The following is a 115,343-nucleotide window of genomic DNA, read 5'->3' on the forward strand; positions in this document are numbered from 1 at the left end:
AATAGATAATACCCCTATTCTCGGTTTTTCTAAACCACTTAACGTAAAAAACCGACTCCAGGTATTGGAGTCGGTTTTGTTATAATATAATCGCAATTAAACCGCCGGATCCTTCGTTAATAATGCGTTCGAGCGTTTCTTTTAATTTATAACGAGCATTTTCAGGCATTAAACCAAGTTTTGCCTGAATCCCCTCTCTCACGATAGAATTCAGGGAACGACCGAAAATATCTGAATTCCATATTGAAAGCGGATCTTCTTCAAAATCTTGCATTAAATAACGAACAAGCTCTTCGCTCTGCTTTTCCGTTCCAATGATAGGTGCGAACTCCGATTCTACATCTACTTTAATCATATGAATAGATGGGGCAACTGCTTTCAACCTGACACCAAACCTTGACCCTTGACGAATGATTTCAGGCTCATCGAGGCTCATATCTTCAATCGCTGGCGCTGCAATACCATAGCCAGTTTGTTTAACCATCCGAAGAGCGTCTGAGACGTGATCATACTCAGCTTTTGCAAATGCAAACTCCTGCATAAGTTGGAGGAGATGATCCTTTCCTCGAATTTCAACACCAACAACCTCTTTTAGAATTTGATCGTATAAATCTTCTGGAGCATAAAGATCAATTTCCGCTATTCCTTGCCCCATTTCAATTCCTGCTAAACGAGCATCCTGAATAAATTCAAATTCCTCAAACTGACCTACGACACGATCAACATCCCTTAGACGCTTAATATCTTTCACAGTCTCTCTAACGGATTCTTCATAACTCTGTCGCAACCAATGATCTTGGTGGAGAACCATTACCCAACTTGGTAAGTTCACATTAACTTCTAGAACTGGAAATTCGTAAAGCACTTCTCTCATGACATTGTTAATATCATGCTCCGTCATAGTCTCTACGCTAAGAGAAATAACAGGAATATCATATTTATTACAAAGGTCTCCTCTTAATGCCTCCGTTTGTGGATGGTGTGGGTGGGCAGAATTGACAATCATAATAAATGGCTTACCTACTTCTTTTAATTCCTCCACGACTCTTTCCTCAGATTCAAGGTAGTCGTGTCTTGGGATCTCCCCAATGGATCCATCAGTCGTTATCACGACGCCAAGCGTGGAATGTTCTTGAATTACTTTTCTTGTACCAATTTCAGCTGCTTCTTGAAACGGTATCGGCTCTTCATACCATGGTGTATTGATCATTCTTGGCCCATCTTCATCTTCGTATCCCTTAGCACCAGGCACTGCATATCCGACGCAATCGACAAGTCTAACATTAACATCAAGACCATCTTCCACATGAATTTGAACGGCGTGATTTGGTACAAATTTAGGCTCAGTCGTCATAATGGTACGGCCAGCAGAACTTTGGGGTAGTTCATCCAGTGCCCTCGTTCGATCAGAATCACTTTCCATATTGGGCAGGACGATTAGTTCCATGAACTTTTTAATAAATGTTGATTTCCCTGTTCGAACAGAACCTACGACTCCAAGGTATATATCTCCCCCTGTACGCTCTGCGATATCTTTGAAGATATCTACTCTCTCCACGTGATCGCCTCCTGAATTCCGCCTCATTGGACGAAATGATTCACTCCAGACCGCAGACTTTCTTGAACACTACCATTCTATGATGTTGTCCAATAAATATGACAGTTCACAGTAAAAGGATTTGATGCTTTAAGTAAACTTTTCGTCCTCTATTGAATAAGCCCATAAAAAAGTCCCTCCTCTTTTTAATAGTTGTATTGCTAAAGAGGAGGGAAAATACCTATTTCACTAAAAAAACAGCTTTATCATTTTCAATTGTATACGCAACAGAAGCAACAGGAACATAAAACGAATTGTCTGCTAACAAATCTCGGATATCATCGCCCTTTTCATAGCTGTGATCTGGATTACTTTCGATTGCCTTCGTAAGGTCGCTAGAGTAATTAATATGTACATCACCTTTTTCATCTAAGAAAAATGGAAGTTGCTCATTTGTAAATGGACTTTTAACAGTCGGCTCTTCATCCATCCCCATCGCATCATAATCGATGGAATACCGGTCTTTTGCAAGAACATCTTTGAATGGTGGATAGTTCTTTTTCCTTCTATAATCATTAATACGTAGCTGAAGATCTTTTACTTTTTCAATAGTGACTAAATCAATTAATCTTACTGTAGGCTCTTCTTCTACATGGATAAGTACATATTGAAATACCCCACCACTTTCAAATGAATTCCCAGGTGCTTGCTGTAAGAAAGCGGGCACTAATTTCTTGAAGTCAACTGGATACTTCTGATAGATTGGTGTTTCCTGATCTCTTGTTTTGATAGGAAGAATGGACTTATTTTCTTGGAATTGCTCTACTGCTGTTTGAACAGATTGAATTTGGTCTGTATAAGGAATTTGATTCTCGTTTTTTTGACTCTCTGGATACAGGCATCCTGACAGTAGAGTAACAAGGCATGTCCATAATACAGCTTTAGTAGCTAAACGTTTCATTACACTCATTCCTTAGTTAGAAATTTACTCATTTAGTTAGTAGGTCCAGTAAACACGACGAGAAGCATGAGCACCCCCGCAACGAACATACACATATATGCAAAGGTTGACACAAGCACTCGGAAAATACCTTTAAGCTTCGTGCGACTTAACATGATCGCCATAACCGCTATAAACATTAGTCCTAGTGCCGAAAGTGCTACCCACATCTTAATTAACGCTGGTGACATTTCAATCCCCCTAATATGACAAATCTAGTTTGCACTGCCCACCATTATATCAAATCTTTACTCCATTTACCTCTAAAGGTTTCAACAATTTAATGGTTCTACTTAATTAAAGCTCTTCAAAACATTCCAGCGTACTTCATTTAAAAGGTAACGCTTCCAAAATGACAAATAAAAAGCTGAAGAAAGGGGCTTTTCTTCAGCTTTGACTATTCTAATTTCTTAAAGAAGTATGCTTCTGCACATTGATGGTTCATTATTAGTATATGGTCTTACATCGAAGGCGGTATCGTTGATTAGCCTAAGTTTCTACTAATTTCTTTATTTTTGACTGAAAATTTTTGCAATAGCAGACAAATCGAACGGCATATTCTTATTTACGATTGCCTTTACGATTCGATCTTCTTTTTCTTTTGTGACATTTACGTTAGCAACGCGTGCAACATTCGCAATTAATTTACGCACTGTTTTCTCATCAGTAAAATCTGCTCCCTGAACGGAATTAGCTAACTTAAAAATGTCTTCCTTTTTCACATTGGTTTTCTTTTCTATGTTATCGAACAGATCGCTCACGCAGTTTCCTCCTTACCATTAACGTTCAACATAGTGTATGCAAGGAGGAATACTTCGTGCTTCGCCTATTTAGAGTTCTTTTGGATTCAATTCAAAACGGTCCGCAAGCAATGACGTTAGATCTTCTGTTTCATGAGTTCGAAGCCTACCCATCAGTTGATCTACACCATCTTTCGCATCTTTGTTATTAAATAGCACTTCAAATAACACAGATGTTATAGGCATTTCTACGTTCTGTTTTTGTGCAAGATAATAAGCAGCCTTCGTAGTCCGAACACCTTCTACTACCATCCCCATATTTTCGAGAACCTCATCTAGATTATTTCCTTTTCCGAGAAGATTTCCGGCTCTCCAGTTACGACTATGTACACTTGTACACGTAACTACAAGGTCACCTATACCTGTCAATCCCATAAAGGTAAGTGGATTTGCACCCATAGCTGCACCAAGGCGAGCAATTTCAGCTAAGCCTCTTGTGATGAGGGCAGCTTTCGCATTATCACCATAGCCGAGGCCATCAGATAAACCTGCCCCTAGAGCAATGATATTCTTTAATGCACCACCAAGCTCAACACCAATGATGTCATGATTGGTATATACTCTAAAATTCGAGTTAATGAAAAGATCCTGAACATACTCAGCTTGAGTCATTGATTTAGAAGAGGCCGTTACTGTCGTCGGGTGACGAAGACTCACTTCTTCTGCATGACTCGGCCCAGATAAAACGACAACCGATTTTCTTAAATCCTCTGGGATTTCTTCTTCAATCACCTCTGAAATACGCTTGGATGTTTCTGGTTCAATTCCCTTACTAGCATGAATGAGCGTAACCGGTGTTGATAGGTATGTCTTAAGTTCAGGAAGAACCTCTCTAAGCGCTTTAGTTGGTGTAACCAGTAAGATAGCTTCAGCCTCTTTCACGCTCTCTTCAAGGGAACTGGTAGCCCTAATCCCCTCAGGTAATTCTATACCAGGAAGGTACTTCTCATTCGTATGCTTCTCATTCACTTCATTTGCAAGATCTGTTCTTCTTGCCCATAATGTCACATCATGTTGATTATCTGCTAGTACAATTGCAAGGGCTGTCCCCCAGCTCCCTGCACCTACAACTGATATTTTCGCCATTGAACTTCCTCCTTACTGCTCGACCTTTTGACCGAGCTTGCTTTCAGTACCAGAGAACAGTCGCTTTACATTTGTTCGATGTCTCCAGACAGAAAGAATCGCTAGAATCGTCCCTAACAAAATATATGAAGCTGGATTCCCTCCAAGTAAGAAAATAAACGCTGGAGTTAATACTACAAAAATCAATGAACCAAGAGAAACAAATCTCGTTACTACAATAGCAATAATAGCGATGATACCAGCATAAAGTGCTGGAAAAAACGCAATTGTTGCGAATACTCCTATCGTAGTAGCAACGCCTTTCCCTCCGCGGAATCCAAAAAAGATTGGCCAGTTATGACCTAAGATAGCACAAATTCCCGCAAGGAAAGGAACGATTGGTTCACTAGTGAACCAATACCCTAACCAGACGGCAAGTATGCCTTTTATTACATCAAGTGCAAGAACAGCAATCGCTGGGCCAGTCCCTAGCACTCGAAGTGTATTTGTCGCTCCTGCATTGCCACTTCCGTGATCTCTAATATCTATTTTCTTCACGACTTTTGCAATTAAATAACTAAAACTAATTGATCCTAGCAAGTAAGCAGCAATGCAAATCAGGATCGCGATCATCTCATTTCCCCCTTTGTATTAGCAAGGTTCCCCCGAATGAAACAAGCTTAATTATTCGCTTTTTCTACGTGCAAGAATTCGTAAAGGAGTCCCCTGGAAACCAAATGTTTCACGAATACGATTCTCTAAAAAGCGTTTGTAAGAGAAATGAAGCAGTTCCGGATCATTAACAAATAATACGATGGTAGGCGGCTTAACAGCCACTTGCGTCGCATAGTTAATTTTCAAGCGCTTCCCATTGTCTGTTGGTGTTGGATTCATTGCAACGGAATCCATAATTAATTCATTCAAAACATTCGTTTTCACACGAAGGGCATGGTTATCAGCTACAGTGTTAACAACTGGTAACAATGTATGAAGACGTTGCTTTGTTTTGGCAGATAAGAACACAATCGGTGCATAGCTAAGGAATAAGAAATGATCACGAATTTTTTGTTCAAATTCTCTCATCGTCTTATCGTTTTTCTCAACTGCGTCCCATTTGTTTACGACAATAACAATGGCTTTACCAGCTTCATGAGCATACCCCGCCACTTTTTTGTCTTGCTCGATAATGCCTTCTTCTCCATCAATCACAACTAAAACGACGTCAGATCGTTCAATCCCACGCATTGCACGAAGAACGCTGTACTTCTCAGTCGTTTCATAAATTTTTCCACGCTTTCTCATGCCAGCAGTATCAATAATGACATAATCCTGTTCATCACGAGTAAACATGGAGTCAATAGCATCGCGAGTTGTACCAGCAATATCACTTACAATCACTCGCTCTTCTCCTAAAATCGTATTAACAAGCGATGATTTTCCAACATTCGGACGACCAATTAATGAGAATTTAATCGTTCCTTCGTCATATTCTTCTTCTGCTACTTCAGGGAATGATTTAAAGACTTCATCTAAAAGATCACCTAATCCAAGACCATGTGAACCTGAAATACCAAATGGAGTTCCAAATCCTAAAGCATAGAAATCATAAATCAACGTTTGCTGTTCAGGATTATCTACTTTATTTACAGCTAATACAACAGGTTTATTGGAACGATAAAGAATTTTTGCAACCTCTTCATCCGCATTCGAGATGCCATCTCTTCCGTTAACCATGAAAATAATAACGTCCGCCTCGTCTATTGCAATTTCTGCCTGATAACGAATTTGAGAAAGAAATGGTTCGTCACCTATTTCAATACCACCTGTATCTATGATATTAAATTCACGATTCAGCCATTCACCTTTGCTATAAATACGATCTCTTGTTACTCCTGGAGTATCTTCTACAATCGATACTCTTTCTCCTACTATACGATTAAAAATGGTCGATTTCCCAACATTCGGTCGACCTACTATTGCGACAACTGGTTTTGTCATTTTATGCACGCCCTTTCTAAAAGACTATCTAAGCTTGAAACCAGAAAGTCGTGGACAAACTTTCCAGGAGTTCATTGTAAAAAACCCTCCTCTATAAGAAGGGCATAGTCTTCGATAGCTTTTATATCTTATCAAAAAAGCAACCAATGAACAACAGACGATCAAATGAAACTTGGTAACTTCTCTTCGAAAACTTGCTAATGCTTCACAATAATATAAACACCATTGCTCAATTTATGAGCAATTCCATCTAGTATAGCTTCAAGATCAGCGGCTACGCCGTCCATTTCATCTTGAGATTCACATACAAACACATTCGCTCCTACGGGGGCCTGTGCTAATGATAGTGTAACAGTTGCAAGTATCGCTTTCTCAATAGTCATGATGAGTCACTTCCTTTTTTCTTCGTTTCCGTAGGCATCCTTATCGCATTTTCAAGAGTTGGTACTTGAGAAATGACTTTCATGGCAAGATCCACGCTTTTATTTTGAGGTAGAATAAAAACTCCAATTCGACCATCGTCCAAATCTCGTTTAATTAATGGTACTAATGCAGGCGTTCCTGAATCCCGGTATACTCCAAGAGATATAGCAAGGTCATGAAGGATGGCTTGTCTTTGTCCGAGGTTACCAATCGTCATTCGCGCATCAAAATTCTTTGGAGAAATCGTAAATCCAAGTCCATGTTCTAAAATTTCTTTTTGTCTCGCTGGTATGCCAATATTCATAATATAGATGTTATCAACGTATAGCCCTGCACCTTCAAATTTAACTTCTTTTTGTTCAATATTCGCAATTTTTCCGAGTTTACTTCCAGTCATGTATTTTTTGGCTACTAAAAAAGCAAGAAATGCAGCAACTAATCCAGCCCAAACATTTATTGCAAGATAAGCAAATGACGTGACAAATGAAATGAAAATGACTAAATAATTTCTCCCTTCAAAGGTTACAGCTATTCCTTCTATATAGGACGCTCCACGAGGGACAAGCTCTAGTGAATCCATTTCAGTTAATGTTTTTCTTTCCATATTGCGTACTTCCCGAAATTGCGATGCAGCTAGGGTTAGGAATGTCACCGCTGTAAATTCTTGCTCCATAATTGATGGAACGACGAGAGCCCCGAGTGAAGCTGCAATAAAACCAAGCGCGAGATGTATAATCATACCATGTGGATAAGTAGGGTATTGCCTATAATCTGTTCGAAACATATAAATTCTCGCAAGCGTACCAGCTATCACGCCAAATACAATTGGTATTGTATACTCATTCATGAATATCCCCGTCTTTCTTGATGTTTTTTGACAGTTTTCTCTAGAAGAACTGTTAATTTCACAAAGGAGGACCAGATCCATGTTGCCATAATCGAAATGGCCATTACATCGAAGGAAGCTAACTCGCCAGCAGTTCGCTCAAAACCCATTCCTCGAAAAATCATTGTTAAGATAACCTCACCATGAACGATACTAAGAATTAATAACGAACATCTCTCTGCAAAACCATTCAGTGTTAGATGAATAATAATAAAAAGAATTGCGGCAACCGACCACTTCGTATACAAGTAAGTAAAAACAGGATCATATATGGCAAATAACTGAATCGAAGTATAAGCTGCTGTTAACATAATGAGTAATATCATGGCGTATACCGTTCTTACACCGTTCTTTATCCAGAGGAGATATCCACAAACATAGGCAAGCAATAGTAAAACAGCTACAGAAAAACCCATCAGGATGACGGTTTTATTCACGACACATATTGCCACTAACATTAAGAACGCTGACCCAGTCCTTTCTAAAGATGGCTTTTGAAAAAAGACTGTGATGACAACTCCCATCCATACAAACCAAATAAAAATCGCCCCATCCACTCCGTTACCTCCTCTCATTATGATCAGTATGGGACGTTTTCATGAGAGATAGACTTAAAAAAAGTAAATGAATAACTTTCGAAGCTTTTTTTCATGATAAGAAAAGGTTCAGTTGAAGGGAGGCTAAATGATGGGAAAAGATCGACAGGAAAGAAAACTTAAGAAATCGAAACGAGTAGAGTCTGATCGTGATCAGTCGCTTTCGCATAATGGAGCAGCAATGCTTGAAGGACCAGACCAAGCTCGAAAACGAAATGGACAGGATTAATACGTTTCCTTCTATCTAAAAAATCAAAAAAATCCTCTCTGCATGAATGCAGAGAGGATTTCATTTACTTATTTGTACTTTTTAAGCTGATCACCGATCATATCTCCAAGAGAGAATGGCGAGTTGCCGTCACTTTCTTTTTGATATTCTTCAACTTCATTTGATACTTGTTCAGTTTCGAGGACTTTGATGCTTAATGAGATTCTCTTTTCATCAAGATTAACATCCAAAATCTTCACTCGAACTGTTTCTCCCTCTGAAAGAACTTCTTGAGGAGTTCCTATATGCTTGTTCGAGATTTCTGAAATATGAACAAGCCCTTCTACACCCGGAGCAACTTCTACGAATGCACCGAAGCTAACTAAACGCTTCACTGTGCCTTCGATTTCATCTCCAGTACTAAGTTTTCCTTTTACTTCTTCCCACGGTCCCGGGAGTGTTTCTTTAATGGATAGTGAAATACGTTCGTTGTCACGATCAACAGAAAGAATTTTAACATTCACTTGTTGACCTTCTGTTACAACTTCAGATGGGGTTTCAACACGATGATGAGCCATCTGTGAAATATGAACGAGGCCATCCACTCCACCGATATCTACAAAAGCACCGAAATCGGTTAAACGTTGAACTGTCCCTTCGACAACTTGTCCTGCTTGAAGAGATGCTAGCGTTTCTTGTTTCTTATGATCCGCCTCTTGCTCAAGAACAGCACGATGTGACAGGATCACTTTTGCTTTCTCTGGATCAAATTCCACAATCTTAACGCTCAGGTTTTTGCCTTTGTAATCTGAGAAATCTTCAACATAATGTCTTTCTACAAGAGAAGCCGGGATAAATCCGCGAACACCAAGGTCAACCACAAGGCCGCCCTTAACTACGTCTGCAATTTCAACATCAAATGCAACGGAGTTTTCATACTTCTCCTGTAGAGCATCCCAGGCTTGATCAGCTTCGACTGCTTTCTTAGAAAGCACTAGCTCATCTTCAGAAACTTTGATTACTTTAACTTCTATTTCATCACCTTCTGAGAGCACGTCGCTAACCTTTTCGACGTGAAGGCTTGACAGTTCGCTGATTGGCAGCACTCCATCAACTTTAAAACCTACATCTACTGATGCATGTTTTTCTTCAACCTTGGAGATCTTACCTGTCACCACTTCTCCGATTTCGAATGATTTGAACTCAGTCATTTCCTGATTCATCTCTTCACCCATTGACAAACTCCTCCTTCAATCCAAAAGAAATAAAACTTTTCGATATGATTTATAAAAGTCTTCCACTTATAGCGAAAGAAATTTATTGAAAAGTTAAGCACCCTTTCCTCTAACTTTCACTAAAAATGACGGATTTGTCAAGTATCCTGACACATTTATTTAAATTTTTTAACAATATCGAATTATTTATGATGAATTTCAATAAGATCTTGAATTTCTTTCATGATAGCTTGAGTGGCTTTTTTAGCTGCTCCCTGTTCTTCACGAAGCGGCGATAAGTCAACTGGTTTTCCGTACACGATTTTCAAGCGGCCAAACGGTTTATAAGATCCTTTAATTGCGCACGGTACGACCATCACTTCTGGACGTAATGCAAAAAAACCTGCTCCAGAAAGCCCCTCGCCTAATTCGCCATCTTTGCTTCTCGTACCTTCCGGAAACAAGCCGACAACACCGCCATCTTTCAAAAATTTCATTCCACTTCTTAGAGCTTGTTTATCACTCATTCCTCGTTTTACCGGAAAAGCCCCAACCTTATGAATCAATTTACCTAGTACCGGAATGGTAAACAATTCTGATTTAGCCATAAAATGAACATCTCTAGGAAACATGGCACCTACTAGCGGCGGATCAAGGTTATTAATATGATTTGAGCAAAGAAGAATCCCTTTGTCTTTGGGTATATTCTCACGACCAACAACTGTTACACGATTGAATACCTTGAAATAAAAATGAAATAAGCCTTTTCCTACTCCGTATAAGCTCACTTGATCATGCCCTTTCTTTTGCTAATTGTAAAATTTGGTCCACTACTTCAGAAATTGTCATCTTCGTAGTATCAATTTCTATGGCATCGTCCGCTTTTACAAGAGGGGCTACTTCTCGCTCAGTGTCACGCTTATCTCTTAAAGCAATCTCATCCTTGATACGGTCATAATCCGCTTCAGTCCCGTTTCCAATAAGTTCATTATATCGTCGCGTGGCTCTTTCTTCTACAGAAGCACTTAAGAATACTTTAAGCTCTGACTCAGGAAGAACGTGTGTACCGATATCACGTCCATCCATTACAACGCCTCCACGATCAGCTAACATCTTTTGTCTCTTTACCATTTCTAATCTTACTTCACTTTGTCTTGCTACAAAGGAAACATTGTTCGTGACAGCATAAGAACGTATATCTGTTGTTACGTCCATGTTATCAACCAAGACAAGCTGTTCACTTTCACCAACTTGTAGGTCGATCACTGTATCATCTAGAAGGGCTTTAAGAAGAGGACCATTCTCTAAATCAATGTCCTTCTCAATAGCTTTATACGTTAATGCACGATACATTGCGCCTGTATCAATATAAAGGAAAGATAGGTTATCTGCTACTTTTCTTGCAACTGTACTCTTACCGGCCCCTGCTGGACCGTCAATTGCTATATTTATTCGCTTGTTCATATTATTATTGCCTCCAAATTCCATTCATCCATCCGAATTAGATCATATAAATGACAATTTAACGTACAAAAAAAGCAGGAGAACCTGCTTTCCTCAGTACGACCAAAATGTCATATTTATCATAACACAAGACATTTTATCGGTCTATTCACTATTGGCGTCTAATCAGGGGAGGCATATCCTTTAGCACACCTTCATAATAAATCGCTTTGCTTAGATAGATACGAAACTCTTCTTGAGTTAGAAGAACTTGAGAAATAATAAGAAAAACAAATTGAATGACGATGAGTTTTATTAATAATTGTTCCATTCTCGCCATACATTCGCTCCTCTCATAGGGTATCGTAATTCATTTCGGTACCGTCCATTTTTTCAACTCTTTCTTCTCTTTCGTTAGATGCGTTAATAAAAATGCGATACGTTTCATTATCAATCGTACCCATAAACTCATAGCATAATACTTCTTCTCCAAGATCGTTTTGAATGACACCTAATCCTTCTTCCATTATTTGAACATTTGGATTCACTTGTTCTAACGCTTGATCCCTGGAAATAGTTGGGGAGTCCAAAGTTCTTTCATGGTGATTTGTTAAATACTCTAAGGATTCATAGCCGGAAATATCACCATTATCAAGCGCAACTTTAATATGAACAGCATCTGGATAAATTAAAACGTCTTCCTGATTGTATACAAAAGTAAATACACCTACTCGATCATATTGACTACTTTCTGAAATGCTCATATTTGTTATATCATGCTCTTTTAGAAATGCTCTTGCTCGATCAGCGGCTTCATTTAGACTAAGCTTCTGATCTCCTATTTTTCTATCCATCAAAATCCAGATTGGTTTTGCCCCTTTTTTTGTAACATCTAGATTGATACTAGATTTCGAATCTGGCTCTTCAATTGATAAACTATAGGCTTTGTATTTTGACTTCTCCCCAGTAGTCGTTATATCAATGCTTGCTTTAGGATCAAGATCCAGAAAGTCAATTACATGTTCCTTTGCTTCTTTTTCAGTCAGTTTTTTCCCGACTATATTTTTGTCCAGGTTTTCTTTCTTTTCATTTAATTGAGTAATCTCAGGTCCCCAGTTTACTTCACTATACCCTTCCACTTGTTTATCAACTGTTTTAAATCCATCAATAATCGTGTTATCTTCAGCCTGTGTTTCTGAAGCTAGAGCAAGCTCCACATCCATCCAACGTAAGTTATGATCAATGACCATCGCCTGCACTTTTCTCAGTTCATTTTTAATATCTGTAGAATGACTATGCAATTCCTTCAATGTTTTATATTCTTCATCTGACAGAGGGTTTTCATCAAGATCACGTACAGCTACACGATAACTAAATGAACCTATGTTTGTTAAAAATTCTTCCGTTTTATTAAAAGGCATTAGCGTTAGCGGGAGTTGTCCAACATCATTTTGAGCTTCAGACGTTAAACGCCATACCTCTGCAAGGGCAGGTGATAGACTGCCACGGGAGTTCATCGCCAATGTCGACCCTATCTTCTCCTCTAGTGCATCCATATGAAAGTTTAAGTCATGGAAAGCACGCTGATACGTGTTTTCCGCATTAATTAACACGGCATTTTTTTCTTGATGTTCCTTGTACCCCCAGTAGCTAGTTCCAGCAACGCCTACTGCGAGCGCACCAATTAAAATCGAACGAATCATTTTAACCACCTCCACTATTCACAGAATATATGCTTACCAATTTGTTTGATTTGCGGCCTTGTCCAAATCCATCCAGAAGTTGCCGTGTTTGGATTGAAATAATACAATGCTTCCCCAGTTGGGTCCCATCCGTTTATTGCATCAATCACAGCTTCTTTCGCTCTTTCATTTGGAGTAAGCCATATTTGTCCATCTGAGACGGCCGTAAAAGCTCTCGGTTCAAAAATCACTCCTGAAACTGTGTTTGGAAATGAAGCACTTTGAACACGGTTTAGTATGACCGCGGCTACCGCAACCTGACCTTCGTAAGGTTCCCCCCTTGACTCACCATAGACTGCGTTTGCAAGCAGCTTAATGTCGTTCTGGGAATAACCGGACGGCACGTTTTTCGCCTGAGTAGTTGAGTCTTTTGGCTTATTCGTTTGATTATTTTGATTTGATTGTGAAACATTAGGACTTTTGCCACTATTCACCTGCTGTTGAATGGAAGGATCATACTTCGTAGACTTGTTTAACTTTGCTTTCATTTCAGGACCAACTAGTCCATCAACATCCATTCCAAATTCATACTGAAAGTTTCTAACCGCCCAATAAGTCCCCCATCCAAATACGCCGTCAATTGAGCCTGTATAGAACCCTATATGCTTTAAGCGTGCTTGAAGTTCAATGACATCATTGCCTGTTGCACCCTTCTGGATGATTTGGTTAGAAAATGCATCTGCTCGATTCTCCATATCAAATACCATGACAAGCGGTGCACAGACCAGACCAATTATTAGAGGGATTTTTAGAATAAGAACTGTCTTTCTCATGATGTGGACCTCCCTGATCATTCTGTTTTCATAGGTGTAGTTTTTGTATCAGAAGGTATTTTATACAAAACAAAAAAGATGCCTTTTCGGCATCTTTCAAACTGTTATCATATTGGCATGTTTTCTTTCGTTTCCATTAATTCTGCTTGATTAAGGTTTGCAGCCTTGATTTTCCTTACACCTATAAACCATAGAACAAGCACAAATGGAATCATTAAATAGATGGTATTGCTGTTCACCTGAAGAACTAAATAATTATATGTTCCGTGAAACAAAAATGGAACGAAAAGAGATAGAGAAATCCACTTTCCAATCTTATTTTGCAATGAGAATTTTCCCCTTCCAAGATAAGAACCCATAATTAAGCCAAATAAAGCGTGGCTTGAAACAGGAAGAAGCGCTCTCCACCATGCTTCTTGAATGCCATATGCAAAAAGATAAAAGACATTTTCAACAGATGCAAATCCTAGTGAGATAGCAACACCATAAACAATCCCATCATAAAACTCATGAAACTCTATATGGATGTATACAGTAAAATAGAAAATAAACCATTTTAGAAATTCTTCAAGCAGTCCAGACATCAAGTACGCTTGACTGAATGGTGATTGCAAGAAGTTTTCGACCTCAAAACCATGCTGAATCACCATTACTGGAAATACTAGCATAGCACCAAACACAAAACTTCGTACAACCGGGCCTATTGGCTCAGATTCATACTGATGTTGTTTCAAATAAAAAAAACAAAGAAGCGCAATGCCTGGTGCTATTCCAGCAGTTATTGCTGCTAACATAGGCTTTCCCCATTTCTATCCTGAACCTCATTTTTAAGCAGGATCAGTCATACCTATACTTTTATAATCGTATCATGTTACTTTATGTAAGGAAACAATTATTAGGAAAACAATGAGGTGACGCAATGAGCAAGCTATTGATCATTCATACCGGAGGAACTATCGCTATGGAGGAAAATAAGAACTCTGGTGCTGTTAGCCCAGGTAAAGAAAATCCTCTAAATGCAACACTGAGCGAATTACTAATTGGAAATGACGTTATTATTGATGATTACATTAACATTCCCTCCCCCCATATGACACCTGAGGTCATGTTTACAATTGCGGAAAGGATTGAAACTAGAATCAAACAAGAACACATCAGCGGAGTGGTCATAACGCATGGAACCGACACACTAGAAGAGACGGCTTACCTTCTAGATCTTGTTCTGCAAACAGATCTGCCTGTCGTCGTAACAGGTGCGATGCGCTCAAGCAATGAGCTTGGCTCTGATGGACCTTATAATCTTCTCTCATCCATAAAAGTAGCTTCTTGCCATGAAGCAAAAGGAAAAGGCGTGCTTGTTGTGTTGAACGATGAAATACATACGGCAAAAAATGTGACAAAAACGCATACGAGTAATGTTTCAACTTTTCAAAGTCCTCAATATGGCCCTATCGGGATCGTAACAAAACAACGTGTCTTCTTTCACCATACTTTAACGATGAGAGACCGCTATCATATTTCTGGACTAACGAAAAATGTCATGCTTCTAAAGGCTTATGCAGGGATGGATTCACAGCTACTATTTGCTGCTGGAGAAATTGGCATTAATGGCATCGTAATAGAAGCGCTTGGACAGGGGAATTTACCACCGGATATGATGGAGGGAATCAAACATCTAAGAGAAAAAGGAATCGCCATCGTCATGGTTTCTAGGTGTTTTAATGGCATTGTACAAGATGTTTATGGTTATAAAGGCGGTGGCAAGCATTTAAAAGAACATGGAGTAATTTTCTCTAACGGATTAAATGGACAAAAAGCGCGTTTGAAATTACTCGTTGCACTCGAAGCAACAGAAGACCCCAAGGAATTACACAATTTCTTTTTACGATGATGAAACAGAGACCTTCCTTGATTGTTAAAAGCACAAAAACCTACCTTAATTGGTAGGTTTTTGTGCTTTTCCTATAATTGACTGAGCTATTAATGCACCGTGTAGCCTGCCATTCTCAATAAAGATCTCATTGGCGTTATTTCCAGCGGCAATCACGCCAGCAATATAACAATTCTCTACATTTGTCTCCATCGTATCTTGATCAAAAGCAGGTCGCCCGCTTTGTTGATCGATTTCTATACCGATTTTTGTCAAAAATGAATGATCAGGATGATAACCGGTCATTGCGAATACAAAATCATTCGGTATGCTCTTCTGTTCACCCTTCACTTCATATACGACTTCTTTTTCTTTCACTTCCACTAATGAAGCATTAAACTCCATTGTCACTTTCTTATTTCTAACGAGAGCTTCAAATTCCGGTAAAATCCATGGTTTTACACTTTTTGAATATTCCGCTCCTCTATAAAGAATCGTAACCCTTGCCCCAGCTTTTTCAAGCTCTAATGCTGCGTCAACTGCTGAGTTTTTACCGCCTATCACTACAATATCCTGGTCAAAATAAGGGTGCGGCTCTTTAAAGTAGTGCAAAACCTTATCGAGGTCTTCTCCTTTAACACCCATAAAGTTAGGACTATCATAATATCCTGTTGCAATGATTAAATGCTGTGCGCGGTATGTTATTTTTTTGGATTCGTGCACTTTCTCCGTTTCAATAATAAATGCACCATTCTCCTTTGTTATCAAATTTGCTTTTTCAAAGGAATGAATACGAAGATCTTTTCTTTTAGCAACGTCCCGATAATAAGCAAGGGCCTGATTTCGTTTTGGCTTCCGCTCTTCAATTATGAAAGGTACTTCACCAATTTCAAGCTTTTCACTTGAACTAAAAAATGTTTGATGCGTTGGATAATGATAAATAGCATTCACGATATTTCCTTTTTCGATAATTAGAGGATCGTATCCCTCATTCATTAATTCAATTGCCGCAGACATTCCACAAGGACCTGCGCCAATGACAACCACTTGTTCTTCTCTCATCTCACTCACTCCCGAACCTATCCATAAGAAATGGAACATTTCTTTTTATTATTCTACTCTTTGCAATAGAAAAATTCCCTACCTGAATGATAGGGAATTTTCATCGGATTGGCAACTATTTATATCCATCCTCTAAATCTAGAGGCTTCAGCCATTTTACGCACGCCGACCATATATGCTGATAGTCTCATATCAACGCGACGCGTTTCAGAAGTTCGGTAAATTGAATTAAAAGCGTTTACCATTACTTTTTCAAGCTTCGCTTCTACCTCTTCTTCTGTCCAGTAGTAACCCTGGTTGTTTTGTACCCACTCAAAATAAGATACCGTTACACCACCAGAACTTGCAAGAACATCTGGTACGAGTAAAATACCACGATCCGTTAAAATTTTTGTAGCTTCAATCGTTGTAGGACCGTTCGCTGCTTCCACAACAATACTTGCTTTAATTTGATGTGCGTTGTCTTCCGTAATTTGATTCTCAATAGCAGCTGGAACAAGAATATCACAGTCAAGTTCAAGAAGCTCCTTGTTGCTAATTGTTTCTTTAAAGAGCTTTGTAACTGTTCCAAAACTATCACGTCGGTCTAATAAGTAGTCAATGTCAAGACCTTCAGGATCATGAAGAGCTCCATATGCATCTGATATTCCTACAATCTTAGCACCCGCATCGTGCATGAATTTCGCTAGAAAACTACCCGCATTTCCAAAACCTTGAATAACGACACGTGCACCTTCTATTTTGATATCCTTTTTCTTAGCAGCTTCGCGAATACAAATGGTAACGCCTTTCGCGGTGGCGGATTCACGACCATGAGAACCACCTAATACGAGAGGTTTACCAGTAATAAATCCAGGAGAATCAAATTCTCTAATTCGACTATACTCATCCATCATCCAGGCCATAATTTGAGAGTTCGTAAATACATCTGGTGCAGGTATATCTTTTGTTGGACCTACAATTTGACTAATTGCTCTTACATACCCTCGACTCAATCGTTCTAGTTCTCTAAAAGACATCTCACGCGGATCACAAATAATTCCACCTTTACCTCCTCCATAAGGAAGATCTACAATCCCTGCTTTAAGGCTCATCCAAACAGATAGCGCTTTAACTTCTGTTTCTGTCACATCTGGATGGAAGCGAACCCCACCTTTAGTGGGTCCAACAGAATCATTGTGCTGCGCACGATACCCAGTGAATATTTTTATAGAACCATCATCCATTCGAATTGGAATCCGAACTGTCATTAATCTCATTGGTTCCTTTAATAGTTCATAAACTTCGCTCGGATAGCCTAATTTGTCCAGCGCTTCGTGAATGACTGATTGCGTCGACTCTAATACGTTCCGTTTCTTCTTATTTCCTTGTCCATTATCTGTTTCGTTTTTGTCGACCATTGCTTTACCTCCCATTACTGTGCACTTACTCTGCTGTTTTTGTACTTTTTAGGCTAAATGAAGCATAGCCTATTCGATTTTAATTGTTAAAGTTCATATGTTGTTTATAGAATGTTCCATTGCTCTGCTTTCAAAACATAGTATACACGTTTAGGTAAGCTATGAGAAGGCATTCATGCTACATTTATGCAAATTGTTCCATAGTAATGAAAACGCTTACCAAGTAAGGGCGTAGTCATGTCAATTAAAAAGAAGACCTCACAATTTGTGAGGTCTCTCCTTTTACTATTTTTTTAATCCTAATTGAATAAGGTTTTCAATCATCTGTTCATAGGAATATCCAATCTCTTTAGCCGCGTCAGGAAACAAGCTTGTCGGTGTCATACCTGGCAATGTATTTACTTCGAGAAAAACAGGATTCGATCCATCATTCGGCACAATATAGTCTACTCGAGAATACGTCTCACAACCAAGCAGTTCATGTGCCACTATCGACTGCTCTTGGATAAGTGTCGTATAATCAGACGATATACGTGCAGGGACAATATGCTCGCTTCCCCCTTCAGAATACTTCGATTCATAATCATAGTATTCATTTTTCGGAACAATCTCTACGACTGGAAGTGGCTTAACATCACCTTTAGCTCCCATTACGGCAACAGTCACTTCTGTGCCAGAAATAAATTCCTCAAGGATTACAGTATCATCAAATCGAAATGCCTCTTCAATCCCCTGCTGAAGCTCTGCTTCGTTCTTAGCAATTGTTAAGCCTATCGTTGAGCCCTCACTGTTTGGTTTTACAACAACTGGATATCCAAAAGGTAATTCCAAAGAACGGTGGTCATGCGATTTATGAAGAACGAAATCTTGAGCAAGGCGAATGCCTGAATCTCTTAGTACTTTCTTACTTTTTGCTTTGTCCATCGCAACGGCAGATCCAAGTACTCCGGATCCTACATAAGGAATTTGTAGCATATCGAGTAAACCTTGAATTCTACCATCTTCCCCATACTTACCATGAAGACCAATAAAAACAATGTCTACATCAAGTTCCATTACTTCAGCTAAGCGATCTGGATGGAAGTCAATTCCAACTACTTCATGACCGTTATTTTTTAGAGCTCTCATAATTCCTTTTCCGCTAGATAAAGAAACTTCTCTTTCTGCAGAGGTTCCTCCATAAAGTACTCCAACTTTCATTCTTTATACCTCCTGGGCTACATTTATGTATGTCATTATATTCGATAGTTAATCGAGTGGAACTAATCAAAACTTCTCTCATCATACCATGTTTTTCGAACACTATGTTATCCCTAATGACCATCGATAAATAATATTATTGGAAAAAAGTCTTTTACTTTTTGTATACTGGCAGTAATCTTATTTATGAAAGGAAATGCCCTTATGTCTCAAACATTTATGTTTGTCTTCGCTCACCCTGATGATGAGAGCTTTACTTGCGGAGGAACATTATTAGAGTTAGCGAACAAAAAAGATATTAAAACCGTTTTATATAGTGCAACACCTGGTGACGCTGGTAAATGCGGCGAACCAGCTATTTGTCGCCCCGAAGAACTCGCATCCGTTCGACGGAAAGAACTTGAAAAAGCTTCTAAGCTACTTGGCATCGATGAATTATATATCGGTGAATATCAGGACGGGAAGTTAAATTCTTTGCCTCCAAATGTGCTTAAAAATGATGTAATCAACCGATTGAAAGAAGTTAAACCTGACGTTGTCATCACCTTTCCACCCCATGGATTATCAGGGCATCCTGACCACAAAGCGATTCAAGCTGCAACGCTCCAGGCAGTACAAGAAACAAACATTGTGAAGGAATTATACTACACTACCTTCCCACAGTCATTAGCTGATGAAACAGGCCATCCTGCTTTTTCTGACCCTGATGATTCGATTACATTGATGAAATCATTCTCAAGTGACCATATAAATCCCGTAAGAGAAGCTCTTCTTGCGCATCGAACGCAACACCTCTCCGTTGAAAGAGCTTTTCCAACCATATATAATCAAGAGGGTTTCATGAAATACAACAATAAAGAATATTTCATTAAAGCGTGGGAAAACGCCGAATCTTCATCTAAATCCCTGCTCACCTAAAAAAACCTCCTTTGGGAGGTTTTTTCGTGTTCAAGAAAGCAATAACTGAATCATTTCGAATGTTAAGAATCAAATTGGAATGATACAGATAGCCTCCAGAACCTTATTTGAAATAATGATTTAACTGCTCGATTGCAGTTGTCTTCATAATCTGTTTGCCGTATTCCATCACCCGGTAGCTTGTAATTGTGGAAGGATTCCCAAATTCAGCCAGTAAAGCGACTAGAGAATCTAATTCATACTCTGCAAATTCCTCTTCATCAAACTTAAGATAAAAATGGTTTTGATAGGAATAAAGTGTTCCTCCTTGTATACCCACATTGATCAATCTTTTCGAAAGACCAATCACATCTTCAAAAGAACGAAACTCATAGAAAACTTCATCGCTTTCATCAAGGGTCACTTGCATTTCAATATACTCATCGTTGTAGTCCTCTTCAAATTCACTCTCACCGGAACCTTTTGTGACAATGACTACCATTCCCTGAGCAGGAAGTGAAAATACTTCTACAGCGATAGGACCATCGACTTTAAATCCAAGTTCATCATCAGCTTCCATGATCATCTCACGAAAAAGCCTATGAACTTTCGGTACGTCCTGCCAGAGCTCTTCTTTCGTAATTCCACGCTCATTTAAATCGTCATAAGTTAGAAATATTTTTATTTTATCATATGCTAAACGTTCAAGACGCATCTAATTCCCCCCTACCGTCTGTCACCCGCAAATCCTTTATTCATACTATATGTGATAATACAAAGATGGTTCTTGGTTGACGATATTCTTCTAGTTTACACTGTCAAAGGAAGCTTAGACAAGTCATGTCCACTTTCAACTAAGTAGTAAGCTTTTGAATTTTATCTTTGATCCAGGCATCCCATTCTTCTTTATTATTTCCAACTAAAAACGGTTCGTAAGCCTGTCTCTTTTCATCACGTAAATGTCCAATAGCTGAACCACCAACTCCAATGGTTAATTCAGAGAAACGTTGGTTCAATCGATCAATCATACCTAGACACCTTGGTAAATTCGTCATCAACGTGCATGATAGAAACAGAATTTTGGGGTCAGTATCTTCTACGACGATCTCAATATCCTCTTCTGGTATGCTCGATCCGAGGTAAATGACTTCGAACCCTTTCCGTCTAAGATACAGAGTGAAAATTAATAATCCAAGCTCATGGTATTCACCAGTTGAGCAAACAGCCATTACTTTTGGGAGGTACCCATCGACAGGAAGCGTATGGAAAATCATACCGATTCTAGAACGAAGGAAAGCGGTAGTAAAATGCTCATGCGCTATTGTTATTTTGTCATTTTCCCATAGGTCTCCAACCCTCACAAGTAGTTTAGCCAATATATCATGAACAACTTTATCTATACTGAAGACAGAGAAAGCCTGGTTCAACAAATCTTGCGCTTTATTCTCATCAAAAGCTAAAAGGGCTTCAAGGATTTCATCAGCTAAGATTTGAGCCCTATCCTGAACCATATCAGTGCCCATACTATCTGTATCTGATGAATCATTTCCATTCTCAAGCAATTCAACGGCCTGACTAATTGTAAAGCCTTGCGTTGTTTTTTGGACCAGCCATTTTAATATTGACATATGCTCTTCCGAATAAAGACGATGACCAGCTTCATTTCTTATTGGAGAAATAATATTATAACGCCTTTCCCATGCCCTCAAGGTCCCGGGTTGAATACCTAATTTTTTCGAGACCGCTTTAATATTATACTTACCTGCAGACATAGTCATCTTCCCCTCTAATACAGCCATTATCACACCTAGTATAAAGGGTGAATGATGTTTGTGTAAACTTTGTATAAGCGTCGCTTTGTTTTTTTGTATTTATTTCCTTTTTAATATAAAAATATGTGACTCAGCTGGCGCCATCAATCTTAACGGTAAAGTTGTAGTGCCATATCCATTGCTGATTACTACGGTTGTCCCATTAATATTCTTAATTCCACCTTTTTCTCTTATCCCCCATCCAAACAGTCGAATCTGACCTCCATGAGTATGTCCGGATAAAATCAATTGAATCCCACTCTCTTCTGGCCAACCTTGTTTAATGTCCGGGTTATGACTAACCAGGATCTTAAGGTCTTCTGACGCTCCATTAAGCGCTTCCTGAAGTGAAGCGTTTTCTGTTGAAAGGTCATCAATTCCTAATAAACTTATTCCATCATTATTTTTCATTACCGTTTCTGCCTGGTTTTTTAAGATGTGGATTCCGTGATCAACTAGAATTTTTTGTAGCTTTGCAGGATTTTCTTCATAATCGTTATTCCCCCAAACGAAATAACAAGGGGCGAGAGCGCTAAGATTCCTCATGTTTTTAGCAACCTTATCAAAAGATACCCCTTTTTCCATTACGTCTCCACCTATTATTACAATATCAACCTGATCTCTCACCTTTTCTAAAATTTTCTCAGAAACCAATCGATTGTGTAAATCTGAAATGAAAAAAATCCGAAATGATTCAAAGCTTTTTGGTAGTTGTTTAATGTAAAGTTCCTTCGTGTGGACTCGATTTAGATGAGCTTCAACCCACATATAAATTAATAACAGTACACCTGCCAAAAAGATCCCAATGATATAGTTCATGTTTCATTGCTCCTCTGAAAGCGTTTCACTTCTCTTGCAGCCCTTATATTAGCAGACAAACCACCATATATAAATGCCATCACGAGGGAAGCTAGAGATAACCACTTATTATTTTGAAACAATACCCAGTATACGCCAATTAACAAACTAGCTTCAATGCAGAACGTTATAAGGTGAGCTTTGTTTTTGATTCCGAATGCAAGAAAGCTCTCTACATGCTCCCTGATTACTCTTGCCACGACTAAAAATCCAAATAAAAAACAAATCGCCCCAAAACCATAGCGCGCACTGTTTAACATTAAATCAGTGAAGGTCATACTTTTTAAATTCAAGTTACTTTCAGCTAAATACAGTAAACAAAATATTGTCATAACCCTTATCAAGAGAAGCGGCATAGTAAAACCCCCCACTCTAACGTATGTAAGAGTAGGAGGCTTTATGGGTACTAATCTCTCATACTTCTTTAATATCGAGTACTTTAAATCCATTCTGTTCAAGTTTTGCAATAAATTGATCGATATTTTCTTTTTTCTCGATCTTCATTACAATCCTTCGTACATTTTGGTTTGACTCGTCAAAAGTAGAGAGGGAAATAATATTTTCATGAAAACTCTTTGCTATTTTAGCTAGTCTTGCAATTCTTCCCTCTGTTTCAGAAGATGCAAAGGCAATTCGAATTCCAGGCTTTCTCATACCAAAAGCACTTTGGAATTGATCAAGTATATCTGATCTAGTAATGATTCCAATGAAATCTTCCTTTTGATCAACCACGGCTACAAGTGGTGCATTTTTTGCTAAAAGGAGCGTATTCTCAAACACTTCCTCTTGATCAACCGTAACATTTTTTTGGAAAGCAATATCCCCTGCATTGGTTTCCTTAAGAAACATTTCTTTATCTGTTGCATCACTTTTGAAAAACGCTTTGTAAATGCGATTAAAAGTAACGATACCAACATATTTCGTTCCCTGGATAACGGGGACACCATCAATTTCACGTTCCTTCAATAATTTCAGGGTTTCATCCAACTTTGTGTCATGATTCACATAAACAGTTTCTCTAATTGGTTTCATTGCACTACGTACATACACTGCTATCACCTCTTTGTAAGATCATTACTCTTAATTAATACCACATTTCAAAGATAATATCCTTCTAATTGAGAAATTCATGTGATATTGAGGCGATTTCTTCCGTAAATTGGGCTTTTTAATCGCTTGAAGATTCAGTCTTTTTGAGGTAAGATTAAAGCATAACCAGACCAATTGGGACGGAAACAATAAAACGGAGATGATGGATCTATGATAAACAAACTTAAAACCAAATCATTGTTACGTAATGAAGATTTGGATTTCAACCGTCGTTTAGGTATGCCCGTAGAAGTTTTCTGCCCAAAACTTAAAGATACTGTTGCCTTCGGTAAAATTGAAATGTTTGCAGAAGATGCGCTTTCTATTAACGGAAATCATTTCCAAATTGAACAATATTTATTTTTCGGTTGTCCTGAACAAAGATAAAGTTCACTTGTAATAAAGGTTAATTCCATGTTGATCTTTCAAATACTTAAAAACAGCATGACGATTTTGCCACTGTAATTGTCCTTCAAACAGTTCATCACTTCGGTCTAATATCTCCAATCTTAAAGATTCAAATTCTTCCTCGGCCTTTTTGCATTTTTTTGCAATCTTTCTTAATTGAAAATATGCTACTATACTCAAACTAACCATCAACATAAAAAATGGCATCAATGACGGGGAGAACCCATTTACAAATAAAGATGAGTTCTTTTCTAGCTCGTACCAGAATAGGCCGCCTATACCTAAAAGTAAACATGAAAGAACATACCCATAAAATTGAGATTTTCCATTAAACTGTATTTCAGCATTTTTTCTTTCCACTAACTCTTCTAACAAGACGTTTGTCATTTTAGATTGTGGCTGTGGAAGATTCCATTGTTTGAACGCATCCACTCTAGTCCCCCCTTTTATAGAAACTAGTTTATGCAACATATACGCCAGATAATACAGGGGGGGCATTGAATAAGGAAAACATATTAAGAAAAATAAGAATATAAAAGAAATATGGCAACCATGCTTATAAATAGCAGCGCGAGCACTCGGATTAGCGCAAGAGATGGAAGTTCATTCTCTTCACTACCTTTGCTTCGTGACTGCTTTTTTTGTTTTTCCTTTTTCCGATGGAATTCCTTCCTAGAGGGTAGCGGACGATCGTTTTTCATAAGACTCACCTTTCATGATGTAGTTACTCACAGACGTGTTTTCCTTTTTATCAAACAACCCATAATAAAATCAATAAAAAAATGAGCTGACATCGTGACAAGAACATTACCTGTCACCTCATATAAAATACCTAGCAAAAAACTGATTCCTACAACAGATGTGAATAATACTGGCTTAGCAAGATACCTAACATGTATCATTGCAAATAATACACTTGAAAGTATTAGTCCGAAGTGTGTTTGAATGACTCCTCGAAACATCAGTTCCTCACTAAAAGATATAAGAAATGACAAAAAGAAAATATGATGCACAGAAAGCTTGGAAAATATCCGTTCGTTAATCCCTCCATCATCTAATTTCTCATCCGGAAGAGATTTCATCAAAAGAAGATCAGCTAGAACAACGAGTAAGCCTGCACCACCTCCTAGGTAGACTATGTCACTCCAATTAAATTCTACAATTTTAGGAAGAAACCATACCTCCCCAAATAGAAAAGCTCCCAGTACAAAGGCTAGAATAAGCATGATCGCCTGTGTTAAGTAAACATTTAATACCAGCTCACGATCAGTTAATTGTTTTACTATTTCAGCCTGTCGGTTTCTCACTGGTATCCTCCCCGCACACTGTCAGCATCCGTTTCAGTTCAGCATCCCAGTCAAATTCTTCTTGTGGTGAGGAATCACTGTGATCATGACTAGCCGCATAATCTTCAAGGTTTAAACCACAATAATCACAACATGGGTTAATAATATGATTCGTTTCACCGAACCTAGCTAATAAACCTTTTCTTCGACAATGCTCTTCTTCTAACCAGCTTTTGAATCCAAACCACTTAACAAGTTTTTCTTTACGCCGGATTTCTGTTTCATCTATTATTTTCATTAAAGTAGAATCGACCTCAAAAGAGCGAATAACTTTATCCTCTATCACTCCTTCAACTTCTAGACGGTGGAACAAATAACGCCACGCCGTTTCATTCAACCCAAACTTCGCGCCTTCATTTTCTATTTGGCTACTTGAATATGTTTCACCTGACCGGCTAGATAAGTCTCTCATAACTTCTTTAATTTGCACCTCTTTAGGCAGTTCTCCATCAATAAATGAAAGGGGTAGAAATTCATCTTCTTCTGTATACAAGTGAATAGCTATCGCTTGATTTTGATCCCTTCCCGCTCGACCAATTTCTTGCAAATAGCTTTCGATTGTAGCTGGGGGATGAAAATGAATCACAAATCGAATGTTGCTCTTGTTAATGCCCATTCCAAAAGCATTTGTCGAGCAAACAATGGATAGCTCATCATTTAGAAACTGCTGCTGTATTAATAACCGATCTTCCTGCTCCATTCCTGCGTGATAAGATGCTACGGTTTTCACGTCATCATTTAATTCTTTTGCAATTCTATCTGCCCAGTTCCTGCTTGAGAAATAGATGATTCCAGGCCCTTCTAACTCATTAGCATACCGCTTTAACGCTTGGATTTTCGTTTCAAGTGAAGGCAATTTATCTAGCTTAATAGCAATGTTAGGTCGATCGACGCTGTGTATATGAATAGCGGGTATCTTCATGTGCAATTGATCCATAACATCATTCCGCACTTCATCTGTAGCTGTAGCTGTTAACGCAAGAACCGGAGGTTTACCAAGCTTGTCTCTAATCACACCAAGTTTTAAATAGTCTGTTCGAAAATCATGGCCCCATTGAGAAATACAATGTGCTTCATCCACGACCATTAACCCTAAATCCAATTGAGTTAAAGCATCTTGCACAAACTTATTTTGAAGAATTTCTGGTGATACGTAAATAAAGGTGTAACGCGATAAGTTTTTTAGAATCGAGATTCGTTTCTCAAAGGGAAGAAAACCATTTAACGCAACGACTCGCTTTTCTCCTTGTGCTTTTAATTGCTGTACTTGATCTTCCATTAACGATATGAGAGGCGAAACAATAAGAATATGTGCCAGGCCTGCATATGCTGGAAGTTGATAACATAGCGATTTACCTGCACCTGTAGGAAGCATTGCAAAAACGTCTTTTCCTTCTAGCACATCCAAAATGATTTCCTGCTGTCCTTGACGAAATTCGCGGTATCCAAAATGCTTGTATAACAAGTCTGTTAAAGCCATTAAATCCCTTCCTTACAAAGTGTTAATCGGATTTCAAAGTATGAATAATTATCATCTAAATACTGTTTGATTGTTTTTAAACGCTGACTGTTTAATTTCTCGCTCGCTAATCGTATTTCCCTCTGTGCATCTTGAGATACAAAAGGATCAATTGAGAAGCCAGGTACATTTATTGCAATTTCTACGAGGTGATCCTCGATCGTGCTTCTCTTTAATCGACGCCTTTGAGCTATTTGTTCTAGTGACACTCCCGATTGAAGAATGGTATACGTCTGCCTCGTTGAAGACGTCAACGGCCACTCGCCCTCATACCCTTTCGCCACTGTTCCCAATATAGGGAATTTAAGAGGATTATTTTGAATATACGTAAGAAAAGCATGAATTACATTCTGAAATTGTACTGTAGCTTCTTCCACACTAATCTTGTTCGATGTACTCATTTGAGCAAAAGTAAGTCCTGTCCTTCCTTTACCACTTAGCCGATTGACAAATAATGCCGCATTATGTGATGGGAGGTGGAGTAAAATAGCTGAGATTTCTTTGTACAAATCATTTGCTAAAATGGCTCGCTGTTCTTTCACGCTTGGAAAGTGAAGCCTGACCCAGTTTTGAATATTCTCTTCTTTGCTTATAGGATAAAAATTCATGTTTCCATGGATTGAATAAGATAGCGTTTGAACGTATAAACTAAGCCGCTGCCAGAATAAATCACTAATAGAATGATACTTCCATCCTTCTAAGTATGTGGGAATAGGATTATCCACCAGGAAAGCGCCCAATTTTTCTTTGCCTTTTAATGTGACCTTAAACCCATCATGTTGGTTAGGCTCAATCAATTTAACTTTTTGAAGCTTAGCGGAATGATCTACGAGTTGAGATCGTTTGATTTGATTCAAAACACCAAAAAAATTTGAAACGTTAAATAGTTTTGCATCCTGAATCGTTTGTGAAGATTTTTTCCCAGTAAGGAGATGGAAAACGGCTGATAGTGAACGCTCTCCTCTAAAACGGTCAAAAATATATAATAGCACACCATCTAAATATTGCATGTATCAATCACCCAATTCCTTCTTCTTTATATTGTATCAAATTTTTTCATCTGTTTACTTATTTTAAAACCGGGTAACATTCAATTAGGCGGTAATAAAAGGATTAAACTATTGAAAAGTCAAGGCGCGACCTTTACAATAAGGTTATTAAATACTTTCATTTACGCATAAAATGACGATGAAAGGCATATAGAAGTATTGAATAGGAGGTTAAATCATGGCTAAGTATACTATTGTAGATAAAGACACATGTATTGCTTGTGGTGCCTGCGGCGCCGCTGCACCTGATATTTATGATTACGACGACGAAGGTATCGCATTTGTAACCCTCGATGACAACGAAGGTATCGTTGAAATTCCAGATGTACTTCATGAAGATATGATGGATGCGTTTGAAGGCTGTCCTACTGATTCTATTAAGATTGCTGATGAGTCATTTGACGGAGACGCTACAAAATTCGAATAATAAAGAATGGAATCCCCGGTTTAAATACCGGGGATTTTTTATTTTCGCATCTTTTTCACTAAAAAATGTTCCTAATGAAATTGACACTTTAGTGCTTTCATGATAAAAAGTAAGTTATTAAGTTTTCTAAAAAATGAGAAGAGAGAGACAAAGGGAGTGGAGAAGTTGGCTTACGTTTTAGTAACTGATGGTATTAAGGAAGATGGCTTACAGCCGCTTTTAAATGAAAGCACGATAACATGTGACATTGGATCATTAAATGACTTCACTGATCGTCTGGATCGGTATGAAGCCCTGCTTGTAAGAAGCGCGACAAAAGTAACAGCAGAAGTGCTCGATCTAATGCCTTCGCTTAAGATTGTTGCAAGAGCAGGTGTCGGTGTTGATAACATCGATATTGATGCCGCAACGAAACGAGGCGTCATTGTAGTTAATGCACCTGATGGCAATACTATCTCAACAACAGAACATACTTTTGCTATGATGGCTTCACTCGTTCGAAATATACCTCAGGGAACATCGTCATTGAAAAATGGACAATGGATGAGAAAACAGTATGTCGGAACAGAGTTAAGTGGAAAAACCCTTGGTATTGTAGGAATGGGACGTATCGGTACAGAGCTTTCTAGACGCTCTAGAGCGTTTGGTATGGATGTCGTCGTATTTGATCCATTCCTAACAAATGATCGAGCGGAAAAACTCGATGTAGAGTCCGTTGATTTGGATCAGCTGCTTCAAACGGCAGATATTATCACTGTTCATACTCCTTTAACTGATAAAACACGTGGACTCTTAAATAAAGAAACGCTAGCAAAAACTAAAAAAGGTGTTTTCTTAATTAACTGTGCTCGTGGAGGAATTATTGATGAAGAATCACTCATTCCTTACCTCGAATCAGGTCACATTGGCGGCGTAGCACTTGATGTGTTTGTGGCAGAACCACCAGAGGCTGACCACCCTCTCTTAAGCTTTGATCAAGTTATTGCAACTCCACACCTTGGGGCTTCTACAAAAGAAGCTCAACTTAATGTTGCTGCACAGGTAGCAGACGAAGTACTACACTTCCTGAAAGAGAAACCAATTCGAAATGCGATCAACCTCCCAGGTTTTTCAAAAGAAGAATACGAAAAAATCAAACCATATTACGAACTAACTCGTAAGATGGGAAGTATACTCTCACAATGTATGAAATCAGCAGTAAATCTCGTAGAAGTCACTTATGCCGGAAAGCTAACTGAATTAGATACAGCAATCTTGACAAGGAATTTAATGGCTTCCTTCCTTAAATCAAGACTGGACACTACCGTTAATGAAGTAAACGCCCCTTCTATCGCAAGAGAAAGAGGGATCACTTACGGTGAGAAACATAGTTCTGAAACACAGGGATACTCAAATCTTATTTCTGTAACAGTAAAAGGGGATAAAGAGGCCTTCTCACTTCAAGGAACATATATTAAAGAATATGGAGATCGCATTACTCAGTTAAATGGATTTGATATTGACTTCCATCCTCAAGGTCACCTGCTCTATATTCAGCACAATGACCGTCCTGGTGTCATTGGAAACGTAGGAAAGGTTCTAGGGGAACATAAGATTAACATCGCCACCATGCAAGTTGGAAGAAAGACAGCAGGTGGGGAAGCGATTATGATGTTATCTTTTGATAATGCATTACCAAAAAATATTGAAGAAACTCTCGAAGAAGTGCAAGATATCGTAAAAGTAGAACAAATCGGCGGCGTTTAATTCATCTAAAAAGGAACGGGAGCAATTAGCTCCCGTTCCTTTTTTTGTTGCATTTTTATCCCTCTGATTTGTGCGCCCATTTGAGCAACAACTTATCTTCACTCACCTATATTTATAACGATATCGACTTCCGCTCTCCTTTTTCGAACGTCATTAATTTAGAATATCCAACTGATTTAGCAAGCTCAACTGCCTTATCATAGTCTGCACCAACGTCTCCCGGAACGTGCGCATCTGATGAGAGGACAATTGGAATATCTTTTTCGTAACACATTTTAAGAAGTTCAGGATCAGGATACAATTCTCCTACTGGCTTACGCAACCCCGCTGTACTAATTTCCACGCATGTTTTGGAATGAGATAAAGCATTTGTCGCTCGGTCATATTGTTCAAGTAGAAAATCACGGCTTTCAGGTTTGTATTTAAATATCTTTACAAGGTCGAGATGACCTACGATATCAAACAAATTTGATTCTGCCAGTGTGACAACTTGATCAAAATATTTGCGGTAAACCGTATTAATATCACGTTCATCCCAAAGATGACGATATTCTGCTAGATCAATCCCAAAGTCTTCAACCCAATGAATGGATCCAATGACATAATCAAATCGATAGCTAGAAATAAAATCTTTCATTTCTTGATGTTTACCTGGGGTATAATCCATTTCAATGGACATCTTAACGTCCATCCCCTGTTTTTCCGCTTCCTGAAAAAGACGAACGTAATCATCCATGTTGTACCATCTTCTTTCGTTAACCCACGGATTGCTTAAAATATTTTCTGTTTCATAAAAATGATAAGCATGTTCGGAAATCCCAAAATGGCTTACATTTTTGCGCTTTGCTTCTTCAACAAACTGAGATAAATAATCAAGAGTTAATGTACCTTTTTCTAAGTGATTGTGATAGTCAGTATACATAGCTTCAGCTCCTTTTATCGAACTAGTTTGACTCTTCCACTTGTTATTGTAACGCATTAACGGGAAACAAGGATACCTATTCGTTACTCTTTTTCTTCGGTATAAAATGTCACAAATCAAAACAAAGAGCTTCCGGTTAATTCGGAAACTCTTTGAGTATATCGACGGAGTGCCTGTCACTCTTTCCCTTTATCAGGTATATAGAAAGAAAACGTTGTTCCTTCTCCGCTCTTGCTGTGAACGGAAATGTGGCCATGGTGAGATTCCACAATGTTACGAGCAATGGCAAGCCCTAGACCCGTACCTGACCTTCCTCTTGTACGAGCTTTGTCGGCTTTGTAGAAACGCTCAAACACGAATGGAAGATCATCTTCAGGAATGCCAGAACCAGTATCTTTCACATCGAACTGAACGCCTTTCTCAAGGGAAGTAATTAATAATCTTACTTCCCCTCCTCCTGGTGTATGTCTCACAGCGTTGTCTATTAAATTCGTTAATACCTGTTCAATTCTATCAGGATCAATCTTTAACATTCTTTCATCATTTGAAACATGGAAATTTAATTCCACTTGTCGATCTCGAGCAAGTCCGGAAAATTTCCTTACTATTCTTTGTCCAAAATCTTGCATATGAATACTGCTATAATGCAATTCGTTGTGACCGGCTTCCATTCTAGCTAAATCGAGCAGTTCATTCACTAGCCTTCCCATCCGCAAGGATTCATCGTAAATGATTTGAGCGACCTCTTTCTTTTCCTCGTCACTACTTGCGATATCATCTACGATCGCTTCACTATATCCTTGGAGCATCGCAATTGGGGTTCTAAGCTCATGAGACACATTCGCGATAAAATCCTTCCTAAGCTTATCCAAACGACGTTCTTCTGTCATATCCCTAAAGACAGCAACCGCTCCCCGAATAGCAGATTGGTTATAAAGTGGCGTCATTACAACAACCCAGCTCCGCCCCTGTAGTTCAACTTCTGTTAACTGTTCCCGCTCAAGTGTTACAACAAGACTAAACAATTCATTGATATCCTCAGGTACTTCATTACCAGGCTTTTCTTCCATTCCCTGCTCGTAATACCAGGCTTTCAAAAAACGTTCAGCAGGGGGATTCGTGCTTAATATGGCACCAGTTTTATCAAAGGTAATAACGCCATCCGCCATACTGCTTAAAATACTAGAAAGCTGTTCCTTCTCTTGATTCAACGCTGTAACATAGTTATTGAGTTGGCGCCCCATACGGTTAAACGCAACAGAAAGTTCGCCAATTTCATCGTGGGTCACCATCGGAACTTTTGTATCGAACTTCCCTTTTGCAACCTCTGTAGCTGCTTCTCTCATTTTCAGAAGTGGAGCGGTAATACGAGTAGATAAGAAGAAGGCAAAGATTGTCGTTAAAACAATGGCAATCCCGGCAGCTATGTAAATTAAATTTCTAGCCTGACTCGTTGTCTTTGCTATAACGTCAAGGGATTGGTAAAGAAATACCTCTCCGTTATCTTCTCCATCAAGTTCCATGGGCACACCGACGATTAGAAGTTCATTATGCGATGCGGCCGCTTCATCTGTAACGAAATCTCCCTTTTTAACAACCGTTTCCCGATCAGTAAATACCCCTTTTAAGATAGGGTCTTTTTTAAACACATCCAATGACAGCTCTGGTAACCCATGGGCATTGGGCGAATACCTACTATCCCCCTGGCTGTCATTTTCAACGATCATAACCCTAGTAGGATAAAAATCTGTGATTTCCCAGGCTGTGTCAAGCGCCTGCTCTCGATCATCATATCGTTCAATAACAGAAGCCACTTTATTAGCGAGTCGCTCCATTTGCTCTGCTTCTTTTTCAACATGAAAGTCTTCAAAAAATTGAAGCAATAGAATTGTTAAGATGGATAGCACAAATGCTACAAGTAAGATGATTGTAAGCCACAGCTTACCAACAACGCTTCTCCAAATCATTATTCTTTAACTGCCTCGAATTTATAACCCACTCCCCATACTGTTGAAATCATTGCAGCAGCATTTGGTGATACTTTATTTAGCTTCTCTCTTAGTCTCTTCACGTGCGTATCAACTGTTCGGAGATCTCCAAAAAATTCATAATTCCAGACATCTTTTAACAGCTCTTCTCTCGAAAACACTTTATCTGGAGCTTTTGCAAGATAATACAATAGCTCATATTCTTTCGGTGTTAAATTAATAATTTGTTCCTCCGCTAACACCCTATGAGCGTCATGATCGATTGTTAAATACGGAAATACAATTACGTTTTTAGTTGTGGTTTCGGTTTGTAAAAATTTCGTCGTCGATGATCTTCTTAAAAGTGCTTTAACGCGAAGAACGACTTCTCTTGGACTAAATGGTTTTGTAATATAGTCATCAGCCCCTACTTCAAACCCCTGTACGCGATTAGCCTCTTCCCCTTTTGCTGTAAGCATGATCACAGGAGTGGCTTTTTGTTCACGCATTTGCTGACAAACTTCTGTACCATCCATTCCCGGAAGCATTAAATCAAGTAAAATAAGATCGAAATCATCCTCAATTGCCATTTCCAGGGCTTGTTCTCCATTTTCAGCTTCTTCTATTTCATAATTCTCTCTCTCAAGATACATGCGCAATAGCTTTCTAATACGCTCTTCATCATCTACTACTAATATTCGTGCATCTTTTTCCAAGAAGATTCCCTCCTACATGAGCTCATGTGTTCTATTCTACCATGCCTATAGCAATCCAGACCAGTGATGAGAAACCGCATTCACCTCTCACCTTATAAGAAAACCTTCACAAATCGTGAAGGTTTTCGAAGTTATGCATAAGAATGAAGTCCAGAAATAACAAGGTTGACGACAACAAGGTTGAGCATAATGATGACAAAACCTACTACAGCAAGCCAGGCTGATTTCTCACCTTGCCATCCTCTTGAAAGACGAAGGTGAAGATATGCAGCATAAAAAAGGAATGTAACAAGAGCCCAAACCTCTTTTGGATCCCAACCCCAGAAGCGTGTCCAAGCAGCCTGCGCCCAGATCATGGCGAAAATAAGTGCTCCTAATGTAAACACTGGGAAACCAATCGCTACTGCACGGTACTGTATTTCATCTACCAATTCTTCATTCACATTTTTAAGTGCTGGTTGAATGGCAGCTCCAATTCGTTTCCTTAAAATTAATCGGACCAGACCATACAAGATCAGACCACCAAATATCGACCAGATTAACGTATTTAACTTATGTGCAGCTTTTTCCCCTTTCATCCATCCGGGTGCTTCAAAAAGAGGTCCAAATTCGTTTCCACTAACATATTGACCGTCTGTCGGCCCTGCTATGGCTGGCAATGTATAATCCACTGTTATCTGCTGCTCATTTTGATCAACAAATTGATAAGTAGAAGAATACCCAGCAGCTTCAAATCCAAGTGATAGGACAACAAATGCAATCGTGCTAATGAGAGAGTACATGACAAACTCAAGCCAGAAAGTTGATTTGCTCGCTTTAGATTGATTGACTGTTTTAACTAGATAAACAAGTCCTGCTGCAAAGCTAATGGATAGAATCCCCTCACCAAGAGCAGCTGTTGTAACATGAATTTTGAGCCAGTTACTTTGTAAAGCTGGAATAAGTGGCTGAATATCTGATGGGAATACACTTGCATAAGCAATCACAATAATTGCAACAGGCATTGCAAATACTCCGATAACATTGCTCTTATATATCAGATAAATGATTAAGAAAGCGAATACCATCGCCATCCCAAAGAATGTTGTAAATTCAAACAAGTTACTAACTGGTGCATGCCCTGCAGCAATCCACCTTGTAATAAAATAGCTCAGCTGAAAAAGAAATCCCACTGTGGAAAGAGCAAATCCCCACATTCCCCATTTTTTTGAATGGGTCACTTCATCCGACTTTCTCCACTTCTTACCAAACAAAGAAATAGCGAATACAATACTTGCTGCAAAGTAGATAAAGAAAGCAACATAAAGCAAGTTACTGCTTAATTGAGCCATCTTATCTTGCCTCCTTTCGTGCTAAACATCTATTTCTTTTCTTCCGACTGATCAAGTGGCATATCCAGACCAGTCTCTTTTGTAATGCTTTCTAGCTCTCGTTTCAAACCATACCAGTTTTTATTCGTGTGACAGGATAACCACATTTCGTCATTCCCTTTTCGAATCCAAATTCTTCGATGGTTCCAATACATCCCTTGAATAACACCAATCATGAAGATTGCGCCGCCGATCGCTAAAATCCATAATGTATTGTCTTTCCTTACGACTAAACCGGAAACATTTTTTGTATCTACATTTTGAAACGACATTTTGTAATCATTTTCTCCAAGAGGCTCTAAGTTCTGCTTAATCGCAACAAAAGCTACTTCTCCGTCAGGATGTTCTGGAGAAACCATATTAAGTATAAATGCAGGATTATTCGGAACTTTAGATTTAGTTGTTGGCTCACCCTTGTCATTAAATTCAAAATCTGGGAAGTAGTCCATTACTTCAACGCTGTAGCCGTTTTCAAGGTTGTATTCTTTCTCAGGATTATAAAGATCAATAGTAAGGTCACCTATAGACTCTCCGGACTCTTTATTGTCCATAGTAAATGACATCTTCTGAAGTTCATTCAATTTATAATCTACCTGGTAAATGGCATACCCTTCAAACTTAAGCGGTTTATTAACTTGAATCGGATGTTCTTTCACTTTCTCAAGTTCTGGATCCGTCCCAGCTACTCTTTCACCAACCTGCTTGTATAAAATAGCATCCGTTTGATAGTTCTTTGCCACGACTGCTTGTCCAGACTCTTCAATCGCATCTTTAAATTTCTCATCTTCATTATCATAAGTTTCTAGAATAAAGCCATCACTTTTTAAATAATAGGCTTCTTCCGTCCCTTTGATCTTCTCTGTTTCACCTTCTCTTAACCAGAGCACCTCATCAACATACATTCCAGGGAAAAAGCGGAGCATTCCGCCGATGAGGAAGAGAATGAGTCCGATATGATTTACGTAAGGTCCCCATCTGGAGAAGCGATTTTTCTCAGCAAATAAATGACCATTTTCTTCTTTAACATTGTACCTTTTATTTTCTAATGCTTGTTTAATGCCGTTTAAGTCAGGCGAATCATGGCTGAATTCCGTCTTGCCAAAATACTTCTGGCGCTTCATGAAACTTTCATGGCGAATGACTCGCTGCTTCTTTAATGAGCGATAAAGCGGGACAAACCGATCGAGACTGGCTACAATGAGCGAAAGTCCCAATGCGGCAATTAATAACATATACCACCATGAGCCGTATAAGTTATGAAAACCCAGGTCATAATACAATTGACCAAGTACGCCGTATTGTTCCTTGTAATAAACTGTCGGGTCTGACAGCGGTGGTATGTACATTTCTTGAGGGAAAATAGTGCCTATCGCTGAAGCTACTAGCAACAAGACGATGATCCAGATTCCGACCTTAACAGATGAGAAGAAATTCCAGATCTTATCGATGATCGTCGTTTTGTACGTTTGAGACCTCCGTGCACTTCCCTCGTATCTCATATTAAGCAGTTTCTTAGATTCTAAATCTCCTTGAAGCGGTTTACCACATACTTCGCATATCTCAGTTCCATAAGGGTTCACATGTCCGCATTCACAGGTGATGTTATTGTTGCTCATTGGAACACCCCATTACGGTTGGATTTGCTTCATATAGCTATCAATTACTTCCTCTGAAAGGCTGGCTTCCGTTTTTTGAACGACCTTGCCATTCTTGTCAATTAAAAAGGTTACTGGAATTGGCCCAACTCCATAGTGATTAGTTACATCATTGCTTTTATCAAGCAACACCGGAAAACTAAGGTTATACCGATCAGCAAAGCTTTCGGCAGTCAATTTAGGTTCCGAAACATTTACTGCAAGTATTTCGACGCCTTTTTCTTTGTATTCTTTATACTTCTTGTCCATCGCTGGCATCTCATCTTTACAAGGCTCGCAATAGGTTGCCCAAAAATTCAGAAAGACGCCTTTCCCTCTGTAGTCCTCAAGCTCTACTTCATTTCCGTCTAAATCCGTTAAAATAAAGTTTGGCGCTTGATCTCCGGCCTGTACGATTCCGCTTTCATTTGCAAAAAAGTTTGTATAGAACGTATAGCCGACTGCTATAAAGACGATAGTCAATATAACAGTCCGCACGATCAGCCGGTTTTTCTTTTTCATTCAACCAACTCCAATCAAACAAAGCAATACTACTCTCACTATAACGTGTCGATAAGGGGTCACCTTATCGTTTTTTTGAATTTTGTGTGACAGCTTGGTTACGAAGCTGCTTCACTTCGTAAGGTTTTAGCTCACGATAATCTCCAGGATTCATTCCAGTCAACTCAAGAAAACCATATCGTTCTCTCTTTAACTTTTGCACAGGGTAACCTAATGTTTCGAACATACGGCGTACCTGGCGATTCTTACCTTCATGAATGGTCAATTCTACAATTGATTTTCCTTTTTGTTTATCAACGGATAGAATTCTAGCTCGTGCTTTCGAAGTCTTTCCGTCTTCTAGCTGCACACCTCGCTCAAGCTTTTGAATGGTCTCTTTATTCATTAAGCCTTTCACTTTAGCAACGTACACTTTGTCTACATGATAGCTTGGGTGCATCAGCTTATTCGCAAAATCACCATCATTCGTTAAGAGCAAAACACCTGACGTATCGTAATCAAGTCGTCCAACAGGAAAAACCCGTTCTTCGATTTCATGGAAATAATCGGTGACGGCCTTTCTTCCTTTATCATCTTCTACTGTTGAAATGACGCCTGTTGGTTTATAAAACAAAAAATAAACCGGCTCTTCACGTTCTACCGGAATCCCGTTTACTTCAATTTTACAGCGCTCAGACACCTTTGTACCGAGTTCAGTTACGACTTTGCCGTTAACTTTCACTCTACCTTCTTCAATCAATGTTTCTGCTTTTCGTCTGGACGTTACTCCAGCTTGAGCAATTACTTTTTGCAAACGTTCCATCAAATTCACCTCACTAAAACATCATACTCTTGTCACAGTCAAACCTCAAGCACAGATTCATTCTATCATTTATTATGCTCAAACAGGAATGTTCCAAACATTCCGTTACAATAAAAAAAGCCATCGAATAAGATGGCTTCTATCCAAATACGAGAGTGACAAATATAATCGCTGCTGCCATCCCGACTAAATCTGCTAACAATCCAACTTTAAGAGCATTTCCCATTCGTTTGATGCCAATCGCCCCAAAGTAAACCGTAATGACATAAAGCGTCGTATCTGTACTTCCTTGCATGGTAGAGGCTAGCCTCCCAATAAAGGAATCTGGCCCATATGTGCTAATAATATCCGTTGTCATCGCAAGCGCACCGGTACCAGAAATCGGGCGAATGAGAGCCAAAGGAACGATTTCTGTAGGTACCCCAATCGCTTCTAGTGGTACTCTTAATAATCCACTAAGAAAGGCCATTGCACCAGATGCTCGAAAAACAGAAATCGCTACCATCATGCCTACCAAATAAGGAACGATCGAAACTGCAATAGAAAGCCCTTCTTTACCTCCTTCTACAAAGGTTTCATAAGTTGGTACTCTTTTCCACGTTCCGTACGCAAGAATAAACCCGATCAATAAAGGGATAATCCAGATCGATGCATTCACAGAGATCCTCCCCTTTTGCTTCTTCGATAGAAAAAGCGATCAATGAGGATAGCTCCAATTGTAGAACATGCTGTAGCAGCAATTGTTGTACCAACAATTTCCGTTGGTGAAACTGATCCATATTTCATCCGAATAGCTATAACACTAGTTGGGATGAGAGTTAAACTTGATGTATTGAGCGCTAGGAGGGTAATCATTGACCTTGTTGCATTATCTTTCATATCATTGAGCTTTTTTAACTCTTCCATTGCCTTTATCCCCATTGGCGTAGCTGCATTTCCAAGGCCGAACATATTCGCCATCATGTTCGAGAGAATATATCCCATTGCAGGATGATCAGGGGGAACTTCCGGAAACAGCTTCCGAGCTATCGGTTTAAATCCTCTTCCCAAAAGGTCTAACAGTCCTGCTTTCTGAGCAATCTTCATCAATCCAAGCCAGAAAATAAGAACACTTAACAACCCTATACAAACAGCTATCGCTTCTTCAGCCCCAGTAAATATTGCTTTATTGACCTCTTCCATCGTTCCATTAATTAGAGCAAATAGAATACCAATGAGAAATAAGCCAGCCCAGATGAGATTAACCATTCGGCTCACGTCCGATATCTAATGAAAATAACCCTTTAAAAAATCCCCATAATCCTTTTTCCTTTTTTTCAACGGAGTCAAAAGTAATTGGTGCTTTCACAATTGTCTTGTTATTTAGTTTTACAACATACATTCCAACAGGATCATCTGTTGACCCCATTTCATCCCACTTACTTTCATCTGGAGGTTCTACAAGTTGGATGGTGGAATCAATTTGATCTCTTTCTTCTGAGGTTAAAGGATAGGAAAGATCTCGATTCAATCTCACATTGCCTTTGTAAGGTTCATCCTTCACATCTTTAATAATCCCTTTAGGCTCAAGTAGAGTCAGCTCATAGTTACTATAACCCCAATTAAACATCGAAATATGATCATTCCAATCATCAGGCGCATCTAAGGTAACAGCAATAAGAGTCATACCATCACGTTCAGCAGTAGAAACGAGTGTACGCTTAGCTCGCTTTGTGTATCCCGTTTTCCCACCAGTGGAATCAGAGTATAAACTAGTTAACAGCTTATTTTTATTACGCCATACATAATCCCAATCCTCTGTCGCATTGGGTGCCTTATGTACTTTAGTACTTGAAATAATACGGTAAGTGTCATTATCCATGGCGTACTGTGTTAGGATAGCCATGTCATAAGCTGTCGATAGATGATTCTCATGATCATCAAGTCCATGAGGATTCATAAATATTGTGTGCGACATCCCAATTTCTTCTGCTTTCTGGTTCATCAATGTAACAAAGCCTTCTAAACTGCCTCCAACTTCTTCAGCAATTGCCACAGCAGCATCATTACCAGAACGAAGCATTAAACCGTATACCAAATTTTCAAGTTTTATTTTCTCTCCTTCTTTTAAATAGAGAGAGGAACCTTCTGTCCCAGCAGCGTTTCCACTGATTTTTACTGTTTCATTCATCTTACCTGACTCAATCGCAATGATCGCAGTCATAATTTTTGTGATACTCGCTATTCGTCTTTGTGTATAGGCATCTTTTTCGTAAAGAACTCTTCCTGTTTCTTGTTCAATTAGTATGGCACTTCTCGCTGAGACGCCTACTCCCTCTGCTACTACACCTCTTGGAATCATGAGAAACAACAGAGCAGCAATTAAAATAAAGACGCCAATTTTTGTCTTAAGCGATTTCATCATGACAGCCACGTCCCTTAAGCTCTATATTTGTACAAGTCTATGAGCAAGAGACGCAGTATATGTCTTTCATTCCTTTTCGGCATTCGGAAACATCACGGGATAATTGGTCGACTCTTTTAACGCTTTCTCTTCAGCGGGAATACGAACTCTCAGAAGTAATACTGCATTTAGCACAGTAAAAACAATCGCAGTGAAGTAAGAGGAGAAAATAAGTGGCAAAGAGAGAATTTCTAGTGCGACAATTACGTAGTTTGGGTGTTTCAAAAATCGGTAAGGACCCTTTTTTACAACATCTGCATCTTGTAGGACGATTATTTTTGTATTCCAAAAGCGGCCCAGACTTCTAATTGTCCAAATTCGAAGGCATTGAGCCAAAAGAAACACAAACAACATAACAGACCAGACGAAGGAGAGAGTGAAACCTCGTAAAATCGCTTCAATCGCTACTGCGAAAAGAAAGAAAATGTGTAGCAGCACAATGTATTTATAATGATTTTTTCCAACTTCTCTTGCTCCCTGCTCTTTCATCCACTTTTCATTTTTTTTAGCTATATATAGTTCAATTAATCTTTGAAACACAAGAAGGATAAAAACCCCAGTAAATATTAGCCCCATTTTTTATGCTCCTTTTTTCCATTCTAGCAGCAGCAGTTCTGAACAAAAACCAGGTCCGAGAGCTGCCATTAATCCAAGATGTCCATGTTTACACCCATTTCTCAAAAACTGGTCTAGTACGTAAATAACGGTAACTGAACTCATATTTCCATATTCTTTTAATACATTTCTCGATACTGCAGTCATCGACTTATCGAATCCGAGAGCTTCTTCATATGCTGTTAATACTTTTGTTCCTCCTGGATGGGCAATAAAATAATCTATTTCTTGCGTGGTCTTCTCTTGAATAGAGAGGAATTCCAGAACATTAGGTTCAAGCCAACTTGACACAATCGCGGGAATAGACTTAGAGAACACTACGTGCAAGCCTTCGTTGCTAACTTCCCATCCCATCACATCTTCTGAATCTCTCATTAATGTGGAGCGTGTGGCGACGATGCCTGGAATGCTCGGCAAGGTTGAACGTCTAAGAAGAGATGAAGTCTCACCTGTCAAAAGTACAGCTGATATCCCATCAGCAAAAAGTGCTGTTCCAATAAGGTTGCTCTTGGAAAAGTCACCATGTTGAAAAGTAAGACTACACAGCTCAACATTCACTACTAGAACAGCTTGATCAGGATGGGCAAGACAATAATCATTCGCTCTTGCAATACCTGCAGCACCACCTGCACAACCAAGTCCCCAGATGGGGATCCGTTTTGTATGTGGAGAGAATGGTAGGACATTCATAATTCTAGCCTCTATACTCGGTGTAGAAATACCTGTTGTTGACACAAAAAATATTGCATCGATATCTCTACAATCAATCATTTCATTTAAGTAAAAGGGATTGTTCAGACAGTCCAATACTGCTTCTTTAGCGTATTCAACAGAAAGAGAAACGTATTTTTCGTTTTTTTCTTCAAATGTTGGGCCACTACTATACCATTCTAGTGGCATAGCGAAATATCTTTTATCTATTTCAGCACTTTGAAAAACAGGTAGCAGACGATCTATATTTTTAAAATGTGGACCAAATTGCCTTTTAGCAAAAGTCGCAGCTTCTGTTTGCAGAAGACAATGAGGGGGTAAAGATTTTCCGATCGATAGTATCATTGATCTGAGCTCCTATTCCTACTCTTTTCAATTAGTGTTCGAAGTTTATTTCATTTTTATTCTAGAACCGTTAATAACTAGAAAAGAATGGAAGATTCACTCATTTGAGCCAAAAATGATACATCAATATAAGCGAACATAGTCAAAGCATAAAAAAGATGCCTCAGTATGGAGGCATCTTTTCTTTGTTTGAATGTAAATACGTACCTGTTGTTTTTATCTCATGGATGATCGCGAGAAGCTCTTGTAAATTCGCCTTCTTAAGCGGATCAACAAACTCATTTTCACTACTAATATACAAACGTTTTCGATTCGGATAAGATGAAAGGAGATTCAGTGCGATTGCTTCGTGAATGGGGGTCTCATAATCCCAAAATTCTTTAATGGCAGTTTCTGCAAAAACACCAGGATATAAAACATGAAATCGCTTTACCTTTCCATTCTCCTCATACGTTATTGTAGAACGAACGAATGAATCTTCAGGGGAGTTTGCACGATCTTTTTGAAGCTCCTCGAAAGCAACATGAGTTAACCGCATCGATTGTCCTCCTTCATCATGATCGAACTTAGCATCTACTCAGAGATTTCCTGAAACTTTTCAAAAAACAAGTCTGCTTCCTCATCTTCCTTATCTTCTGTCCCATCAGGTAAAGGGGGGAGATCCTTGATTGAGCTTAAACCAAAATGAAATAGAAACTCTCTAGTTGTTCCATATAAAATCGCTCTTCCAGCTTTTTCGGCTCTGCCCGCTTCTTTAATGAGCAATTTACTCATTAAAGTTTGTAAAGGCTTATCCGTTTTAACACCGCGAATTTCTTCTATTTCTACCCTTGTTATTGGTTGCTTGTAGGCGACGATCGCAAGTGTTTCAAGAGCTGCCTGCGATAAAGTATGATTACCTGGTGTCGCTACTAGTTTTTCGATATAGGGAGCATTTTTAGCATTTGTAGTGAGCTGATAGCCATCACCAATAAAACTAATTTTAAAACCGCGATCTTTTTCATTGTATTCATCCTGCAAATCACTTATTGCACTTAGAAGGGTGTCTTCTTCCAATGAGATGGTTTCACAAAGATCTTTCACTGTGATCCCTTCATCACCAACTACAAATAGAAGACTTTCGATAATGCTTTTTATTTCTTCGTTTGTCACACTGATGCCTTCCCTTCTCGTTCAAAAATCATAATTTCGCCAAAGTTTTTATCTTGTTCACAAGCCACATCTCTCGTTTTCATTAACTCAAGGACTGCAAGAAACGTCACAATCATATGCCCACGATCCTCTTCACTAAAAAGATCACTAAAACGCGTCTTTCCACTTCCTCGTAGCTGGTTCCGAATAGCGTTCATTCGATCTTCAATAGGAACATCTTCACTTTGAATCCGTGTACGCTTTGGTTTCTTTTCCTTTACACGTCTGGACATTTTTTGAAATGCCGCAAGCATATCATACAATGTAACGTCGCCAATGGAGGTTTGACTATCCTCATGACTAAATTCACTAGTATCCACAGGTGGCCGAGCATAAATAAGGCTTCGACTACTTTCTTTTTCCTTTAAATCATTCGCAGCCTCTTTAAACCTTCGATACTCAACAAGACGTTGAACGAGTTCATCACGGGGATCATTTTCAAACTCAGGGTCCTGTTCGAAAATTTCTTCTTCTTTTTGAGGAAGAAGCATTTTGCTTTTTATCGCAAGCAACGTCGCAGCCATAACAAGATATTCACTTGCCACATCAAGTTCTAACTCTTGCATTGTATGGACAAACGTTAAGTATTGATCTGTAATTTGCGAGACTGGAATATCATAAATATCCACTTCGTACTTATTTATAAGGTGGAGCAAAAGATCCAATGGACCTTCAAATGCATCAACCTTTACACTGTATTGCTTCATTTTCCATCTTCCTTTATCCAAGTCCATCTAGTATTCCGATTATATCACATTTACAATAGGGGCTTACAGCAATGCAAGAAAACCATCCGGTTCATTTTTAACGTAAATTGATTTCCATTGATCGTTTACAGTTTGATAGCATCCTGACGACTGATCGCTATTTTGATCCATAAGAGCACTCGCTTTATCCATTTAACACACATGTGCTACACTACTAAAAGAAATGGAGGAATCAGCATGTATTCAAAAGCCTATATTGATTATTTGGCTCATTTCCATGGACTTCGTGATTATTTTGAATGCCATGAAATCCTCGAAGAACATTGGAAAGAGGATCCGCGTGGAAGTCGTAAACTTCATTGGGTAGGTCTTATCCAAATTGCTGTTGGCCTCTACCACCATCGACGCGGTAATTTCACAGGGGCAAAGAGAATGATTGCTAATGCCATACGCATTTCCAAAAGCGAAAGTGAAGAACTCGATAAATTAGCGATAAATATTGATCAACTTTCTAAAAACCTATCAAAAGAGTTACAACTCATCAACACTCACTCTCCATACCAGGGATTTGATATTCCTCTCACAAGCTCCACCCTTCAAACGGCTTGTGAAGAAAGATGTCGTGAACTTGAATGTACTTATGGTAGTAAAAGCGATCTTTCGAATATAGAACTTATCCATCGTCATACGAGACGTGATCGATCAGATGTAATTGAAGAAAGAAAACAACAATTTGAAATAAAACAACAGAAAAGGAACGGCTAAGCCGTTCCTTTTCTTTGCATCTTACTTCATATTTTCTTCCAAGTGACACCTTTCAAAAAATGTCCCCGTATATTCATTACCCTTAATAGATATTTCATCACTTAGCATTTCTCGAAGTGCTTCAACCATTTGTTTTCCAATTCCTTGATGGCGATGGGAAGGATTAACGCTAATATCCTTTAACTCTACTTCGTTGTCGTTTACCCATTCAATTCCGAGCAATCCAATAATATCTTCTTCTTTCCAAAGAAAAAGCTGCAAAGAATCCATATCCTCATAGTCTTTAATCGATTGTTGCAGTTTCTTAATATCTTTTTCGTTCGGCATGAAGCTTAATAGCCCCATGGCTATTTTCTCATGAGCTTTCTTATAACGAATTAGCATGATTATCCCTCATTAAAGTAATTCTTGGCTTTCCGTTTAATAACTTATTCTAAAATCAATTAGAATGTTAAAATGATTCGACGAACAAGCTCAGCTAGCATGATAATGACAATGATCACACAGACCTAAGAATCAACCATTTTCTTTCTCTCTTCTTGGCTTTACGATTCCAAACTCTTTTGCCCTTCATCGCATACCATACTCATCATAGCCAAAAATGAACTGATAATCAACCTTCAAATGATTTTGATAAATTAGCCATTTCAATTGCTGCCGTTGCAGCATCCCAGCCCTTGTTACCAGCCTTAGTACCTGCACGTTCAACAGCTTGTTCAATGGTATTTGTGGTTAATACTCCAAAAATAACAGGTACACCCGTCTGCATCGTTAAATTCGCCACGCCTTTAGAAACTTCTCCACACACATAATCAAAGTGTGGTGTGGCCCCGCGAATAACCGTACCAAGCGTAACAATTGCATCATATTTTCCCGTTTCAACCATTTTCTTTGCGGCAAAGGGAATTTCAAATGCTCCAGGAACCCATGCTACATCAATGTTTTCTACGGACAAGCCATGACGCTTCAATGCGTCTTCAGCACCTCCAAGTAACTTACTTGTAATAAATTCATTAAATCTTCCTACTACTATACCCACTTTTAACCCAGATCCAACCAAGTTTCCTTCAAATGTTTGTCCCATTATTAATATCCTCCTATTTTCATACGTAAATTTTTAGAAATGAAGCATGTGTCCTAGCTTGCTATGTTTTGTTTTTAGGTACTTTTCATTCTCTTTTCGAGAAGCCATCTGAAGAGGTACCCTAGATGCTACTTCAAGACCATAACCTGTTAACCCAGCTATTTTACGAGGATTGTTTGTCAGAAGGTTCATTTTAGAAACACCAAGGTCTCTCAAAATCTGTGCCCCTATTCCATAATCCCTTAAATCAGGCTTAAATCCAAGCTTCTCATTCGCTTCAACTGTGTCGTAGCCCTGTTCTTGCAGTTTATAGGCTTTCATTTTATTAAGAAGCCCGATACCTCTTCCTTCCTGGCGCATATACAAAAGCACTCCATGACCTTCCTCTTCAATTTGTGCCAATGCAGCATGTAGTTGTGGACCACAGTCACATCGAAAAGATCCAAACACATCACCAGTTAAGCATTCAGAGTGAACTCGCACAAGAGTTGGTTGATCTGGTAAGATTTCTCCTTTAATCAAAGCTACGTGCTCTTTCTGATCAAGAATGTTCGAATACCCTACCGCTCTAAAAGAACCAAACTCAGTCGGAAGTTCTATTTCTACTTCTTTTCGAACAAGAACATCTTTACGGTTACGATATTGGATCAGATCTTTAATCGTAATCATTTTCAAATCATACTCTTCAGCAATTTCCTTTAGATCAGGAACGCGCGCCATTTCACCGTCTTCTTTCATAATTTCACAAATAACACCAGCCGGGGCAGAGCCAGAGAGTCGTGCCAAATCGACTGCCGCTTCCGTATGACCTGCTCTTCTAAGGACCCCTCCATCCTTAGCAATCAATGGGAAAATATGACCTGGTCGATTAAAGTCTGAAGGTTTAGCATCCGGGTTAATTAAGTATTGAATTGTAGATGCTCTTTCAGCTGCCGAAATTCCTGTAGTTGTACTTTTGTGGTCGACACTCACTGTAAACGCTGTACCATGAGAATCTGTGTTATGATCTACCATTGGACTCAACTTCAGTTCATTTGCACGCTCTTCCGTAATCGGCGTGCAAACAAGGCCTCTTCCTTTTGTAATCATGAAATTGATTGTTTCAGGCGTGACTTTATCGGCTAAAGCGATAAAATCCCCTTCATTCTCCCTGTCTTCATCATCACAAACGATCACCACCCGGCCTTGCATTAAATCATAAATCGCTTCTTCTATTGTATGGAACATATACGATGACCCTCCTGATAGTACCATTATTTAAATCCATGATCTTCAAAAAACTGACTCCCAAGTGAAGCAGTAGGTTCGGGTTTTGAACCGCTTCTTTGCTCCAAGTACTTCATAATGTATTTACCAAGCATATCGCATTCTATATTCACTGTATCTCCCACTCTTTTTCTCCCAAGCACCGTTTCCTCTACGGTATGGGGAATAAGAGATATAGTAAGAGAGTGCTCCCCTATTCCAAAGACCGTAAGACTAGTACCATCAACAGAAACTGAGCCTTTTTCAACAAAGTAAATTAAAAGGTTTCGCGGAATCGAGATGTCATAATAAACAGCATTATCGATTTGTTCTACACGAGTAATTTTCCCCACACCATCAACATGTCCAGAAACAAAATGACCACCAAAGCGTCCATTTGCGGACATAGCTCTCTCAAGATTCACCGATGAGTTTGGCCCTAGCTGACGAAGACTGCTTGCACGAAATGTTTCAGGCATAATATCTACGGTAAAAGAAGAGTCTGTATACGTCGTAACAGTTAAGCACACGCCGTTTATCGAAATGCTATCTCCTAAATGAACGTCTTTTAAAATAGTCGACGCCGCAATTTGCATTGCAATGGATTCTCCTGATTGTTGAACACTTTCAACTCTTCCGATTTCTTCCACAATACCTGTAAACATTAAGAAAGCCTCCTTGATGAAATAATTCGAATATCATTTCCAATTTGTTCTACGCTATCCACTTGTAAATCGATCGCTTCATTCATCGTTTTAAAACCTGCACCTCCGAAAGCCGTAGGAGATTGACTCCCACCAATTAGCTTCGGCGCAATGTATGTAATAACTTGTTGAAAAGAGCGTGATTCAAGAAAGCTACCGTGTATTTCTGAACCACCTTCAACAAATACTGATGTAATTTCTCGTTCCCCTAAAAGGTCAAGAACTTTATCCATTGGGAGCAGTGGATCTGTTACAGCGATGATTTGGACATGTTTTGGGAAAGATCGCTTATTTTTTAGCGCAGCTCGTTTTGTTGTAATGATCCATGTTTCTGCATTCTCATCACTTATTACTTTAGCGTCAGAAGGCATCCTCAATTGACGATCTAACACGATTCTAATCGGCGATAGCCCTTCACCGAAACGAGTCGTTAGTGATGGGTCATCAGAGAGGACGGTTCCAATACCTACAAGAATGGCATCATGTTGATGACGATAGGCATGAACATCTTTTCTCGAGTCTTCCCCCGTAATCCATTTACTATCACCTGAATGAGTTGCTATTTTGCCATCAAGCGTTGTAGCAGCTTTCAACGTTACAAATGGTCTTTTTTGTGTAATGTAATGGAAAAACATCCGGTTTAGCTGTAAGGCTTCTTCTTCCATAAGCCCAATATGGACAGCTATGCCTGCTTTCTTTAGTTTAGTCACACCATTTCCTGCGACCAGGGGATTCGGATCTTGACTTGCAATAAATACCTCTTTGACTCCTGCTTGAATTAAAGCATCAGCACAAGGAGGCGTCTTTCCATGATGACTACATGGCTCTAGTGTCACATAGGCAGTACTCCCACTTGCTCGATTGCCCGCCATCTTGAGTGCTTGAATTTCGGCATGGCCTTCTCCAGCCTTTAAATGAGCTCCCATCCCTACGATACGCCCACTATTAACAATGACAGCTCCTACGGAGGGATTCGGACGCGTTTGACCTATCGTACTTCTAGCTAAATCGATCGCTGTTTTCATAAAATCCGTATGATTCATCGTATTTACTCCTGTTCCACTCTCCATTATTGGTTGAGAAGGAGAACAAAAAAAGCCTCCCAAAACACAGCTGTCCCGGGAGGCAAAAGTATATGCCAAATAAGCCTTTTGAATCTATGATTCAAAAGGAAATTGGTCACTTTTATTCCTTCTCCCATCCAGACTATACTGTCGGTTCTGGTTTCTCACCAGATCCACCGTTTGCTTACGCAACCGGGTCACGGACTTAGCTAGCATAAGCTAGTCATCACCGCCGGTTGGGATTTTCACCCGACCCCGAAGGAAAGTATTAAGTTTTTAAGAGTCTGATCTATTCTTCGTCCCAGACTTTTACTTCTTTCATTACGTCACCCTGTTTAACGCGAAGGACCGTATCCATTCCTTCTGTTACTTGACCAAAAACGGTATGAACGCCGTCTAGATGAGGCTGAGGTTCATGAACTAGGAAAAACTGACTGCCGCCCGTGTTTTTACCAGCATGTGCCATAGACAATGAGCCTGCTACGTGCTTATGAGGGTTACCTTCTGTTTCACAGTCAATTGTATATCCTGGTCCACCCATTCCAGAACCTGTAGGATCTCCACCTTGAGCAACAAAACCAGGGATTACACGGTGAAAATTCACACCGTTGTAGAAACCTTCATTTGCAAGCTTCTCAAAGTTAGCAACAGTGTTAGGTGCTGCTTCTGGATAAAATTCAATTTCAATAACTTCTCCATTTTCAAATGCAATTGTTCCTTTTTTCATAAATAAATCCTCCTGCACTAACAATTTTCTTAAAAGCTCTTTCATTATAGCACAGACTGAAGCTGTTCCATATCATTTATGCTTTTCAACTATTATTTTGATATAATCGCTTGTTTTAATGGCAAATCATGTCGAACTAAATCCTCGTATGACTCTCTCTCAACAACAAGGTTGGCCTCACCATTTTCAACAAAGACAACAGCTGGTCTTGGTAATCTATTGTAGTTATTTGCCATGGAATAACCATATGCCCCCGTTGAAAAAACAGCCATCGTATCACCAGCAATCGCTCGCTGTAACTGGCAATCCCAAATTAACATATCACCTGATTCACAACACTTTCCTGCTACAGAGTATAGGTGGTCTTTTGCTTCATTCATTCGATTTGCTATTGTGGCTTCATATTTTGCCTGATAGAGAGCAGGGCGTAAATTATCCGTCATCCCTCCATCTACAGCGAGGTAATGTCGCAACTCTGGAACATTTTTGTGTGAACCAACCGTATATAACGTCAGTCCAGCTTCTCCTACTAGTGAACGACCAGGTTCAATCCAGATCTCAGGCATGTTCATTTGCCCTGTTACCTGATTTCTGATTGTTTCAATCATAGCTTCGATGTAGTTCCCTACTGGTAATGGGTGATCTTCACTCGTATATCGGATTCCAAATCCTCCACCAAGGTTAAGGACTTCAGGCTCAAAACCATAGGCATCATACCACGTTGTAAGATAGCTATAAATCTTTTCAATAGCCATTACAAAACCATTTGTTTCAAAAATTTGTGAGCCTATATGACAATGAAGTCCAAGAAGATGAACAGCACTCATTTTTGTTACATCCAATATCGCGCGTTCTACCTGACCACTCTGTAAATCAAAACCAAATTTAGAATCTTCTTGGCCTGTTAAAATATAATCATGCGTATGTGCTTCAATACCTGGTGTTATACGCAACAGCACATTAGCTTTCACATTTTTTTCTTCTGCAATTTGCTCAAGGAGAGATAATTCGTAAAAATTATCAACAACGAAGCAACCTATTTCTGCATCAAGCGCCATTCTAATTTCAGATTCACTTTTGTTATTTCCATGAAAATGAATACGCTCCACGGGGAAACCTGCCTTCAAAGCAGTATAAAGCTCTCCACCGGATACAACATCCAAACTTAATCCTTCTTCTTCTGCAAGTTGAATCATTGCCATACATGAAAAGGCCTTACTAGCATAAGCTACTTGATAGTTTACATTCTCACGTTCAAAGGCACTTCGAAACGCCCTTGCTTTGTCTCGAATCATAGCCACATCATAAACATATAACGCAGTGCCAAATTTTTTTCCTAATTGGACCGTATCGATCCCTCCAACTGTTAAATGCCCCTCTTCTGAAACTGCAGATGTACCGTATAAATTCACAATCATTTCTCCCCTCTCGCTTATATAAATGCGAGCTCCCTCCACACAATAAGAAAAACAGCCAACTTTATAGATAGGCTGTTTTCTCCGTATCCTCACGAGTTGGATTAGCTCACCACTGAAAGAAATTCATCCTCCAGTGACAGTCTGCAACTTATTCAGCAGCAGCCCAGCAAGAAAAGGATGGGTCCTTTCTCACTTCGGCAAATTGACCTTTCTGATATCGTCTTCGCATTCCATTCTATGCTCAGATATCTTACTCATTCGTTTTGCGCCTCTATCCCCATTACGTTCAATGAGGTCTATTCAATTAAGAAATAAATTATCATACTTTTTAAGATTCGGCAAGTGGTTTGTCCGGCTGCTTCGTTTCATTCTGGGGCTCTGTAATACTTGGACGCAATTTTGTCAAAGGAACAGAAACGCGAATTAGCACTTGAATAAACGCTTTTGCATTAAAAGGAATGAATGGCCATAAATAAGGTGTATTTAATGGCTTTAAGGCGACTAGGAAGAGAATAATAGCTGTCACGCCTATTATATATCCTGGAACTCTGAAGAAAAAGACAAGGAAAAGTAGTAATAATCTAACTAGTTTGTTCGCTATTGATAACTCATAACTTGGCGTTGCGTAAGAACCTATAGCCGCAATAGAAACATACAGAATAACTTCTGGAACAAATAATCCTACATCGATGGCAATTTGACCAATTAATACAGCCGCAATTAAACCCATCGCTGTAGAAAGCGGGGTAGGCGTATGAATGGCGGCCATTCTCAGTGTTTCGATCCCAATTTCTGCAAGAATGATTTGAATAAATATCGGCACATTCGTTTCATCATTTGGCCCAATAAAATCAATCGATTTAGGCAACAACCCAGGTTCATATACCGCCAATAACCACAGGGGAAGTAACAATAGCGCTGCTAGCATTCCTCCAAAGCGGACCCATCTCAAGAATGCACCTGGTAATGGAGCTTCCCTGTATTCTTCTGCATGTTGAACATGGTGGAAAAAGGTTGTTGGCGTAATAATAACACTCGGAGAAGTGTCGACGATAATCAAGACATGCCCTTCTAACAAATGGGATGCGGCTACATCTGGCCTTTCCGTATATCGTACAAGTGGAAAAGGATTTCCCGCCTGATGCACTAAAAACTCTTCAACAGTTTTATCAGCCATAGGAATACCATCAATATTAATTTCTTTTAGTTTTTTCTTAATGATTTCAACTAAGTTTGGGTTAGCTACATCCTGAATATAAGTGATACACACATCCGTTTTGGAACGCTCTCCGATTTGAAATATTTCATTACGCAAACGACCATCTCTAATACGCCTTCTAGTAAGTGCAGTATTCTCAATAATATTTTCTGTGAAACCGTCTCTAGAACCTCTGATCACTTTCTCAGTGTCTGGCTCTTGAGGCGTTCTACCTGGATACTTTCGAACATCAATAATGTAAGCAATCTCTTCGCCTTCCATAAATACAGCGATCAGTCCAGAAAGAACTTGATCGACGACCTCATCGAACGTCTCTACTTTTGTTACTTGCTGATGGGGTAAATGATTATGGATAACTTGCTCGAATTTAACGGTCAAGCGATGATGATCATCTAATTCCATCAATTCTCGCATGATTTCAACAATGATTGATGTATCACATAAACCAGTACAATAATAGAATTGTATTTCTTTATTCAAAATCTTGAGTTTACGTACACCTACGTCAAAACTTTCCCCAATGCCAATTGATTTTTTCAAGAAGTCTTCATTTTCTTTTAATTTTTTAAATATTTTTTGTTTGTTATTCATTTTTGTTGTCATAGAAACCGCTCCTTTCAAGCAGAATTTGAACGGCTTTCAATGTTATAGGCGACCCAACCTCCGGATCATCAAGCCCAGACATTTTACCTATATCACCGACACCTATAATAATTGGGACATTCAGTTTATCTAAAATAGATACAGTATCCCCATCTATTCTCCCAGCTTCCATATCAGCAAATCCATTCTTATCAACACCGAAATGCGTTAATTCACCATCCCTGTCGATGGAAACATCTACTCTCGTCCATTCAGAGAAGTGTGTTCTCGAGGCAACTGCAATCGCACCAAGTAGTTCAACATCTTCATCCTCAGCCACAGCCTGCATCGCTAGTTCTCCATAACCTTCACCCGGAAAACCACTGTCATCAAACATTACAAAGATTGGATCATGTGGAGCTTCTTTAATTAGGGAAACAATTTCATAACCAGCAAGCGGGGTTGGATTTCCTGCTGATTGGCTAATGCATCTCCCGCCAATATCCGAAGCCACTTTTTCAATTGCTTTTTGCGCGTAAAGATCTCCATCAGTAACGAAAATAACCCGCCGCTTGTTCAATTCATTCACCCCTTTGGCTTGAATATAATGGCTATGATAAATCCGAAAACAATAGCTGATGAAATTCCAGCTGAAGTTAACTGAAATATCCCCATTGCAATGCCTATAAATCCATGTTCCTCTCCTTGCTGCATCGCCCCATGTAGCAAGGAATGCCCAAAGCTCGTAATTGGGACTGTCGCACCTGCTCCTGCGAATTCAATCAGTCGATCGTATATACCAAAACCGTCAAGAATCGCTCCAGTCACCACAAAAGATGACATTACATGAGCAGGCGTTAATCTAAAAATATCGAGCAATAACTGACCAACAACACAAATGGCTCCTCCTACTGCAAAAGCAATGAAGTATTCCACTATTCCTCACCTCCAACTCGCTCAAAAACCACTGCATGAGCGATAGCAGGCATACTTTCTTTCTGTTGCACCATAACGGGGCTATGCAAGCATCCTGTAGCAGTAACTAGAATTTTTGAATACTTCCCTTGTTTTAGAAGCTCAATGAGATGACCATACGTAACAACCGCCGAACAGGCACACCCGCTTCCACCTGCGAATACTTCCTTCTGATCAGGTCGATAGATCATTAACCCACAGTCATTATGATTATTAGTAATGTCAAACCCTTTCTCAAGCAATAAATCACGAACAATCGGAGAACCAACTGCAGATAAATCTCCAGTAACAATTAAGTCATAATCTGAAGGTTTTACATTTAGATCCTCAAAATGTGTGGCCAATGTATCTGCTGCCGCTGGCGCCATCGCACTCCCCATATCAAACGGATCCTTGATTCCCCAGTCAACTACTCTTCCAATCGTTGCCGCAGAGATTTGAATGTCCGATAACTCCTGACTAACTAACGCAGCTCCAGCACCAGTTACAGTTGATGTCGCAGTACCAGGTTTCTGACCTCCATATTCTGTTGGATAACGGAACTGTCTTTCAGCAGTTGCATTATGGCTACTCACTCCAGCAATAGCCCTCTCAGCAAAACCACCATCAACTAGAGAAGATGCAATCGCTAGGGATTCCATGGATGTCGAGCATGCTCCAAAAACACCTAGAAAAGGAATATGATTAGACCTTGCTGTATAAGTTGCGCTTACGATTTGATTTAATAGATCACCCGCTACAAAAACATCAACTTGATCAGGAGCTAATTCTTTTTTCTTCAAACAACTCATTACTGCATCTTCTAACAATTTTCTTTCAGCAAGCTCCCAATTTGCCTGATTACAATGAAGGTTAGCATAGGTCACATCAAACGAATTTCCAAATGGACCTTCTGCTTCCTTTGGGCCTGTTGCTGTACCTACTGATTGTAAATAAACATTTGAAAAACTCCATGTTTGCTTTCCTGATTTCATACAGGTTCTCTCCTTATATCAGGGCTTTAAAAATCATTCTGACCATCCCTACAATGTAAGCCGCAACGACGCCAAACACGATGACTGAGCCAGCAAGTTTAAACATATTGGTTGCTATACCAAGTACAATCCCTTCGCTTTTATGCTCGAGAGCAGCACTAGTAATCGAATTAGCGAAGCCTGTAACTGGTACAGCTGAACCTGCTCCCGCAAATTGACCAAGCCTGTCATACCAACCGAAAGCCGTTAATAAAGCTGCGATCAATATGAGAGTGGCTACAGTCGGGTTTCCAGCATTTTCTTTAGAAAAATCAAAGACATTGATATAGAAATTCTGAACACCTTGCCCGAACATACAAATAAACCCGCCTACAACAAACGCTTTTATGCAGTTGAAAAAATACGGCGGCTTTGGCTGATACTCTTTAATGTTCTGACTATACTTTTCCTGATCGTTTAATGATTTTTTCATTACTTGATCCCTCCATCCACAAAAATTGTCCAATGAAACAATGATCCGAATACTTTACCAAGTACTATAGCCATTAGTAAAACCAAAATTTTATCTATAAACCCAATCCGTTTCGTTAATATTGGCAAGACATTAAGTACTTCTGTTAATGCTGCTGCTAACATCCCAATAAATATACCTGCACCGAGTCCAATTGGGATCACTACAAATTTGGGCAGGCCAAGAGTTGGATTTCTTAACGATAACCAACTTGCCACTACAGCACCTACAATGATCCCCCATTCATAAAAACGAATGAGGTGTAACGTTTTGGACAATTGAGTGAGCCTGGGGATAATGCCAAGAACTGAAAGAAATGCAACAAATCCAGCCCCAACCGCAATCCCTTCAGCAAATCCGATTAACATCACTAAGAGAAATTGAGCATTCATGGTTTCGAATTTCCGTTTTCTTCGTTCTCATGAACGATTACATATTGATCAAGGTCCTGTTGATAATTAAACATTTCCACTTCAAGTGGGCTAGGTTCTTCGTTAAACCGCTTTTTGAAAAGATGGTTAAAGAACAGGACCATCCCAATTCCAAGTCCAAATGAGTATGGTACTTGTAGAAGCAGTGGTTTTGGATTGTCGATTCCAGTCACAATTTTATATATTTGCTGATGAACCTCTCTCATACTGACGTCTTCATGAAAATTCATAATAGCGAGGGCCGCACCAATAAATAATAAAAACCAGATAAGAACAAAATAAACGGGTGCTAATTTCTTCTTTGGATACTGAACTTCTACAATCGTTTGTGTAGGACCGACTACTTGAATCTCAACGTTTTCCATTTCGCTATGGATGGACATAATGACTTTCATAACATCGATTACGACTAAGTTCTTATCCTCTTTCGTCACATGGTAAATCTGGATATTCTCCACCTTACTACAACAAGAATCTTCTCCTATGAGCTGAGCAATATCACCAATCAATAACTTCTTATTAGGTGGTACTTTCTTTTTTTGCCTAAGTCGAAGATATATTATCTGACTATCCATGATCCTCCACCTCCTTATTCAAGGGGCATATTGGTTATAGTATGTTTCTACCAAATGACTCTCATTCTTTAGCAACCTAAGTACCATTAATTCCCTAGAAGTTTGGGTCCTTTTTATATCATCCATTCATTAATCTTAGTGATAGCTCTATTATTATTCTGGTAAAAAAATCCTTTGCAAACAAAAAAGAACAGAATGAGCTATTTGCTCATCTGTTCTTTAATTTGTTTTAATATTTTCTTTTCAAGTCTCGATACTTGAACTTGAGAAATCCCCAGTCTTTCTGCCACTTCAGACTGAGTTTGATCTTTGTAATACCTTAAATAAACAATTAGTCTCTCACGATTATCAAGATACTGCAATGCTTCCTTAAGGGCTAATTTATCAAACCAAGCACTATCTGTATGATCGGCAATTTGGTCGAGTAAAGTGATAGGATCTCCATCGTTTTCATAAACCGTTTCATGAATAGAAGTTGGTGCCCTTACAGCTTCTTGTGCCATGACAACTTCTTCCGGCGTGACTTCTATTCGTTCTGCAATTTCATTAATTGTCGGCGTTCTGCCGAGCGTTTTCGATAACTCATCCTTCGCTTTCCTAACTTTATTGCCGGTTTCTTTAAGGGATCGACTCACTTTCACTGTTCCATCATCTCTAATGAAGCGCTGAATTTCCCCGATAATCATTGGTACCGCATAGGTGGAGAATTTCACATCGTAACTTAGATCGAACTTATCCACGGATTTTAACAAACCAATACAACCGATCTGAAACAGGTCATCCGCTTCATACCCTCTATTTAGAAATCGCTGCACAACGGACCAGACGAGACGCATATTCTTTTGAACAATGAGGTCTCTGGCTCCCTGGTCCCCATTCTGGCTTTGTTTAATCAATTCCTTCACTTCATCAGGCTTCAGTTGCGACTGCTTCCCTTTTCTAACCTCCACGTCCATATGCAGGTCCCCTTAATTACATAGCGCTTTATTTTTTGATAGATACTTCATTAAGTGAATGGTCGTACCCTGGCCACTTGCAGACTCCACTTTGACCTCATCCATAAAATTCTCCATAATTGTAAAGCCCATCCCTGATCGTTCTAGTTCAGGCTTTGTTGTAAACAAAGGTTGTCTTGCTTCCTCAAGGTCAAGAATTCCCATTCCATGGTCACGAATGGTTAAATTGACAGTGTCGTCATTTAACTCGACCGAAATGTAAACCTTCTCTTCAGAATTTTGCTCATATCCATGAATAATGGCATTTGTAACAGCTTCCGATACAACTGTCTTGATTTCAGTAAGTTCATCAACAGTTGGATCGAGCTGCGCAATAAAAGCTGCTACAGTTACACGAGCAAATGATTCATTTTGACTGAGCGCAGAGAACTCGATATCCATACGATTCCTCATTATGCCACCCCCAAAGTAGCGAGGGCATGCTGCTCATCAGCCTCAAGCCTCACAATTTTAAAGAGACCTGACATTTCAAATAATCTCTTAACAGGTGGAGAGATTGAACATACGACCATTTCTCCTCCAAAACTCTTCACTTTATTGTACCGCCCTAGAATAACACCGAGACCTGAACTATCCATGAATGAAAGACCTTCTAGACTTAGCACAATATGTTCAATTTTACGCTCTTCAATAATCGAATCTACCCTGTCTCTTAGTTCTTCTGATGTATGATGATCCAACTCTCCATCAAGACGAATCAAAAGAACGGGATGGCGCACTTCAAGATTGATCGAAAGACTCACGTCACATTCCTCCTCATGTTTGCTTGTGAGTTTTTTCTCTCTTTACAGGGTTAATTCCTTCTTCGTGACAAAACTAGTGAGATTTCGATGAAAGAGGTGATCACTTGACAGTTTGAGTAGGCGCTTTGGCGAACTGTGCAGCTGTTCGTTTCATCAGCTGCCACCAGGAAGCTTTTTGAATGTCTTTGGCTGCAATAACCGGAGATGTAGCTGTCACATGACCATCTATTTTCACAGACAACTCACCTACCTCTTCCCCTTTCTTAACAGGTGTTTCTATATTCTTATTGACTTTGATGCTTGTTGTAATTTTACCGTTTTCTTGCCCTTTCTTAAGAAGAACGGAAACTCGCTCAGATGTTACAACAGACATGGTAGGTTGATCTCCTTTATTTACCTTTACTTCTTTCACGATGTTGTTTCGATCGAATAACTTATGTGTTTTATATTGAGAAAATGCATAATCAAACAGTTTTGTAATATCTGCATTACGTACTTTTGGAGATGGAGCACCCATTACAACGGCCACCACTCGCATGTCATCTCTTTTCGCCGTTGCCGTAAGACAATACTTTGCTTCACTTGTAAATCCTGTCTTCAACCCATCTACACCAGGATAAAATTTAACAAGCTTATTAGTGTTAACGAGCCAGAATTTCTTATCTGTATCCTGCCTCAGGTAGTCTTCATATAATCCAGTATATTTTGTAATCAATTCATATTTAAGAAGCTCTTTAGCCATAAGGGCCATATCATTTGCAGTGGAATAATGACCTTCCGCTGGTAATCCAGTAGGATTTACAAAATGAGTGTTTTTGAGTCCCATTGATTTTGCCTTTGCATTCATCGAATTAACAAATTCTTCTTCCGAACCAGCGATCGCTTCAGCCATTGCTACCGAAGCATCATTACCGGAAGCAATTGCAATACCTTTTAACATATCGTTAACTGTCATTTCTTCCCCTGCCTCAAGAAAAATCTGTGAACCACCCATTGAAGCAGCATATTCACTTGCTCTAACTTTCTGATCGAGGCTTATTTTTCCACTTTCAATCGCTTCCATAATTAAGATCATGGTCATGATTTTAGTCATACTTGCAGGAGGAAGCTTTTTATCACTATCTTTTTCAAACAATACTTCACCTGTATCTCGCTCAATCAAAATAGCGGAAGAAGAATTCTCTGCGATTTTTAGCTTTGCTTCTTCTGCATGCGCAAAAGAAGGAACAATAAGAGTTACTCCCAGCAAGAAGGCGAGCGCTGTTGCAACAACTTTCATTGGTGATCCCTCCATTCTTAGTATTACAAGGATTTCCAACATCTTGGAAAAATATACGAATTCTATATCCTCTATTGATAATCGCATTCACTCTCCTTAAATCTTTTCACGGATGTATACACATGGACATGTTAATGAAGTAGTTGATTATTGCCTTAATTACGCTCTGAGATGAAGATGTCACGTGAATGAGCCAAAAAGATAAGCTCACATAGCTAAACACATAAAAAAAAGAAGCCTCCCAAAAGAGACTTCTCAAGATACTATCTTTTTTTATTAGTTAATAACTTTATAAATTAGCTGTGGCTTTTCAGCAGCTTGCTTAGAAAGAGTATAAGCTTCATTAATTTTATCGATTGAGTTCTGAACGTCTTCTTCATCACTGTGAAGAACAACTAGTGCTTCGCCTTTCTCCACTTTATCGCCGACTTTTTTCTTCAGGGTGATCCCAACACCGTGATTAATTTGATCGTCTTTTGTCGCTCTTCCTGCACCAAGATACATAGCAGCAACACCAACAGATTCAGCATCAATTTCTGTTACATACCCATCTTGATGTGCCGAAACTTCAATATCATGCTTTGCCTGTGGAAGTTTAGAAAGATCATCAATGACGGATACATCCCCACCTTGAGCTTGAACGAGCGTTCTAAATGATTCAAACGCTTTTCCATTTTGAAGATTCTCTTCAAGTGTTTTATACGCCGTCTCAAAGTCATCGAAAGCACCAGCTATCACTGTCATATGTGAAGCAAGTTCTAGAGAAAGCAGGCGAAGATCCTCGATATTTTCTCCTTGAAGAACCTGACAAGCTTCTCGAACTTCATTTGCATTTCCTACTTCAAAACCAAGCGGCTGACTCATATCACTAATAACTGCCACAGTGTTTCGTCCAAGGTTGTTTCCGATGTTAACCATTTCTTTAGCAAGAGCTTCTGAGTCTTCAAGCTTCTTCATGAAAGCACCGGATCCGGTTTTGACATCAAGAACAATACCATCTGCTCCAGAAGCAAGCTTTTTACTCATGATAGATCCTGCGATCAATGGAATGGAATCCACAGTAGCTGTTACATCACGAAGCGCGTATAATTTTTTATCTGCTGGAGCGAGGTTCCCTGTCTGACCAGCTACAGAAAGTTTATGTGTATTCACATTATTCACAAATTCTTCTTTGGTCATCTCAATGTGGAATCCTTTAATAGACTCCAGCTTATCTAAAGTTCCACCGGTATGACCTAAACCTCGGCCAGACATTTTTGCAACTGGTACACCTACAGAAGCAACCAATGGACCAACGATAAAGGTTGTCTTATCCCCTACTCCTCCAGTTGAATGCTTGTCCACTTTATGACCCTCTATAGCAGATAGATCGATTGTTTCTCCAGACTCTACCATTGCTTGGGTAAGCATAGCTGTTTCATTAGACTTCATCCCATTAAAATAAATCGCCATCATTAAAGCTGACGCCTGGTAATCAGGGATGTCCCCCTTTGTATATCCTTCAATAAAGAAATTAATTTCTTCTTTTGTCAATTCATTTCCATTACGTTTTTTTTGAATAACATCAACCATTCTCATTCGAATAGCTCTCCCTTCTACTTTAACCCATTTTACTTACAATTGTTTTAACTAAAAGAAGGAAGTTTGCCTTTACCTTCTCTGTTGTTTCAATTACTTCGTCGTGGTGAAGTGGTTGATCCAGAATTCCGGCAGCCATATTTGAAATACAAGAGATACCAAGTACATCCATGCCCGCATGTCTGGCAATGATAACTTCTGGTACAGTTGACATTCCAACGGCGTCTCCACCTAGCGTTCTTAGCATTCTAACTTCTGCTGGGGTTTCATAAGTTGGTCCAGTATTTCCGACATATACTCCAGATTGTAGTTTCATTCCAAGTTCTGTTGCCGTATCTTGTGCTAAACGTTGAAGATCCATTGAATAAGCGGTAGACATATCCGGGAAACGTGGTCCAAACTCATTGCTATTTGGTCCAATTAATGGATTTGTTCCAAAGTTATTAATATGATCAGCAATAACCATTAAATCTCCAGGTTGGAACTCTTCATTTATACCACCTGCAGCATTCGTTACGATTACTTTAAGAATCCCAAGTTCTTTCATCACTCGAACGGGGAATGTTACTTTATCCATTGAATATCCTTCATAAAAGTGAAAACGCCCCTGCATGGCTGCTACTGCTTTTCCATTTAACGTTCCGAATACAAATTGTCCAGCGTGCCCTTCTACTGTTGAGACGGGAAAATTCGGAATGTCACTATAGGGGATTTGAACTGGGTTTTCAATTTCTTCAGCCAGTACACCAAGACCAGAACCTAAGATCAGCCCGATTTCTGGACGAAACTCTCCAACTTGACTTTGTATATAGGATGATGCATCTTGAATTTCTTGTTTAATTGTCATTTTCGTTCCTCCTCTTGATTCTTAAAGCTTTTTAAGAAAGCTTGTCCCGTGTTTTGGTAACGTTACATCAAAATTATCCGCAATAGTTGCTCCAATATCAGCAAATGTGTCACGAATACCGAGATCTACCGCTTCTTTTATCCCTTTATGGTAGGCAAGTAATGGAACATATTCACGTGTATGATCTGTTCCATGATGAATTGGATCATTCCCATGATCAGCTGTGATCAATAACAAATCATCTTCTTCCATTCGATCGAGAACTTCCTTTAATCTCTCGTCATACTCTTCTAGCGCTTCACCATAGCCTTGTGGGTCTCTTCTATGCCCATATAATGCATCAAAGTCCACGAGGTTCAGGAAGCTGATTCCTTCAAATTGCATTTGTTGAGTTTCAAGCAACTTATCCATACCGTCCATATTTGATTTCGTACGAAGAGACTTTGTTACACCTTCTTCGTCATAAATATCTGAAATCTTTCCGATTGCAATAACGTCTTTCTCATTGTCTTTTAATTCATTCATAACCGTATGTCCAAACGGCTTAAGCGCATAATCATGGCGATTGGAAGTGCGTTTAAAGTCGCCTGGCTCTCCTAGAAATGGTCTTGCGATTACTCGTCCAACCATATATTCTTCTGCTTTTGTCATTTCTCTTGCAATCTCACAAATATGATAAAGCTCATCCAATGGAACAACATCTTCATGGGCCGCAATTTGAAGAACTGAATCTGCAGAAGTATAAACAATAAGTGCACCGGTCTTTACGTGCTCTTCACCAAGTTCTACAAGAATTTCTGTCCCTGAAGCAGGTTTATTTCCAATGATTTTTCTTCCAGTTCTGCTTTCAAGCTCGGAGATGAGATCGTCAGGAAATCCATTAGGGAAGGTTCTAAAAGGCTGTTCTATGTGAAGGCCCATAATTTCCCAATGACCAGTCATCGTGTCTTTCCCATTCGAAGCTTCCATCATTTTAGTATAATGTGCCATTGGCTTATCTGCTTTACTAACCCCATTAAGTTCCCGAATGTTGCCAAGACCCAATTTCTCCATATTTGGCATCTTCAAACCATTCATATGATCTGCGATATGACCTAGAGTATCTGCACCTAGGTCGTCAAATTGATCAGCATCAGGAGCCTCACCAATACCCACCGAATCCATTACAACCAAAAATACTCTCTTAAATCGTTTTGTCATTATGATCCTCCTCATTCAATGTCTATCTATTGTTACTATTCCCTTCAAAAACAAAAAAACTCACGCATGAATGCGTTTACGAAAGCAGAAAAAAGAAAAAATCTGGCCAATGACCAGATCTCTTTCTGGAGAAAGCCTCCTATTAGGCCCTTGGATGGTAAGTTGAATAAATATCCTTCAACCTCGCTTTAGTTACATGTGTATAGATCTGTGTTGTTGAAATATCTGCATGTCCGAGAAGCTCCTGTACTGCTCTAAGGTCCGCTCCATTTTCAAGTAAGTGTGTTGCAAATGAATGTCTAAGTGTATGGGGGGTAAGAGGTTTTAAAATGTTAGCTTTCAATGCAAGCTTTTTAAGAATTTTCCAGAAACCTTGTCTCGATAGGCTTTCACCACGATGATTCAAGAAAAGCATTTCGTTTTTATTCTTCTTCATTAATTGCCCTCTACCTTCATCCAAATAAATGGTTAAGGCATCTCTTGCCATCTTACCTAAAGGCACAATTCGTTCTTTATTCCCCTTACCAATCGTTCGAATAAAACCCATTGTTAAATGAACATCTTCCATTTTCAAATCAATGAGTTCACTCACACGCAAACCTGTTGCATACAATACTTCAAGCATAGCGCGATCGCGTTTACCAAAAGGAGTCGAATAATCGGGTGCCTCTAGCAGCTGCTCTACTTCAGTTGTTGACAAAATCTTAGGTAGTTTCCGCTCTGTTTTTGGTGTTTCAATATGTACAGAGGGATCTTGATCCACTGCCTTTTCTCTAAGTAAAAATTGATGAAAGGCACGAATAGAAGCAATGTTTCGAGCAATTGTAGTAGATGCTTTTCCACTGTCTCTTAGCGTATAGAGATAATTAACAATATGCACACGTCGCACTTCATCCAAAGTGGAAATGTTCTCATTTTCTTTTATGTGTTTTAGATATTGAGCGAGATCTCGCCTGTATGCATCGAGAGTATTTTTGGACAGGCTCCGCTCAACTATCAAATAGTGCAAAAAATCCTGTACCTGATCTTCCATTGTAAACGCTCCTTATTCACCTGTCTGGTAAAACAAATTGAGCCTTTCAAGGAAAGTGTGTTGAATACCCGATTCCATTTGAACGACTTTCACTGCTTTTCCTTGTGGCACATCATACCGATGATAATTCTGGTACTCTTGATTTACCCAGAGAATGCCAAAGTAAAACAGTAATGTACAACCTGTGAACAGTAAGAAAACTTTCATTGTATCTAAAACAAGCAATAAACCCCTTCTCAAACTAACGCACCTCCATCTCTAGTAAAAGATATGCCAGGGATAGAGAATTTTATACATCGTTAGGAGATACAGGTTCTTAAATGTCTTCTATTACAATTATGAATGATTAACGGCTTGCTCCGGCTGTTCTTTATCTTCCTGTCCTTGACAACGGTGACAGATCCCATGAAATGTAAGGCGATGATCTTTAATTTTAAAGTTCCAATCATTCTCAACTACCTTTTCTACATCACCAAGTAAATCATCTTGTATTTCATCTACTGCACCACACTCAATACAAACCAAGTGATGGTGAAAATGGGCAGCGCCTTCTTGCCTGAGGTCAAACCTTGAAACACCGTCACCAAAATTAATTTTATCAACAATTTTCAATTCAGCTAATAACTCAAGCGTTCGATATACAGTTGCTAATCCAATTTCAGGAGATTTTTCTTTTACTAAAAGATACACATCTTCAGCGCTTAAATGGTCTTCTTCGTTCTCAAGAAGTACCCGCACGGTTGCTTCTCGCTGGGGCGTTAACTTATAGCTTTGAGAATGAAGATGTTTCTTAATTCGATCGATTCTGCTTTCCATGTCCCATTTCCCTCCCTCGATCGATGCCATTTTCATTATAAGCAGTAGGGAAATCGGTGTCAAATTAAAATCATTATCAACCTAATGTTGTAATGATTTTAATTTGATAATGAATATAATTTACTTCATTTCCACTACGGCCTTTATCAATCCTGGTGATAAATAAGCTTCAAACCATGCTGCTAGACAAAGAAAACTTAGCGCACATATAACTAGTCCTGAAAACCTTAAGAATGGAGGAAGAATCGGTTCTATTCTGCGTTTCATAAATAATTGCCTCATCAGTCGAAGCGAAAAAGTTAGAGAAGCCGTTGCAACGATCACCATCGCGGGTACCGCTATAATATTCTGTGGAAAGACTGAAACAAATGCCAATAAGAAGCCTTTCCAGCTCATTTGATTCACAAGAAAACCTACTGTAAAACCAACAACTATCCCTTTTAGAAAGAGCATAATTAGTACAATTGGAAGACCAATAATCGTAAGTCCTAGAAGCCACATCAAACCAATATATTTGGCATAATGAGTTAAGCTTTGATGAAACATTTCAGATGATGTTGCGAACTGTCCATCTGATACCTGTCCAAAAAAACGCCCCAAGTATACAGCAAGATCTTCTTTTTGAGTGAAGCTTAGACTATTGACTATAACGGCTCCGAATACAATGCCCATGAGGAACAATACGGCAATAAATGTGTAAAGAGATAAATGATCTGATAGATGAGTTGATATCATTTGCTTCAGATGTCGGCTACGATTCATACGATTTCCTCCTTCATACGACCTTTGGTAAAGTCTATGAAATGGATTTTGAACGTATGACTGATCGATAGATTATCTCTTTTGGTTTACAACTTTACCGTATGTTCCACCCCCACCTTGTTCTAAAGTAAGCTGCCCATTCCTTGAAAGGACGATCATATGAGCGAGTGACTCTCCCACAACGCCGGTCAGATCACTCTCAGTCACCCGGTGAAGAATATTCATCTCCGTACTAAAAGAATCTAATAGACGCTCGAAAGTTTTTGGTCCAACCCCTGGTAGAAAGTCTAGAGGAACGTGATGTACATATGGAGGACGAACAGGGCACGTCGACGCTGAACTCAATTCTTGAATTCGATTCGCCACCCCTTTTATAATCTTCTTACTTCCGCATGAATCGCAAACCAACTGATTAACTGGAGAATTACATTTAGAGCATATGGTCTCATAATATTTACCTAATTTTGGGTCCAATCCAAAATTCGCTGCAATTTTCCGGTCATATTTGCCTTGTAATGCCTTTTTCCACTCAAGAAATGTGGGTTGTTTTAAATATAAGCATTGATATTCTCGAGCTATTTTTTGTGTGGAATGTGCGTCTGAATTCGTCAAAAATGGGTAACGATGAAGTTCTTCAATTTGGTCTGCCATCTGTGTGTTAGAAGAAAGACCTAATTCAATTCCATCAATATTGTTTAGGTCAAAAACTTCGCTTATTGACTGATGGACTCCCTTCCCAAATAGGCTCTTAAATGGTGTGAATATATGGGCAGGTATAAATAAACCATCAAGCTCTTTTGCCTTTTCTTGAATGACCTCCGCTCTTTCATATATGCGTTGAGAACTTAGAGTAATGTTCGTCATTCTAGCTCTTAGCCAATCTGAAAAATGTTTCATTTTTGTTAAATCAGGCAAATAAACTAGTACATGAATAGGACCCTGACATTTCTCATCATAGATTTCGATTTCGGTACCTAAAATGAGAGTGAGAGATTCAAACCGAATTCCACCCTCACTCAATTCATAACATTCACCCTTCTCCAAATAATCTTCTATCTCTTTCATAACTTCAGGAACGTGACAATCGATCACGCCCACCATATCAAGCCCTTTTTTTGCACTAGCTTCATTAAGGATATGAGATAGTGTTAACGTTTTTGAACCAGTTATCTTAACAGGTTTGTTCGTTCTAGTTCTCCCGATATGAATATGAAAATCTGCATAACATGATTTCATGTGATCACTTCAATTTCATTTGTAAATACATGAGAGCATAAGCGGTTTTAGCATCATGAATTTCTTGGCTTTCTACCATCTTTTCCATTTCTTCTATTGTTAAATGAAGAACATCAAGAAACTCATCTTCATCAGCCGATTGTTCTCCTTTTTTCTCTAATCCCTTTGCTACGTATAAATGAACAAGTTCATTTGCAAAACCAGGTGATGTGTAAAATGAAATCACTTTTTCAAGTGAGTCACACGTATATCCTGTCTCTTCTTCTAATTCACGAACTGCTGTAACTTCAGGTTTCTCCCCTGGTTCAAGTTTCCCAGCTGGGATTTCCACGATAGCTTTATCAAGGGCTTTACGATATTGTTTAACGGCTAAAATTTTATGATCGGGCGTCTCTGCAATAACCGCAACCGCACCAGGATGATCAATTAATTCACGCTTACTTTGTTTCCCATTTGGTAACTCAACATCTTCCACTCGTAAGTCTATAATTCGACCTTCGTAAATCGTTTCTGAATGCAAGGTCTTTTCATATAAATGGTCCATTTGTTCATCATCTCCTGGTTCTAAAAATTCAAATCGATACATAAAGTCTATCACATGAGACAGATAATAGGGAAAAGACTAAAACCATTAATGTATCGAACTATTTAGGAGGTTCTGTTTATGAAAGTCTATATTCAGCCAAACGGTGTCACAATGGTAGGAAAACCAAAGCAGATTCAGTTAATGATTAGACATTATATGAATCATTATGAAACGATTGAAGAATGGATTCAGGCTCCTGCTGTTCGAACTAAAGCACACCTAAGGTTAATACAATAAGAAAACAACAAGAAACGCTGCCATTAATGGCAGCGTTTCTTGTTTAACGAATCTCCGTTTTGAAAATATTTTTCATTTGCTCAAGGAATACGTTATGATGCTCGGTAAACGTTGCCATACACGATGAATGGGCAACTGTTCTAAATCCTCTTGCGTAAGCACCATAAGCAGTTAGAAAATCGCAAATATCTGTACATACTCCTGCTAGATGAACAGTTTCTACGCGACGTGATTTGAGTATTTCTTCCAGATTCGTTCCATAAAATGCATCATATTCTGGCTTAGGAACAAACGTGACATTCGAAAGCTCCTTATTGGATTCATACCACTGCTGTAATTCACCATATAACTTCTGTCCCCACGTTCCTCTTACATTATGTACGGGCCAGATATTAAAGTGATCATCCTCTTCTTCATGCTCATCCATACAAATCACAACTTCCTTGCCTTCCTCAATAAACGTTGTGGCAAGTGAAATAATGCTAGGAACAATCTCCTGTCCCTTCTTGCCTGAAGTAAGTCCTCCCTCATCATGAACAAAATCATTGCTCATATCAATAATTAAAAGCGCTTCTGTTGCCATTCTACCGCCTCCCATTATGTTTACTATAGCAGGTGTGTTATCAGGTAACAAGACATCGGAATCAGCATATGATTGGCATGAATCCTCCTATCACGATACACTTAATACAGGTTAAAAATGGGAGGTATGGAATGCAATGAAAACCAATCAACTCGGAAGCTCAAAACTGAACGTTAGCGAAATTGGATTAGGTACTATGTCACTTGGCACTGATCGAGAGAAAGGTATTTCGCTTATTCATGAGGCAATTGATAACGGCGTTACATTTATCGATACAGCTGATTTGTATGACTTCGGTCTAAATGAAGAAATAGTAGGAGAAGCCCTACGTGATCGACGGGATTCAGTCGTACTTGCTACGAAAGCAGGGAACCACTGGGAAGAAGGAAAAGAAGGCTGGTACTGGGATCCATCAAAAAAACATATTAAATCAGCACTAAAAGCTAGCTTAAAACGATTGAAAACAGATCACATTGATCTCTTTCAGCTACACGGTGGTACAATCGAGGACCCATTCGATGAAACCATTGAAGCTTTTGAAGAATTAAAACAAGAAGGATTAATTATCGAATATGGTATTTCAAGTATACGGCCAAATGTCATCCGAGAGTTTGTAAAAAAATCTTCTATCGCATCAGTTATGATGCAATACAGCATTCTTGATCGTAGACCCGAAGAAGAAATTCTAGATTATTTGCATGAAAACAACATCAGTGTCATTGCTAGGGGACCGCTTGCTAAAGGCATGTTAACTGATCGATATGAGGAAAAAGTAAAAGAAGACGGATTTCTCGACCATTCTAAATTCGACGTTCTTGAAACTGTTAAGCAAATTTCTGAAATAAAAGGGGATAAGCGCAATTTAACTCAAACGTCACTAAAATATGCTCTTGCTCATCCCGCTGTAGCTACAGTAATTCCTGGAGCTAGTCGCAGTGAACAACTTCTCGCAAATATTACAGCACAAAATGCTCCAGACTTAACACCTGATGAAGTTCAGAAAATACGTGACGTTTCAAAAGTGAATGTGTACGATAAGCATCGGTAATTAAATAAAGAGCGCAGTCAAATGACTGCGCTCTTTCCTTCTCTTTTCATAAATTAAAAGGCATCTAATATTGGATCGCTAATAATAATATCCGGTTCTGTTGAAGCTTGAATTTGCTCAATGCTATAGCCAATGGCAACTTCTTTTAACACAAGCCCTTCATCCGTTATGTCAAAAACAGCCCGATCCGTAATGATTCGATTAACAACGCCTTGACCTGTTAGGGGGAGGGTACAAGAATTCAAAATTTTCGGGTCTCCGTTTTTGTTCACATGATCCATAATGACAACAATCCTTTTCGCCCCATGCACAAGATCCATGGCCCCACCCATACCTTTAATCATCTTTCCAGGTATCATCCAATTAGCGAGATCACCATCTTTTGAGACTTCCATTCCGCCTAGTATCGCAACATCAATATGTCCTCCACGAATCATCGCAAAAGACTCTGCACTATCAAAATAGGATGCTCCTTGCATCGCTGTAACTGTTTCTTTCCCGGCGTTAATAAGATCAGGATCAACTTCACCTTCAGTTGGATAAGGTCCGATTCCAAGAAGGCCATTTTCCGATTGAAGCACTATTTTTTTGCCTTCTGGTATATAGTTAGCTACCATCGTAGGCATTCCAATTCCTAGATTCACATAAAAACCATCCAGAATTTCTATTTCAGCACGTCTTGCAATCTTTTCACGAACTGCTGCTTTATCTACTTTCACCATTATGATCCTCCTATCGCGTTGTTAATCGCTCAATCTTCTTTTCCTGCTCACCCACAATAACCTTTTGAATATAAATACTTGGAGTATGAATTTGATCAGGGGATAACTCTCCTACACCTACTAATTCCTCTACCTCAGCTATGGTCACTTTACCTGCTGCAGCAATCATAGGATTAAAATTGCGTGCCGTTTTGTTATAGACCAAGTTCCCCATTATGTCCCCTTTCCACGCACGAACAAATGAGAAATCTGCCTGAATGGCTTCTTCAAGCAAGTACTCTTTACCATTGAATACTCTGACTTCTTTTCCTTCTGCTATCGGTGTTCCCACGCCAGCTGGAGTATAGAACGCTGGAATGCCAGCACCGCCTGCCCTTATTCTCTCTGCTAGCGTTCCTTGAGGAATGAGCTCAACTTCTAATTCACCCGATAACACCTGTCTTTCAAATTCTTTATTTTCTCCAACATAGGAACCTACCATTTTTTTTATTTGTCTGTTTTTAAGGAGCAATCCCAGGCCCCAGTCATCAACTCCACAGTTGTTCGATATGACTGTTAAGTCCTTTGTTCCTTTCTCTTTTAATGCAAGAATTAAATTTTCTGGTATACCTACAAGGCCAAACCCACCAACTAGAATCGTTGCTCCATCTTGAATGTCTTGTACGGCTTCTTCAAACGTATCAAGTACTGGCTTCATTTATTTAAACCTCCATATCTTTTTTAAGTTCGTTCAACGATTGTTGCTACGCCCTGTCCTCCACCAATGCAAAGCGTAGCCAGACCAAACCGCTCATTTCTACGTTTCATTTCATGTAGTAGGGTTACTAAGATTCGAGTACCACTTGCGCCAATCGGATGACCAAGAGCGATCGCCCCACCGTTCACGTTCAAGATTTCTTCATTAAAATCAAGGTCTCTTCCAACGGCAAGAGATTGAGCAGCAAAAGCCTCATTTGCTTCCACTAGATTCATTTGATTCATTGAAAGTCCAGCACGTTCAAGTGCTTTCTTCGTAGCAGGAACAGGACCTAACCCCATTACGCTTGGATCTACACCTCCACTTGCATTCGAGCGAATAACAGCAAGGTATTCTATTCCAAGTTCATCAGCCTTTTCTTTACTCATTAAAACAACAGCGGCTGCGCCATCGTTAATACCAGAAGCGTTTCCTGCTGTAACCCCACCGTTTTTCTTAAAAGCTGGGCGTAACTTTGCAAGTTTATCAGCCGTTGTTCCTGGTTTAACGTATTCATCGGTATCAAATAAAAGAGGGTCACCTTTTCGCTGCGGAATAGAAACCGGGAGAATCTCTTCTTTAAAACGCCCCTCTTCAATTGCAGCCTGTGCTTTTTGTTGACTCCATGCAGCAAATTCATCCATTTCTTCTCTTGTTAGCTGATAATGATCGCACAGGTTCTCAGCAGTAACACCCATATGATAATCGTTAAATGCGCACCATAATCCATCTTGAATCATGCTATCCACCATCTTTTGGTCACCCATTCGTAAGCCTTCTCGTGCTCCGTTTAATAAATAAGGTGCCTGACTCATGTTCTCCATCCCACCAGCGACAACAATATCTTGATCGCCAAGCATAATAGATTGAGCTCCTAGATGAACGGTTTTCAATCCTGAACCACATACTTTATTGATTGTCATCGCAGGAGTTGAAACTGGGATTCCCGCTTTAATCGCAGCCTGACGTGCAGGATTTTGTCCGAGACCCGCTTGTAGAACGTTTCCCATAATGACTTCTTCCACCTGATCTATTGATAAGTCAGCTTTTTCGATCGCTCCCTTAATGACAGCGGCCCCAAGTTCTGTAGCTGATATAGATTTTAGTGAACCATTAAATGAACCTACCGGCGTTCTGACAGCGCTTACAATTACAACATCTCGACTCATTTCGATTTCCTCCTTATGTATCTATGACTCTCTTCTACATAATTCTTACTTAATTCAAAAAACTCCTTCCTCCAAGCGAGAATTTCCATTATTCAAACGATTATCTTGCAAGACTTCCGATCCTTTGTTTTAATTAAAGATAGCGCTTACAAAGAAAGGTGATGAATGTTTTGCTACCACAACATGCAACAATCATTGAAGTTGGTCCAAGAGATGGACTTCAAAATGAACTAAATCAGATCAAAACAAATGATAAAATCCGTTTCATCAAAGCCTTAAAAACAGCCGGAATGAAAGAAATGGAGATTACCTCATTCGTATCACCTAAATGGGTTCCCCAAATGAAAGATGCCAGTGAAATAGTAAGTACTTGCCTTGACGGTACAAGAAACTTCGTCTTAGCCCCTAACCGTAAAGGGGTCGAGAGGATTAAAGAAACGAACGTGAAATCGATAGCACTTTTTGCTGGTGTTAGTAACTCCTTTAATCAAAAGAATAGCAATAAAGAGACAAAGGATCTACTCAATGAGCTAATTCCTTTAGTCAAAGAATTAAAAGCAGAAGGTTATTTCGTTCGTGCATGCATCTCTACTGCTTTCTATTGTCCATATGAAGGAAAAATAAAAGTAAATGATGCGGTTGACGTTTGCCGTCAATTTGTTGATGCAGGCGTAGATGAATTGAGCGTAGCAGATACTACTGGAATGGCCACTCCTGATGAATCACACAACCTTTTTAGCCAACTTGTAAAAGAATTACCGTCAACATTGTTAACAGCTCATTTCCACGATACAAGGGGTATGGCACTTGCTAACATCTATGCATGTCTCCAAGCTGGAATTTCAAGATTTGATACGTCAGCTGGCGGACTTGGCGGCTGCCCTTTCGCCAAAGGAGCGACAGGCAACGTTGCAACAGAAAGTGTTGTCTATATGTTGGAGAGAATGGGTATCAAAACAGGTATTGATCTAGAAAAACTAATGAGAGCTATTGATGAGATTGAGCCTCACCTATCAAGATCCATCCTAACACCTTATCGAACGTTATATAATAAAGAAAAGGAAGCTTCCATAAAGTAGACATATAAATATTATGGTAAACTAAATAAAATAAGCACACAGACGTGTGCTTATTTTATCCTTTTACTATAGTTAAAATAATACTATAGATTAGAGCTAGAACTAGTCCACCGATAACCGTAATTCGATCCATCTTTTGACCTTTAAATAAATTCAAAACTCCCTTTACGACCATAAATACTACGAAAAAAATAACAAAATACATCAAAAACGTCACTCTAGTAAATCCCCCTAATCGTTATCCTTTGTTTATATATCGCATTCTCGGGTTAATGATTTCACTATCACTTTTAAGCATAAAACACTGGTGTTTCGGAAGAAAATCAATTTTCATTTCTTTATCAAAAAACACTTTATATTGTTTCTGAATCAATACAGGTCTGAAATTTGACTCAAGCGTCATATTAAAATCACCCTGAGCGGAATCATTTACTAATTGCGTAACACCGTTCACTACACACCCGCAATCTTCGATGTCATAATGTAACTTCATATAACCCTCAGAATCATGTTCTAATTTCTCGATCGCTTGATCTGTGAAAGTCACTCTCATGTTATCTCTCCTCTCCACTATCTTCTATAATAACGTCTATAAACTCAATAGCCCAGTCACACCACTCAATCCAGGTTTTCATCTGACGCCTACCGTATTCAAGCGTAAGGTATTCCCCCAGACGATCTTTCTCTATTCTATGATCAACTGCATTTTCTTCTTTCCAGCTGTTCATATGATCAAGCACCATTTGGTGATGCTCTTTACTCTCTTTTAGGAATTGGATCGCTTCTTCTTTTGGAATAAGATGAAATAAAGAAACACGCATCAATTGTTCGTTTTTCATTTTTGGTGGGTCTACAGTATGATGAGCAAGCCATTCAATGAGAAGACGGTACCCTTTATCTTCAATAGAATAGATCTTTTTATCTGGAAGATCTAACTGCGGAACAATTTCAAAGCTTACTAGCTTCTCTTTCTCCATCTTTCCAAGTTCACGATAAATTTGTGTATGATGCGCAGACCAAAAATGGATCATCGTTTCTCTAAATTGTTGTGTTAGCTCATATCCGGTTGATGGTTTCTTTGTGAGTAATCCAAGAAGAGCATATCGTAAAGCCATATCATCATTTCCTTTTCAGCAATTTGCTTCTTCTCCATTATAAACGTCTTTACAATATCTTTGCACATTTGAAGTTGCAAATCCACATTTGACAATTAATTTGAATTTTATTTTATCAGAAATGATAAGAAAAACCACCGCCGATCATATGCTTATACATTGCTTAAGATGAAATTTGATAAAATACCGGACAAATCAAAAAAGCAGGCTGTCTATTTCGACTGCCTGCTTTTTCGATGGTTTAAACTATTCTTTCGTATTGATATTTAGTAATCCTTCCGCTGTTTTTCGTGTCTCGTTGCCAAAAGAATCTTTCACTTTCACTTCGATCTCAGCACCTTCAGCCACCACATTCGAAGTAGCTGTCCAGTAACCGACATAATGCCCTTCTGATACTTCCATCATTGGAAATTCAGTCATACTTGAAGGCATCATCGTTGGATTCACTAGCGGCATACGAATTGAGAAAGTAGCCTTTATTCCTGGAGAGCTATCGAATTCAATTTTCACTGATTCTCCCGCTTGAAGATCTTTATTTTGATCTGGTTTTAATTGATTAATGACCAATTCTTCTTGCTGGGAATAAACTTTGATCGACTTTTTCGTTTTATTTCCTGCTTTGTCTTTCGCCACTACTTTTATAATGTTCTCACCTTGCTCGAGCAGCATCCGATGTGAAAATGCACCATCTTCTACTTTCGCTTTCGTTCCGTTAACCTTTACCCAAGCAAGATTATCATCATGAACGTCACCTTTAACTGTTACTGATCCTTTATTTGTTTTCCAGTCATCTTTAGGAGATGTGATCGTTAATTCCGGTTTCGTTTGATCTAAAGTGACCATAACAGCATCAGATTCTCCCGTCATCCCACGATCAGTCGATGCACGAGCTGTTAACTGATTTTCACCATCGCTCAATTGGATTTCTGTTGTAAAATTACCTTCTTCATTAGAAGTTGTGACAGCTTCTTCTTCGCCATTTTTCATAACATGAACGTCTGTCATTGGTGCCGTTTCACCGTCAACTTCAATGCTATTCTTGTTTGTATATGAACCGTCTTTTGGAGATGTAATCATTGGTGCTGTTAGTTCATAATCAACGACTGCACGGATCATATAGTTCCCTTCTTCTTCAGGAGCCTTCGACCATGCGCCGCTAACATATTGAAAGCTTCGGTCGACATATTCCCCGTCTTCATCTGTTGCAAGACCCGGAGCATTTGGATTGGCATCAGCTTGAATATAAGTGAGATAAAAATCACCTTCTACGATCACTCCTTGATCAGACAGATCAACCATCGTCCATTCGCCATTTCGAAGAGCAGTCGCGTCAATTGGACCAGCGAGTTTCTTACCTGGTGCTCCATCCGGACCTGATGCATCATGAATTTCGACTTTAAAATTTGTGCCGCCTGGATTTGGCCATTCCGTATTCCAGAATCTAAATAACCCTCCAGTCACAAGCGCACGTTCTTGACCTTCTGCTAGCGACATTTTCACAGCCCAACCGTTCCCAGCATCATAGAACGCTCTTGCGTTCTCAGCAGTACCATCGTCATACCCGATTTCCCCTGCATATCCGATGAATGGGGAAAGATCAGCATTCTGTACAACGGTCTCGTTCGCTTCCACAGTGACGTTAAATGTTTCGCTATAGTAACCGGCCGCAAGAACTTTTAACGTATACTCCCCTTCATAACCTGTTACTGAATAATGTCCTTCTTCATCCGTTTGCACGGGTGCTATAGCAGCATCTTCTACTAATAAAACAGTTGCATCTTGGATTGGCTCTCCTGTTTCACTATTCGTGACTGTTCCTTCGATTTCTCCCTCTGGTATCGCTTCTAATGTGAAGTCAGCTTCTGTCACTTCATCATCTACGATCGTCACTTCCTGAGTCTCTGACTGGTAGCCATATGCTTCTGCAATAGCTGTGTAGTCCCCTGCTGCATGAGTCATGGAATAGCTCCCATCTTCCAAGTTCGTTGTTGCAGAGCGCCCTGTCTCAAGAATAGAAACTTCTGCTTGAAGCGGCAGAGCTTGAGGCGTAGGTGATGGTTTCTCTTTAACTGGATTTGCAACAAGCGGTGAAGGTTTTAACTTGTCAGGATTAACTTTTTCTTTCGCTTTGGCACTAGCAGATTTTTCTTCAGGCTGAACAGAAACTTTCGCGCTCTTTTTCTTAGCGGCGACTTCCATCGGCTCTGCTGATAAACTTACATCGTCAATATACCAGCCCTGCTTCATCACGCTACCATCCGTCTCGACGTGGAAAGCTAAATAAATCCGCTGATTTTCATAGGCTGATAGATCAACCTCTTCACTCACCCATTCATCAGAAAGATTATTATACTCCGCAAGAGCTTCCCAATTTTCCTGATCGGTTGAAACGAAGAGATGACCATAATCATAGTTTCTTTCTAGTTCATACCATTGATTGAATTGAAGATAAGCTTCACCTTCTGGTAAATCGATAGGAGGCATCATCAGCGTCATGTTAGCACTGTTGTCATAAGCTCCATCAAGGTTGGTTCCATAAACCTTTTCTCCAGAGTAAGCTTCAGGACCAACCGTTGGCGTCCCCCACTCCCATGAATTATTTTCTCCCCAGCTCATCCATCCAGCTGGCTCTGATTCAAAGTCCGTTTCGTATCCTGTTGAGATACCAGGGATAATTTCTACCTGATATTCGTCCGTTGTGACAACATGTCCACCATAGTCTTCGATTTTAAACCTGTAACTAACGGAAGGTTCACTGACGGCGTCACCTGGGATAATAGCTTGATAGGATCCAGAAAGATAGTTCCCATCAATTTTTGTTGCTTCAGTTGACGTCCACTCTCCGTTATGATCATATTCAAGCTCTACACTCGTTACGCTCACATTATCTGTCGCTGTGACGGTAAGAGGAAATTCCATCTGAGCATAAGCTTCTGCAGGAGCATCGTGTTGATACGTGGGCTCTTCTTCATCGCTTCCTTCTTTCATCACATCACCCTCTAATGTACCGAGCCCACTCATAACAGAAGAAACAGCGTCAAATGCATTCACTAATCCATAACCGTAACCATTATTCGGAGAATCTGGGAATTCATCGTCTGTAAGTGGTGTGACGGTGTTTAAAAAGATGTCTTCTATATCATCAACCGTCAACGATGGATCTGCTTGACGAAGGAGAGCAGCGATCGCTGATACGTGTGGCCCAGCCATCGACGTACCATTCCACCCTCCTTCATAGCTACTCCCTGGTACCGCAGAACGGATATTAACTCCAGGAGCTGAAACGTCAGGTTTTATTTCATCATATGGGGATGGTCCCTGTAGAGAGAAACTCCCAAGAGCATCATTGATATCTGTAGCTCCCGTAGCAAATGACTCAGGATAATTTGCTGGTGTTGCGATTGACTCCGGACCTCCGGGATTAAATAGTGTTGTATTACCCGCAGAAAATTCTGGGAATATATCTGCATTTCGCCAATTTTGAACCATTGGGCGATACCATTCGTCAAGCCCAGGCCCGCCTCCCCAAGAATTGTTCACGACATCAGGAGCCTTCTCAGGGTGTGGATTGCCTTCTGCATCCTTAGGAGCAATAATCCATTCTCCTGCTTCAAGAAGATCGATATCTGTTCCACCGTCTTCGCTAAAAGCTTTTACCGCTATCCATTTTGCCCCAGGAGCGACGCCAATCTCATTCGAACCATCCGGTTCAGCGCCAACCATAGTTCCCATTGTATGAGTCCCATGTGCGAGATCATCATATGGGGCGGCTTCTCCGCTTACAGCGTCAAACCAGTTAAATTCATGATCTACTCCTTCAGAACTATATCCTCGATACTGTTCCATAAGAGCGGGATGATCCCACTGAACACCGGTATCAATGTTAGCGATCACCGTCCCTGCCCCATCAATTCCCATATCCCATACTTCAGGAGCACCTACTCGATCAATATTCCACTCAATTGAGTTCGTATCTGCAGTCGTTTTAGCCTTAGTTTTCGTTTTATCTGGAATTGGCTGAATCTGCCTGATCTCGTTAGGAAGTATTTTATCCACTTCAGGAAATGATGCTAGTTGGTTCATCACTTTTTTTGTTGCTGTTACTGCCATACCGTTTACGATGTAAAATGATTTTATGTCTTCTGCATTGCCTTTTTTCTCTTGTTGTTCTAAGTATGTGGACACAGAGTGTTGTGTTTCAATAGACGTAGCTCTTAACGCATTAACAACAGCTGATCGCTTAGTGATTTCAGCTTGAAAGGAAGTTAAGTTGTTTTTCTTAGCCTTTTCTTCAGCTTCTTTCGCAACCTTTGTCGTATCAGCTTGTTCTGCAAATTTAATCAAGAACGTTACTTTTTCGTTCTTCTCGAATGCTTTCGATACCTTCTGGTCAATGCGTTTCACTTCATCATTCATGGATACAGAAGAATCACTTTTCGCGTTCGCTTGCATCGCTGGTTGTATGAAGCTCGTGATGAGGAGAATAAAACAAGCAAAGAGAGCTACGATTTTACGTTTGCTTCGTTTTCTCAAATTTCTTCCTCCCTAATTATTAGTTTTGTGTTTACACTCTGCCCTCCTTTTGTATTGCCGGGTTCACTTAATATGCTATACCAGGATTTGTCACAACCCAAACAAAAATAACTAAATATTCAGAAAATGATCCAATTCTCTCAAAGTACTTTTAATATAAAAAAATGACGATTGTCCTGCTTCTGAATCATTTTGATGAGTAATATCGTTTTTTAATAGTCTTTAGGGGTTAAGGACTATAGAAGCATCGATTCTTACTCAAGTAATTTACTTATGACAAAGTCCCTAAAATTCGCTTTTATATCTTTCGGATGTCAGCATAAAGGAGGAGTTTGTTCAAATAGCCTTTTATCGAAATGCCAAAAAAATTGAAAAGGCACTCCAATTTGTCATTTTTCGCTAGCAATCGTTTCGTCAACCCCTCTTTTTTCAGCACAAATATCCGACAGAATTTGCTCACCTCCACTCATAAAGTCGCGGTCTTTATGTATGAATTAATGAAGATTACACCTATATGGTTTATCCACAAACTACATTAACTTATAGTTTTGATGCTCGATTTTGGCTCATTCGAGTGCAATTTTAATCACAGAGCGTACATGAGCCAAAAATCAGCAACGTTCATTAACATCCTTTTTCAATAAAAAAACTCTCTTTCTTAAAGAAAGAGAGTTTTTTTATGAAGAGGACCTCTTAAAGTCCTATTGTAATACACCTCTAAGTGGGGCGTTACTCAAACATTCGTCTTGTATGTGGTCATAAACTTTTTATCTATTCTATTTTTTAATTTCCATGAGAGAGGATGATGAAGAACTATTCTCCCATATAACAGTAATCCCTGTTTCTGACCAGTAGAAAGAATCGATAAGTAAGTATTTTTAGGTTGGAAACGCCGACCATTCGCCTCTTTCAGAAACCCCTTTATGTTCGCCCAGAGGATCTCTGATTGTCGCACGGCTACTACACCGGCTTTAGGAAGGTCCGGATACTGGCGGATAGAAGCACAATCTCCTGCCGCAAAAATGGCCGGATACTCCTTCACTTGTAGTGTATCTTCTACAAGTAAATAACCCGCTTCATCAACTGGTAATTGAGATGTTCGAAATATACCTGGAGCTTTTGGTCCAGTTAACCATAGCACTTCATCATAAGCAATTTGATTACCAGTTGTTGTGATAATCTGACTTGACGTTACATTTGCCACTTTTTCTTGCAAATAAAGTGGCAAGCTTTTATCTTGCATAATTTGCTTGATTTTTTCCTGCGCTTTAGCAGAAGTATTTTCTAACAATGGTGAATGAGAAATTAATGCCACAGGTTTTTTATCCTCAAGTTTTCTTTTTGCAGTGAGCGCTAAAGCCATTTCAACACCTGCAGCGCCACCCCCTACAACGACAGGGGTTTCTGCCGCCTGCATTGCCTTCGCGACTTCCTCGAAACGATAGTTAGGTTTTATGCGGAGAGCATGCTTTCTAGCGCCAGGTACGTCAATTCCGGCTGTTAATGAACCGATATCTACGGAAAGAACATCATATGAGAGAATATCACCCTTTTCCGTTAACACAACTTTTGCTTTAGCATCTATAGATAACGCTGCACCCTCCGTAAAATAAATGCCTGCCTCTTTTGCTAATGTTGGAATATGTATTCGCATATCTTCTTTGTTATATAGCCCTTCAAGATAGCCTGAGAACATTCCAGAATAATATTGATACTCCGATGGAGAAATGAGTGTCACCTCATGCTCTCCTTTTTCTTCCTGAAGCTTCTTCATTATGTGAAGGTGAGCATGTCCCGCTCCAATTAACAACAGTTTCTTCAAGCTTCTCCTCCTTTAATTCTTTATCGAACCCATTTAATATATTTTTCTGACACCTTAGGAAGCCAACCATCAAATAATTTTTCTCTCCAGAATAAATCAGCGGCTTGATTTAGGATAGCCCCTTTCGTTGGGTATGGATGAATGACTGTAGAAATGTCTCCGATTTTATGACCATGTTCTTTCGCAAAAACAATTTCTTGCATCCAGCTTCCAGCATCTTCGCCAACAGCATGAGCACCTAGAATATGCCCTTTCATGTCTGTAATGACCTTTAAAAGTCCATTTTTTTTGCGCTCAGCTATAAAACGATCGACATCTTCTGTACCAACCTTGAAAACGCGAATTTGATCGCCATGTTTCTCTTTCGCTTCTTTCTCAGTCATTCCAAGGTGAAAGACCTCAGGATCTATATACGTAACCCATGGAACGTTCTCATAGTTTACTTTTCTCTTTAATCCAAACACTGCGTTTTGTACAATAAGTTTCCCTTCCATACCAGCTCCATGTGTAAAAGGAAAGGCACCATTCACATCACCAATTGCATAGATGTGGGATTGGCTAGATTGTAATGACGCATTAACTGTAATAAAACCCTTGTCTTCATCTACTGAGGCCGCTTCTAAATTCAATTTATCTGTATTAGGCTTTCTACCCGTTGAAAACATAATCATTTCTGATTGGATAGTTTTCTCTTCGCCATTCTCAATATACGTCACAACTTTAAAACCGTTTTCCTTTTTAATCTCTTTTACTTCTGCTTTAAAAATAAATGAAAGCTCTTTCTCCAATTCCTTCGTAGCAATTGGTATGATATCGTGATCTTCTTTTTTCAAAATGGTCTCAGAGGTTTCTAGTATAGTTACATTTGAGCCGAATCTTGAGAGAGATTGAGCAAGCTCAAGTCCAACAGGACCGCCTCCTATAAAAACGATACTTTCGGGCAAATGGTCTAAATTGAAAATCGATTCATTCGTAATATAAGAGACATTTTCCACTCCATCAATTGGGGGAACTTTCGGGCTTGAACCTGTGGAAATCACAATTCGTTTCCCTTTGATGGGGTTCTCGCCATCAATGAGGACTGTATGACTATCTTTAAATGAACCTTTGCCTCGATAAATATCTACCCCTAATTTCTCAAAGCGCTCATCACTATCAATTTCTTGAATTTCACTAATCGCTTCTTTCACGCGATCTATAGCACGACTAAAGAGCACTTCGCCGCTCACCGTAAGGCCAAATTCTTTTGCCCCCTTGTAGACAGCATGAACTTCTTTAGCAGCTGTAATAAAAGCCTTTGATGGGACACACCCATAATGAAGACAGTCACCACCTAAACCTGGCTGATCATCGATTAAGGCCACATTGGCTCCCATATTGGCTGCACCAGATGCAGCAGTCAGTCCACCAGAACCCCCGCCTATTACAATTAGATCATATTCTATCATTCGTCCCATCTCCTCTATGCTAATATCCTTTTGGCTTCTGCTAGTCTTTGAAAAGCAGTGAATAGTTCAATTGCTACAAACGCTAGTGTCAAGATAACTAAAAAGTTGTGAAACAAAATCATTGCTGTAAAGAGAAGAAAACCTTCTGTTCTCTCCGCAGCTCCCGCTTGATAATAGAATGATTTGATGCCTTTTTTCTCTGACACAGCACCTACTGTAAGGAAGATCGTCATGGCAAAAATGATGGAAGTACTTAATAATAACAAGGCCCACATCGCTTCAGGAAACCTAAAAGCAAGCCCTAATATGACACTAATTTCAACAACGCGATCAAAACTCACATCCAATACGGTGCCAAAAGCAGATGGCTTTGTTTTACGTGCCATTGTTCCATCAACAGCATCAAGAAAACCAGAAGCCCATAAAACGATAACCGCCCAAACGTAATAATCAAAATAAATAAATATCCCCGATGAAATGCCAATAATGAATGAAATAACCGTTACTTGATTAGCTGTAAGACCTAATCGAAGCAGCGATTCTGAGGTGCGATCCATTAGAGGCTGAACATATTTCCTTGCATGAGTGTCAAGCACGACAGCACCGTCCTTATTTCAGTTCTTCTTCAACAGAAGGTCCGAATGCTTTTCTGCGAATATATAGACTTACGATAAGTAATAGTAGTAATACGGCAGCAGCAATAATGACCGATGATAAATTATTTGATAAAAAACTTGCCCCCAGAAAATTCAATGCAATGGCACCTGGTAACATCCCCAGCAGCGTTGCTAAATAGTATTTCCTCCGATTCACATTAGAAACCCCACAAACATAGCTAACTAAATCAAAATGAAGAAAAGGAACGAGACGTAACAAGAGTACATAAAGAAAACCCTTTTCTGATAATCGTTTCTCAAGGTTTTCTCCCTTCCGCTTCCATGATTTCGGTAGAATGTTCATTCCTAATTTTCTTGCTAATGAAAAGAAAAGAAGAGCTCCTGTTGAACCACCTACCACCGCTAGAACTGTACCAAGTAGAGGCCCGAATACTAAGCCACCACTGATCGAAATGATCGATGTGGGAAAGAGCACAAAGGGTCTACCAATACAAATAAGCAAGAAAATGAGCGGAGCATAAAAGCCGAATGATGAAATCCAACCACGAATGTGAGAGGGTCTAAAATCAAATACATATTGATTAAGTAAGTAAATAACAATGATAAGTGCCGTCAACGATAATCCTTTTAGAAGTGTTTTAACAGTCATTGGGCAAGACCCCATTGATCTTTGGAATATTCTTTCATGTCTTCCCTCTTAGCACTTAATAGAACTTCTTGACCCGCAACTAAACGACTGTCTGACATGACAAGAATACTTCCCTGTTCCCAGGATATACGATAGCATTCTATGTTGTTTTTTACTGTAACCGCGCTTACCTTTCCTAAAACAAACGTACAATCCTGGTTACTTTGTTTATCTTGCACAGAAATGGCTTTTAATTTACTAAGCGGAATAAACCCTTCTTCTAGAGCTAATCCTTCTCCAATAATTTTAGCGCTCTCCATAGATGAAGGATTCGTGACAACATCATAAGGATGACCGATTTGGATGAATCTCCCCTCATACATAACAGCAAGCCTATCACCCATTTCGATAGCTTCGTCACGGTCGTGAGTAATAAACAGTGAAGTAATCCCTTCTTCTCTTAATAAATCCTTCACCTCACTACGAAGTGATTCTCGTAGTGCAGCATCAAGTGAGCTAAACGGCTCATCTAATAAAAGAAGATCTGGTTTCAGCACAAGCGCTCTTGCAAGTGATACTCTCTGCTTTTGACCACCTGATAATTCATGAGGAAAGGTATCTTTCCATTTAGACAGCTTTACTTTATTTAACATTTGTTCAGCTTGCCTAACGCGTTCGTTTTTTGATACTTTTTTTCTTTTCAAACCATAAGTTACGTTTTCTAGTACTGTTAAATGAGGAAATAATAATGAATCCTGAAACATCAAAACGACCGAACGATCTTCTGGTTTCAGCCTTACAATTGATTTTTCTCTTAAGTAAATGTCTCCTTCATTTAGTGCTTCCAAACCAGCAATACACCTGAGGAGTGTACTCTTACCGCATCCTGATGGTCCTACTACTGTAAAATGCTCACCTTCTTCTAAATGAAACGAAAGGTTCTGCAAGATGGATGTATTTGAAAATTTCTTATGAAGGTTTCTGCATTGCAATAGCTGGTTCAAAACAATCTTCCTTTCAAACGCGATTAACAGCTCGAATAACCAGCCTCAACATAACTTCCACCAGGCCAATAAATAGAAGGGGAAGCAAAGCAAAAAGTATTGAAAATCCTGCAATAACTGCTTCATTCGAACTTGAAAAATAGGGATAATATAATAATGGGAGGGTGATCACTGTACCTCCCCCAATAATAGCTGTAAGCGCATATTGTCCTAAAGATATAACAAAAGTTAATAACATTAAGCTTCGAATACTTGGAAGTAATAAAGGTAGGGCTACTGTCAAAAAGCGCGTCAACGGACCGGCTCCTAGTACAGCAGCCTGCTCATTTAGACTACTTCCCATTCTCTCATAGCCTGCCCTCATGACACGAATGGCATAAGGTAGCGTAGGAATCAAATGAACAATGACAACGCCTATCATCTTATCTGCTAAGCCAAATTGTATCATCGTAAATTGAAGCCCCATTGCGAGTAAAATGCCAGGTATTAAAATAGGGGATAGCAATAGTCCCTCAATAATGGATTTTCCTTTAAACGTATAGTGAGAAAGAGCCCTGGCCGCTGGTATTGCGAGCAAAATATTTAATATTACAACTAGAAGAGCAATCTTGAACGTTGTAACAATTGATTCGATTAATGAAGGATCTTTCATAATGCTACGCCACGCATCCAAACTTAGTTCGTTTGGAAATAACGCAGGCCACCTCCACCCTTCGGAGACGCTTTTCATTCCTATTGTTACAAAAGGTAGGATGAATAAAATAATAAACAAAACAAACACGAAACTAGTTGCTAACTCTCTTTTCCCTAAACGCTTCAAAAATAACCTCATCTGTTTCTCCCCTTTATCATTCTAAGCCTATGTTTTTGCACAGCTCCGATTGAAAAGGTCGCAAGAAGAAGGGCGAGCACTCCTGGAAGAAGCATAGCAGAAAATGCAAGTGGTCGCTTGCTCCAATCCCCATCATAAAACCATTCGTACGCTCTAACTGGTAACATTTCTGGTCGTGTGACACCTAATAAATATGGGATTTCAAACGCAGAAGCAACAAATGCTAATAAGATTACTGCTGTTTCGATGAGAATCGGGAGTATCCAGGGTAGTTCAACGGTTTTAAAAACATCCCACTTACTTCCACCTAGCGTTCGAACGACTTCAGAATAGCGATGATCGATCTCATAATAAACAGGCAACAGCATGAGAATTACAAAAGGAACTTCCTTCCAGACATATGTTAAAATGATCCCCAACCCAAATTTCTCTTGAACAAGAACTGGAAAATTCCCTCGACTCTCTAATACTCCCATTTGATAAAGTAGAGTAGAGAACAGTCCACTTTGCGAGAAAAACAAAAATACTAAATAACCTGCAACAAAATGCGGAATTAACATCGGTATCCATACAAGTATCTTCAACGTTGAATCTTTAAATAGCTCATATAACATTCTAGTCATTACTAATCCTATCACTAACGATAGTAAGGTGGACAGGACGGCAACTCGAAACGTTAATTTAAGGGAATGAAAAAAAGCATGATTACTAAAAAGTTCCGCGTATGTTGCAATAGTCCATTCCCCATCTATTGTTTGAAAACTTTGAGCTACCGCTGACCACATTCCATGCCCTACAAGTAGCAATGTAACCGCAATCGCAGGTAATAAATATAAACGTAATTTCCACTTATTGCTCAATAACCCGATTCGCCCATTCATTATTAATCCACTCCGTGTAACCTGTATCTAAGTCTGGTAGCTTATATTCATTTAAAACCTCTGTGGAAAGTACGCTTTCTCCCCGGTCAAGATTACCAATAATCTTCTGATCCTCTTCACTCAATTTATCGAAATTTAATACCGTACCTTCCCCCCACATTGTAGGATCCATTTTAGCTATTTGAGCTTCTGGCGATTCAAGAAAATCAATAACTGTCATAGCTCCCTCTGGATTCGGACTATTAAATGGAATACTGAGATAGTGTGTATTTGAAACCGATCCAGGATCTTTTAGAACAAATGACTTCGTGCTTTCAGGAAACGTCCCATTTTCAATTAAACTTCCTGCTCTTGCTTCGTTAAAGCCCATAGTCATTAGGATTTCCCCCTGACTATAAAGCGTATCAAGTTTAGTCAATGATTCAGGATAAGTTTCACCATTACGCCAAAGATCAGACTTTATATCATCAAGATAGTTCCACACGTATTCTTCGGAATCTTTAATAATTTCTTTATTAAATTCCTTTGCCAGAAGACCCGACTCTTCGCCTGCACCTTTTATGAGTAGGTGCTTCACGAACGTATTACCAGTAAAATCCGAAACGTTAGGATACGTAAACTTCCCAGGATTATCGTGAATCCACTGCTTTAACTCCTCAAGTGTACTTGGAGGTGTATCGATCTTGCTCGAATCGTAATGAAAAACATATTGAACATTTCCCCACGGAGCTTCTAATCCATCAATTTCCGTCCCTTGATCATATTCAGCATTCTGATCCTTTGATCCAATGTATTCTTGAAAATGAGGCAGCTTCTTTGAGAAAGAACCTAGTAATAAATCAGCATTCTTAGCATTTTTGAAGTTTGCGCCATTGATCCATATGACATCAATTGTACCTTTGTTTTTATTTGCTTTTTTCTCTGTTAAAAGTTTTTGCATAAATTCTTCGGTATTCATCGGCTGACGATTAAGCGTAATATCATACTCCTCTTTTAATCTTGGTGCTGCCCATTCATCAATGTACTGATTAATGCCTTCATCTCCTCCCCACATAAAGAGATTTACCTCTGTTCCATTAGAAGAGGATACGATTTCATCCCACTCCTTTGATAACACCTCTGTTTTACCAGTTTCATTGGTTTCACTATTCCCACATGCAACAATAAAAAGTAGCGTTGCGAAAATAAATGTAAACTTTCGCTTCATCTAATTTCCCCCTCATATAAACTATCCTAGCAACTGAAAGACATATTTGACGAACTTGATTGTGTTTCATAGTCAGGCATCATCTATTTTCCCATTATCAGTATACCTTTTTTATAAACAAGATGCTGTAACGCTCCTTACATCTCAAACTTTATTAAAACCATTTCCTATAGCGTAAGTACGACAAGTTCATTGTCCTTTTCACGAAGAAAAGCAATAGCCACTTTGGCTATTGCTTTTCTAGCGGGTATGTTAGGCTACCCTATCATCTATTCCCTTAGCTTTTCTGCATTTTTCTACGAACAATTACGCCAGTTGCAGCCATAGTTGCAAGAATGGCTGCAACAATCCATTCGATTGGCATTTGCTGTTCAGCTGTACCACCCATACCTGTTTTAGGCATATCAGTTGGCATAGCTTCCATAGCGAATTTGTCCGGGAATTGGTTTACGAAAGCACCAGAAAGTCCCTTTGCCGGCTTATACATATGAGCATAAGCTTCACGAACCGAATCATAAGCTGCATCGTAGTCTTCCGTAGTGTAGCTATCAAACGCAGATATTAATTGATTCACATGCATTTGTAAACCTTCAGATAATGGTCCCGCTTCTAATCTACCTTCAGTTGCTGTTTCAAGAAAACTTGAGAAGTCTGCACGATAGTCTTCCAGCGCTTTTAGTGCTTTTTCTTGAGCAGCTTCATCTTCAGCTCCTGTCGCTTGAACATATTCTACAAAGTTACCGATATGTCCAGACCACATTTCTTTAAATTGATTTCCTGCTTCTTCACCATATACAGAAGTTATCGCAGCAGCTAGATCATCCGTATTCTCGCTTAGTGCAGCTGCAGATGCATCAAAGTCTTCTGATCCGTCGATTCCGTTCTGCATTGTCATCATTGCAAGACCAGCATGTTCAGATAATAAATGACCTAATGTTGCACGAAGATCAGATGCTGGTGTTACGGCTTTTGTGTTCTCGAACTTGTCTGGGAACTGATCAGTAATGGCACCAGAGAATCCTTTAGCCACCATTTGCATGTGAGCAATCGCTTCACGTTCTTTCTCGTAAGCCATCTCATAATCACCTGCTACATAGCTATCAAATGAACCAATCAACTGATTAATGTGAGCTTGAAGTCCTTCAGACAATGTTTCAGCTTGAAGTCGTTCTCCTGTTGCATTTTCCAAGAAATTAGAGAAATCTTCTTTATAACCATCTAAGCTATCTAAAGCTTTTTGTTTTGCATCTTCATCTTCATTACCTGTTGCTTTCACATAGTCAACGAAGAAACCGATATGATTGCTCCAAATTTCATTAAATTCAGCTCCTGCTTCTTCACCATAAACGGATGTAATCGCAGCTGTAAGGTCTTCCGTGTTTTCACTTAAGGCACCAGCAGAAGCTTCAAAATCTGCAGAACCTTCAGCTCCTTTTCTCATTGTTTCTACTGCAAGATAAGCATGCTCACTTAGTAAATGGCCAAGATCAGCACGAAGATCAGCACCTGGTGTTTCTACTGTAGGCTTGTCCATTTGCTGGTCGTGGTCAGAGGCAAATGCTCCAGCAGTTGGTATTAAAAGTGAAAAGCTAAGCGGAACAATTAATAGTCCCTTTTTCCAATCGATCACTTTCTTTTTCATATTCTTGTTCGTATTCATTTTCAAATCCACTCCCCTTAATTTTGATTTACACTTAGCTAACGGAGGGAAGATCCATTTAGATCATTCTTTTTTTAAATTCTTCTCTTTTTTTAATTACCAGAGAATAAAAAGTCAGCAAAACCCACACATACTAAGGTTCTGCTGACTTTCAAGTTTTAACTATTTTTTTATAGATATGATGATATTTAGAATGTGATAATAAACTACCTTTTCCTCAATCAATTCTATATGTGTTAATCACGCCCGCTTTTTTAAGAAAAATTAATCAAACTCTTTTTTCTCCCATTCATCTTCTGGTAGTCCCAAATCCTCTCCAGAAAACCTTTCTTCTTTAAATGGATCGGCATGGTTATGAAATCCGTTTTGTTCCCAAAAACCAGGTTTGTCTTCATTGATAAATTCTATACCTCTGATCCATTTAATACTTTTCCAGAAGTAAAGATGCGGTACAACTAACCTGAGAGGCCATCCGTGTTTTGCCGTTAATTTCTCTCCATCGACTGAGTGGGCAAGAATAACATTATCTCTCATTAAGTCAGTGAGGTGAATATTCGTTGTATAGTTATAGTCACCATGTAGCATAACATGGTTCGTTTTCGGTACTATCCCATATGCGTTCATAAAATCCTTAATCAAAACCCCTTCAAAAGTATTATCAAACCTAGACCACCTTGTGACACAGTGAATATCACACTTTACTTTCTTCTGTGGTAAGGCAAGTATGTCGCTATAGGAAATGATCACTTCCTTATCAATTTCTCCAAATACACTTAGGTTCCATGTCGACATCTCATACACAGGTACATCACCTTCATGTAGAATAGGGAACCTTTCTGTAAGTACTTGCCCCGGTGGCAGACGATCACCATACATTTCACTTGCATCTGGAACTTTCATTTTGCGAATACGGTCAGCTTTTTTCAAATCCTTCACAACCCGTCTCTCATTTATTGAATCGTCTAAAAAACTCTTCCTAACTAATAAGGAAGAGTTCGCTTCAGAGCTCTTCCTTATCTCTCAGAGCATAGACTCTGCTGGATTTGGCACCTTGTCTATCAGGTTGCCGGGCATCAAAGGGCCAGTCCCTCCGCCTCTCTCAATAAGGAAATTAAAAAATGTAATTTTGATTCATTCTATCGGTCTATTTAGTATTTTGCAATTATTGTTTTAAACGAGGTTTTTCTTCATTTCAACAAATTGAAATTCTCCCCCATTGGTTTGTTGCATAAACAGATGAGTGATTTGAAATCCAGCCCTTTGATACACTTTTATGGCTCGTTTATTAAATTCAGCTACTGCCATTCCAAAGGAAGTTGGACGATACAATTCAACTGCTTTTTGAAGGCCAGCCTCCAAAAAAGAAAAGCCTTCTCCTTTTCCAACATTATCGGGAGACATTCCTAGACCAATTTCTATATGGTTGTCTTCATGCTCATGAAAACTAAAAAAACCAATAAGATGATCCCTTTGGTAGACGCTCCAATAATTTTCATTGCTGGCTGCATCTTCCCGGAACTCTTTTAGATCTTCAAGATCCTCGTCCATATTATAAAATGAGTATACCCCATCATAGTCCCACGAGATAATTCGCTCGACTTCTTCTTGACTTATTAACTTAAATTGATATACCAATACTCTCCCTCATTTCTGTGTGATTGAAAAGGAAAAGCCCCATGCTGGGAAATGCATGGGGCTCACACTTTATATTTTAAGGGGGGCAGGAACCGGGGAAGTCCCTGCAAAAATAGTGTAGCAAGTTCCAAGGGCATGATGATTGATTATGAGTTGTTTTTCACATTCTTTTAATAAATGAAAAGAAGCTGGACAACTATTTATAAACCATGATCGTTTGAAGTTCTCGAAATCCAATGTCTTTATAAATGTATTTCGCGAAGTTAGAGGAATACACATTCAAACGAATTTCCTCATATCCCTGTTCTTTGAAGTTTTCAATACTCGCTTGAACGAGCTGCTTAGAATACCCTTTCCCACGAAACTTTGGAAAAACAAATACATCATAAATGAACCCATGCTTGCTTTCTGTAAAATAATCCGTGTTTTCTCCAAGTAATACCCAGCCAGCAATTTCCCCTTCGTCGCGATAAATGAGGTGGTAACCACCTCGATCAAGAATGGATGATACAATTTCAAGTGCTTTCTCTTCTTTTACGATACCAGGATTTGTCGTTCCTTCATTAACAGATTGAATGGAATTCGACAAAATAAAATCTCTTTCTTCTATCGTCGCTCGTTCGATCACATAGTTTCCCTCCATCATCAAAATCATTCATTACTCGTTTATTCTTGATGCAAGAACCTTATTCCTCCCATAAGTAAGATGCATATTCTTACCAAATTTATTTTTTTGTTAAAGCATAGACGCATGTATCAGTTAGTTTACTGCCATCAATTGAGACATGGTCGTTTCGTAAAATAGCCTCAAGTTGAAACGATTGTTTCTCGGCAATTCGCCGACTTCGCCAATTTGTCGCATTACAACGAATTTCTAGCCTTCTAGCGTTTAGCTCTGAAAAGGCGTAATCTACAATGCCTTGGACCGCTTCAGACATATAGCCTTGACCAGCGTATCTAGAATCAATCCAATAACCGATTTCAAATTTACGAACGTTCCAATCTATTCGATGTAACCCTGAGGAACCGATAAAATCACCCGTCTGTTTATGGAAGAGTAATAGTCGAAGATCCTCCCGCTTTAAAAACGCTACGTGAGATTCGCGGATATTCGCTTCAACATCTTCTTCCGTTTGATCTATATGTGCGAAAGGCATCCAGGGTTTAAGCTCTTCTAACGAGGCATCAATTGATTGATGAACCGAAGCACCATCCCCAGGTAGTGGAGAACGTATATGTAAACGGTCAGTGCTAAATTTATTTGGTATATCAAGTAAAATGGGTTCCATGGAACTATTCCTCCAACAACACTAAAAGATGTCAGAATTATATCATTAATGAGAAACCTGTCAAGTTATTGGTCTTTTCCGGCCAATGTCCCGCTACCATCTAATTGAAATCGAGAGACGAATTGACGGATCACTTCACGAGGATATGGTTTTCTTGGCCTCTCTTCAGGACTACTTGTACATATTGCTGCTACCTTAGGAATTTCTGCCGTCCTTTATCAATCCTCTCTCGCCTTTTCGATTGTTACCGCGGGGCAGCTTACTTACTTTTCATGGCATATGAAGCTTTTAAAGATAGCGGATTCGCAGCTCCCCCCCCCCTAAGTCAACCTAGCAGACCTTATTTTTCTTTATATCGAAAAGGGATTGTTATGAATATTTTAAATCCAAAAGTCTCTTTATTTTTTCTCGCCCTTCTTCCACAGTTTGTAAACCAGCAGGCGAATTCACCCGCTCTTCAAATGTTAATTTTAGAAGGGGTTTTCATTCTACAAGTCTTTCTTATCTTTAGTGCAATAAGCTTTTTTGCAGGAAAAATCGCATTCTATGTCGTAGAAAATCATGCTCTAGCTAGAAAATTCAATCTTGCAAAAGCTTTATTGCTTGCTTTAATTGGTCTTCAAATAGCCTTTAGCGATCAATAAAAAAGCAGCGCTTCTCATTAGAAAGCGCTGCTTTTTTATTTTTTTAGTAAAATCTAAATTTACTGAGCTGTATAGCCACCATCAATTAGAAGGGCTTGACCTGTAATGCTCTTCGCTGCATCACTTGCGATAAACATTGAGTAATCAGCTATCTCTTTCACTTCAAGAAGTCTTCTTTGTGGTACAAGTGGATAGATTACTTCTTCTAGTACCTTTTCTAGCTCTACTCCGCGTTCTTTCGCTAGATCTTCCATCTGTCCTCTTACGAGTGGTGTATCAACATATCCTGGTGCCATGGCATTTACTGTAATACCGTGTTCCGCACCTTCAAGTGCAGAAACTTTTGTAAGGCCGATGACCCCATGCTTGGCACTATTGTAAGCCGCTTTCCCTGCGAAACCGATGACACCATTGATAGATGCCATGTTAATAATTCGCCCAAATCCTTGTTTCTTCATGATTGGAAATACATGCTTTGTTGCTATGAAAGGAGCTGTAAGCATAATATCCTGCATCATACGAAACTTCTCAGTTGGGAAGTTTTCTAATGCAGATACGTGCTGAAGTCCCGCATTATTTATTAACACGTCTAAGCGACCGTATTCTTCTACAGTACGGTCAATTGCTTGTTTAATTTCATCTTCATTAGTCACGTCTGCTTTAATACCAATAGCGTTATAACCTTTATCTCTTAGTTTCTGAGCAGCTTCTTCTGTTCCTTCTTCATTTATGTCAGATAGAACAACTTTTGCTCCATTCTCTGCGAACGTTTCACCAATTTCAAAACCAATACCTCTAGCTGCGCCTGTAATAAATACAGTCTTGTTGTTAACCATGAATATTTCCTCCTATTGTCAATCCTAAATTAAAATTATACTGTCACACCTCTCTATTCCCGCTCTACCTTTTAATAAACTAATCATTTTTGATTTATTTTCATAGCTCCCACTTCAAGTCACTTCATTAAGGATTAGTTAGCCTATATTTAAATGTATTGATTTCTGGTTTATTCGAATGAAAGCTTAGTTTCAATCGCCCCATCAACATTTTGCTCAACAAAAAAATAACCCGGTGCGTTACTGCTCCAGGTTACGATTTGTATTAAAATGATCAGATGCTTCTTTATTCTTTATTGAGCCAAGTTCCTTCCCTAATATCAATAGTGACTGGTTAATTCTCCATATATAATAGAGGTCATTTACAAACTTTTTCAAATTTACATCTTCATATTCAACTTTTTCTGAAAGACCTTCAATATGCTCTCTTTCTTTATTTAAACTATACATCGTTAACCCTGTTTCACCTTTTAATAGTTTAAGTAATGTATGGACATTATGTTTAATCACTTCATTAACCTCGAAAAGTGTGTTCTCTGATCCTTCTATGATAGTTGAACGGTTATTTCGATTTGTCGAAGCCAATAGATGTTTAGCAAAATAATTAATCGCTGTTAGTACAGTTAACCAGCGTTCAATCCCTGATCGGGCAAGAATAGCAGGTCGATTACGAAGCGGCCTCGCATCTTCAACGATTTTTCGCATTTGTTCATCAATACCAAACGCCTGATTTGTAAAATTAAAATTCTTTTCAGTATGTGAAAAGGATTCAAGATAATCCGACACATACTCATTTAATTTATTAAGAAAATCTTCCGCAGTATCTGCAACCTTTTCACGTGTAGTTTTAGGATAGATCACTGCTGCCGCTAGAAAGCCAATGAATGCTCCTGCTAACGTATCAAACACGCGAGCTATTAGAATCTGTTCTGTAATCCCACCTAGGATAAAATCGTACATAATTGCGATTAGCATTGTCATCCAAAACATCATCATCGCATACGAAATGGATAGCAAATAAAACGCCATAAAGATACAGCAAAATAATGCAATTAACTCTAAGACAAGCCTTCCTTCAAGAAGATGCGCCAGGCCAAAACCTGCAACCGCGCCGAAAATAGTTCCCAGTGACCGTTGAAAAGCTTTTTGTAACGTCATTCCAACGGTATCCGTTCCTAAAAGTACTACAAATGCAGAGAGGAGAACCCAGTACTGGTGAGTAGGTGAAAGAAAATAACCTAAGAAAATAGCCACTGCGCCTGCTACGATAGCTTGGAGCGCCTTCTTTGTAGCTGCTCTTGGTTGATTTGATTTTTCACTTTCTTGAACATTTTCTTTCTTTACTTCTTCTGGATCGTCTAATCGAACTTGTTCTTCAATATTTGCCATCCGTCTAGCTCCGAGTTCGTTTGAACTTTCAATAAGATGATTGGCAATCGACTCTATTCTCCTAATTAACCATAACCAATCTTTATTTTGATGATTAGATATTCGTAATTCGATCAGCTGATTTTTTAATTCTTCGATAACGGTCTGTGTTTGCTTTAAGTTTCCAACGATATCGTGGCTTCGTAACACCTCAGCGTCTCTAATGGATTCAACGACTTTATATAGCAATTTTCTCACTTCATTATGTTCAAGTGCATGAAGTTCTTTCATTCTTTTAACTGCTGGGTAAAGTGTTTCAATTAACATTTCTGCATCAAAGACGTACATTCTAAGTTGCTCAGCGTCTATACCACTCCAGACTTCTCCTGGATCAGTCGTTGTTAATTGGCTTGAAATAACCTGTGCATACTCATTAAGTTTTCTTACATCTCGCTTTAATAACAAGGCTCTATAGCGATTCGGAGTCGGATCTGCAATGGCATCAAGTACGAGATCTAGCGTTAGATTTGTTTGAATATGAAACGACTTCATACTTCGACTTAGCTGTCTTTTAGGACGATTTCTAAACAGAATAAAGTGATAAAGATACGAGTATGCTCCCCCGACAACAATTCCGAGGATAAAACCGAGCAAATCGGATGGTTGAAGTTTCAATAAGGTTGAAAAATAGATTGATAAAAAAGCAATCATAAATAGTCCAAAATATCGAAAACCATAATGTTGTAAGTAGTAAGCAAAAAAGATCACAAGTAAAAACAAACCATCCGTAACAAATGGAATAGAGCTAAGCAATGTTCGAAGTGTTAGCCAAATAATACTTGAAATTACTAACAAAAGGGCAGTGATTTTTTTCTTTTTATCTGTGTCATCATTCACAAGCAATAATGATAAAAGACTTACCACCCCAGCAAGAATAGCTGGGGTAAATGATATCCCAAGTATTGTGGTCAACCACAGCATTGTCATGACGGAAGAAAAAACGCTAATCGTTATTCTTGCTGCTTGATGTAACCTAGTCCTGCCGGGGTCTGTAGCAGCCAAACGAGACCACCAGCTTTGTATGATTGTTTTCTCGTTTTTAATCCACATACATTAATAATAGCGAAATTTGATTCATTCTGCCAACATTGCGTATTCCATCCCTGCTTTTATTTGATCGGAAGTTAATGTTAGACCGCTCATATTGCTTATCTTCTTTTCCTCGGTATCTAGCTCTATTTAAAAAACCTTTGGAGAATGTTCTCCAAAGGTTTTATTTTAAACCGTTTTTAGATCTTTTTTGGACTTGGCTTTCTTATCCATACTACGTTGCTTTCTTGGTACTTCTTCATTAAATGATTTAATCATTCCCCAGCACGTAAATAACAGAATAATTGTAAGCGGGAAAGCACTAACAATTATAGCCGTCTGCATACTTTCAAGTCCACCCGTAATCATTAGAACGATCGCTGATGCTGATAACAAAAATCCCCAGGTAAATTTCACATAGTTCGGGGGATTCAAACTTCCATTTGTTGTTTGCATTCCAAGCACAAATGTAGCTGAATCAGCAGATGTAATAAAGAATGTAGAGATTAACAATAGTGTAACGATAGTTAAAATACCACCGAGTGGAAGTTGTTCATATAAGAAAAATAACCCCGTCTCAAGACTTTGACCTGCTATATCTGTTCCTTGAGTAAAATCAAAGAAAATACCAGATCCTCCAAATACGCCAAACCAAAAGGCACAAACGACTGTTGGCACAACTGTTACGGCTATCATAAACTCTCTAATCGTTCTTCCTTTCGAGACCCTTGCAATAAATGTCCCAACAAAAGGAGACCAGGCAATCCACCATGCCCAATAAAAGATTGTCCAATCTTGAATCCACGTTTCACTTTCTGCATTCATTGGAGCAAGTCTCATGCCCATAGCAAATATATTTTGAACGTATTCTCCGAAAGTAGTGACAAATAAATCTAACACAAATTTTGTTGGTCCGAGAATGACAAACATGATAAGCAATAATACAGCAAGCGCCATATTAGCATTACTTAAATACCTTATCCCCCTCTTTATTCCTGTTCCTGCTGAAACAGTAAAAAGAACAGTGATAATCGCAATAATAATCAATTGAATTGTGAAATTATTAGGTATGTTTGTTAAATAACTTAAACCACCGTTAATTTGTTGAGCCCCAAGGCCTAGAGAAGCGGCAACACCAAATATTGTCGCAAATACTGCAATAATATCTACTGTAATCCCGATAGGGCCTTTCACTTTATCTCCTAATAGTGGATAAAGCGTTGCGCTCATTAATCCCGGCGCCCCTTTTCTAAATTTATAATAAGCTAGCGCTAAAGCGATGGTTGCGTAAATAGCCCATGCATGGAATCCCCAATGTAAATATGTATATCGAAGGGAAAGGTGCGCGGCTTCAACCGTTCCTCCTTCACCATATGGCGGGGTAGAAAAGTGGGACATTGGTTCTGATACACCAAAGAACAATAGCCCTATTCCCATCCCGGCGCTAAAGAGCATAGCAAACCAGGTGAGCCTGCTATATTCAGGCTTATCTGTATCCTTTCCTAGCTTGATATGCCCAAACCGACTAAAAATCAAATAAATTGCAAATATTAAAAAGAAAGTTGCGGCAAGCTGATAAAACCAACCAAATTGATCTAAGAAGAAATTTTGGGATACCGTCATAACCTGATTAAGGTTATCTGGCATGAGCACCCCCCAACCAACGAAGACAATCGCAATAGCGATTCCTATCCAAAAAACGTTAGTAACTTTGTTCATTCTCTCCACTCCTACTTTTAATATGTGGATCTCAAAAATATTTTAAAATAATAACCACATCGTTACTAATCATAAGCAAAACTGAACTTATTTTCAAATTTTTATAAGAATTTAGTATAATATACCCCATACTCCTTTACTAAAAACCCTTTCATATATTGTATTTGTTTTACGTTATATTCTATAATTCAGCCATTCTCTATTTATTATATAAAAAAAAGAGACGTATTTTAATATGTACCCTGTGTAAAGGACAGTTTAAAAAAGACTAGGCAACATTAAGAAGATGATTCCTGTATTGAACAGGGGTCATCTTTTTTAAGTTCCACTGACATCTATCCAGGTTGTAATACATCATATAACTCTTAACTTCACGTTTTAATTCGATTAGTGTTTGACAAGGTTTTATTGAGGCTTCGTCTTTAAAGTGACCAAAGAAAGATTCCTGTGGGGCATTATCCCAACAGTTTCCTCTTCTAGACATAGACTGATCTAAACCGTATTTCTTTAGCTGTTTTTGGTAGGTAGGGTGAGTATAGTGAAAGCCTTGATCAGAATGAATAAAGGCATTCGCATCTAGTTTTGCTTTACGGTTGTTTTTAAGTTTTACTAACGTATCTGTCGCTAGATCGAGCGTAATTCGGTCAGACACATGATAAGCTAGGATCTCATTCGTAGAGCCGTCCTTTATGGTAGATAGATACGCTTTCTTCTTATTTCCATAAAACAAATAGGTAATGTCAGTTAGAAGTACTTTCCCTGGGATGCCTTGTTTGAAGTTTCGCTCAAGTTTGTTTGGTACAACGCTGTGCTCTTTCGTTGCTTTCGCCATACGACGATAGGGATTCGCTCTTCTGATCGGACATACGATTCCGTATTTTTTCATGATTCTGCGTATGCGTTTTAAGTTATAGGTTATTTGATACTGGTTAGCTAGCGTCATCTTGATTTGACGTGCCCCTTTTTTTCGCTTTTTAAAGGCATAGGCTTTTAGGATCCAGTCTTTTAAAACTTGGTCTCGCGCCTCGTTTTCTGTTCGACGCTTTCGAGCACCTTCAGTGAAATAACGATAATAACCAGATCGTGAGACACCCACTACGGAACATAAGTATCGGACCATATTTTTAAGTTGATACTCATGGATGATATGGCGGATTAATTCAAACTTGAGAGAAGCAGCTAATTTTATCTCTTTTTTCCCATCCCCTTTTCCATCATTTCGAGCTTTTTTAGGAGATCATTCTCTGCTTTTAATAGGTTATTTTGAGCTTCTAAACGTTTGTATTTTTCCTCTAAAGACAGTTCCTTATCTTTGGATCTTCCGGAGCTTTCTTTACGAGTGTCAGTAAGTCCATTAATCCCTTTGTTTTTATAACCCTGTCTCCACCTTCTCGCGGCAGAATGTACTCTTTCGTGTCCGAGAGTATCGACATCAAATCCATTTTCTTTAAAAATCTGACTCGGTAGTTTTCCTTTTTCATACTCCGTAATGAATATTCGCTTAAATTCATCACTGTATGTGATTCCTTTTTCACTAACTGATTTCACAAATTTATTAGAGGCAAGTGTTTTGACATCTTCCTCTGAGAATACTTTCTTACTCATTAATAATCATTTCCCATCGTAGAATTTGTCCTCATTATACATAAAAGTACCCTATAGGGCAGACTTTTTTTAAGTGTCTACTCTATAGGGTACATATTATTTTACGTCTCTGCTTTTTGTGTTCTATAAACCTGAACTTAATATAATTTTCCCTTTAGGCGTTTCACTTGTATTGTCCGGTTCAAGAGTAATCGCGACAGCATCCCAGTCGTGCTCACCTTCATAATCCACCTGATAAGCTACCTCACCTTTTCCTTCCTGATTCGGAACAAAAGAGCCTGCACGGTATGGTTTTTCACCTTCAAGTAACCAAACTTGATACACTTGATCACCTTCAACTCCTGATACATCGTTCACTTGTACCACTAAATTCATTTTACCATCTTCGTTCATAAGCGCTGCAGATCCTGCTGAAGCTTCTGCTTCAGTTGGCTGTAGTTGTACAGCTTTGATGAGAGATGAAATTTGTTCTGAATTATCTATCTCGCCATCAGATTCGTTTATATACGTATACAAATTTCCACCAAGGGAGAGAAAAAGTGCTGCTGCTAATGCGGGCGCTACCCACTTCCTCTGTCTTGATTTTCTTTCTGTTTGCAGATCTATTACTGTATTACTTTGTTTCTCTTCCGGATTTTCGACTTCATTGTTACCTACTTCTTCAGCATCGCTCTCAAACACACTTGTCAAAACACGATCTTTCATGCCAGCGGGTGGTTCTTCTGGTATAGAGAGATAAGGAAGGTCACCTGTCAATTCTTCCAGCTCCTTTAACTCCTCTCTGCACTCTTCACAAGATAAAAGGTGAGTTTCGAACTGTTCTTTCTCTTCTTCTGATAAGGTTTCATTAAAATAGTCAAGTAGTTGCTCACAATTTGCTTTCATCTGAGACCCCTCCTTTCTCTCTGAGACTGGTATTTAAATGTTTGAGCGCTAGCCGAATTCGGCCTTTCACAGTACCCAGAGGGAGGTCGAACTCTTCAGAGATCTTTTTGTGCGTCATTCCTTTAAAATAGAACATTTCAATTATTTTCTGTTGCTCATCTTTAAGTTTTGATACAGCTGTACGAAGTATCTGTCCTCGCTCTTTCCATTCAACCTGATCCTCCACTGAAGATTCATCGCTATGAAGAGAGTCTCGTTCATCCAGTTCAAAATCTGGCTCTTTTGATTGCTTGCGGAGCAAATCAATTGCCGTATGCCGCGTCATTGTAAGGAGCCAAGAAGAGAATTTCCCTTTGTCAGCACTATACTCGGCCTTCCCTTTCCATAGCTTTATGAACACTTCTTGCATAACTTCTTCTGCAAGTCCTCCATCTTTTACAATTCGATATGAGAAAGAATATAACAACTTTTCATATCGATCGTAAAGAGATGAGAGAGCTTCTTTATCCTTTGCCTGCACCTTAACATACAGCTCGGCATCGTTAAGTTCTCTCATATCATTCTCCTTTTCATCGCAACTGACGCTAGCCTGAAGAGGCAGGAAGCTTATGTATAGCTAACGTTACTCAGTCTACTTTGGATGTGTTTTTCATAAAAAATCATCTTACCAATCCACGAAAGCGCTTTTAGTTTATAATGCCTCCCCTAAAACAAAAGCTGCAATTATACATAATTTCTGTCTCCAACACTTCTCTCAAGTATTGGATCCCTAAACCAAGGAGACTCATTACATCCAGTATTTCCCTAAAAAAGTTTTCTTCAAATCAGCTCCCTAAATAAACAGTTTACTGGCAGTTTTGACCAAAACTGATTTTAATACTTTCACTTTCATCTCCATGCTCTACTCAACTATTTAGCATAATTTGTTTCTAGATGAAAGTATATCATAATTGTATTCTTTCCCAATGAATACACCCTCTACCTTAAAAGCTTTTCCTACCAATTCTCCTCAGTTTGATTTCACGAAACTTTTCACATGCTTCTTGTTCCTGTATGATAGGTTGGAGTAAATATTGAAGAGGTGACTTATGATGAGTAATAAAGTAGCGCTAATCACAGGCGGAACAAGAGGTATCGGTAAAGCAATAGCACGAAAATTTGCTTCCGAAGGCTACAACCTTGTTCTCAACTTTATGAGAAAGAAGAAAGATGCGGAACAAACAAAACAAGAATTAGAAAGCGAATATGGCATTACAGTACATATCGTTAAAGCAAATGTTGGTGAAGTGAAGCAAATCACTTCTTTATTTCATGAAACAGAAGAAATATTTGGTCGACTTGATGTATTTGTTAACAATGCCGCTTCAGGTGTTATGAGACCTCTAATGGAAATAGAAGAAAGTCATTGGGATTGGACACAGAACATCAATGCTAAAGCATATCTATTTGCTGCACAAGAAGCCGCTAAAATCATGGAGAAAAATGGTGGAGGAGCGATTGTAGCCCTATCGAGTCTTGGTTCAATCAGGGCGCTTCCAAATTATGTTGCTGTTGGCGTATCTAAAGCATCCGTAGAAGCGATTACTCGCTATCTCGCTGTTGAATTATCACCAAAAGGAATTGTCGTGAACGCTGTTTCTGGTGGCGCTGTGGATACGGACGCTCTTAAACATTTTCCAAACAGAGAGGAATTATTAGAATCTGCTAAGGAAAGAAATCCAGCAGGACGCCTTGTAGAGCCTACAGATATGGCAGATGCCGCTTATTTCTTAACAACTCCAGCAGCACGTATGATTCGTGGGCAAACGATTATTGTCGATGGTGGCTTATCTTTGCTAGGGGAATAAATGTAAAGCACGACCGCGGTATTTTCTGCTGTCGTGCTTTATTTTGTCGCCTTCTCAATAACGACAAGCTAAAATATTATTCCTCGCTGTATGAAACATGCTCTTTTACTTACATAAAATCAAAAAAGTACCGAATTACATGAAAGTAAACAGGTGATGTGTATGCAAGACTATCCACTCTATTTAAGTAATTTCCCTCCAAAGCTTTCATTCTTCGATCGTCACCAAGTAAGAGGTCCCTTTTCAGCACGGAAATTGTTAGACTACCAAGAAAGCCAGCGACGCTGATTAGCACTCCTGATAAAACTCCAAACAACGTACCAAAAGGCGTTAAATAAGGAAATAACGTATAGGCTAGTGCTGTTGTGACGATAATTGCGCATAAAAATCCTTCTAAGGTAAGATAAGGATTGGAGGATGGAACGACTTTACGCCTGCCTACATAAAGAGAAATAATGTAATGAACTGCATCATTTACCTGAGTTAGCAATACAAGAAATAACACTAATTTGGCTCCATAAATTGGGCTAGCTATTTGGAAATAGGCAAGGTGGCTTAGACCAAAAACCATTAGCATTAACCCCCATTGAGTCGAACTAACTGATCTTAGAAAACCTAGCGTCCCTTTTCCTATAATACGTGGAAGCGGTAGCAATAAGAAAACATAAACTGGTATAAACACAATGAACATTCCATACCAATCGATTAGGACCCAATAGAATTGGAGTGGGATAGCGACATAGGACCATAGAAAAATCCTTCTATCAGCTTTCCGAGTTTTCATCATTGAGAAATATTCTTTTAATGCGAAAAAGCTTAATATCATTAAAGAAAACAAGGAAACAATTGGGTTAAATAGTGTGGCAAGACAAAAAACAACAAACATGCCCCACCACGTTTTTACTTTTAACGATAGTCCCGTAAAGTCCTTGTTTGGCTGCTTATTCTTCGCAACAAGAAAAACAGCCTGTGCAAATAAAAGACCTATTAAAATAGTTGCCAATATCCATATTGTGCTTTCCAGAAGAGGTACCTCCTTATCAATCTATTTATGTATAATGAGAGTAAACGTCAAATGTATAAGGATGCCATGATGAGTCAAAAAATATATATTTTACTTTCTGATACCGGTACGCTCTTTACAAAATCGATTAAAAAATATACTAAAGCTCCTTACAATCATGCATCACTTGCCTTCGATGAAGAATTAAATGATATGTATAGCTTTGGAAGAAAAAAACCTGGCAATCCTCTAAATGGTGGATTTGTGAAAGAGGATGTTCTAACGGGAACATACCGTCGATACCCCAAGACGACATGTGTGATCTATGAACTCAACGTAACAGAACGTGATGTGCACAAAATGAAGCGCTTGCTAAAGATATTCATTCGAAACAAACAGCGATTTTTGTACAATATTCTCGGCGTTCTGGGGGTTTCAATAAATGAACCTATTGAGTTTAGTAATTCTTATTTTTGTTCTCAATTTGTTGCTGAAGTTCTTCATCGTTCCGGCATTCAACTTTGGGACAAGCTTCCAGCACTTGTCACTCCAGATGATTTTCGCAAATGCGAAAGGCTGTTACTAATTTACGAAGGAAAACTTTTTGATTATGAACCTATTAGAAAGCAGCTTCATAAATTCTGATGTGTATATTTAGTATGACTTTTATGATGTTTTTCACAATAAATGAATAAAACGTGGACAGATCCCTTAGGATCTGTCCACGTTTGGAACGATCATTAAGCTGTAAACGCTTCTGTTAGAACAGGAACGATTTGTTTCTTACGAGAAACAACGCCTTCAAGTATAGCAAGGTTTTCAATTAATGTGACATCAAAAGCCTTCTCGACTTTATTTGCTTGTTTACCTAGTGCTAAAGCCGTTGAGTTATTTGTAAGAATGTCCGTTACAACAAGTAAGAAAAGATCAAGACCCTTAGCTTCGATCGTTTTCCTCATTTCCTCTTCAACCACATCCTGACGAGCAAGAACATCGAGAGTATCAACAACGTTAACTTGAGCTACTTCCACTTTAGAATCTCCCATACCAAATTCTTTCGCATCAAGAGAGATCAGTTCAGCAGGCGTTTTACTGCTCATATCCGCCCCAGCCTTAAGCATTTCAAGACCATATGTTTCGGCATTTACCCCTGCTATTTCAGCAAGTTCGCTAGCCGCAGCTATATCTTCCTCCGTACATGTTGGTGATTTGAAAAGAAGAGAGTCAGAAATGATCGCAGAAAGCATAAGACCAGCTATGTTTTTATCAACCTGAACATTCTTCTCTTTGTATAACTTATTTAGAATCGTTGCTGTACAACCAACCGGCTCTGCTCTGTAATAAACAGGATCAGCTGTTTCGAAGTTCGCAATGCGATGATGATCAATCACTTCTAGAATCCGAACATTTTCAATATCCTCAGCACTCTGTTGACGTTCGTTGTGGTCCACAAGAATAACCTCATTTGTTTCATTCGAAACGGTTTGAACCATTCGTGGAGCTTCCACATTAAATTGATCTAATGCGTATTGTGTTTCTCCATTGACTGCACCAAGGCGGACTGCCTCTACATTCATGCCAAGCTTCCTTTTTAAATCGGCATAAACGAGAGCAGAAGTGATCGTATCCGTATCAGGATTTTTATGTCCGAAAATCAATACTTTTTCCATAGTTAGACTCCTTTTAGATGAAAAGATTTATGTACTCAATACATATTGTAAAGATCTCTTACCGTAAACTCAACAGCATTTTGTATTCTTTAAATAAGAAAAAGTAAGGAAACCGATTCTTTCGCATAAAGAATCGGTTACCTTATTATTATAGAGATCCTATTGACTGAGTAATCAAGCTATCCCCAGAAATCAAATCGAAAGATCGGCGAATCGTATTTTGCTTCATTAGTGTAGACACGATAACCTCAGCTACATCATCACGTGGAATCGATCCACGTCCTAGATTCTCAGCGATTGACACCTTGCCAGTTCCTTCTTCGTTTAAAAGACCACCTGGGCGCACAATAGTATAGTCCAATGAACTTGCTTCTAACGCTTTATCAGCGTAATGTTTTGCAGCGTAGTATGGCAATAATGCCTCACTCCAATTTTCTCTGTTGTGTGCTTGAAGTGCACTCAACATCACATAACGCTTAATGCCAAGTTTTTCAGCTGCTTCGATCGTTTTTACTGCTCCATCTAGATCTACTAATAATGTTTTATCTGATCCAGTACTTCCACCAGAACCAGCAGCAAAAATAACGGCGTCGCTCCCTTTCATAGCCTCAGAAATGGTATCGACTGAGTCTTCAAGACTCGCTACTACTGATTCAATTCCGCGGTTTGCTAATTCATCCGCCTGTTCTTTCTTTCGGACCATCGCCTTTAAGGAATGGTCTTTGTTATTATCAAGTAGATTAACAACTTTCTGACCTACCTGGCCGTTTGCTCCAATAACCAATACATTCATGAGTAAACTCTCCTTTTGGATTGTCTATCCATATTATTTCAAAATCAATTCTTAATCTCAACTAACCTGCTTGATTGTTCAATTGCGTTGACGCTTTCCTGCTATCTCTCTTCATAGAAAATACCGCGGCAGCAAGTGAAAGTAAAATAAAGGCACTTCCAACAGTGGCATTCATTTCAACTGAACTGTTTTCAATGACAAAAGCTCCAACCGAGGAGCCCAGTGCAATTCCGAGGTGAAGAGCAGAATTATTCAGGCTTTGTTGAATATCAGATGATTCTGGCGCAAGTTCAATTAAATAGCTTTGTTGTGCAGGTGTGATCCCCCAGCTCAGCATACTCCAAATTACCATTATGATAAGAAAGACCGGAAAGGAGAAAGTTGAAAAGGGAATAATAAACATTGCAACAGCAAAAACCATAATCGATATAAGTATTGTTGGTCTTGTTCCAAATCGATCTGAAGCCATTCCACCTAGTCCGCCCCCGGCAACTGCAGCCACTCCAAAGATCAGATAAACAATACTTACCCAACTTCCTGATAATCCAAGCGTTGTTTTGAGAAACGGCGTTAGATATCCATAAAGAGTTAGGTGACCTGTTAAAAACATTAAGGATGTTAACTGTGCTGAAAATACACGGCTATCTTTCAGGGTTTGTAGCTGTTTTCGAAGTGGAATCGCGGGTTTAGGCTGAATCTTCTCCATAAACAAGGTAACTCCCACCATTGATAACAGTGTGAGAACTAGGATTAAAACAAAAGGCGCTTTCCATCCAAAAGCATTTCCAAGCATTAATCCAATTGGCACTCCCAAAACTAGAGAAGCGCTAATCCCCATAAATACAACCCCTATAGCTCTTGCGCGATATTCCTGTTTTACTATATTTGAAGCAATAGTGACACATAGCACAACAAGAAGAGAACCACTTGCCGCCGAGATGATTCTCGCAGTCATTAACAGACTAAACGTTGTACTAATGACTGCGATTAGATTCCCTATTAAAAAAATAACGAGTGAGAATAGCATCAATTTTTTCCGTTCTATCTTTGCAGTTACAGAAAGTAGAACTGGACCCATTAATGCAAATACGATAGAGAAAACACTAATTAATAAACCTGTCTTCCCTAAACTTATTTGAAGATCTTCTGCTACAAGATCAAGAATTCCTCCTATAATTAATTCCACCATTCCTACTACAAATGAAACAATCGTAAGTAAGTAAACACGTTTATTCATTACCTCTTGCACCTCTCTTATTAAGTTACCACTAAAAGAGTAACTCTTTTTAGGATGGAAGGCAATAGGTAAATGAAGGACGCTTTTGACTGGTCAGTTGATGTGCTATCATTATAGAAAAGATTAGATGAAGCAAGGAGAATCGATAAATGCTGCAAGAGTTTGGATTTACTCAATATGAAAGTCAAGTCTATGAAGCACTGATTACAATAGATGAAGCACTGGATGCCACGGCTATTGTAAAACGTTCTGGTGTCCCTCGTTCCAAGGTTTATGACGTTATCCGTCGTATGATTGAGAAAGGGATGGTGTTAGAATCAACCACTGAGAAAAAAAGACTTTATACCGCTCTTCCAATTGATTCAGCGATTACCAAGCTTAAAAGTGATTTCGACGAAAATATTACACAATTAAAATCAATTCAAACTCGTAAGAAGCAAGCAGATGATCGCGTTTGGACACTTAAAGAAGATCAGTCGATTCATTCCCTTGTCTCAGAGTTACTTCAACAATCATCGAGCTCTATTATCTTTTCGGGCTGGGCCGATGATATCGAGCAACACCTCTCCTTGCTTGCGGAAAAAGAAGCTGAAGGCGTTATCGTTGAATTACATTCAATTGGAGAGATAGATTCTAATCTTAAAAATGTAACAACTTTAATTCCCGACAGCGCTCACCAAAAGTTAGAGCGGAGTCGTATTGTTATTGTAGATAATGAGGACGTTCTATTTGCCGGAATTGAAGATACAAGCTGGCAGGCGATTCACACCAAATCACGACCACTAGTTACCTTTTTCACAGAGTTCTTCTATCATGATATTGCATTAACTGAAATTACAAGAAAATTTGGGTCTTCAATGATGGAAGATCCTCATTTAAGAGAGCTATTATTGAAATTACGTTATTAGCCACGCTTATCTTTTTATCATTTTAACCTACATTAGTAGAAAAGTTCCCGCGCTATCCTATATGATCTTTATAAAGAATCTCAATTGTTAGAAGGTATATTAGCTTATATGATAACCCCCCCAAATTTTCAGCTATTCTATTGGATATCCAACAACTTTCATTAACTTACTGTTAACAAAAAACACCCTTCTCCTTTGGAAGGGTGTTACAGATAACACTTATTTCGCTTTAAGTATTTCCTCATTTTTCTTTCCTAACTTCATTTCCAATTCTTCTCTCAGAAGCGCCATTCCTTCTGGACTAAGAACAATGTTTCCATTTCCAAATGTTTGATTTTCGTCTAATATCTCTCCAGTAACCATACATGCCATATCTGCCTGATACTTTTGTAAGACCACCCTGTTTTCACTTGTGAAGATTTCAATTGGATCTTTCACGTTAATATCTAAAGTTCGTCGGAGTTCTTTTGGAATGACAATTCGGCCTAGTTCATCAATTTTTCTAACAACACCAGTACTCTTCATTCTCATTCCTCCCTTTCGTTTTAGCGAACAAGCGATGGTTTCTTTAATCATAATACCGCCGATCGTATTATGCAATACATATTGTGCCAAAATTCTGCAAATTTACATTTTATTTTATCATTTGGTAGATTTCTCGTGTATTGAAAAAGAAAATCAGTGAACAGAAACAGAATTTCAACATACCCTACTGATCTTATTGAAAGTTATTTAAAATGAGACCTATTCTTCCGCTCCACCTTATCGTTAACTTAAAACGTTATCTTGAAATACTCCCTTTCACTGACCTTCACACTTCATGCGTATTAAATAGTTGCAAAAACCATAGTTTAGAGGGTAAACTAATAATGTTTAGAGGGTAAACTAGTGGAGGAATGGTAAATGAATAAGAAGTTATGTGAAGCCGTTGAGCTTTTCGAAGAAGTAATCATGTATGGAACAGAACGAATTATTCGTTCTTTTGAGCATCAACTATTTGAAGAATATTCTTCAGAGCAGCTTCAGATGCTTCAAATTATTTCTAAATCAGGTCGTATTTCACCTGGGAAGCTCGCTTCTTTACAAGGCGTTCACAAAAGCGCTATTTCAAACCGTTATAAAAAACTTGAGATGAAAGGACTTGTGGTCACAGTTGATTCCGAAGAGGACCTAAGAGGGAAATCGATTACGCTTACTGAAAAAGGAAATGACGTAGTCGACTTATTTGATAAAGTGATCTATGAACATGTCGAGAATATTGTTTTAAACGATTTTCATGAAGAGGAAATCGACGAATTCCTTCGTATTTTCCGCAAGTTAAGTTCAATTTTAAAAGCAGAAGGAGATGCAAAATGAGACAAATTTTAAAATTCAAATGGCCAATTGCCATTGCACTTATTGCTCTAACAGCCGTACTATTTGTTTTATCCCCTAACCTTACGAAACAGGCTGAAGATGCTGGAACCTTTCAATTACCTGAAAATGCAGATTCAAAAATAGCCGCAGACATTCTTGAGGAAGCTGGTGCGGGCGATGAAACCATTTCACTTGTCTTTACCTTCAATGAACCAGTAAATGAGGACTCTAAAGAAAAAGTTTCTTCAATTGCAAAAGAAATTGCTGAAGAAGGTTCACTCATAAAAGAAGTACTTGATCCATTTGAAAGTGAAGAGATGTCTGATCAACTTGTTTCAGATGACGAACAAACCATTCTTCTTCCCATTACAGTCGATGGAACAGACGATGAAGTGAATGAACTCGCCAATCATATTCGTCAGGATCTAATTCCAGACAATACGACCGCTTACCTTACAGGTGAATCCATTATTAATCACGATGTGAATGAAAGTGCTCAAAAAGGACTTGAACGTACTGAAATCATTACTGTTGTGTTGATTTTCGTTCTACTATTGGCCGTTTTTCGTTCGATTACAACCCCTTTCATTCCTTTACTTGCAGTAGGGGTTACGTATCTCTTAAGTCAATCAATCGTAGCCTTTTTAATTGATTGGATCGGCTTTCCTGTATCCAACTATACTCAGATTTTTCTCGTTGCCGTCCTGTTCGGGATTGGAACAGACTATTGTATCCTCCTCTTAAGCAGGTATAAAGAAGAATTAACTGAAGGGCATTCTGTAGAAGATGCGATTGTGAATACGTACAAAACAGCAGGCCGTACCTTATTAATTAGTGGATTAGCTGTATTCATCGGTTTCGCAGCGATTGGCTTTGCAGACTTCCCGATATTTAAATCAGCTGTTGGGGTTGCTGTAGGAATCGCGATTCTTATGCTCGTCCTCTTTACGCTTGTGCCATTCTTTATGGCCTTATTAAAAGATAAGTTGTTCTGGCCTTCAAAGAAATCAGCGTCCCACAAAGATAGTAAACTGTGGACTTCGTTCGGTCGTTTCTCTATTAACAAGCCCATTTGGTCTATGCTCGTTGTCGCTGTTATTATGGTTCCACTACTTTTCACTTACGACGATCAACTGTCGTTTAATACAGTAAACGAGATTGGTAGTGACTATGAATCTGTTAAAGGACTAGATGCAATTGAGGAAGGGTTCGGCCAAGGTGATTCACTTCCGGTTAAAGTGATCATTCAGCAGGATCAAGATATTGTTACAGAAGATTATCTTCCTTATATCGAAACAATTAGTAAAGAAATTGAGAAAAATGATAACGTTGATTCCGTTAGGTCCATTACAAGACCAGCAGGAGATGTGATTGATGATCTTTATGTTGATTCACAACTTGCACAAGTTGGGGATGGGCTCAACGAAGCAACGAATGGCATCGATGATGTTCAAAACGGCCTAACCGAAGTTCAAAATGGATTGGATAGTATTAGTAACCAAATTCCTTCTAGCAGTAATGCTGGTGGACTTGAAGAAGCCGTAAATGGACTGGGGCAAATTAACGATCAACTTGGCTCTATTTCCGCAGGGCTTCAACAATCGCAAAATGTTGCTGCTGCTTCCGAACAGCTTGGGCAGGTGCAACAACAGCTCGGACAAATCCAACAGGGCCTCGCTGGCGCCTCTTCGGATCTACAAGGTCAGGCTGGTCAGGCGTCTGAGCTAAGCGGTGGCATTACTGAACTATCTAAAGGTGTGGGTTCATCCATTGATGGTCTTGATGAAATAAAGAACGGCTTACAAGATGCTGCAGACATCGTGACCGATATGGGTAATTCGAAAGCTCTTCGGGATACAGGTGTATTTATTCCAGATGGAACCCTTGAAGACGAAGAATTTGAGCCTGCCATCGATCGCTATGCCTTCGATGAACAAAAAGCGGTAACACTTGAAGTTATTTTAAAGAAAGATCCTTATTCTACGGAAGCTATTGATACTGTAAGAGAAATTAAAGAAACAGTATCACGAACGATTGACGGTACGCCGCTTGAAGATGCAACTGTCGCTTATAACGGCGTAGCAAGTATTAACAGTGACCTATCTGACATTTCAACAAGTGATTTTACTAGAACAGTCATTATCATGCTTGTCGGTTTGTTTATTATTCTAACAATCCTTTTCCGCTCCATGATCATGCCACTTGTTATGATTGGTTCGCTGTTACTCACATACTTTACGTCAATGGCGATATCGGAGTTAATCTTTATTAACCTACTAGGCTATGATGGCATCACATGGGCAGTTCCATTCTTTGGATTTGTAATGTTAATTGCACTAGGTGTCGACTACTCCATCTTCCTACTCGACCGTTTTAACGAAGAAGCTTCCATTGGGATTAGGGAAGCAATGCATCGCTCTATGGCAAAAATGGGTACGGTAGTCATCACGGCCGCTATTATCCTAGCCGGTACATTCGGGGCCATGATGCCTTCAGGCGTTCTTAGCTTAATGCAAATTGCGACCATTGTCATTACTGGCTTACTTCTTTACGGCCTAATCGTTCTACCACTTCTAATTCCTGCTGTTGTTGTCTCATTCGGTAAAGGAATTTGGTGGCCTTTTAAACCTAAAAAATAATCATTTACATTTTCATCGATCGAAAAGGCTCAGAGCGTATCGCTCTGAGCCTTTTTAAATAGAAGCAACATTGTGTATCACTACTTAATCTACATAACACCCTATTCCAATTCCGTAATATTCAAAATATAGTCTCTCAAAAATAGAAATCATCCTATAAAAACAGCTATTATAACTCATGCCTTCGACTGTCCACACTGTCGCTAGTACGGCATGACAATATCCCCACAAAAACAATCGCTCTAGATTCAGGTTCAGTTCATTTGTTAAAATTTCTATCCGCTTTTTCGTTACTTCATAAACCCCTTTATCAGGAAGACGATTTAAAAGAAATTGGATCAAATCATACTCTACTTCACCGATTAATCCCTTTGGATCAATCGCAACCCAATCTCCCTGTTCTGAAGCCAGTACATTATAATGATGAAAGTCTCCATGAAGCAACTTATACTGAGCGATTGTTTTATTCAGCTTAGCAAAAATGCTTAGTGCATTTACGAGCAAATGTTGGGAAAGCGGACCGTATCCTTTCTCATTACGATTGACCGTATCTCGAAGCTCTTCTTCCCTTGCTCTCGTCGTTTGAATTCGAGTGTTTCTTGGAGCAGGAAAGGATAGCCTTCTAACAACTTGCGCTGCTAAATAACAGGCTGTTTCGTCATCCTCTATTTCAGCTAACGTATATCCAGGTGACAATTTCTCTAAAATGATAATTCCCTTTTCTATTTCATAGTCAAGGACATTCACTATCCCCTGATGTTTAAATAAACGTAGTGATTCTAGCTCATTAAGAAAGTCAGCTCCTGGTATACAAATTTTCACCACTATTTCTTTTCCGTTCCTAAGCTTAGCAGGGGCAACATAATTAATAGAGAGACGGTAAGGTTTTTCCATTTTCATTGACCATTTTTGTTCACAATAATGGATGATTCCAGGTAACTCCTGTAGCCATGCTTCTCCTTCTTCCTTAAAATAAAGACGAACCGATTGCACAAACTGCTTTTGAAACTTCACCTTGCACCTCCTATTCTTCACAATGATTCTAGTAAAGAAATAAAGTGAGATAAGCGATCAAAACGCCAATAAAGCCACACATCAAACTATATGGGATGTTTTTTAAGACGATTTTATATGGATTCATTTTTAATCCAACTGAAGTGAGTGTAACAATAAGCCCATAAGGAGCCGAAGGAACGGTAGCAATCGCGCTACTTGCAAGCAGGAGCGTTAACGTCACAGAAGGAAAAGTGTTTAATAATAGTTCACTTACCCCACCAAAGATTCCCATTGTTGCAATGGGATGGACACCTAATAGTGTCATGATAAGAAAAGTTGCCTGAATGAAAAGCATGATAAAAACTTGATGCCCTTCTAATGCCACAAGAGGGTCCTGTAAATACCGTAAGTACGGAGAACCATTTAACGTTTCTGTAAAAAAAGAGAGTGTTAGTAGTAAGACAATAAAATTATGTAAATGATTGGTTTGTCTTTTCCAAGTTGGCCAGCCAATTTTAAGGAAGCTTCTTTTTCGTTTCAGGAGTACCGCCCAAATGTAAGCAAACGGGAACAGAGCGATCGTTACAGCAAACAAAAAGTTAAACTGAACAACATTGGTTAAAAATACAACAACGACTAAGAACAGTACAAGCGCCAGAATAAATTGAATTAACTTCTTCCGACTCCCTCTTCTCAAATTCGTAGAAGCCCCAGTTTCTTCAACGACTTCGTTTCGAAAGATGATTTTTCCAATACTCGAATCGATCGCAAAACCAAGAAAAGCAATAAGTAACATCCATGGTAATACTTCTAAATAATTGGCATTCGTAATGAAAATCGAAGTAGCTAACAATATTTCTAACGGACTCCATAACAGAGCAAGTGAGTATCCTCTCAAAGTAGACCTTGCTATAAAGCTATTTCTAACGTTTGTGTTAGCATTCTTCAACTGTTTTTTTAATAGGTCTTGAGAAATGGTAGCGGACGATAGATTTAAAAATGCAGCGAGAGAAACCATAGTCGCTTCTCCACGCACATATAATTCTCCCATCCCTTTCACATTGCCACCAAGTAACGTTTGTAGTAGCTTATTATATCTCCCCGCTTTAACAACGGTATTCATCCATGGAAGCATCGATATAAGAAAAAGCAATCCTATATTCCCCGCAAAAAAGGAGGGGATTTTTGTGATAGACTCATTGCTAGATAAGTAGAAAACTGCCCCCGCGGATAGAAGGATGATGCCAAGTATTTTAAATACACGATCGGCTTCCTTAAAATTAATGACAATCATTACAATTGCAAACAAGCCAATTACGGTATAAAGGGAAGAATTAGACCAGAAAAGGTAAATCACATCCAATAGAAAAACAAATAAATAAAATACATACAAATACTGAGTAAAATTACGGTTCCACATGATATTCTCCTATCCAATAGCGAACGGCAAAAGGTTAAGTTCGTCTACTTCCCTGTTGTTTGGTTGCTGTTCTTATCCTATCGATAACAGCTGGAATTTTCAAGAATTTAGAAGGTTTCAACCGCTAAGAGTTTTATGTCTCATCATTTACATCTCCATTTGAGAGAGATTTACACTCACTCTCTTTCAAGCACTCTTAGCAAAAAAAAGTACCGCCCGATTTAACGGACGGTACAAAAGGGGGAAAATTATGTTAGTTTGAATTTACCCCTTCTCCAAATACCTAAACCTCTTTTTTAAAAAATCCTTACTATTATTTTTTTCGTTCGAAGTTAGCCTGTTTAATGAACTCCTGTGTTTCAGGGTACTTAAGCATGAGCAATAACTCTTTTTCACCAACAAAACGTAACTGATCAATTTCCTTATCAAGCGGACTAAGATCCTGTTCATCCCCCTCGTACTCATAGTGAAACATGGTGGTAACCTGGTTGTGATAGCCAATTTTATTTTGAACCTCAGCTGGAAATTCAAATGTGATCGATTCATCAAACTTTTTCATCAGCTTGTATTTTATTGATCCCGTTTCCTCTAGCAATTCTCTTCTAATCGAAGCTTCAACGTCTCTATCCTCGTCTTCTACTCCACCTTTAACGAAATCCCACGTTTCACCCTGAGACTCTTGTCCCGCTTTGGTATTCAGCTTTGTTTTATGAACGATCAAAAAACGGTGCTTATACGTTACGATAGCCCCCACAGCCTGTCTTGTTCTCATAACCACATCACTCCAAGCTAGTTTGTCGCATATTCACTCTCATCTGGCCTATGACCATTCTTTAACTCTCGCATTGTGAAACCAAAATCCATTTGAAGATGAGGGTAATCTTTGAAGCTACTCCAATCGCCTCCCCATTCAAAACCAAGGTCTTTCGCCATAGCAACAACCTCCATCCAATCTGACTTCCCGTTGCCATTATCGTCTCGCTCCATATCCCAAACGACGTCACCATCATCTAACTTTAATGCAAAATCAATTGCTAGTCCGTAGTTATGATAGGAACCGCCGCCCGCTACGTTCGTCACCACCTGGCCCCCAGTAGAACGTCCCTTTTCATAAAGAGCATCCTGTTCTTCTTTCGTTCGATGCCCAGCAGTTATCACAATTTCTATTCCAGCTTCAGCAGCTCGATTCATCAACGCCTTTTTTGCTTCATTAACCTTTGGGTGAAGATCAGTTGGTAAGGGCACATCCTTCTTTATGAATTGTCTTTCAAGATCATCACTTATATAGATACAAAAGATACCGACTCCTATTATAAAAAGGAAGGTTATAAGTTTTTTCGATCGTCGTTTCATAACAAAACCTCCCACATTACTAATCTTGTCATTTGATCATAACATAGC

At 39.0% G+C, this 115,343-nt stretch carries 126 protein-coding genes and 3 riboswitches (1 of these 129 cut by a window edge); of the genes, 16 read left to right on the plus strand and 110 right to left on the minus strand.

Annotation, left to right across the window (positions count from 1 at the left end):
• Positions 1 to 79 precede the first annotated feature (79 nt).
• The 10 genes from spoIVA to AC0VYJ_RS13080 all read right to left on the minus strand — a co-directional run bounded on the left by spoIVA (position 80) and on the right by AC0VYJ_RS13080 (position 8,266).
• A complete protein-coding gene (gene spoIVA / locus AC0VYJ_RS13035; RefSeq protein ID WP_194221933.1) occupies positions 80 to 1,558 on the minus strand; it encodes a stage IV sporulation protein A in 1,479 nt (492 codons plus the stop codon).
• A 220-nt stretch (positions 1,559 to 1,778) separates the two neighbouring features.
• Entirely contained in the window at positions 1,779 to 2,498 is a 720-nt protein-coding gene (locus AC0VYJ_RS13040; protein WP_194221934.1) for a hypothetical protein, read from the minus strand.
• 32 nt (positions 2,499 to 2,530) lie between these two features.
• Entirely contained in the window at positions 2,531 to 2,728 is a 198-nt protein-coding gene (locus AC0VYJ_RS13045) for a DUF2768 domain-containing protein (protein ID WP_194221935.1), read from the minus strand.
• Positions 2,729 to 3,046: 318 nt separating this feature from the next.
• Positions 3,047 to 3,298, minus strand: coding sequence for a stage VI sporulation protein F (locus tag AC0VYJ_RS13050; protein ID WP_194221936.1), 252 nt, complete (start codon positions 3,296 to 3,298; stop codon positions 3,047 to 3,049).
• Positions 3,299 to 3,367: 69 nt separating this feature from the next.
• Complete coding sequence (locus tag AC0VYJ_RS13055; protein ID WP_475365381.1) at positions 3,368 to 4,423, minus strand: NAD(P)H-dependent glycerol-3-phosphate dehydrogenase; 1,056 nt, start codon at positions 4,421 to 4,423, stop codon at positions 3,368 to 3,370.
• A 12-nt stretch (positions 4,424 to 4,435) separates the two neighbouring features.
• Positions 4,436 to 5,035, minus strand: a complete 600-nt coding sequence (plsY, locus tag AC0VYJ_RS13060; RefSeq protein WP_283154049.1) for a glycerol-3-phosphate 1-O-acyltransferase PlsY — start codon at positions 5,033 to 5,035, stop codon at positions 4,436 to 4,438.
• A 51-nt stretch (positions 5,036 to 5,086) separates the two neighbouring features.
• Complete coding sequence (gene der / locus AC0VYJ_RS13065; protein WP_430246194.1) at positions 5,087 to 6,400, minus strand: ribosome biogenesis GTPase Der; 1,314 nt, start codon at positions 6,398 to 6,400, stop codon at positions 5,087 to 5,089.
• A 197-nt stretch (positions 6,401 to 6,597) separates the two neighbouring features.
• Positions 6,598 to 6,783, minus strand: coding sequence for a capping complex subunit for YIEGIA (locus AC0VYJ_RS13070; RefSeq protein WP_226613787.1), 186 nt, complete (start codon positions 6,781 to 6,783; stop codon positions 6,598 to 6,600).
• Entirely contained in the window at positions 6,780 to 7,670 is an 891-nt protein-coding gene (locus tag AC0VYJ_RS13075; RefSeq protein ID WP_475365382.1) for a YIEGIA family protein, read from the minus strand. The genes AC0VYJ_RS13070 and AC0VYJ_RS13075 overlap by 4 nt, the downstream gene beginning before the upstream one ends.
• Positions 7,667 to 8,266, minus strand: coding sequence for a YphA family membrane protein (locus tag AC0VYJ_RS13080; protein ID WP_430246190.1), 600 nt, complete (start codon positions 8,264 to 8,266; stop codon positions 7,667 to 7,669). Before AC0VYJ_RS13080 ends, AC0VYJ_RS13075 begins: the two co-directional genes overlap by 4 nt.
• A 130-nt stretch (positions 8,267 to 8,396) precedes the next feature.
• Between AC0VYJ_RS13080 and AC0VYJ_RS13085 the strand changes: the two genes are divergently transcribed.
• Entirely contained in the window at positions 8,397 to 8,534 is a 138-nt protein-coding gene (locus AC0VYJ_RS13085; protein ID WP_430246187.1) for a YpzI family protein, read from the plus strand.
• A gap of 68 nt (positions 8,535 to 8,602) precedes the next feature.
• Here AC0VYJ_RS13085 and rpsA read toward each other — a convergent pair whose 3' ends face one another.
• The 7 genes from rpsA to prsW all read right to left on the minus strand — a co-directional run bounded on the left by rpsA (position 8,603) and on the right by prsW (position 14,479).
• Entirely contained in the window at positions 8,603 to 9,748 is a 1,146-nt protein-coding gene (gene rpsA, locus AC0VYJ_RS13090) for a 30S ribosomal protein S1 (protein WP_226613796.1), read from the minus strand.
• A 182-nt stretch (positions 9,749 to 9,930) separates the two neighbouring features.
• Positions 9,931 to 10,515, minus strand: coding sequence for a lysophospholipid acyltransferase family protein (locus tag AC0VYJ_RS13095; RefSeq protein ID WP_430246185.1), 585 nt, complete (start codon positions 10,513 to 10,515; stop codon positions 9,931 to 9,933).
• A gap of 4 nt (positions 10,516 to 10,519) precedes the next feature.
• Positions 10,520 to 11,191, minus strand: a complete 672-nt coding sequence (gene cmk / locus AC0VYJ_RS13100; RefSeq protein ID WP_194221946.1) for a (d)CMP kinase — start codon at positions 11,189 to 11,191, stop codon at positions 10,520 to 10,522.
• 151 nt (positions 11,192 to 11,342) lie between these two features.
• Positions 11,343 to 11,510, minus strand: coding sequence for a DUF5359 family protein (locus AC0VYJ_RS13105; RefSeq protein ID WP_194221947.1), 168 nt, complete (start codon positions 11,508 to 11,510; stop codon positions 11,343 to 11,345).
• Positions 11,511 to 11,523: 13 nt separating this feature from the next.
• A complete protein-coding gene (gene ypeB / locus AC0VYJ_RS13110) occupies positions 11,524 to 12,873 on the minus strand; it encodes a germination protein YpeB (RefSeq protein ID WP_475365383.1) in 1,350 nt (449 codons plus the stop codon).
• Positions 12,874 to 12,887: 14 nt separating this feature from the next.
• A complete protein-coding gene (gene sleB / locus AC0VYJ_RS13115; protein ID WP_475367491.1) occupies positions 12,888 to 13,619 on the minus strand; it encodes a spore cortex-lytic enzyme in 732 nt (243 codons plus the stop codon).
• Positions 13,620 to 13,792: 173 nt separating this feature from the next.
• The gene (prsW, locus tag AC0VYJ_RS13120) at positions 13,793 to 14,479 is read right to left on the minus strand and encodes a glutamic-type intramembrane protease PrsW (protein ID WP_475365384.1); all 687 of its coding nucleotides are present in this window, start codon (positions 14,477 to 14,479) and stop codon (positions 13,793 to 13,795) included.
• 125 nt (positions 14,480 to 14,604) lie between these two features.
• On the opposite strand from prsW, the gene AC0VYJ_RS13125 reads away from it, so the two are divergent.
• The gene (locus AC0VYJ_RS13125) at positions 14,605 to 15,576 is read left to right on the plus strand and encodes an asparaginase (protein WP_226613812.1); all 972 of its coding nucleotides are present in this window, start codon (positions 14,605 to 14,607) and stop codon (positions 15,574 to 15,576) included.
• A 45-nt stretch (positions 15,577 to 15,621) separates the two neighbouring features.
• Here AC0VYJ_RS13125 and AC0VYJ_RS13130 read toward each other — a convergent pair whose 3' ends face one another.
• The 3 genes from AC0VYJ_RS13130 to AC0VYJ_RS13140 all read right to left on the minus strand — a co-directional run bounded on the left by AC0VYJ_RS13130 (position 15,622) and on the right by AC0VYJ_RS13140 (position 19,217).
• Positions 15,622 to 16,617 carry a YpdA family putative bacillithiol disulfide reductase gene (locus AC0VYJ_RS13130; RefSeq protein ID WP_475365385.1) on the minus strand — a complete coding sequence of 332 codons (996 nt, stop codon included), beginning with the start codon at positions 16,615 to 16,617 and terminating at the stop codon, positions 15,622 to 15,624.
• A 119-nt stretch (positions 16,618 to 16,736) separates the two neighbouring features.
• Positions 16,737 to 18,017 (minus strand): Glu/Leu/Phe/Val family dehydrogenase, encoded by a 1,281-nt coding sequence (locus tag AC0VYJ_RS13135; protein WP_194221953.1) that lies wholly within the window; start codon positions 18,015 to 18,017, stop codon positions 16,737 to 16,739.
• 285 nt (positions 18,018 to 18,302) lie between these two features.
• Positions 18,303 to 19,217 (minus strand): D-alanine--D-alanine ligase family protein, encoded by a 915-nt coding sequence (locus AC0VYJ_RS13140; RefSeq protein ID WP_475365386.1) that lies wholly within the window; start codon positions 19,215 to 19,217, stop codon positions 18,303 to 18,305.
• A gap of 204 nt (positions 19,218 to 19,421) precedes the next feature.
• On the opposite strand from AC0VYJ_RS13140, the gene AC0VYJ_RS13145 reads away from it, so the two are divergent.
• Positions 19,422 to 20,135, plus strand: a complete 714-nt coding sequence (locus tag AC0VYJ_RS13145; RefSeq protein WP_475365387.1) for a PIG-L deacetylase family protein — start codon at positions 19,422 to 19,424, stop codon at positions 20,133 to 20,135.
• Between the two features lie 103 nt (positions 20,136 to 20,238).
• Here AC0VYJ_RS13145 and AC0VYJ_RS13150 read toward each other — a convergent pair whose 3' ends face one another.
• From AC0VYJ_RS13150 to AC0VYJ_RS13170, 5 genes are all read right to left on the minus strand, one after another.
• Positions 20,239 to 20,829 (minus strand): genetic competence negative regulator, encoded by a 591-nt coding sequence (locus AC0VYJ_RS13150; protein WP_194221956.1) that lies wholly within the window; start codon positions 20,827 to 20,829, stop codon positions 20,239 to 20,241.
• 139 nt (positions 20,830 to 20,968) lie between these two features.
• Positions 20,969 to 21,892 (minus strand): MerR family transcriptional regulator, encoded by a 924-nt coding sequence (locus tag AC0VYJ_RS13155; protein ID WP_194222323.1) that lies wholly within the window; start codon positions 21,890 to 21,892, stop codon positions 20,969 to 20,971.
• Between the two features lie 93 nt (positions 21,893 to 21,985).
• Positions 21,986 to 22,744 carry a metallophosphoesterase gene (locus tag AC0VYJ_RS13160; RefSeq protein WP_430246174.1) on the minus strand — a complete coding sequence of 253 codons (759 nt, stop codon included), beginning with the start codon at positions 22,742 to 22,744 and terminating at the stop codon, positions 21,986 to 21,988.
• A complete protein-coding gene (locus tag AC0VYJ_RS13165) occupies positions 22,741 to 23,139 on the minus strand; it encodes a hypothetical protein (protein WP_430246172.1) in 399 nt (132 codons plus the stop codon). Before AC0VYJ_RS13165 ends, AC0VYJ_RS13160 begins: the two co-directional genes overlap by 4 nt.
• 58 nt (positions 23,140 to 23,197) lie before the next feature.
• A complete protein-coding gene (locus tag AC0VYJ_RS13170) occupies positions 23,198 to 23,833 on the minus strand; it encodes a CBS domain-containing protein (RefSeq protein ID WP_430246170.1) in 636 nt (211 codons plus the stop codon).
• Positions 23,834 to 24,043: 210 nt separating this feature from the next.
• Here AC0VYJ_RS13170 and AC0VYJ_RS13175 point away from each other — a divergent pair, with 210 nt between their 5' ends.
• Entirely contained in the window at positions 24,044 to 24,259 is a 216-nt protein-coding gene (locus tag AC0VYJ_RS13175; RefSeq protein WP_226613832.1) for a hypothetical protein, read from the plus strand.
• Between the two features lie 3 nt (positions 24,260 to 24,262).
• On the opposite strand, the gene AC0VYJ_RS13180 is transcribed toward AC0VYJ_RS13175, so the two are convergent.
• From AC0VYJ_RS13180 to AC0VYJ_RS13200, 5 genes are all read right to left on the minus strand, one after another.
• On the minus strand, positions 24,263 to 24,712 hold the full coding sequence (locus AC0VYJ_RS13180; protein WP_194221961.1) for a DUF2663 family protein: 450 nt from the start codon (positions 24,710 to 24,712) through the stop codon (positions 24,263 to 24,265).
• Between the two features lie 83 nt (positions 24,713 to 24,795).
• Positions 24,796 to 24,981 (minus strand): hypothetical protein, encoded by a 186-nt coding sequence (locus tag AC0VYJ_RS13185; protein WP_475365388.1) that lies wholly within the window; start codon positions 24,979 to 24,981, stop codon positions 24,796 to 24,798.
• Between the two features lie 27 nt (positions 24,982 to 25,008).
• Positions 25,009 to 25,587: a lysostaphin resistance A-like protein gene (locus AC0VYJ_RS13190; RefSeq protein WP_475365389.1), complete on the minus strand. Its 579-nt coding sequence runs from the start codon at positions 25,585 to 25,587 to the stop codon at positions 25,009 to 25,011.
• A complete protein-coding gene (locus AC0VYJ_RS13195) occupies positions 25,568 to 27,106 on the minus strand; it encodes a RecQ family ATP-dependent DNA helicase (protein WP_475365390.1) in 1,539 nt (512 codons plus the stop codon). Before AC0VYJ_RS13195 ends, AC0VYJ_RS13190 begins: the two co-directional genes overlap by 20 nt.
• Complete coding sequence (locus AC0VYJ_RS13200; RefSeq protein WP_475365391.1) at positions 27,106 to 28,155, minus strand: YpbB family protein; 1,050 nt, start codon at positions 28,153 to 28,155, stop codon at positions 27,106 to 27,108. The genes AC0VYJ_RS13195 and AC0VYJ_RS13200 overlap by 1 nt, the downstream gene beginning before the upstream one ends.
• Positions 28,156 to 28,372: 217 nt before the next feature.
• On the opposite strand from AC0VYJ_RS13200, the gene AC0VYJ_RS13205 reads away from it, so the two are divergent.
• The gene (locus tag AC0VYJ_RS13205; RefSeq protein WP_194221965.1) at positions 28,373 to 28,621 is read left to right on the plus strand and encodes a ferredoxin; all 249 of its coding nucleotides are present in this window, start codon (positions 28,373 to 28,375) and stop codon (positions 28,619 to 28,621) included.
• Positions 28,622 to 28,786: 165 nt separating this feature from the next.
• A complete protein-coding gene (serA, locus tag AC0VYJ_RS13210) occupies positions 28,787 to 30,367 on the plus strand; it encodes a phosphoglycerate dehydrogenase (protein WP_475365392.1) in 1,581 nt (526 codons plus the stop codon).
• A 112-nt stretch (positions 30,368 to 30,479) separates the two neighbouring features.
• Here the strand turns inward: serA and AC0VYJ_RS13215 are convergent, their stop codons facing one another.
• The 16 genes from AC0VYJ_RS13215 to AC0VYJ_RS13290 all read right to left on the minus strand — a co-directional run bounded on the left by AC0VYJ_RS13215 (position 30,480) and on the right by AC0VYJ_RS13290 (position 44,504).
• Positions 30,480 to 31,289: a histidinol-phosphatase gene (locus AC0VYJ_RS13215; protein ID WP_194222325.1), complete on the minus strand. Its 810-nt coding sequence runs from the start codon at positions 31,287 to 31,289 to the stop codon at positions 30,480 to 30,482.
• Between the two features lie 176 nt (positions 31,290 to 31,465).
• A complete protein-coding gene (locus AC0VYJ_RS13220) occupies positions 31,466 to 33,256 on the minus strand; it encodes an ATP-binding protein (protein WP_430246158.1) in 1,791 nt (596 codons plus the stop codon).
• Positions 33,256 to 33,972, minus strand: a complete 717-nt coding sequence (locus AC0VYJ_RS13225) for a response regulator transcription factor (RefSeq protein WP_194221968.1) — start codon at positions 33,970 to 33,972, stop codon at positions 33,256 to 33,258. The genes AC0VYJ_RS13220 and AC0VYJ_RS13225 overlap by 1 nt, the downstream gene beginning before the upstream one ends.
• A 131-nt stretch (positions 33,973 to 34,103) precedes the next feature.
• Positions 34,104 to 35,303 carry a c-type cytochrome biogenesis protein CcsB gene (gene ccsB / locus AC0VYJ_RS13230; protein ID WP_194221969.1) on the minus strand — a complete coding sequence of 400 codons (1,200 nt, stop codon included), beginning with the start codon at positions 35,301 to 35,303 and terminating at the stop codon, positions 34,104 to 34,106.
• A 29-nt stretch (positions 35,304 to 35,332) separates the two neighbouring features.
• On the minus strand, positions 35,333 to 36,958 hold the full coding sequence (gene resB / locus AC0VYJ_RS13235) for a cytochrome c biogenesis protein ResB (protein ID WP_475365393.1): 1,626 nt from the start codon (positions 36,956 to 36,958) through the stop codon (positions 35,333 to 35,335).
• Between the two features lie 12 nt (positions 36,959 to 36,970).
• Complete coding sequence (resA, locus tag AC0VYJ_RS13240; protein ID WP_194221971.1) at positions 36,971 to 37,498, minus strand: thiol-disulfide oxidoreductase ResA; 528 nt, start codon at positions 37,496 to 37,498, stop codon at positions 36,971 to 36,973.
• Between the two features lie 64 nt (positions 37,499 to 37,562).
• Positions 37,563 to 38,300, minus strand: coding sequence for a pseudouridine synthase (locus AC0VYJ_RS13245; protein ID WP_194221972.1), 738 nt, complete (start codon positions 38,298 to 38,300; stop codon positions 37,563 to 37,565).
• 139 nt (positions 38,301 to 38,439) lie between these two features.
• On the minus strand, positions 38,440 to 38,958 hold the full coding sequence (locus AC0VYJ_RS13250; RefSeq protein WP_408962613.1) for a spore maturation protein: 519 nt from the start codon (positions 38,956 to 38,958) through the stop codon (positions 38,440 to 38,442).
• Complete coding sequence (locus AC0VYJ_RS13255; protein WP_226613861.1) at positions 38,955 to 39,548, minus strand: nucleoside recognition domain-containing protein; 594 nt, start codon at positions 39,546 to 39,548, stop codon at positions 38,955 to 38,957. Before AC0VYJ_RS13255 ends, AC0VYJ_RS13250 begins: the two co-directional genes overlap by 4 nt.
• On the minus strand, positions 39,541 to 40,701 hold the full coding sequence (locus AC0VYJ_RS13260; RefSeq protein WP_475367492.1) for a D-alanyl-D-alanine carboxypeptidase family protein: 1,161 nt from the start codon (positions 40,699 to 40,701) through the stop codon (positions 39,541 to 39,543). The genes AC0VYJ_RS13255 and AC0VYJ_RS13260 overlap by 8 nt, the downstream gene beginning before the upstream one ends.
• A 69-nt stretch (positions 40,702 to 40,770) precedes the next feature.
• Complete coding sequence (locus AC0VYJ_RS13265; protein WP_475365394.1) at positions 40,771 to 41,319, minus strand: isoprenylcysteine carboxyl methyltransferase family protein; 549 nt, start codon at positions 41,317 to 41,319, stop codon at positions 40,771 to 40,773.
• Positions 41,320 to 41,322: 3 nt separating this feature from the next.
• A complete protein-coding gene (locus tag AC0VYJ_RS13270; protein ID WP_475365395.1) occupies positions 41,323 to 42,414 on the minus strand; it encodes a type III polyketide synthase in 1,092 nt (363 codons plus the stop codon).
• A 163-nt stretch (positions 42,415 to 42,577) separates the two neighbouring features.
• Entirely contained in the window at positions 42,578 to 42,952 is a 375-nt protein-coding gene (locus AC0VYJ_RS13275) for a hypothetical protein (RefSeq protein WP_475365396.1), read from the minus strand.
• A 35-nt stretch (positions 42,953 to 42,987) separates the two neighbouring features.
• Positions 42,988 to 43,566 (minus strand): SMC-Scp complex subunit ScpB, encoded by a 579-nt coding sequence (gene scpB, locus AC0VYJ_RS13280; protein WP_475365397.1) that lies wholly within the window; start codon positions 43,564 to 43,566, stop codon positions 42,988 to 42,990.
• Positions 43,563 to 44,312 (minus strand): segregation/condensation protein A, encoded by a 750-nt coding sequence (locus AC0VYJ_RS13285; protein WP_475365398.1) that lies wholly within the window; start codon positions 44,310 to 44,312, stop codon positions 43,563 to 43,565. The genes scpB and AC0VYJ_RS13285 overlap by 4 nt, the downstream gene beginning before the upstream one ends.
• 63 nt (positions 44,313 to 44,375) lie before the next feature.
• Positions 44,376 to 44,504 (minus strand): hypothetical protein, encoded by a 129-nt coding sequence (locus tag AC0VYJ_RS13290; RefSeq protein WP_475365399.1) that lies wholly within the window; start codon positions 44,502 to 44,504, stop codon positions 44,376 to 44,378.
• Between the two features lie 45 nt (positions 44,505 to 44,549).
• On the opposite strand from AC0VYJ_RS13290, the gene AC0VYJ_RS13295 reads away from it, so the two are divergent.
• Entirely contained in the window at positions 44,550 to 45,077 is a 528-nt protein-coding gene (locus AC0VYJ_RS13295; protein ID WP_475365400.1) for a DUF309 domain-containing protein, read from the plus strand.
• Positions 45,078 to 45,098: 21 nt separating this feature from the next.
• Here the strand turns inward: AC0VYJ_RS13295 and AC0VYJ_RS13300 are convergent, their stop codons facing one another.
• From AC0VYJ_RS13300 to AC0VYJ_RS13430, 27 genes are all read right to left on the minus strand, one after another.
• Positions 45,099 to 45,461 (minus strand): GNAT family N-acetyltransferase, encoded by a 363-nt coding sequence (locus tag AC0VYJ_RS13300; RefSeq protein ID WP_194221981.1) that lies wholly within the window; start codon positions 45,459 to 45,461, stop codon positions 45,099 to 45,101.
• A gap of 229 nt (positions 45,462 to 45,690) precedes the next feature.
• On the minus strand, positions 45,691 to 46,161 hold the full coding sequence (ribH, locus tag AC0VYJ_RS13305; protein ID WP_430246138.1) for a 6,7-dimethyl-8-ribityllumazine synthase: 471 nt from the start codon (positions 46,159 to 46,161) through the stop codon (positions 45,691 to 45,693).
• Positions 46,162 to 46,194: 33 nt separating this feature from the next.
• On the minus strand, positions 46,195 to 47,388 hold the full coding sequence (locus AC0VYJ_RS13310; RefSeq protein ID WP_194221983.1) for a bifunctional 3,4-dihydroxy-2-butanone-4-phosphate synthase/GTP cyclohydrolase II: 1,194 nt from the start codon (positions 47,386 to 47,388) through the stop codon (positions 46,195 to 46,197).
• Positions 47,389 to 47,414: 26 nt separating this feature from the next.
• On the minus strand, positions 47,415 to 48,071 hold the full coding sequence (gene ribE, locus AC0VYJ_RS13315) for a riboflavin synthase (protein ID WP_303530893.1): 657 nt from the start codon (positions 48,069 to 48,071) through the stop codon (positions 47,415 to 47,417).
• Positions 48,071 to 49,153, minus strand: a complete 1,083-nt coding sequence (gene ribD, locus AC0VYJ_RS13320) for a bifunctional diaminohydroxyphosphoribosylaminopyrimidine deaminase/5-amino-6-(5-phosphoribosylamino)uracil reductase RibD (protein WP_430246135.1) — start codon at positions 49,151 to 49,153, stop codon at positions 48,071 to 48,073. Before ribD ends, ribE begins: the two co-directional genes overlap by 1 nt.
• 142 nt (positions 49,154 to 49,295) lie before the next feature.
• Positions 49,296 to 49,441: riboswitch (FMN riboswitch) on the minus strand.
• A gap of 22 nt (positions 49,442 to 49,463) precedes the next feature.
• Positions 49,464 to 49,901 (minus strand): peptidylprolyl isomerase, encoded by a 438-nt coding sequence (locus AC0VYJ_RS13325; protein WP_194221986.1) that lies wholly within the window; start codon positions 49,899 to 49,901, stop codon positions 49,464 to 49,466.
• A gap of 92 nt (positions 49,902 to 49,993) precedes the next feature.
• Positions 49,994 to 51,313 (minus strand): diaminopimelate decarboxylase, encoded by a 1,320-nt coding sequence (lysA, locus tag AC0VYJ_RS13330; protein ID WP_475365401.1) that lies wholly within the window; start codon positions 51,311 to 51,313, stop codon positions 49,994 to 49,996.
• Positions 51,314 to 51,413: 100 nt separating this feature from the next.
• A riboswitch (Lysine riboswitch) is annotated at positions 51,414 to 51,601 on the minus strand.
• 46 nt (positions 51,602 to 51,647) lie between these two features.
• Positions 51,648 to 53,141 carry a spore germination protein gene (locus AC0VYJ_RS13335; RefSeq protein ID WP_404681738.1) on the minus strand — a complete coding sequence of 498 codons (1,494 nt, stop codon included), beginning with the start codon at positions 53,139 to 53,141 and terminating at the stop codon, positions 51,648 to 51,650.
• A complete protein-coding gene (gene spoVAEA, locus AC0VYJ_RS13340; protein ID WP_430246129.1) occupies positions 53,122 to 53,700 on the minus strand; it encodes a stage V sporulation protein SpoVABEA in 579 nt (192 codons plus the stop codon). Before spoVAEA ends, AC0VYJ_RS13335 begins: the two co-directional genes overlap by 20 nt.
• Before the next feature lie 5 nt (positions 53,701 to 53,705).
• Positions 53,706 to 54,056 (minus strand): stage V sporulation protein AE, encoded by a 351-nt coding sequence (gene spoVAE, locus AC0VYJ_RS13345; RefSeq protein WP_226613903.1) that lies wholly within the window; start codon positions 54,054 to 54,056, stop codon positions 53,706 to 53,708.
• Positions 54,056 to 55,069, minus strand: a complete 1,014-nt coding sequence (gene spoVAD / locus AC0VYJ_RS13350) for a stage V sporulation protein AD (protein WP_430246127.1) — start codon at positions 55,067 to 55,069, stop codon at positions 54,056 to 54,058. Before spoVAD ends, spoVAE begins: the two co-directional genes overlap by 1 nt.
• A gap of 13 nt (positions 55,070 to 55,082) precedes the next feature.
• Entirely contained in the window at positions 55,083 to 55,541 is a 459-nt protein-coding gene (gene spoVAC / locus AC0VYJ_RS13355; protein WP_475365402.1) for a stage V sporulation protein AC, read from the minus strand.
• Positions 55,541 to 55,972 (minus strand): stage V sporulation protein AB, encoded by a 432-nt coding sequence (locus tag AC0VYJ_RS13360; RefSeq protein WP_430246123.1) that lies wholly within the window; start codon positions 55,970 to 55,972, stop codon positions 55,541 to 55,543. The genes spoVAC and AC0VYJ_RS13360 overlap by 1 nt, the downstream gene beginning before the upstream one ends.
• Positions 55,969 to 56,586 (minus strand): stage V sporulation protein AA, encoded by a 618-nt coding sequence (locus AC0VYJ_RS13365; RefSeq protein WP_430246121.1) that lies wholly within the window; start codon positions 56,584 to 56,586, stop codon positions 55,969 to 55,971. Before AC0VYJ_RS13365 ends, AC0VYJ_RS13360 begins: the two co-directional genes overlap by 4 nt.
• Positions 56,587 to 56,786: 200 nt before the next feature.
• Positions 56,787 to 57,542: an RNA polymerase sporulation sigma factor SigF gene (sigF, locus tag AC0VYJ_RS13370; protein WP_283154038.1), complete on the minus strand. Its 756-nt coding sequence runs from the start codon at positions 57,540 to 57,542 to the stop codon at positions 56,787 to 56,789.
• A gap of 12 nt (positions 57,543 to 57,554) precedes the next feature.
• A complete protein-coding gene (spoIIAB, locus tag AC0VYJ_RS13375) occupies positions 57,555 to 57,995 on the minus strand; it encodes an anti-sigma F factor (protein ID WP_430246119.1) in 441 nt (146 codons plus the stop codon).
• Positions 57,995 to 58,345, minus strand: coding sequence for an anti-sigma F factor antagonist (gene spoIIAA, locus AC0VYJ_RS13380; RefSeq protein ID WP_430246117.1), 351 nt, complete (start codon positions 58,343 to 58,345; stop codon positions 57,995 to 57,997). Before spoIIAA ends, spoIIAB begins: the two co-directional genes overlap by 1 nt.
• 100 nt (positions 58,346 to 58,445) lie before the next feature.
• Positions 58,446 to 59,624, minus strand: coding sequence for a D-alanyl-D-alanine carboxypeptidase family protein (locus AC0VYJ_RS13385; protein WP_430246115.1), 1,179 nt, complete (start codon positions 59,622 to 59,624; stop codon positions 58,446 to 58,448).
• 276 nt (positions 59,625 to 59,900) lie between these two features.
• On the minus strand, positions 59,901 to 61,202 hold the full coding sequence (locus tag AC0VYJ_RS13390; protein ID WP_430246113.1) for a pyrimidine-nucleoside phosphorylase: 1,302 nt from the start codon (positions 61,200 to 61,202) through the stop codon (positions 59,901 to 59,903).
• Between the two features lie 22 nt (positions 61,203 to 61,224).
• Positions 61,225 to 62,049, minus strand: coding sequence for a purine-nucleoside phosphorylase (locus AC0VYJ_RS13395; protein WP_430246111.1), 825 nt, complete (start codon positions 62,047 to 62,049; stop codon positions 61,225 to 61,227).
• A 21-nt stretch (positions 62,050 to 62,070) separates the two neighbouring features.
• On the minus strand, positions 62,071 to 63,249 hold the full coding sequence (gene deoB / locus AC0VYJ_RS13400) for a phosphopentomutase (RefSeq protein WP_475365403.1): 1,179 nt from the start codon (positions 63,247 to 63,249) through the stop codon (positions 62,071 to 62,073).
• Positions 63,250 to 63,391: 142 nt separating this feature from the next.
• Positions 63,392 to 64,282, minus strand: a complete 891-nt coding sequence (xerD, locus tag AC0VYJ_RS13405; protein WP_475365404.1) for a site-specific tyrosine recombinase XerD — start codon at positions 64,280 to 64,282, stop codon at positions 63,392 to 63,394.
• Between the two features lie 12 nt (positions 64,283 to 64,294).
• Positions 64,295 to 64,522 (minus strand): YqzK family protein, encoded by a 228-nt coding sequence (locus AC0VYJ_RS13410; protein WP_371018615.1) that lies wholly within the window; start codon positions 64,520 to 64,522, stop codon positions 64,295 to 64,297.
• A gap of 96 nt (positions 64,523 to 64,618) precedes the next feature.
• Positions 64,619 to 65,098 (minus strand): ferric iron uptake transcriptional regulator, encoded by a 480-nt coding sequence (gene fur / locus AC0VYJ_RS13415; RefSeq protein ID WP_194222003.1) that lies wholly within the window; start codon positions 65,096 to 65,098, stop codon positions 64,619 to 64,621.
• 120 nt (positions 65,099 to 65,218) lie between these two features.
• Positions 65,219 to 65,860 carry a stage II sporulation protein M gene (gene spoIIM, locus AC0VYJ_RS13420; protein WP_194222004.1) on the minus strand — a complete coding sequence of 214 codons (642 nt, stop codon included), beginning with the start codon at positions 65,858 to 65,860 and terminating at the stop codon, positions 65,219 to 65,221.
• A 72-nt stretch (positions 65,861 to 65,932) separates the two neighbouring features.
• Positions 65,933 to 67,096: an endonuclease Q family protein gene (locus AC0VYJ_RS13425; RefSeq protein ID WP_475365405.1), complete on the minus strand. Its 1,164-nt coding sequence runs from the start codon at positions 67,094 to 67,096 to the stop codon at positions 65,933 to 65,935.
• Positions 67,097 to 67,100: 4 nt separating this feature from the next.
• On the minus strand, positions 67,101 to 67,640 hold the full coding sequence (locus tag AC0VYJ_RS13430; protein ID WP_475367493.1) for an NUDIX hydrolase: 540 nt from the start codon (positions 67,638 to 67,640) through the stop codon (positions 67,101 to 67,103).
• A gap of 120 nt (positions 67,641 to 67,760) precedes the next feature.
• Between AC0VYJ_RS13430 and mciZ the strand changes: the two genes are divergently transcribed.
• Positions 67,761 to 67,919, plus strand: a complete 159-nt coding sequence (gene mciZ / locus AC0VYJ_RS13435) for a Z-ring formation inhibitor MciZ (RefSeq protein WP_194222006.1) — start codon at positions 67,761 to 67,763, stop codon at positions 67,917 to 67,919.
• A gap of 43 nt (positions 67,920 to 67,962) precedes the next feature.
• Here the strand turns inward: mciZ and AC0VYJ_RS13440 are convergent, their stop codons facing one another.
• Entirely contained in the window at positions 67,963 to 68,502 is a 540-nt protein-coding gene (locus tag AC0VYJ_RS13440) for a cysteine hydrolase family protein (RefSeq protein WP_475365406.1), read from the minus strand.
• A 136-nt stretch (positions 68,503 to 68,638) separates the two neighbouring features.
• On the opposite strand from AC0VYJ_RS13440, the gene AC0VYJ_RS13445 reads away from it, so the two are divergent.
• Positions 68,639 to 69,550, plus strand: coding sequence for an aldo/keto reductase (locus AC0VYJ_RS13445; RefSeq protein WP_475365407.1), 912 nt, complete (start codon positions 68,639 to 68,641; stop codon positions 69,548 to 69,550).
• 53 nt (positions 69,551 to 69,603) lie between these two features.
• On the opposite strand, the gene AC0VYJ_RS13450 is transcribed toward AC0VYJ_RS13445, so the two are convergent.
• From AC0VYJ_RS13450 to AC0VYJ_RS13460, 3 genes are read right to left on the minus strand one after another with little or no spacing between them, the layout of a single operon-like run.
• Positions 69,604 to 70,272: a CoA transferase subunit B gene (locus tag AC0VYJ_RS13450; RefSeq protein WP_475365408.1), complete on the minus strand. Its 669-nt coding sequence runs from the start codon at positions 70,270 to 70,272 to the stop codon at positions 69,604 to 69,606.
• 10 nt (positions 70,273 to 70,282) lie between these two features.
• Positions 70,283 to 70,969 carry a CoA transferase subunit A gene (locus AC0VYJ_RS13455; RefSeq protein ID WP_194222010.1) on the minus strand — a complete coding sequence of 229 codons (687 nt, stop codon included), beginning with the start codon at positions 70,967 to 70,969 and terminating at the stop codon, positions 70,283 to 70,285.
• 23 nt (positions 70,970 to 70,992) lie between these two features.
• Positions 70,993 to 72,177 (minus strand): acetyl-CoA C-acetyltransferase, encoded by a 1,185-nt coding sequence (locus AC0VYJ_RS13460; RefSeq protein WP_475365409.1) that lies wholly within the window; start codon positions 72,175 to 72,177, stop codon positions 70,993 to 70,995.
• A 161-nt stretch (positions 72,178 to 72,338) separates the two neighbouring features.
• Between AC0VYJ_RS13460 and AC0VYJ_RS13465 the strand changes: the two genes are divergently transcribed.
• Positions 72,339 to 73,256: a hydroxymethylglutaryl-CoA lyase gene (locus tag AC0VYJ_RS13465; RefSeq protein ID WP_475365410.1), complete on the plus strand. Its 918-nt coding sequence runs from the start codon at positions 72,339 to 72,341 to the stop codon at positions 73,254 to 73,256.
• Between the two features lie 55 nt (positions 73,257 to 73,311).
• On the opposite strand, the gene AC0VYJ_RS13470 is transcribed toward AC0VYJ_RS13465, so the two are convergent.
• The 17 genes from AC0VYJ_RS13470 to AC0VYJ_RS13550 form a co-directional block, all read right to left on the minus strand.
• Positions 73,312 to 73,473 carry a hypothetical protein gene (locus tag AC0VYJ_RS13470; protein ID WP_159782922.1) on the minus strand — a complete coding sequence of 54 codons (162 nt, stop codon included), beginning with the start codon at positions 73,471 to 73,473 and terminating at the stop codon, positions 73,312 to 73,314.
• 21 nt (positions 73,474 to 73,494) lie between these two features.
• On the minus strand, positions 73,495 to 73,809 hold the full coding sequence (locus AC0VYJ_RS13475) for an iron-sulfur cluster biosynthesis family protein (RefSeq protein WP_160918920.1): 315 nt from the start codon (positions 73,807 to 73,809) through the stop codon (positions 73,495 to 73,497).
• Position 73,810: 1 nt separating this feature from the next.
• Positions 73,811 to 74,371 (minus strand): PadR family transcriptional regulator, encoded by a 561-nt coding sequence (locus tag AC0VYJ_RS13480; protein ID WP_194222013.1) that lies wholly within the window; start codon positions 74,369 to 74,371, stop codon positions 73,811 to 73,813.
• 246 nt (positions 74,372 to 74,617) lie between these two features.
• Positions 74,618 to 78,904: a S8 family serine peptidase gene (locus AC0VYJ_RS13485; RefSeq protein ID WP_475365411.1), complete on the minus strand. Its 4,287-nt coding sequence runs from the start codon at positions 78,902 to 78,904 to the stop codon at positions 74,618 to 74,620.
• A 733-nt stretch (positions 78,905 to 79,637) separates the two neighbouring features.
• Positions 79,638 to 80,726 carry an FAD-dependent oxidoreductase gene (locus tag AC0VYJ_RS13490; protein WP_475365412.1) on the minus strand — a complete coding sequence of 363 codons (1,089 nt, stop codon included), beginning with the start codon at positions 80,724 to 80,726 and terminating at the stop codon, positions 79,638 to 79,640.
• Between the two features lie 20 nt (positions 80,727 to 80,746).
• The gene (locus AC0VYJ_RS13495; protein ID WP_475365413.1) at positions 80,747 to 82,174 is read right to left on the minus strand and encodes a dihydrolipoyl dehydrogenase family protein; all 1,428 of its coding nucleotides are present in this window, start codon (positions 82,172 to 82,174) and stop codon (positions 80,747 to 80,749) included.
• A 14-nt stretch (positions 82,175 to 82,188) separates the two neighbouring features.
• A complete protein-coding gene (locus AC0VYJ_RS13500) occupies positions 82,189 to 82,770 on the minus strand; it encodes a CDP-alcohol phosphatidyltransferase family protein (protein WP_194222016.1) in 582 nt (193 codons plus the stop codon).
• 13 nt (positions 82,771 to 82,783) lie between these two features.
• The gene (locus tag AC0VYJ_RS13505; RefSeq protein WP_194222017.1) at positions 82,784 to 83,440 is read right to left on the minus strand and encodes a TVP38/TMEM64 family protein; all 657 of its coding nucleotides are present in this window, start codon (positions 83,438 to 83,440) and stop codon (positions 82,784 to 82,786) included.
• Positions 83,437 to 84,423, minus strand: coding sequence for an ABC transporter ATP-binding protein (locus AC0VYJ_RS13510; RefSeq protein ID WP_475365414.1), 987 nt, complete (start codon positions 84,421 to 84,423; stop codon positions 83,437 to 83,439). Before AC0VYJ_RS13510 ends, AC0VYJ_RS13505 begins: the two co-directional genes overlap by 4 nt.
• 13 nt (positions 84,424 to 84,436) lie before the next feature.
• Positions 84,437 to 85,255, minus strand: coding sequence for an ABC transporter permease (locus AC0VYJ_RS13515; protein WP_303530844.1), 819 nt, complete (start codon positions 85,253 to 85,255; stop codon positions 84,437 to 84,439).
• Positions 85,252 to 86,136 (minus strand): ABC transporter permease, encoded by an 885-nt coding sequence (locus tag AC0VYJ_RS13520; protein ID WP_475365415.1) that lies wholly within the window; start codon positions 86,134 to 86,136, stop codon positions 85,252 to 85,254. The genes AC0VYJ_RS13515 and AC0VYJ_RS13520 overlap by 4 nt, the downstream gene beginning before the upstream one ends.
• Entirely contained in the window at positions 86,105 to 87,343 is a 1,239-nt protein-coding gene (locus tag AC0VYJ_RS13525; protein ID WP_475365416.1) for an ABC transporter substrate-binding protein, read from the minus strand. Before AC0VYJ_RS13525 ends, AC0VYJ_RS13520 begins: the two co-directional genes overlap by 32 nt.
• A 277-nt stretch (positions 87,344 to 87,620) precedes the next feature.
• Positions 87,621 to 88,970: a copper amine oxidase gene (locus tag AC0VYJ_RS13530; protein WP_194222330.1), complete on the minus strand. Its 1,350-nt coding sequence runs from the start codon at positions 88,968 to 88,970 to the stop codon at positions 87,621 to 87,623.
• A gap of 297 nt (positions 88,971 to 89,267) precedes the next feature.
• The gene (locus tag AC0VYJ_RS13535) at positions 89,268 to 89,930 is read right to left on the minus strand and encodes a sulfite oxidase-like oxidoreductase (protein WP_475367494.1); all 663 of its coding nucleotides are present in this window, start codon (positions 89,928 to 89,930) and stop codon (positions 89,268 to 89,270) included.
• Between the two features lie 83 nt (positions 89,931 to 90,013).
• Positions 90,014 to 90,112: riboswitch (SAM riboswitch) on the minus strand.
• A 61-nt stretch (positions 90,113 to 90,173) separates the two neighbouring features.
• Positions 90,174 to 90,638, minus strand: a complete 465-nt coding sequence (locus tag AC0VYJ_RS13540) for a GNAT family N-acetyltransferase (RefSeq protein WP_475365417.1) — start codon at positions 90,636 to 90,638, stop codon at positions 90,174 to 90,176.
• Positions 90,639 to 90,834: 196 nt separating this feature from the next.
• The gene (locus AC0VYJ_RS13545) at positions 90,835 to 91,266 is read right to left on the minus strand and encodes a GNAT family N-acetyltransferase (RefSeq protein WP_194222332.1); all 432 of its coding nucleotides are present in this window, start codon (positions 91,264 to 91,266) and stop codon (positions 90,835 to 90,837) included.
• Positions 91,267 to 91,363: 97 nt separating this feature from the next.
• A complete protein-coding gene (locus AC0VYJ_RS13550) occupies positions 91,364 to 91,927 on the minus strand; it encodes a GNAT family N-acetyltransferase (RefSeq protein ID WP_475365418.1) in 564 nt (187 codons plus the stop codon).
• Positions 91,928 to 92,049: 122 nt separating this feature from the next.
• Here AC0VYJ_RS13550 and AC0VYJ_RS13555 point away from each other — a divergent pair, with 122 nt between their 5' ends.
• On the plus strand, positions 92,050 to 92,571 hold the full coding sequence (locus AC0VYJ_RS13555) for a LysE family translocator (protein ID WP_475365419.1): 522 nt from the start codon (positions 92,050 to 92,052) through the stop codon (positions 92,569 to 92,571).
• Positions 92,572 to 92,630: 59 nt separating this feature from the next.
• On the opposite strand, the gene AC0VYJ_RS13560 is transcribed toward AC0VYJ_RS13555, so the two are convergent.
• The 6 genes from AC0VYJ_RS13560 to AC0VYJ_RS13585 form a co-directional block, all read right to left on the minus strand.
• Positions 92,631 to 93,407: a 3-hydroxybutyrate dehydrogenase gene (locus AC0VYJ_RS13560; RefSeq protein ID WP_430246066.1), complete on the minus strand. Its 777-nt coding sequence runs from the start codon at positions 93,405 to 93,407 to the stop codon at positions 92,631 to 92,633.
• A 240-nt stretch (positions 93,408 to 93,647) separates the two neighbouring features.
• Positions 93,648 to 95,837: an FUSC family protein gene (locus tag AC0VYJ_RS13565; protein ID WP_475365420.1), complete on the minus strand. Its 2,190-nt coding sequence runs from the start codon at positions 95,835 to 95,837 to the stop codon at positions 93,648 to 93,650.
• A 216-nt stretch (positions 95,838 to 96,053) separates the two neighbouring features.
• Positions 96,054 to 97,583 carry a glycine betaine uptake BCCT transporter gene (locus AC0VYJ_RS13570; RefSeq protein ID WP_475365421.1) on the minus strand — a complete coding sequence of 510 codons (1,530 nt, stop codon included), beginning with the start codon at positions 97,581 to 97,583 and terminating at the stop codon, positions 96,054 to 96,056.
• 268 nt (positions 97,584 to 97,851) lie between these two features.
• Positions 97,852 to 99,188, minus strand: a protein-coding gene (locus AC0VYJ_RS13575) for an IS3 family transposase (RefSeq protein WP_430241928.1) whose coding sequence is annotated in 2 segments (ribosomal slippage) — positions 97,852 to 98,804 and positions 98,804 to 99,188 — 1,338 coding nt in all. Because the reading frame shifts where the segments join, the coding sequence is not laid out codon by codon here.
• Positions 99,189 to 99,311: 123 nt separating this feature from the next.
• Positions 99,312 to 100,073: an anti-sigma factor gene (locus tag AC0VYJ_RS13580; RefSeq protein ID WP_475365422.1), complete on the minus strand. Its 762-nt coding sequence runs from the start codon at positions 100,071 to 100,073 to the stop codon at positions 99,312 to 99,314.
• Positions 100,057 to 100,629 (minus strand): RNA polymerase sigma factor, encoded by a 573-nt coding sequence (locus tag AC0VYJ_RS13585; RefSeq protein ID WP_194222029.1) that lies wholly within the window; start codon positions 100,627 to 100,629, stop codon positions 100,057 to 100,059. Before AC0VYJ_RS13585 ends, AC0VYJ_RS13580 begins: the two co-directional genes overlap by 17 nt.
• A 532-nt stretch (positions 100,630 to 101,161) precedes the next feature.
• On the opposite strand from AC0VYJ_RS13585, the gene fabL reads away from it, so the two are divergent.
• Positions 101,162 to 101,920, plus strand: a complete 759-nt coding sequence (gene fabL / locus AC0VYJ_RS13590; RefSeq protein ID WP_430246058.1) for an enoyl-[acyl-carrier-protein] reductase FabL — start codon at positions 101,162 to 101,164, stop codon at positions 101,918 to 101,920.
• 109 nt (positions 101,921 to 102,029) lie between these two features.
• On the opposite strand, the gene AC0VYJ_RS13595 is transcribed toward fabL, so the two are convergent.
• Positions 102,030 to 102,914: a phosphatidate cytidylyltransferase gene (locus AC0VYJ_RS13595; RefSeq protein ID WP_475367495.1), complete on the minus strand. Its 885-nt coding sequence runs from the start codon at positions 102,912 to 102,914 to the stop codon at positions 102,030 to 102,032.
• Between the two features lie 99 nt (positions 102,915 to 103,013).
• Here AC0VYJ_RS13595 and AC0VYJ_RS13600 point away from each other — a divergent pair, with 99 nt between their 5' ends.
• Complete coding sequence (locus AC0VYJ_RS13600; RefSeq protein ID WP_430246056.1) at positions 103,014 to 103,568, plus strand: hypothetical protein; 555 nt, start codon at positions 103,014 to 103,016, stop codon at positions 103,566 to 103,568.
• A gap of 95 nt (positions 103,569 to 103,663) precedes the next feature.
• Here the strand turns inward: AC0VYJ_RS13600 and AC0VYJ_RS13605 are convergent, their stop codons facing one another.
• The 3 genes from AC0VYJ_RS13605 to AC0VYJ_RS13615 all read right to left on the minus strand — a co-directional run bounded on the left by AC0VYJ_RS13605 (position 103,664) and on the right by AC0VYJ_RS13615 (position 106,623).
• Complete coding sequence (locus AC0VYJ_RS13605; protein WP_430246054.1) at positions 103,664 to 104,593, minus strand: manganese-dependent inorganic pyrophosphatase; 930 nt, start codon at positions 104,591 to 104,593, stop codon at positions 103,664 to 103,666.
• Between the two features lie 148 nt (positions 104,594 to 104,741).
• Positions 104,742 to 105,386: an SDR family oxidoreductase gene (locus tag AC0VYJ_RS13610; protein WP_475365423.1), complete on the minus strand. Its 645-nt coding sequence runs from the start codon at positions 105,384 to 105,386 to the stop codon at positions 104,742 to 104,744.
• Positions 105,387 to 105,447: 61 nt separating this feature from the next.
• Positions 105,448 to 106,623, minus strand: a complete 1,176-nt coding sequence (locus tag AC0VYJ_RS13615; RefSeq protein WP_430246050.1) for an MFS transporter — start codon at positions 106,621 to 106,623, stop codon at positions 105,448 to 105,450.
• A 149-nt stretch (positions 106,624 to 106,772) separates the two neighbouring features.
• Between AC0VYJ_RS13615 and AC0VYJ_RS13620 the strand changes: the two genes are divergently transcribed.
• Positions 106,773 to 107,531, plus strand: a complete 759-nt coding sequence (locus AC0VYJ_RS13620; RefSeq protein WP_475365424.1) for a TrmB family transcriptional regulator — start codon at positions 106,773 to 106,775, stop codon at positions 107,529 to 107,531.
• Between the two features lie 219 nt (positions 107,532 to 107,750).
• Here AC0VYJ_RS13620 and AC0VYJ_RS13625 read toward each other — a convergent pair whose 3' ends face one another.
• Complete coding sequence (locus AC0VYJ_RS13625) at positions 107,751 to 108,056, minus strand: AbrB/MazE/SpoVT family DNA-binding domain-containing protein (RefSeq protein WP_194222036.1); 306 nt, start codon at positions 108,054 to 108,056, stop codon at positions 107,751 to 107,753.
• Positions 108,057 to 108,434: 378 nt separating this feature from the next.
• Here AC0VYJ_RS13625 and AC0VYJ_RS13630 point away from each other — a divergent pair, with 378 nt between their 5' ends.
• On the plus strand, positions 108,435 to 108,887 hold the full coding sequence (locus AC0VYJ_RS13630) for a MarR family winged helix-turn-helix transcriptional regulator (RefSeq protein ID WP_430246046.1): 453 nt from the start codon (positions 108,435 to 108,437) through the stop codon (positions 108,885 to 108,887).
• Positions 108,884 to 111,526, plus strand: a complete 2,643-nt coding sequence (locus tag AC0VYJ_RS13635) for an MMPL family transporter (RefSeq protein ID WP_430246044.1) — start codon at positions 108,884 to 108,886, stop codon at positions 111,524 to 111,526. Before AC0VYJ_RS13630 ends, AC0VYJ_RS13635 begins: the two co-directional genes overlap by 4 nt.
• 84 nt (positions 111,527 to 111,610) lie before the next feature.
• Here the strand turns inward: AC0VYJ_RS13635 and AC0VYJ_RS13640 are convergent, their stop codons facing one another.
• The 5 genes from AC0VYJ_RS13640 to AC0VYJ_RS13660 all read right to left on the minus strand — a co-directional run.
• Positions 111,611 to 112,540: an aminoglycoside phosphotransferase family protein gene (locus AC0VYJ_RS13640; RefSeq protein WP_430246042.1), complete on the minus strand. Its 930-nt coding sequence runs from the start codon at positions 112,538 to 112,540 to the stop codon at positions 111,611 to 111,613.
• 28 nt (positions 112,541 to 112,568) lie between these two features.
• The gene (locus AC0VYJ_RS13645; RefSeq protein WP_475365425.1) at positions 112,569 to 113,942 is read right to left on the minus strand and encodes a hypothetical protein; all 1,374 of its coding nucleotides are present in this window, start codon (positions 113,940 to 113,942) and stop codon (positions 112,569 to 112,571) included.
• A gap of 313 nt (positions 113,943 to 114,255) precedes the next feature.
• On the minus strand, positions 114,256 to 114,714 hold the full coding sequence (locus tag AC0VYJ_RS13650) for an NUDIX hydrolase (RefSeq protein WP_475365426.1): 459 nt from the start codon (positions 114,712 to 114,714) through the stop codon (positions 114,256 to 114,258).
• A gap of 17 nt (positions 114,715 to 114,731) precedes the next feature.
• On the minus strand, positions 114,732 to 115,295 hold the full coding sequence (locus AC0VYJ_RS13655) for a M15 family metallopeptidase (protein WP_475365427.1): 564 nt from the start codon (positions 115,293 to 115,295) through the stop codon (positions 114,732 to 114,734).
• Positions 115,296 to 115,331: 36 nt separating this feature from the next.
• Positions 115,332 to 115,343 carry the end of a hypothetical protein gene (locus AC0VYJ_RS13660; protein WP_475365428.1) on the minus strand. Its footprint extends 126 nt past the window's final position, so the window shows 12 of its 138 coding nt (coding positions 127-138); its start codon lies beyond the right edge, outside the window — the gene reads right to left on this strand; its stop codon occupies positions 115,332 to 115,334.

This window comes from Anaerobacillus sp. 63XJN7_5_ISO-PGPR-S23-430, from assembly GCF_056173695.1.

Excerpts from the sequence above, each read along its gene's own strand:
- AC0VYJ_RS13040 (WP_194221934.1), bottom strand. The coding sequence starts at position 2,498 with ATGAAACGTTTAGCTACTAAAGCTGTATTATGGACATGCCTTGTTACT.
- AC0VYJ_RS13045 (WP_194221935.1), bottom strand. The coding sequence starts at position 2,728 with ATGTCACCAGCGTTAATTAAGATGTGGGTAGCACTTTCGGCACTAGGA.
- AC0VYJ_RS13055 (WP_475365381.1), bottom strand. The coding sequence starts at position 4,423 with ATGGCGAAAATATCAGTTGTAGGTGCAGGGAGCTGGGGGACAGCCCTT.
- plsY (WP_283154049.1), bottom strand. The coding sequence starts at position 5,035 with ATGATCGCGATCCTGATTTGCATTGCTGCTTACTTGCTAGGATCAATT.
- der (WP_430246194.1), bottom strand. The coding sequence starts at position 6,400 with ATGACAAAACCAGTTGTCGCAATAGTAGGTCGACCGAATGTTGGGAAA.
- AC0VYJ_RS13070 (WP_226613787.1), bottom strand. The coding sequence starts at position 6,783 with ATGACTATTGAGAAAGCGATACTTGCAACTGTTACACTATCATTAGCA.
- AC0VYJ_RS13075 (WP_475365382.1), bottom strand. The coding sequence starts at position 7,670 with ATGAATGAGTATACAATACCAATTGTATTTGGCGTGATAGCTGGTACG.
- AC0VYJ_RS13085 (WP_430246187.1), top strand. The coding sequence starts at position 8,397 with ATGGGAAAAGATCGACAGGAAAGAAAACTTAAGAAATCGAAACGAGTA.
- rpsA (WP_226613796.1), bottom strand. The coding sequence starts at position 9,748 with ATGGGTGAAGAGATGAATCAGGAAATGACTGAGTTCAAATCATTCGAA.
- cmk (WP_194221946.1), bottom strand. The coding sequence starts at position 11,191 with ATGAACAAGCGAATAAATATAGCAATTGACGGTCCAGCAGGGGCCGGT.
- AC0VYJ_RS13105 (WP_194221947.1), bottom strand. The coding sequence starts at position 11,510 with ATGGCGAGAATGGAACAATTATTAATAAAACTCATCGTCATTCAATTT.
- ypeB (WP_475365383.1), bottom strand. The coding sequence starts at position 12,873 with ATGATTCGTTCGATTTTAATTGGTGCGCTCGCAGTAGGCGTTGCTGGA.
- sleB (WP_475367491.1), bottom strand. The coding sequence starts at position 13,619 with ATGGTATTTGATATGGAGAATCGAGCAGATGCATTTTCTAACCAAATC.
- prsW (WP_475365384.1), bottom strand. The coding sequence starts at position 14,479 with ATGTTAGCAGCAATAACTGCTGGAATAGCACCAGGCATTGCGCTTCTT.
- AC0VYJ_RS13125 (WP_226613812.1), top strand. The coding sequence starts at position 14,605 with ATGAGCAAGCTATTGATCATTCATACCGGAGGAACTATCGCTATGGAG.
- AC0VYJ_RS13130 (WP_475365385.1), bottom strand. The coding sequence starts at position 16,617 with ATGAGAGAAGAACAAGTGGTTGTCATTGGCGCAGGTCCTTGTGGAATG.
- AC0VYJ_RS13135 (WP_194221953.1), bottom strand. The coding sequence starts at position 18,017 with ATGGTCGACAAAAACGAAACAGATAATGGACAAGGAAATAAGAAGAAA.
- AC0VYJ_RS13140 (WP_475365386.1), bottom strand. The coding sequence starts at position 19,217 with ATGAAAGTTGGAGTACTTTATGGAGGAACCTCTGCAGAAAGAGAAGTT.
- AC0VYJ_RS13145 (WP_475365387.1), top strand. The coding sequence starts at position 19,422 with ATGTCTCAAACATTTATGTTTGTCTTCGCTCACCCTGATGATGAGAGC.
- AC0VYJ_RS13150 (WP_194221956.1), bottom strand. The coding sequence starts at position 20,829 with ATGCGTCTTGAACGTTTAGCATATGATAAAATAAAAATATTTCTAACT.
- AC0VYJ_RS13155 (WP_194222323.1), bottom strand. The coding sequence starts at position 21,892 with ATGACTATGTCTGCAGGTAAGTATAATATTAAAGCGGTCTCGAAAAAA.
- AC0VYJ_RS13160 (WP_430246174.1), bottom strand. The coding sequence starts at position 22,744 with ATGAACTATATCATTGGGATCTTTTTGGCAGGTGTACTGTTATTAATT.
- AC0VYJ_RS13165 (WP_430246172.1), bottom strand. The coding sequence starts at position 23,139 with ATGCCGCTTCTCTTGATAAGGGTTATGACAATATTTTGTTTACTGTAT.
- AC0VYJ_RS13175 (WP_226613832.1), top strand. The coding sequence starts at position 24,044 with ATGATAAACAAACTTAAAACCAAATCATTGTTACGTAATGAAGATTTG.
- AC0VYJ_RS13185 (WP_475365388.1), bottom strand. The coding sequence starts at position 24,981 with ATGAAAAACGATCGTCCGCTACCCTCTAGGAAGGAATTCCATCGGAAA.
- AC0VYJ_RS13195 (WP_475365390.1), bottom strand. The coding sequence starts at position 27,106 with ATGGCTTTAACAGACTTGTTATACAAGCATTTTGGATACCGCGAATTT.
- AC0VYJ_RS13200 (WP_475365391.1), bottom strand. The coding sequence starts at position 28,155 with ATGCAATATTTAGATGGTGTGCTATTATATATTTTTGACCGTTTTAGA.
- AC0VYJ_RS13205 (WP_194221965.1), top strand. The coding sequence starts at position 28,373 with ATGGCTAAGTATACTATTGTAGATAAAGACACATGTATTGCTTGTGGT.
- AC0VYJ_RS13215 (WP_194222325.1), bottom strand. The coding sequence starts at position 31,289 with ATGTATACTGACTATCACAATCACTTAGAAAAAGGTACATTAACTCTT.
- AC0VYJ_RS13220 (WP_430246158.1), bottom strand. The coding sequence starts at position 33,256 with ATGATTTGGAGAAGCGTTGTTGGTAAGCTGTGGCTTACAATCATCTTA.
- ccsB (WP_194221969.1), bottom strand. The coding sequence starts at position 35,303 with ATGGCTCAATTAAGCAGTAACTTGCTTTATGTTGCTTTCTTTATCTAC.
- resB (WP_475365393.1), bottom strand. The coding sequence starts at position 36,958 with ATGAGCAACAATAACATCACCTGTGAATGCGGACATGTGAACCCTTAT.
- resA (WP_194221971.1), bottom strand. The coding sequence starts at position 37,498 with ATGAAAAAGAAAAACCGGCTGATCGTGCGGACTGTTATATTGACTATC.
- AC0VYJ_RS13245 (WP_194221972.1), bottom strand. The coding sequence starts at position 38,300 with ATGGAACGTTTGCAAAAAGTAATTGCTCAAGCTGGAGTAACGTCCAGA.
- AC0VYJ_RS13255 (WP_226613861.1), bottom strand. The coding sequence starts at position 39,548 with ATGGTTAATCTCATCTGGGCTGGCTTATTTCTCATTGGTATTCTATTT.
- AC0VYJ_RS13260 (WP_475367492.1), bottom strand. The coding sequence starts at position 40,701 with ATGAAATCGCTTAAGACAAAAATTGGCGTCTTTATTTTAATTGCTGCT.
- AC0VYJ_RS13265 (WP_475365394.1), bottom strand. The coding sequence starts at position 41,319 with ATGGGGCTAATATTTACTGGGGTTTTTATCCTTCTTGTGTTTCAAAGA.
- AC0VYJ_RS13270 (WP_475365395.1), bottom strand. The coding sequence starts at position 42,414 with ATGATACTATCGATCGGAAAATCTTTACCCCCTCATTGTCTTCTGCAA.
- AC0VYJ_RS13275 (WP_475365396.1), bottom strand. The coding sequence starts at position 42,952 with ATGCGGTTAACTCATGTTGCTTTCGAGGAGCTTCAAAAAGATCGTGCA.
- AC0VYJ_RS13285 (WP_475365398.1), bottom strand. The coding sequence starts at position 44,312 with ATGAAGCAATACAGTGTAAAGGTTGATGCATTTGAAGGTCCATTGGAT.
- AC0VYJ_RS13290 (WP_475365399.1), bottom strand. The coding sequence starts at position 44,504 with ATGGATAAAGCGAGTGCTCTTATGGATCAAAATAGCGATCAGTCGTCA.
- AC0VYJ_RS13295 (WP_475365400.1), top strand. The coding sequence starts at position 44,550 with ATGTATTCAAAAGCCTATATTGATTATTTGGCTCATTTCCATGGACTT.
- AC0VYJ_RS13300 (WP_194221981.1), bottom strand. The coding sequence starts at position 45,461 with ATGCTAATTCGTTATAAGAAAGCTCATGAGAAAATAGCCATGGGGCTA.
- ribH (WP_430246138.1), bottom strand. The coding sequence starts at position 46,161 with ATGGGACAAACATTTGAAGGAAACTTGGTTGGATCTGGGTTAAAAGTG.
- AC0VYJ_RS13310 (WP_194221983.1), bottom strand. The coding sequence starts at position 47,388 with ATGTTCCATACAATAGAAGAAGCGATTTATGATTTAATGCAAGGCCGG.
- ribE (WP_303530893.1), bottom strand. The coding sequence starts at position 48,071 with ATGTTTACAGGTATTGTGGAAGAAATCGGAAGAGTTGAAAGTGTTCAA.
- ribD (WP_430246135.1), bottom strand. The coding sequence starts at position 49,153 with ATGAATCATACGGATTTTATGAAAACAGCGATCGATTTAGCTAGAAGT.
- AC0VYJ_RS13325 (WP_194221986.1), bottom strand. The coding sequence starts at position 49,901 with ATGAAAAAAGGAACAATTGCATTTGAAAATGGAGAAGTTATTGAAATT.
- AC0VYJ_RS13335 (WP_404681738.1), bottom strand. The coding sequence starts at position 53,141 with ATGACAACAAAAATGAATAACAAACAAAAAATATTTAAAAAATTAAAA.
- spoVAD (WP_430246127.1), bottom strand. The coding sequence starts at position 55,069 with ATGAAATCAGGAAAGCAAACATGGAGTTTTTCAAATGTTTATTTACAA.
- spoVAC (WP_475365402.1), bottom strand. The coding sequence starts at position 55,541 with ATGAAAAAATCATTAAACGATCAGGAAAAGTATAGTCAGAACATTAAA.
- AC0VYJ_RS13360 (WP_430246123.1), bottom strand. The coding sequence starts at position 55,972 with ATGAATGCTCAATTTCTCTTAGTGATGTTAATCGGATTTGCTGAAGGG.
- AC0VYJ_RS13365 (WP_430246121.1), bottom strand. The coding sequence starts at position 56,586 with ATGGATAGTCAGATAATATATCTTCGACTTAGGCAAAAAAAGAAAGTA.
- sigF (WP_283154038.1), bottom strand. The coding sequence starts at position 57,542 with ATGGACGTGGAGGTTAGAAAAGGGAAGCAGTCGCAACTGAAGCCTGAT.
- spoIIAB (WP_430246119.1), bottom strand. The coding sequence starts at position 57,995 with ATGAGGAATCGTATGGATATCGAGTTCTCTGCGCTCAGTCAAAATGAA.
- AC0VYJ_RS13385 (WP_430246115.1), bottom strand. The coding sequence starts at position 59,624 with ATGAAAGTTGTTGCAACAGCGCTCGCCTTCTTGCTGGGAGTAACTCTT.
- AC0VYJ_RS13390 (WP_430246113.1), bottom strand. The coding sequence starts at position 61,202 with ATGAGAATGGTTGATGTTATTCAAAAAAAACGTAATGGAAATGAATTG.
- AC0VYJ_RS13395 (WP_430246111.1), bottom strand. The coding sequence starts at position 62,049 with ATGACAATTAAACAAGAAATTCAAGATGCATCATCCTATATACAAAGT.
- deoB (WP_475365403.1), bottom strand. The coding sequence starts at position 63,249 with ATGACAAAACGATTTAAGAGAGTATTTTTGGTTGTAATGGATTCGGTG.
- xerD (WP_475365404.1), bottom strand. The coding sequence starts at position 64,282 with ATGGAAGATCAGGTACAGGATTTTTTGCACTATTTGATAGTTGAGCGG.
- fur (WP_194222003.1), bottom strand. The coding sequence starts at position 65,098 with ATGGAAAGCAGAATCGATCGAATTAAGAAACATCTTCATTCTCAAAGC.
- spoIIM (WP_194222004.1), bottom strand. The coding sequence starts at position 65,860 with ATGAATCGTAGCCGACATCTGAAGCAAATGATATCAACTCATCTATCA.
- AC0VYJ_RS13425 (WP_475365405.1), bottom strand. The coding sequence starts at position 67,096 with ATGAAATCATGTTATGCAGATTTTCATATTCATATCGGGAGAACTAGA.
- AC0VYJ_RS13430 (WP_475367493.1), bottom strand. The coding sequence starts at position 67,640 with ATGGACCATTTATATGAAAAGACCTTGCATTCAGAAACGATTTACGAA.
- mciZ (WP_194222006.1), top strand. The coding sequence starts at position 67,761 with ATGAAAGTCTATATTCAGCCAAACGGTGTCACAATGGTAGGAAAACCA.
- AC0VYJ_RS13440 (WP_475365406.1), bottom strand. The coding sequence starts at position 68,502 with ATGGCAACAGAAGCGCTTTTAATTATTGATATGAGCAATGATTTTGTT.
- AC0VYJ_RS13445 (WP_475365407.1), top strand. The coding sequence starts at position 68,639 with ATGAAAACCAATCAACTCGGAAGCTCAAAACTGAACGTTAGCGAAATT.
- AC0VYJ_RS13450 (WP_475365408.1), bottom strand. The coding sequence starts at position 70,272 with ATGGTGAAAGTAGATAAAGCAGCAGTTCGTGAAAAGATTGCAAGACGT.
- AC0VYJ_RS13455 (WP_194222010.1), bottom strand. The coding sequence starts at position 70,969 with ATGAAGCCAGTACTTGATACGTTTGAAGAAGCCGTACAAGACATTCAA.
- AC0VYJ_RS13460 (WP_475365409.1), bottom strand. The coding sequence starts at position 72,177 with ATGAGTCGAGATGTTGTAATTGTAAGCGCTGTCAGAACGCCGGTAGGT.
- AC0VYJ_RS13465 (WP_475365410.1), top strand. The coding sequence starts at position 72,339 with ATGAATGTTTTGCTACCACAACATGCAACAATCATTGAAGTTGGTCCA.
- AC0VYJ_RS13475 (WP_160918920.1), bottom strand. The coding sequence starts at position 73,809 with ATGAGAGTGACTTTCACAGATCAAGCGATCGAGAAATTAGAACATGAT.
- AC0VYJ_RS13480 (WP_194222013.1), bottom strand. The coding sequence starts at position 74,371 with ATGGCTTTACGATATGCTCTTCTTGGATTACTCACAAAGAAACCATCA.
- AC0VYJ_RS13495 (WP_475365413.1), bottom strand. The coding sequence starts at position 82,174 with ATGATAGAATATGATCTAATTGTAATAGGCGGGGGTTCTGGTGGACTG.
- AC0VYJ_RS13505 (WP_194222017.1), bottom strand. The coding sequence starts at position 83,440 with ATGACTGTTAAAACACTTCTAAAAGGATTATCGTTGACGGCACTTATC.
- AC0VYJ_RS13515 (WP_303530844.1), bottom strand. The coding sequence starts at position 85,255 with ATGAGGTTATTTTTGAAGCGTTTAGGGAAAAGAGAGTTAGCAACTAGT.
- AC0VYJ_RS13520 (WP_475365415.1), bottom strand. The coding sequence starts at position 86,136 with ATGAATGGGCGAATCGGGTTATTGAGCAATAAGTGGAAATTACGTTTA.
- AC0VYJ_RS13525 (WP_475365416.1), bottom strand. The coding sequence starts at position 87,343 with ATGAAGCGAAAGTTTACATTTATTTTCGCAACGCTACTTTTTATTGTT.
- AC0VYJ_RS13550 (WP_475365418.1), bottom strand. The coding sequence starts at position 91,927 with ATGGAACCCATTTTACTTGATATACCAAATAAATTTAGCACTGACCGT.
- AC0VYJ_RS13560 (WP_430246066.1), bottom strand. The coding sequence starts at position 93,407 with ATGGTTAACAACAAGACTGTATTTATTACAGGCGCAGCTAGAGGTATT.
- AC0VYJ_RS13570 (WP_475365421.1), bottom strand. The coding sequence starts at position 97,583 with ATGAACAAAGTTACTAACGTTTTTTGGATAGGAATCGCTATTGCGATT.
- AC0VYJ_RS13580 (WP_475365422.1), bottom strand. The coding sequence starts at position 100,073 with ATGAAAGCAAATTGTGAGCAACTACTTGACTATTTTAATGAAACCTTA.
- AC0VYJ_RS13585 (WP_194222029.1), bottom strand. The coding sequence starts at position 100,629 with ATGAGAGAACTTAACGATGCCGAGCTGTATGTTAAGGTGCAGGCAAAG.
- fabL (WP_430246058.1), top strand. The coding sequence starts at position 101,162 with ATGATGAGTAATAAAGTAGCGCTAATCACAGGCGGAACAAGAGGTATC.
- AC0VYJ_RS13600 (WP_430246056.1), top strand. The coding sequence starts at position 103,014 with ATGAGTCAAAAAATATATATTTTACTTTCTGATACCGGTACGCTCTTT.
- AC0VYJ_RS13605 (WP_430246054.1), bottom strand. The coding sequence starts at position 104,593 with ATGGAAAAAGTATTGATTTTCGGACATAAAAATCCTGATACGGATACG.
- AC0VYJ_RS13610 (WP_475365423.1), bottom strand. The coding sequence starts at position 105,386 with ATGAATGTATTGGTTATTGGAGCAAACGGCCAGGTAGGTCAGAAAGTT.
- AC0VYJ_RS13615 (WP_430246050.1), bottom strand. The coding sequence starts at position 106,623 with ATGAATAAACGTGTTTACTTACTTACGATTGTTTCATTTGTAGTAGGA.
- AC0VYJ_RS13620 (WP_475365424.1), top strand. The coding sequence starts at position 106,773 with ATGCTGCAAGAGTTTGGATTTACTCAATATGAAAGTCAAGTCTATGAA.
- AC0VYJ_RS13625 (WP_194222036.1), bottom strand. The coding sequence starts at position 108,056 with ATGAAGAGTACTGGTGTTGTTAGAAAAATTGATGAACTAGGCCGAATT.
- AC0VYJ_RS13630 (WP_430246046.1), top strand. The coding sequence starts at position 108,435 with ATGAATAAGAAGTTATGTGAAGCCGTTGAGCTTTTCGAAGAAGTAATC.
- AC0VYJ_RS13635 (WP_430246044.1), top strand. The coding sequence starts at position 108,884 with ATGAGACAAATTTTAAAATTCAAATGGCCAATTGCCATTGCACTTATT.
- AC0VYJ_RS13645 (WP_475365425.1), bottom strand. The coding sequence starts at position 113,942 with ATGTGGAACCGTAATTTTACTCAGTATTTGTATGTATTTTATTTATTT.
- AC0VYJ_RS13650 (WP_475365426.1), bottom strand. The coding sequence starts at position 114,714 with ATGAGAACAAGACAGGCTGTGGGGGCTATCGTAACGTATAAGCACCGT.
- AC0VYJ_RS13655 (WP_475365427.1), bottom strand. The coding sequence starts at position 115,295 with ATGAAACGACGATCGAAAAAACTTATAACCTTCCTTTTTATAATAGGA.